The sequence below is a fragment of the Ruegeria sp. BC2 genome (assembly GCF_056539245.1).
Genome location: NZ_JBQFUQ010000001.1, coordinates 1,795,887 through 1,907,420, shown reverse-complemented (window position 1 = coordinate 1,907,420; position 111,534 = coordinate 1,795,887). Strand labels below are relative to the sequence as shown.

The 111,534-nt window shown below is 62.1% G+C and carries 112 protein-coding genes and 2 tRNA genes (2 of these 114 running past the window's edge); 68 read left to right on the top strand and 46 right to left on the bottom strand.

All coding sequences use genetic code 11. From position 1 onward, the window contains the following. A protein-coding gene (gene tldD / locus ACR0CU_RS09495; RefSeq protein ID WP_170358198.1) for a metalloprotease TldD crosses the window boundary here: on the bottom strand, positions 1-377 show its start. 1,045 nt of this gene lie to the left of the window's left edge; the window shows 377 of its 1,422 coding nt (coding positions 1-377); it begins with the start codon at positions 375-377; its stop codon lies off the left edge, out of view. Positions 378-553: 176 nt separating this feature from the next. Here tldD and coxB point away from each other — a divergent pair, with 176 nt between their 5' ends. The 11 genes from coxB to ACR0CU_RS09440 all read left to right on the top strand — a co-directional run bounded on the left by coxB (position 554) and on the right by ACR0CU_RS09440 (position 10,522). Beyond that, positions 554-1,465 carry a cytochrome c oxidase subunit II gene (gene coxB / locus ACR0CU_RS09490; RefSeq protein WP_170337536.1) on the top strand — a complete coding sequence of 304 codons (912 nt, stop codon included), beginning with the start codon at positions 554-556 and terminating at the stop codon, positions 1,463-1,465. 82 nt (positions 1,466-1,547) lie between these two features. Further along, positions 1,548-2,504, top strand: a complete 957-nt coding sequence (gene cyoE / locus ACR0CU_RS09485) for a heme o synthase (RefSeq protein ID WP_480642898.1) — start codon at positions 1,548-1,550, stop codon at positions 2,502-2,504. Further along, a complete protein-coding gene (locus ACR0CU_RS09480; RefSeq protein WP_170337538.1) occupies positions 2,501-2,662 on the top strand; it encodes a hypothetical protein in 162 nt (53 codons plus the stop codon). Before cyoE ends, ACR0CU_RS09480 begins: the two co-directional genes overlap by 4 nt. Beyond that, positions 2,662-3,237, top strand: a complete 576-nt coding sequence (locus ACR0CU_RS09475; protein ID WP_170362951.1) for a cytochrome c oxidase assembly protein — start codon at positions 2,662-2,664, stop codon at positions 3,235-3,237. The genes ACR0CU_RS09480 and ACR0CU_RS09475 overlap by 1 nt, the downstream gene beginning before the upstream one ends. Positions 3,238-3,259: 22 nt before the next feature. Further along, positions 3,260-4,075, top strand: a complete 816-nt coding sequence (locus ACR0CU_RS09470) for a cytochrome c oxidase subunit 3 (protein WP_093962747.1) — start codon at positions 3,260-3,262, stop codon at positions 4,073-4,075. A 173-nt stretch (positions 4,076-4,248) separates the two neighbouring features. Next, positions 4,249-4,926: an SURF1 family protein gene (locus ACR0CU_RS09465; RefSeq protein ID WP_170446909.1), complete on the top strand. Its 678-nt coding sequence runs from the start codon at positions 4,249-4,251 to the stop codon at positions 4,924-4,926. Then, the gene (gene thrC / locus ACR0CU_RS09460) at positions 4,923-6,311 is read left to right on the top strand and encodes a threonine synthase (RefSeq protein ID WP_170446907.1); all 1,389 of its coding nucleotides are present in this window, start codon (positions 4,923-4,925) and stop codon (positions 6,309-6,311) included. Before ACR0CU_RS09465 ends, thrC begins: the two co-directional genes overlap by 4 nt. Beyond that, positions 6,308-7,570 carry a M16 family metallopeptidase gene (locus tag ACR0CU_RS09455; RefSeq protein WP_170446905.1) on the top strand — a complete coding sequence of 421 codons (1,263 nt, stop codon included), beginning with the start codon at positions 6,308-6,310 and terminating at the stop codon, positions 7,568-7,570. Before thrC ends, ACR0CU_RS09455 begins: the two co-directional genes overlap by 4 nt. Further along, positions 7,570-8,154: a GNAT family N-acetyltransferase gene (locus tag ACR0CU_RS09450; RefSeq protein WP_170446904.1), complete on the top strand. Its 585-nt coding sequence runs from the start codon at positions 7,570-7,572 to the stop codon at positions 8,152-8,154. The genes ACR0CU_RS09455 and ACR0CU_RS09450 overlap by 1 nt, the downstream gene beginning before the upstream one ends. A 92-nt stretch (positions 8,155-8,246) precedes the next feature. Next, positions 8,247-9,065 carry an MBL fold metallo-hydrolase gene (locus ACR0CU_RS09445; protein WP_170446902.1) on the top strand — a complete coding sequence of 273 codons (819 nt, stop codon included), beginning with the start codon at positions 8,247-8,249 and terminating at the stop codon, positions 9,063-9,065. A 38-nt stretch (positions 9,066-9,103) separates the two neighbouring features. Next, entirely contained in the window at positions 9,104-10,522 is a 1,419-nt protein-coding gene (locus tag ACR0CU_RS09440; protein ID WP_480642895.1) for an FAD-binding oxidoreductase, read from the top strand. 38 nt (positions 10,523-10,560) lie between these two features. Here ACR0CU_RS09440 and ACR0CU_RS09435 read toward each other — a convergent pair whose 3' ends face one another. After that, positions 10,561-11,043, bottom strand: a complete 483-nt coding sequence (locus ACR0CU_RS09435; RefSeq protein WP_170337939.1) for a fasciclin domain-containing protein — start codon at positions 11,041-11,043, stop codon at positions 10,561-10,563. A 169-nt stretch (positions 11,044-11,212) separates the two neighbouring features. After that, entirely contained in the window at positions 11,213-11,752 is a 540-nt protein-coding gene (locus ACR0CU_RS09430; RefSeq protein WP_170337941.1) for an adenine phosphoribosyltransferase, read from the bottom strand. Positions 11,753-11,961: 209 nt separating this feature from the next. Between ACR0CU_RS09430 and ACR0CU_RS09425 the strand changes: the two genes are divergently transcribed. Further along, a complete protein-coding gene (locus ACR0CU_RS09425; protein WP_222457049.1) occupies positions 11,962-12,135 on the top strand; it encodes a hypothetical protein in 174 nt (57 codons plus the stop codon). Between the two features lie 6 nt (positions 12,136-12,141). On the opposite strand, the gene ACR0CU_RS09420 is transcribed toward ACR0CU_RS09425, so the two are convergent. Together ACR0CU_RS09420 and ACR0CU_RS09415 are read right to left on the bottom strand one after the other, a co-directional pair. Then, positions 12,142-12,771 (bottom strand): LysE family translocator, encoded by a 630-nt coding sequence (locus ACR0CU_RS09420; protein ID WP_040634229.1) that lies wholly within the window; start codon positions 12,769-12,771, stop codon positions 12,142-12,144. A 61-nt stretch (positions 12,772-12,832) separates the two neighbouring features. Next, positions 12,833-13,705 carry an S-methyl-5'-thioadenosine phosphorylase gene (locus ACR0CU_RS09415; RefSeq protein ID WP_170446898.1) on the bottom strand — a complete coding sequence of 291 codons (873 nt, stop codon included), beginning with the start codon at positions 13,703-13,705 and terminating at the stop codon, positions 12,833-12,835. Between the two features lie 216 nt (positions 13,706-13,921). On the opposite strand from ACR0CU_RS09415, the gene ACR0CU_RS09410 reads away from it, so the two are divergent. Beyond that, complete coding sequence (locus tag ACR0CU_RS09410; RefSeq protein WP_170446896.1) at positions 13,922-15,556, top strand: SulP family inorganic anion transporter; 1,635 nt, start codon at positions 13,922-13,924, stop codon at positions 15,554-15,556. A 15-nt stretch (positions 15,557-15,571) separates the two neighbouring features. Here ACR0CU_RS09410 and ACR0CU_RS09405 read toward each other — a convergent pair whose 3' ends face one another. Then, positions 15,572-16,177, bottom strand: coding sequence for a flavin reductase family protein (locus tag ACR0CU_RS09405; RefSeq protein WP_170337948.1), 606 nt, complete (start codon positions 16,175-16,177; stop codon positions 15,572-15,574). Between the two features lie 72 nt (positions 16,178-16,249). Here ACR0CU_RS09405 and ACR0CU_RS09400 point away from each other — a divergent pair, with 72 nt between their 5' ends. The 5 genes from ACR0CU_RS09400 (at position 16,250) to ACR0CU_RS09380 (ending at position 19,296) form a co-directional block, all read left to right on the top strand. After that, on the top strand, positions 16,250-16,744 hold the full coding sequence (locus ACR0CU_RS09400) for a GNAT family N-acetyltransferase (RefSeq protein WP_170390634.1): 495 nt from the start codon (positions 16,250-16,252) through the stop codon (positions 16,742-16,744). 54 nt (positions 16,745-16,798) lie between these two features. Further along, entirely contained in the window at positions 16,799-17,548 is a 750-nt protein-coding gene (locus tag ACR0CU_RS09395; protein ID WP_170337952.1) for an EcsC family protein, read from the top strand. A gap of 113 nt (positions 17,549-17,661) precedes the next feature. Next, the gene (locus ACR0CU_RS09390; protein WP_170337953.1) at positions 17,662-18,126 is read left to right on the top strand and encodes an NUDIX hydrolase; all 465 of its coding nucleotides are present in this window, start codon (positions 17,662-17,664) and stop codon (positions 18,124-18,126) included. Between the two features lie 72 nt (positions 18,127-18,198). After that, positions 18,199-18,654 (top strand): DUF1178 family protein, encoded by a 456-nt coding sequence (locus tag ACR0CU_RS09385; protein ID WP_170446892.1) that lies wholly within the window; start codon positions 18,199-18,201, stop codon positions 18,652-18,654. A gap of 3 nt (positions 18,655-18,657) precedes the next feature. Then, positions 18,658-19,296: an SDR family oxidoreductase gene (locus ACR0CU_RS09380; RefSeq protein WP_170446890.1), complete on the top strand. Its 639-nt coding sequence runs from the start codon at positions 18,658-18,660 to the stop codon at positions 19,294-19,296. Here ACR0CU_RS09380 and ACR0CU_RS09375 read toward each other — a convergent pair. Next, entirely contained in the window at positions 19,290-19,646 is a 357-nt protein-coding gene (locus ACR0CU_RS09375; RefSeq protein ID WP_170337960.1) for a hypothetical protein, read from the bottom strand. The two genes, ACR0CU_RS09380 and ACR0CU_RS09375, sit on opposite strands and share 7 nt — an antisense overlap. Positions 19,647-19,812: 166 nt before the next feature. Here ACR0CU_RS09375 and ACR0CU_RS09370 point away from each other — a divergent pair, with 166 nt between their 5' ends. The 6 genes from ACR0CU_RS09370 to ACR0CU_RS09345 all read left to right on the top strand — a co-directional run bounded on the left by ACR0CU_RS09370 (position 19,813) and on the right by ACR0CU_RS09345 (position 28,623). Next, on the top strand, positions 19,813-21,051 hold the full coding sequence (locus tag ACR0CU_RS09370; RefSeq protein ID WP_170446888.1) for an aspartate kinase: 1,239 nt from the start codon (positions 19,813-19,815) through the stop codon (positions 21,049-21,051). Positions 21,052-21,097: 46 nt separating this feature from the next. Then, positions 21,098-23,341 (top strand): phosphoenolpyruvate--protein phosphotransferase, encoded by a 2,244-nt coding sequence (ptsP, locus tag ACR0CU_RS09365; RefSeq protein WP_093962727.1) that lies wholly within the window; start codon positions 21,098-21,100, stop codon positions 23,339-23,341. Positions 23,342-23,487: 146 nt separating this feature from the next. Further along, positions 23,488-24,933 carry a glucose-6-phosphate dehydrogenase gene (zwf, locus tag ACR0CU_RS09360; protein WP_170337966.1) on the top strand — a complete coding sequence of 482 codons (1,446 nt, stop codon included), beginning with the start codon at positions 23,488-23,490 and terminating at the stop codon, positions 24,931-24,933. 1 nt (position 24,934) lies between these two features. Continuing rightward, positions 24,935-26,740, top strand: coding sequence for a phosphogluconate dehydratase (gene edd / locus ACR0CU_RS09355; protein ID WP_170358238.1), 1,806 nt, complete (start codon positions 24,935-24,937; stop codon positions 26,738-26,740). Between the two features lie 4 nt (positions 26,741-26,744). Further along, positions 26,745-27,380: a bifunctional 4-hydroxy-2-oxoglutarate aldolase/2-dehydro-3-deoxy-phosphogluconate aldolase gene (eda, locus tag ACR0CU_RS09350; RefSeq protein WP_170446886.1), complete on the top strand. Its 636-nt coding sequence runs from the start codon at positions 26,745-26,747 to the stop codon at positions 27,378-27,380. Between the two features lie 52 nt (positions 27,381-27,432). Further along, positions 27,433-28,623: a pyridoxal-phosphate-dependent aminotransferase family protein gene (locus ACR0CU_RS09345; RefSeq protein WP_170446885.1), complete on the top strand. Its 1,191-nt coding sequence runs from the start codon at positions 27,433-27,435 to the stop codon at positions 28,621-28,623. Here the strand turns inward: ACR0CU_RS09345 and ACR0CU_RS09340 are convergent. After that, positions 28,620-29,729, bottom strand: a complete 1,110-nt coding sequence (locus tag ACR0CU_RS09340; RefSeq protein ID WP_170446883.1) for a pyridoxal phosphate-dependent aminotransferase — start codon at positions 29,727-29,729, stop codon at positions 28,620-28,622. The two genes, ACR0CU_RS09345 and ACR0CU_RS09340, sit on opposite strands and share 4 nt — an antisense overlap. 144 nt (positions 29,730-29,873) lie before the next feature. On the opposite strand from ACR0CU_RS09340, the gene ACR0CU_RS09335 reads away from it, so the two are divergent. Then, positions 29,874-30,656 (top strand): crotonase/enoyl-CoA hydratase family protein, encoded by a 783-nt coding sequence (locus ACR0CU_RS09335; protein ID WP_170446881.1) that lies wholly within the window; start codon positions 29,874-29,876, stop codon positions 30,654-30,656. Positions 30,657-30,683: 27 nt separating this feature from the next. Here ACR0CU_RS09335 and ACR0CU_RS09330 read toward each other — a convergent pair whose 3' ends face one another. Together ACR0CU_RS09330 and ACR0CU_RS09325 are read right to left on the bottom strand one after the other, a co-directional pair. After that, positions 30,684-31,850: a benzoate/H(+) symporter BenE family transporter gene (locus ACR0CU_RS09330; protein ID WP_254437562.1), complete on the bottom strand. Its 1,167-nt coding sequence runs from the start codon at positions 31,848-31,850 to the stop codon at positions 30,684-30,686. Positions 31,851-31,978: 128 nt separating this feature from the next. Further along, positions 31,979-35,140, bottom strand: coding sequence for a valine--tRNA ligase (locus ACR0CU_RS09325; RefSeq protein WP_480642889.1), 3,162 nt, complete (start codon positions 35,138-35,140; stop codon positions 31,979-31,981). A gap of 145 nt (positions 35,141-35,285) precedes the next feature. Here ACR0CU_RS09325 and ACR0CU_RS09320 point away from each other — a divergent pair, with 145 nt between their 5' ends. Both ACR0CU_RS09320 and ACR0CU_RS09315 read left to right on the top strand, forming a co-directional pair. After that, positions 35,286-37,577 (top strand): xanthine dehydrogenase family protein molybdopterin-binding subunit, encoded by a 2,292-nt coding sequence (locus ACR0CU_RS09320; RefSeq protein ID WP_480642888.1) that lies wholly within the window; start codon positions 35,286-35,288, stop codon positions 37,575-37,577. Further along, positions 37,555-38,634: a DUF2235 domain-containing protein gene (locus ACR0CU_RS09315; protein ID WP_170401827.1), complete on the top strand. Its 1,080-nt coding sequence runs from the start codon at positions 37,555-37,557 to the stop codon at positions 38,632-38,634. The genes ACR0CU_RS09320 and ACR0CU_RS09315 overlap by 23 nt, the downstream gene beginning before the upstream one ends. Positions 38,635-38,637: 3 nt before the next feature. Here ACR0CU_RS09315 and ACR0CU_RS09310 read toward each other — a convergent pair whose 3' ends face one another. Both ACR0CU_RS09310 and ACR0CU_RS09305 read right to left on the bottom strand, forming a co-directional pair. Further along, positions 38,638-39,282, bottom strand: coding sequence for an NUDIX hydrolase (locus ACR0CU_RS09310; protein WP_217353384.1), 645 nt, complete (start codon positions 39,280-39,282; stop codon positions 38,638-38,640). A gap of 5 nt (positions 39,283-39,287) precedes the next feature. Beyond that, a complete protein-coding gene (locus ACR0CU_RS09305) occupies positions 39,288-39,866 on the bottom strand; it encodes a GcrA family cell cycle regulator (protein WP_170446875.1) in 579 nt (192 codons plus the stop codon). A 126-nt stretch (positions 39,867-39,992) separates the two neighbouring features. Here ACR0CU_RS09305 and ACR0CU_RS09300 point away from each other — a divergent pair, with 126 nt between their 5' ends. Continuing rightward, positions 39,993-40,796 (top strand): ABC transporter permease, encoded by an 804-nt coding sequence (locus tag ACR0CU_RS09300; RefSeq protein ID WP_170337564.1) that lies wholly within the window; start codon positions 39,993-39,995, stop codon positions 40,794-40,796. On the opposite strand, the gene ACR0CU_RS09295 is transcribed toward ACR0CU_RS09300, so the two are convergent. After that, the gene (locus ACR0CU_RS09295) at positions 40,793-42,028 is read right to left on the bottom strand and encodes an MFS transporter (protein ID WP_170446873.1); all 1,236 of its coding nucleotides are present in this window, start codon (positions 42,026-42,028) and stop codon (positions 40,793-40,795) included. The genes ACR0CU_RS09300 and ACR0CU_RS09295 overlap by 4 nt on opposite strands. Positions 42,029-42,134: 106 nt before the next feature. Then, the gene (locus ACR0CU_RS09290; protein WP_170446872.1) at positions 42,135-43,019 is read right to left on the bottom strand and encodes a DMT family transporter; all 885 of its coding nucleotides are present in this window, start codon (positions 43,017-43,019) and stop codon (positions 42,135-42,137) included. 306 nt (positions 43,020-43,325) lie between these two features. Between ACR0CU_RS09290 and ACR0CU_RS09285 the strand changes: the two genes are divergently transcribed. From ACR0CU_RS09285 to ACR0CU_RS09275, 3 genes are all read left to right on the top strand, one after another. Next, complete coding sequence (locus tag ACR0CU_RS09285) at positions 43,326-44,513, top strand: acetylornithine transaminase (protein ID WP_480642885.1); 1,188 nt, start codon at positions 43,326-43,328, stop codon at positions 44,511-44,513. Between the two features lie 67 nt (positions 44,514-44,580). Then, entirely contained in the window at positions 44,581-45,507 is a 927-nt protein-coding gene (gene argF / locus ACR0CU_RS09280; RefSeq protein WP_170446868.1) for an ornithine carbamoyltransferase, read from the top strand. A 57-nt stretch (positions 45,508-45,564) separates the two neighbouring features. After that, positions 45,565-45,909 carry a 5-carboxymethyl-2-hydroxymuconate Delta-isomerase gene (locus ACR0CU_RS09275; protein WP_170358265.1) on the top strand — a complete coding sequence of 115 codons (345 nt, stop codon included), beginning with the start codon at positions 45,565-45,567 and terminating at the stop codon, positions 45,907-45,909. A gap of 14 nt (positions 45,910-45,923) precedes the next feature. Here the strand turns inward: ACR0CU_RS09275 and ACR0CU_RS09270 are convergent, their stop codons facing one another. After that, positions 45,924-46,529, bottom strand: a complete 606-nt coding sequence (locus ACR0CU_RS09270; protein ID WP_170446866.1) for a ferric reductase-like transmembrane domain-containing protein — start codon at positions 46,527-46,529, stop codon at positions 45,924-45,926. A gap of 5 nt (positions 46,530-46,534) precedes the next feature. Then, a complete protein-coding gene (locus ACR0CU_RS09265) occupies positions 46,535-47,023 on the bottom strand; it encodes a twin-arginine translocation pathway signal (RefSeq protein WP_480642882.1) in 489 nt (162 codons plus the stop codon). Between the two features lie 205 nt (positions 47,024-47,228). Between ACR0CU_RS09265 and ACR0CU_RS09260 the strand changes: the two genes are divergently transcribed. The 3 genes from ACR0CU_RS09260 (at position 47,229) to ACR0CU_RS09250 (ending at position 50,210) form a co-directional block, all read left to right on the top strand. Next, positions 47,229-48,071, top strand: a complete 843-nt coding sequence (locus ACR0CU_RS09260; RefSeq protein WP_170446862.1) for a phytanoyl-CoA dioxygenase family protein — start codon at positions 47,229-47,231, stop codon at positions 48,069-48,071. Between the two features lie 102 nt (positions 48,072-48,173). Then, entirely contained in the window at positions 48,174-49,136 is a 963-nt protein-coding gene (locus tag ACR0CU_RS09255; protein ID WP_170390614.1) for a pirin family protein, read from the top strand. A gap of 78 nt (positions 49,137-49,214) precedes the next feature. Continuing rightward, positions 49,215-50,210, top strand: a complete 996-nt coding sequence (locus tag ACR0CU_RS09250) for a 2-dehydropantoate 2-reductase (protein ID WP_170446860.1) — start codon at positions 49,215-49,217, stop codon at positions 50,208-50,210. Here ACR0CU_RS09250 and ACR0CU_RS09245 read toward each other — a convergent pair. Then, positions 50,207-50,662, bottom strand: coding sequence for an NUDIX hydrolase (locus tag ACR0CU_RS09245; protein WP_170446859.1), 456 nt, complete (start codon positions 50,660-50,662; stop codon positions 50,207-50,209). The two genes, ACR0CU_RS09250 and ACR0CU_RS09245, sit on opposite strands and share 4 nt — an antisense overlap. 70 nt (positions 50,663-50,732) lie before the next feature. Next, positions 50,733-53,183 carry an ATP-dependent helicase HrpB gene (gene hrpB / locus ACR0CU_RS09240; RefSeq protein ID WP_480642879.1) on the bottom strand — a complete coding sequence of 817 codons (2,451 nt, stop codon included), beginning with the start codon at positions 53,181-53,183 and terminating at the stop codon, positions 50,733-50,735. Positions 53,184-53,309: 126 nt separating this feature from the next. On the opposite strand from hrpB, the gene meaB reads away from it, so the two are divergent. The 3 genes from meaB (at position 53,310) to rpmB (ending at position 56,039) form a co-directional block, all read left to right on the top strand. Next, complete coding sequence (meaB, locus tag ACR0CU_RS09235; RefSeq protein WP_170370853.1) at positions 53,310-54,287, top strand: methylmalonyl Co-A mutase-associated GTPase MeaB; 978 nt, start codon at positions 53,310-53,312, stop codon at positions 54,285-54,287. A gap of 156 nt (positions 54,288-54,443) precedes the next feature. After that, positions 54,444-55,580 (top strand): Hint domain-containing protein, encoded by a 1,137-nt coding sequence (locus tag ACR0CU_RS09230; protein WP_480642877.1) that lies wholly within the window; start codon positions 54,444-54,446, stop codon positions 55,578-55,580. A gap of 171 nt (positions 55,581-55,751) precedes the next feature. Continuing rightward, positions 55,752-56,039 (top strand): 50S ribosomal protein L28, encoded by a 288-nt coding sequence (rpmB, locus tag ACR0CU_RS09225; RefSeq protein WP_039532366.1) that lies wholly within the window; start codon positions 55,752-55,754, stop codon positions 56,037-56,039. Between the two features lie 69 nt (positions 56,040-56,108). On the opposite strand, the gene ACR0CU_RS09220 is transcribed toward rpmB, so the two are convergent. Beyond that, a complete protein-coding gene (locus tag ACR0CU_RS09220; protein ID WP_170446853.1) occupies positions 56,109-56,594 on the bottom strand; it encodes a GNAT family N-acetyltransferase in 486 nt (161 codons plus the stop codon). 455 nt (positions 56,595-57,049) lie between these two features. Here ACR0CU_RS09220 and ACR0CU_RS09215 point away from each other — a divergent pair, with 455 nt between their 5' ends. Next, complete coding sequence (locus ACR0CU_RS09215) at positions 57,050-57,400, top strand: hypothetical protein (RefSeq protein WP_170338018.1); 351 nt, start codon at positions 57,050-57,052, stop codon at positions 57,398-57,400. Between the two features lie 43 nt (positions 57,401-57,443). Further along, a complete protein-coding gene (locus ACR0CU_RS09210; RefSeq protein WP_170446851.1) occupies positions 57,444-57,917 on the top strand; it encodes a copper chaperone PCu(A)C in 474 nt (157 codons plus the stop codon). A gap of 101 nt (positions 57,918-58,018) precedes the next feature. Here ACR0CU_RS09210 and ACR0CU_RS09205 read toward each other — a convergent pair whose 3' ends face one another. Together ACR0CU_RS09205 and ACR0CU_RS09200 are read right to left on the bottom strand one after the other, a co-directional pair. Then, the gene (locus ACR0CU_RS09205) at positions 58,019-58,627 is read right to left on the bottom strand and encodes an HdeD family acid-resistance protein (RefSeq protein ID WP_170446849.1); all 609 of its coding nucleotides are present in this window, start codon (positions 58,625-58,627) and stop codon (positions 58,019-58,021) included. A 52-nt stretch (positions 58,628-58,679) separates the two neighbouring features. Next, complete coding sequence (locus tag ACR0CU_RS09200) at positions 58,680-59,375, bottom strand: NAD-dependent deacylase (RefSeq protein ID WP_170446847.1); 696 nt, start codon at positions 59,373-59,375, stop codon at positions 58,680-58,682. Between the two features lie 27 nt (positions 59,376-59,402). Here ACR0CU_RS09200 and ACR0CU_RS09195 point away from each other — a divergent pair, with 27 nt between their 5' ends. Beyond that, complete coding sequence (locus ACR0CU_RS09195) at positions 59,403-59,846, top strand: low molecular weight protein-tyrosine-phosphatase (RefSeq protein ID WP_170446845.1); 444 nt, start codon at positions 59,403-59,405, stop codon at positions 59,844-59,846. On the opposite strand, the gene ACR0CU_RS09190 is transcribed toward ACR0CU_RS09195, so the two are convergent. Then, the gene (locus ACR0CU_RS09190) at positions 59,843-60,805 is read right to left on the bottom strand and encodes a LysR family transcriptional regulator (RefSeq protein WP_170362997.1); all 963 of its coding nucleotides are present in this window, start codon (positions 60,803-60,805) and stop codon (positions 59,843-59,845) included. The genes ACR0CU_RS09195 and ACR0CU_RS09190 overlap by 4 nt on opposite strands. A 67-nt stretch (positions 60,806-60,872) precedes the next feature. Beyond that, a complete protein-coding gene (locus tag ACR0CU_RS09185) occupies positions 60,873-61,184 on the bottom strand; it encodes a hypothetical protein (protein WP_093962696.1) in 312 nt (103 codons plus the stop codon). Between the two features lie 345 nt (positions 61,185-61,529). Between ACR0CU_RS09185 and lepA the strand changes: the two genes are divergently transcribed. The 4 genes from lepA to ACR0CU_RS09165 all read left to right on the top strand — a co-directional run bounded on the left by lepA (position 61,530) and on the right by ACR0CU_RS09165 (position 65,212). Next, positions 61,530-63,329 (top strand): translation elongation factor 4, encoded by a 1,800-nt coding sequence (gene lepA / locus ACR0CU_RS09180; protein WP_170446843.1) that lies wholly within the window; start codon positions 61,530-61,532, stop codon positions 63,327-63,329. A gap of 106 nt (positions 63,330-63,435) precedes the next feature. Beyond that, a complete protein-coding gene (locus tag ACR0CU_RS09175) occupies positions 63,436-64,044 on the top strand; it encodes a GIY-YIG nuclease family protein (protein WP_170446841.1) in 609 nt (202 codons plus the stop codon). A 277-nt stretch (positions 64,045-64,321) separates the two neighbouring features. Beyond that, positions 64,322-64,636 carry a hypothetical protein gene (locus ACR0CU_RS09170; protein WP_110644555.1) on the top strand — a complete coding sequence of 105 codons (315 nt, stop codon included), beginning with the start codon at positions 64,322-64,324 and terminating at the stop codon, positions 64,634-64,636. A gap of 123 nt (positions 64,637-64,759) precedes the next feature. Further along, a complete protein-coding gene (locus ACR0CU_RS09165) occupies positions 64,760-65,212 on the top strand; it encodes a hypothetical protein (protein WP_170446839.1) in 453 nt (150 codons plus the stop codon). A gap of 954 nt (positions 65,213-66,166) precedes the next feature. On the opposite strand, the gene ACR0CU_RS09160 is transcribed toward ACR0CU_RS09165, so the two are convergent. The 4 genes from ACR0CU_RS09160 to ACR0CU_RS09145 all read right to left on the bottom strand — a co-directional run bounded on the left by ACR0CU_RS09160 (position 66,167) and on the right by ACR0CU_RS09145 (position 68,391). Continuing rightward, complete coding sequence (locus ACR0CU_RS09160) at positions 66,167-66,304, bottom strand: entericidin A/B family lipoprotein (protein WP_093962692.1); 138 nt, start codon at positions 66,302-66,304, stop codon at positions 66,167-66,169. Positions 66,305-66,377: 73 nt separating this feature from the next. Then, positions 66,378-67,172 carry a metal ABC transporter permease gene (locus ACR0CU_RS09155; protein ID WP_170522799.1) on the bottom strand — a complete coding sequence of 265 codons (795 nt, stop codon included), beginning with the start codon at positions 67,170-67,172 and terminating at the stop codon, positions 66,378-66,380. After that, the gene (locus tag ACR0CU_RS09150) at positions 67,172-67,915 is read right to left on the bottom strand and encodes an ATP-binding cassette domain-containing protein (RefSeq protein WP_170435211.1); all 744 of its coding nucleotides are present in this window, start codon (positions 67,913-67,915) and stop codon (positions 67,172-67,174) included. Before ACR0CU_RS09150 ends, ACR0CU_RS09155 begins: the two co-directional genes overlap by 1 nt. Continuing rightward, positions 67,912-68,391 (bottom strand): Fur family transcriptional regulator, encoded by a 480-nt coding sequence (locus ACR0CU_RS09145; protein WP_170368787.1) that lies wholly within the window; start codon positions 68,389-68,391, stop codon positions 67,912-67,914. Before ACR0CU_RS09145 ends, ACR0CU_RS09150 begins: the two co-directional genes overlap by 4 nt. Positions 68,392-68,482: 91 nt before the next feature. Here ACR0CU_RS09145 and ACR0CU_RS09140 point away from each other — a divergent pair, with 91 nt between their 5' ends. Next, positions 68,483-69,544, top strand: coding sequence for a zinc ABC transporter substrate-binding protein (locus tag ACR0CU_RS09140; RefSeq protein ID WP_480642870.1), 1,062 nt, complete (start codon positions 68,483-68,485; stop codon positions 69,542-69,544). Between the two features lie 56 nt (positions 69,545-69,600). On the opposite strand, the gene ACR0CU_RS09135 is transcribed toward ACR0CU_RS09140, so the two are convergent. Beyond that, positions 69,601-69,936: an ArsR/SmtB family transcription factor gene (locus ACR0CU_RS09135; protein ID WP_093962687.1), complete on the bottom strand. Its 336-nt coding sequence runs from the start codon at positions 69,934-69,936 to the stop codon at positions 69,601-69,603. A gap of 353 nt (positions 69,937-70,289) precedes the next feature. On the opposite strand from ACR0CU_RS09135, the gene ACR0CU_RS09130 reads away from it, so the two are divergent. The 6 genes from ACR0CU_RS09130 (at position 70,290) to ACR0CU_RS09105 (ending at position 74,037) form a co-directional block, all read left to right on the top strand. After that, a complete protein-coding gene (locus tag ACR0CU_RS09130; RefSeq protein ID WP_170446832.1) occupies positions 70,290-70,922 on the top strand; it encodes an ATP-dependent Clp protease proteolytic subunit in 633 nt (210 codons plus the stop codon). Between the two features lie 136 nt (positions 70,923-71,058). Further along, on the top strand, positions 71,059-72,327 hold the full coding sequence (gene clpX, locus ACR0CU_RS09125; RefSeq protein ID WP_170337591.1) for an ATP-dependent Clp protease ATP-binding subunit ClpX: 1,269 nt from the start codon (positions 71,059-71,061) through the stop codon (positions 72,325-72,327). A gap of 64 nt (positions 72,328-72,391) precedes the next feature. Beyond that, positions 72,392-72,754 carry a RidA family protein gene (locus ACR0CU_RS09120; RefSeq protein WP_170338037.1) on the top strand — a complete coding sequence of 121 codons (363 nt, stop codon included), beginning with the start codon at positions 72,392-72,394 and terminating at the stop codon, positions 72,752-72,754. A gap of 79 nt (positions 72,755-72,833) precedes the next feature. Further along, the gene (locus tag ACR0CU_RS09115) at positions 72,834-73,217 is read left to right on the top strand and encodes an NADH:ubiquinone oxidoreductase subunit NDUFA12 (protein ID WP_093962683.1); all 384 of its coding nucleotides are present in this window, start codon (positions 72,834-72,836) and stop codon (positions 73,215-73,217) included. Between the two features lie 11 nt (positions 73,218-73,228). Next, on the top strand, positions 73,229-73,681 hold the full coding sequence (mlaD, locus tag ACR0CU_RS09110) for an outer membrane lipid asymmetry maintenance protein MlaD (protein ID WP_170446830.1): 453 nt from the start codon (positions 73,229-73,231) through the stop codon (positions 73,679-73,681). Further along, the gene (locus ACR0CU_RS09105; RefSeq protein ID WP_170446828.1) at positions 73,678-74,037 is read left to right on the top strand and encodes a DUF2155 domain-containing protein; all 360 of its coding nucleotides are present in this window, start codon (positions 73,678-73,680) and stop codon (positions 74,035-74,037) included. Before mlaD ends, ACR0CU_RS09105 begins: the two co-directional genes overlap by 4 nt. Here the strand turns inward: ACR0CU_RS09105 and aat are convergent. From aat to ACR0CU_RS09085, 4 genes are all read right to left on the bottom strand, one after another. Continuing rightward, on the bottom strand, positions 74,001-74,633 hold the full coding sequence (gene aat, locus ACR0CU_RS09100) for a leucyl/phenylalanyl-tRNA--protein transferase (RefSeq protein WP_093962680.1): 633 nt from the start codon (positions 74,631-74,633) through the stop codon (positions 74,001-74,003). The two genes, ACR0CU_RS09105 and aat, sit on opposite strands and share 37 nt — an antisense overlap. Before the next feature lie 55 nt (positions 74,634-74,688). Then, positions 74,689-76,035, bottom strand: coding sequence for an acetyl-CoA carboxylase biotin carboxylase subunit (gene accC / locus ACR0CU_RS09095; RefSeq protein WP_170446826.1), 1,347 nt, complete (start codon positions 76,033-76,035; stop codon positions 74,689-74,691). Between the two features lie 9 nt (positions 76,036-76,044). Then, positions 76,045-76,542, bottom strand: coding sequence for an acetyl-CoA carboxylase biotin carboxyl carrier protein (gene accB / locus ACR0CU_RS09090; RefSeq protein WP_170337596.1), 498 nt, complete (start codon positions 76,540-76,542; stop codon positions 76,045-76,047). Positions 76,543-76,691: 149 nt separating this feature from the next. Continuing rightward, entirely contained in the window at positions 76,692-77,228 is a 537-nt protein-coding gene (locus tag ACR0CU_RS09085) for a LuxR C-terminal-related transcriptional regulator (protein ID WP_093962677.1), read from the bottom strand. Between the two features lie 220 nt (positions 77,229-77,448). Between ACR0CU_RS09085 and ACR0CU_RS09080 the strand changes: the two genes are divergently transcribed. The 5 genes from ACR0CU_RS09080 (at position 77,449) to ACR0CU_RS09060 (ending at position 83,361) form a co-directional block, all read left to right on the top strand. Next, positions 77,449-78,744 (top strand): helix-turn-helix domain-containing protein, encoded by a 1,296-nt coding sequence (locus tag ACR0CU_RS09080; protein ID WP_170446824.1) that lies wholly within the window; start codon positions 77,449-77,451, stop codon positions 78,742-78,744. 78 nt (positions 78,745-78,822) lie between these two features. Next, positions 78,823-79,203 (top strand): response regulator transcription factor, encoded by a 381-nt coding sequence (locus ACR0CU_RS09075; RefSeq protein WP_093962675.1) that lies wholly within the window; start codon positions 78,823-78,825, stop codon positions 79,201-79,203. Beyond that, the gene (locus ACR0CU_RS09070; RefSeq protein ID WP_170446822.1) at positions 79,200-79,520 is read left to right on the top strand and encodes a hypothetical protein; all 321 of its coding nucleotides are present in this window, start codon (positions 79,200-79,202) and stop codon (positions 79,518-79,520) included. The genes ACR0CU_RS09075 and ACR0CU_RS09070 overlap by 4 nt, the downstream gene beginning before the upstream one ends. After that, complete coding sequence (locus ACR0CU_RS09065) at positions 79,508-82,186, top strand: ATP-binding protein (RefSeq protein ID WP_480642866.1); 2,679 nt, start codon at positions 79,508-79,510, stop codon at positions 82,184-82,186. The genes ACR0CU_RS09070 and ACR0CU_RS09065 overlap by 13 nt, the downstream gene beginning before the upstream one ends. Before the next feature lie 77 nt (positions 82,187-82,263). Then, a complete protein-coding gene (locus ACR0CU_RS09060; protein ID WP_170446818.1) occupies positions 82,264-83,361 on the top strand; it encodes a FliM/FliN family flagellar motor switch protein in 1,098 nt (365 codons plus the stop codon). A 9-nt stretch (positions 83,362-83,370) separates the two neighbouring features. On the opposite strand, the gene ACR0CU_RS09055 is transcribed toward ACR0CU_RS09060, so the two are convergent. Next, positions 83,371-83,802, bottom strand: coding sequence for a protein tyrosine phosphatase family protein (locus ACR0CU_RS09055; RefSeq protein ID WP_170446816.1), 432 nt, complete (start codon positions 83,800-83,802; stop codon positions 83,371-83,373). A gap of 269 nt (positions 83,803-84,071) precedes the next feature. Between ACR0CU_RS09055 and ACR0CU_RS09050 the strand changes: the two genes are divergently transcribed. Beyond that, positions 84,072-84,287: a hypothetical protein gene (locus tag ACR0CU_RS09050; RefSeq protein ID WP_170337604.1), complete on the top strand. Its 216-nt coding sequence runs from the start codon at positions 84,072-84,074 to the stop codon at positions 84,285-84,287. Positions 84,288-84,296: 9 nt separating this feature from the next. Here the strand turns inward: ACR0CU_RS09050 and ACR0CU_RS09045 are convergent, their stop codons facing one another. Then, a complete protein-coding gene (locus ACR0CU_RS09045; protein WP_170358321.1) occupies positions 84,297-84,515 on the bottom strand; it encodes a hypothetical protein in 219 nt (72 codons plus the stop codon). A gap of 165 nt (positions 84,516-84,680) precedes the next feature. Between ACR0CU_RS09045 and ACR0CU_RS09040 the strand changes: the two genes are divergently transcribed. Next, the gene (locus ACR0CU_RS09040) at positions 84,681-84,947 is read left to right on the top strand and encodes a DUF2312 domain-containing protein (RefSeq protein WP_093962669.1); all 267 of its coding nucleotides are present in this window, start codon (positions 84,681-84,683) and stop codon (positions 84,945-84,947) included. Between the two features lie 24 nt (positions 84,948-84,971). On the opposite strand, the gene ACR0CU_RS09035 is transcribed toward ACR0CU_RS09040, so the two are convergent. Then, positions 84,972-85,844 carry a hypothetical protein gene (locus ACR0CU_RS09035; RefSeq protein WP_170446814.1) on the bottom strand — a complete coding sequence of 291 codons (873 nt, stop codon included), beginning with the start codon at positions 85,842-85,844 and terminating at the stop codon, positions 84,972-84,974. Positions 85,845-86,278: 434 nt separating this feature from the next. Here ACR0CU_RS09035 and ACR0CU_RS09030 point away from each other — a divergent pair. Further along, positions 86,279-86,354: transfer RNA gene (locus ACR0CU_RS09030), tRNA-Thr, on the top strand. A 159-nt stretch (positions 86,355-86,513) separates the two neighbouring features. Here the strand turns inward: ACR0CU_RS09030 and ACR0CU_RS09025 are convergent. Then, positions 86,514-87,368 (bottom strand): LysR family transcriptional regulator, encoded by an 855-nt coding sequence (locus tag ACR0CU_RS09025; protein ID WP_367647561.1) that lies wholly within the window; start codon positions 87,366-87,368, stop codon positions 86,514-86,516. 151 nt (positions 87,369-87,519) lie between these two features. On the opposite strand from ACR0CU_RS09025, the gene ACR0CU_RS09020 reads away from it, so the two are divergent. From ACR0CU_RS09020 to ACR0CU_RS09000, 5 genes are read left to right on the top strand one after another with little or no spacing between them, the layout of a single operon-like run. After that, entirely contained in the window at positions 87,520-88,932 is a 1,413-nt protein-coding gene (locus ACR0CU_RS09020) for an aldehyde dehydrogenase family protein (protein ID WP_170447102.1), read from the top strand. Further along, positions 88,932-89,909, top strand: coding sequence for a membrane dipeptidase (locus ACR0CU_RS09015; RefSeq protein WP_170446810.1), 978 nt, complete (start codon positions 88,932-88,934; stop codon positions 89,907-89,909). Before ACR0CU_RS09020 ends, ACR0CU_RS09015 begins: the two co-directional genes overlap by 1 nt. A 44-nt stretch (positions 89,910-89,953) precedes the next feature. Continuing rightward, positions 89,954-91,591 (top strand): hypothetical protein, encoded by a 1,638-nt coding sequence (locus ACR0CU_RS09010; RefSeq protein WP_170447099.1) that lies wholly within the window; start codon positions 89,954-89,956, stop codon positions 91,589-91,591. After that, complete coding sequence (locus tag ACR0CU_RS09005) at positions 91,588-92,217, top strand: DUF3726 domain-containing protein (RefSeq protein WP_170446808.1); 630 nt, start codon at positions 91,588-91,590, stop codon at positions 92,215-92,217. The genes ACR0CU_RS09010 and ACR0CU_RS09005 overlap by 4 nt, the downstream gene beginning before the upstream one ends. A gap of 10 nt (positions 92,218-92,227) precedes the next feature. Then, entirely contained in the window at positions 92,228-93,238 is a 1,011-nt protein-coding gene (locus ACR0CU_RS09000) for an Ldh family oxidoreductase (protein WP_170446806.1), read from the top strand. A 52-nt stretch (positions 93,239-93,290) separates the two neighbouring features. Here ACR0CU_RS09000 and ACR0CU_RS08995 read toward each other — a convergent pair whose 3' ends face one another. The 8 genes from ACR0CU_RS08995 to ACR0CU_RS08960 all read right to left on the bottom strand — a co-directional run bounded on the left by ACR0CU_RS08995 (position 93,291) and on the right by ACR0CU_RS08960 (position 102,563). Continuing rightward, positions 93,291-94,511: an aminopeptidase P family protein gene (locus tag ACR0CU_RS08995; protein ID WP_170366588.1), complete on the bottom strand. Its 1,221-nt coding sequence runs from the start codon at positions 94,509-94,511 to the stop codon at positions 93,291-93,293. Between the two features lie 163 nt (positions 94,512-94,674). Further along, positions 94,675-95,886 (bottom strand): ABC transporter permease, encoded by a 1,212-nt coding sequence (locus ACR0CU_RS08990; RefSeq protein ID WP_093962661.1) that lies wholly within the window; start codon positions 95,884-95,886, stop codon positions 94,675-94,677. Between the two features lie 5 nt (positions 95,887-95,891). Next, positions 95,892-97,166, bottom strand: coding sequence for an ABC transporter permease (locus ACR0CU_RS08985; RefSeq protein WP_170337618.1), 1,275 nt, complete (start codon positions 97,164-97,166; stop codon positions 95,892-95,894). 73 nt (positions 97,167-97,239) lie between these two features. Continuing rightward, complete coding sequence (locus ACR0CU_RS08980; protein WP_093962659.1) at positions 97,240-98,331, bottom strand: extracellular solute-binding protein; 1,092 nt, start codon at positions 98,329-98,331, stop codon at positions 97,240-97,242. Positions 98,332-98,434: 103 nt separating this feature from the next. Continuing rightward, a complete protein-coding gene (locus ACR0CU_RS08975; protein WP_174819681.1) occupies positions 98,435-99,583 on the bottom strand; it encodes an ABC transporter ATP-binding protein in 1,149 nt (382 codons plus the stop codon). A gap of 81 nt (positions 99,584-99,664) precedes the next feature. Next, a complete protein-coding gene (locus ACR0CU_RS08970; protein WP_170435180.1) occupies positions 99,665-100,381 on the bottom strand; it encodes a maleate cis-trans isomerase family protein in 717 nt (238 codons plus the stop codon). Next, complete coding sequence (locus tag ACR0CU_RS08965) at positions 100,378-101,523, bottom strand: M24 family metallopeptidase (protein WP_170446804.1); 1,146 nt, start codon at positions 101,521-101,523, stop codon at positions 100,378-100,380. Before ACR0CU_RS08965 ends, ACR0CU_RS08970 begins: the two co-directional genes overlap by 4 nt. Next, the gene (locus ACR0CU_RS08960) at positions 101,520-102,563 is read right to left on the bottom strand and encodes a pyridoxal-phosphate dependent enzyme (protein ID WP_170446802.1); all 1,044 of its coding nucleotides are present in this window, start codon (positions 102,561-102,563) and stop codon (positions 101,520-101,522) included. Before ACR0CU_RS08960 ends, ACR0CU_RS08965 begins: the two co-directional genes overlap by 4 nt. A gap of 237 nt (positions 102,564-102,800) precedes the next feature. On the opposite strand from ACR0CU_RS08960, the gene ACR0CU_RS08955 reads away from it, so the two are divergent. Further along, positions 102,801-102,886: transfer RNA gene (locus ACR0CU_RS08955), tRNA-Leu, on the top strand. 32 nt (positions 102,887-102,918) lie between these two features. On the opposite strand, the gene ACR0CU_RS08950 is transcribed toward ACR0CU_RS08955, so the two are convergent. Continuing rightward, positions 102,919-103,416 carry a hypothetical protein gene (locus tag ACR0CU_RS08950; RefSeq protein ID WP_093962654.1) on the bottom strand — a complete coding sequence of 166 codons (498 nt, stop codon included), beginning with the start codon at positions 103,414-103,416 and terminating at the stop codon, positions 102,919-102,921. After that, a complete protein-coding gene (locus tag ACR0CU_RS08945; RefSeq protein WP_254437560.1) occupies positions 103,409-103,996 on the bottom strand; it encodes a helix-turn-helix transcriptional regulator in 588 nt (195 codons plus the stop codon). The genes ACR0CU_RS08950 and ACR0CU_RS08945 overlap by 8 nt, the downstream gene beginning before the upstream one ends. Positions 103,997-104,764: 768 nt before the next feature. Here ACR0CU_RS08945 and ACR0CU_RS08940 point away from each other — a divergent pair. The 3 genes from ACR0CU_RS08940 to ACR0CU_RS08930 form a co-directional block, all read left to right on the top strand. Continuing rightward, positions 104,765-107,119 carry a hypothetical protein gene (locus ACR0CU_RS08940; RefSeq protein ID WP_170363022.1) on the top strand — a complete coding sequence of 785 codons (2,355 nt, stop codon included), beginning with the start codon at positions 104,765-104,767 and terminating at the stop codon, positions 107,117-107,119. 133 nt (positions 107,120-107,252) lie between these two features. Next, positions 107,253-109,208 carry a type I secretion protein gene (locus ACR0CU_RS08935; RefSeq protein WP_170446800.1) on the top strand — a complete coding sequence of 652 codons (1,956 nt, stop codon included), beginning with the start codon at positions 107,253-107,255 and terminating at the stop codon, positions 109,206-109,208. A gap of 36 nt (positions 109,209-109,244) precedes the next feature. Next, a protein-coding gene (locus ACR0CU_RS08930; RefSeq protein ID WP_480642860.1) for a type I secretion system permease/ATPase crosses the window boundary here: on the top strand, positions 109,245-111,534 show its 5' portion. Its footprint extends 2 nt past the window's final position; 2,290 of the gene's 2,292 nt are visible here — the first part of the coding sequence; the start codon lies at positions 109,245-109,247; its stop codon straddles the right edge of the window (only 1 of its three bases is visible, at position 111,534).

The following is a 111,534-nucleotide window of genomic DNA, read 5'->3' as shown; positions in this document are numbered from 1 at the left end:
AAGCTGGCGGATTCGATCGGGTCCGCATCCGTATAAAGCTGCTTGTTTGTGCGCCTTGGCGCGTCGGCCAAAGTGCCTCCACCGTCACCAACCGCCAGCCGAGCGGTTTCCGCAGCACGTTTCAGCGAGGGCATTGATACATCTGTCGAGTGGGCATAACCGGCCACATCACCCTGCACGGCACGCAGCCCGAATCCCTCGGATGCATCGTAGGATGCGGTGCGCAGGCGCCCATCGTCAAAGGCAAGTGTTTCGGATTTCCGACGCTCTACAAACAGCTCGCCGTCTTCGGCCCCGGCGGTGGCCGAGCGCAGTACGGCCAGTGCCTCGTCATGCGGCAATGCGGTCTCGAACGGGCGAAACGGGGCTTGAGTCATGGGTTGCGGCCTTTCGCGTTTGATCCAGATCAAAAATAGCGTCTGTTTGACGCAAGCATTTTGCTTTATCTACCTCCCGGAATATGGTTTTTAACGCGGCCAAAGACAACGGGAGAGGTGTGACCGATTCACACCTGTTCGCCAGAGACGCAAAGATCAAACGATCAGGACAGAAAATGAAGAATGCTTTGATGCTTTCGGGGGTGTTCGCAGCCCTCTCCAGCCTTCCCGCCATGGCTCAGGATCTTGAGATCATCGGCAAGCCGGTCGACGGCGGCATGGGCTTCCAGCCGGCGGCCACCAGCCTGGCCGAAGGGATTCACCGCCTTGATGGTATGATTCTGGTTATCATCACCGCGATCTGTCTGCTGGTCGCAGGCCTGCTGGTATACTGCATCGTGCGCTACAACCAGCGTGTAAACCCGACCCCGGCGCGGTTCTCGCACTACACTCCGGTCGAGATCGCCTGGACCATCGGCCCGATCCTGATCCTGGTCTTCATCGGTGCGTTCTCGCTGCCGGTGCTGTTCAAGCAGCAGGAAATCCCCGAGGGTGATGTCGTCATCAAGGTGACCGGCAACCAGTGGTACTGGACCTATGAATATGTCGATCACGACTTTGCGTTCGACAGCTACCTGCTGGGTCACCCGGCAACCCTGGACGAAGGCGCACGCCCCGCCGATGCGGATGTAACCCCGTTCGTTCTGGACGATGCGATGCGCGCCAAGCTGGCCGATGCCGGCTACAGCGAGGATGAGTGGCTGCTGGCCACCGACACCGCAGTCGTGGTTCCCGTCAACAAGGTGGTTGTGATGCAGGTCACGGCGGCCGACGTGATCCACTCATGGACGATCCCGGCGTTTGGCGTCAAACAGGACGGCGTTCCGGGCCGCCTGGCCGAGCTGTGGTTCCAGGCCGACAAGGAAGGCATCTACTTCGGCCAGTGCTCCGAGCTGTGCGGCAAGGACCACGCCTACATGCCGATCACCGTCAAAGTCGTCAGCGAAGAAGCCTATCAGGAATGGCTACAGGGCGCGTTGGACGAATACGCCGGCCAGCCGGCGTCGTTCCAGATCGCCTCGAACTGACGAACCCGGGGCCTGAGGCCCGTTCGAAACCAAGGACAGGCTGCGCGTGTTTCGCGCAGCTTTCGCACCACAAGGACCTGACATGACCGACGCGAGCATCAATGCCAGCACACTTGCCGCACAATCCAGTGCGGACGAGGCCGGCTTTGGCGACTATTTCGCCCTGCTCAAGCCGCGGGTGATGTCGCTTGTCGTGTTCACCGCGTTGGTAGGTCTGCTGGCCGCCCCTGTGCCGGTACATCCGTTCGTCGGCTTCTGCGCCATCCTGTTCATCGCCATCGGCGGTGGCGCCTCGGGCGCGCTGAACATGTGGTGGGATGCGGATATCGACAAGGTTATGAAGCGCACCAAGGGTCGTCCGATCCCGTCGGGCAAGGTCGAGCCCGGCGAGGCGATGGCGCTGGGCCTGGCCCTGTCGGGCCTGTCGGTGATCATGCTGGGCTTGGCGACCAACTGGTTCGCGGGCGCGTTTCTGGCCTTTACCATCTTTTTCTATGTCGTGATCTACACGATGTGGCTCAAGCGCCTGACGCCGCAGAACATCGTGATTGGTGGCGCTGCGGGCGCCTTCCCGCCGGTAATCGGATGGGTTGCCGCCACGGGTTCGATGACGCTCGAACCGTGGCTGATGTTTGCCCTGACCTTCATGTGGACCCCGCCGCATTTCTGGGCGCTGGCGCTGTTCATGCGCTCGGATTATGACGACGCGGGCGTGCCAATGCTGACCGTAACACATGGACGCCGCGCCACGCGGACCCATATCTTGGTCTATACCGCATTGCTGGCTCTGCTGGCCGTGGGCACGGCGTTCTCGGGCATTGGTGGGCCGATTTACCTGGCTGTGGCCGTGGTGTTGAACGCTCTGTTCTTCCGGGGGGCGTGGGCCATATCGCGCCGCACCGAAGACGATGCCGAGGCGGACAATTTCAGGGTCGAGCGCAGCTTTTTCAAGCTGTCGCTTCTGTACCTGTTCCTGCATTTCGGCGCGATCCTCGCCGAGGCGCTGCTGCAACCCTACGGGTTGGGAGGCTGGTCATGAGCCTGCGCAAAAGCCATGAGCTGCACCAGCGCCGGTTCGGCCGCAACCTGGGTGTTGGGCTGACGCTGGCGGCGTTCATCGTGATCATTTTCGGCCTGACCATCGTAAAGGTCTCGGGCAGCGATTTCGGCGTGCCCAGCGAGGAGGTTCAGAACTGATGGCTTTGAGCGGACCGCAGAAGACCGTTGCACAAACCGTTGGGCTGGTTGTTCTGATGGGCAGCCTGGCCTGGGCGGCCGTGCCGTTCTACGACTGGTTCTGTCGGGTCACCGGGTTCGGGGGCACCACCGGCGTTGCCGAGGCCACGCCCGACGATATCCTCGACCGGGTGGTGACCATTCGCTTCGACGCCTCAAAGGCCAAGGACATGCCGTGGGAATTCAAACCCGTCGAGCGAGAGATGAAGGTGCGTATCGGTGAGACCGGTCTGGCCTTCTATGAGGCGTACAACCCAACCGACAAGCCGGTCGCGGGACAGGCATCGTACAATGTGACGCCCTATTCCGCCGGTGGCTATTTCCAGAAGATCGCCTGTTTCTGCTTTGAAGAGCAGGTTCTGGAACCCGGTGAACGGGTCGAGATGCCCGTAACTTTCTTCGTCGACCCCGAAATGGTGGAAGACCCCGAAGCACAGTATGTTCATACGATCACGCTGTCGTATACATTCTACGAAATCGACCTGCCCGAGGGCTATGCCGCCCTGGATGCGCAGGCAGAAACAAACACGAACTAACGCCTGTAGGTGAGGGACGCTGATGGCACACGCAAAAAACCACGATTACCACATTCTGGCACCTTCGATCTGGCCGCTGATCGGCGCGATCGGTGGCTTCGTCATGCTGTTCGGAGCCGTCTTGTGGATGCACGGCATGACCTCCTTCGTGTTCTGGGGTGGTCTTGTGGCGGTTCTCTACACGATGTTTGCCTGGTGGTCCGAGGTCGTGGCCGAAAGCCGCGCGGGTGATCACACCCCGGTCGTCCGGATCGGGCTGCGCTACGGCTTCATCCTGTTCGTCATGTCCGAGGTGATGTTCTTCTTCGCCTGGTTCTGGTCGTTCTTCAAACATCGCATGTATCCGATGTACGACTATGCCGGCACCGAATACATCCAGCCTGACATCCACGCGGTGGACCCGTTCCACCTGCCGCTGATCAACACTCTGGTTCTGTTGCTGTCGGGCTGTGCGATCACTTGGGCGCACCACGCGCTGGTCCACGACAACGACCGCAAGGCGCTGATTCAGGGTCTCGCGATCGGTATCGTCCTAGGCATCGCCTTCACCTTCCTGCAGGCCTTCGAATACTACGAACTGCTGGCCCACGAAGGCTGGGAGTTCGGCGGTGATCAGTTCTACTCGAACTTCTTCATGGCAACCGGCTTCCACGGCGCACATGTGATCATCGGCACCATCTTCCTGACGGTCTGTCTGATCCGCGCGCTGCGGGGCGACTTTACCCCGGAGAAACATGTCGGGTTCGAGGCGGCCGCATGGTACTGGCACTTTGTCGACGTCGTCTGGCTGTTCCTGTTCTTCGCAGTCTACATCTGGGGTCAGGCACCGCTGATGTAACGCCACGCGAGGCTGTCGAATTGCAAAAGCCGCCCCTCGGGGCGGCTTTTTCTCGATCAGGGGCGCAAGGGATTGCGCCCCGTACAATTGCAAGGTTGCATTTCCTTGCGCACAGACCGTAACAAGACGCCGGCTTGACCCCGAGCCGCCATGACACGCAACAAGGGCCAGATATGCGCCGGATCCTGTTTCTGCTGATTTTCGGACTCGCCGGGCTGGCGGTTCTTGTGTCTCTGGGCACTTGGCAGGTTCAGCGTCTGGCGTGGAAAGAGGGCATTCTGGCCGACATCGAAGCCCGGATCGCCGCCGATCCGGTGCCGCTGCCCGAGGCGGTAGATCCCGAAGCCGACCGCTATCTGCCCATAGAGGTATCGGGCGAGATGCTGCCCGGCGAAATCCATGTACTGGTTTCGGTCAAGCAGGTCGGGCCGGGCTATCGGATCATCGCGCCCTTCCGAACCGGTGATCGCACGATCCTGGTAGACCGGGGCTTTGTGCCCACGACGGCCAAGCAGGCCGAACGCCAGATCGGCCCCATGCAGGTTGTCGGAAATCTGCATTGGCCGGATGAGATCGACGGCTATACCCCCGATCCGGACCGGGCGGGCAACATCTGGTTTGCCCGCGACGTTCCCGCGCTGGCCGATGCGCTTGGGGCCGAACCGATCCTACTGGTTGCCCGCAGCCAGACCGATCCCGCCATCACGCCTCTGCCGGTGGATACGGCGGGTATTCCCAACGACCATCTGCAATACGCGGTGACATGGTTCGGCCTGGCGCTGGTCTGGGCCGCAATGACCGGATATTTCCTGTGGCGCGGCCGCGCCCCATCAGAAAGTGACGCGCAATGAAATACATCTCGACCCGCGGGCAGGCGCCCGAACTGAGCTTCGAAGAGGCGATGCTGACCGGTCTGGCCCGCGACGGTGGCCTGTACCTGCCTGCCGAAATCCCGGTTCTGAGCCAGGACGAGATCGCCGCGCTGGGCGGGCTGCCCTATGAAGAGATCGCGTTCCGCGTCATGTGGCCCTATGTCAGTGGCTCGTTCGCCGGGGATGAGTTCAAAGAGATCATCGCCCGCGCCTATGCCGGGTTCGGCCATGATGCCCGCGCGCCGTTGAAGCAGCTGAACGAGAACCACTTTTTGCTGGAACTGTTCCACGGGCCCACGCTGGCTTTCAAGGATTTCGCCATGCAGCTGATCGGTCAGCTGTTCCAGGTGGCGCTGAAGCGGCGGGGCGAGCGTGTCACCATCGTGGGCGCCACCAGCGGCGACACCGGATCGGCCGCGATCGAGGCGTTCCGGGGGCTGGATGCGGTCGATGTGTTCATCCTGTTCCCGCATGGCCGCGTCTCCGAGGTGCAGCGCCGTCAGATGACCACACCCGCCGACAGCAACGTGCACGCGCTGGCCGTCGATGGCGATTTCGACGACTGTCAGGCCGCCGTGAAGGACATGTTCAACGATTTCGATTTCCGCGACGGGGTCAAGCTGGCGGGGGTGAACTCGATTAACTTTGCCCGCGTGCTGGCGCAAGTGGTTTATTATTTCTCGGCCGCGACCAGCCTGGGCGCGCCGCATCGCAAGGTCAGCTTCACGGTGCCCACCGGCAATTTCGGCGACATCTTCGCCGGCCACATCGCCAAACGGATGGGTCTGCCCATCGACCGTCTGGTGGTGGCGACCAACCAGAACGACATCCTGCATCGCTGCCTGTCGGGGCAGGGCTATTTCAAGGGCGACACCATCCCCTCGATAAGCCCGTCGATGGATATTCAGGTCAGCTCGAACTTTGAGCGCGCGCTGTACTATGCCTATGGCGAGGACGGGCGGGCCGTGGCGCAGTTGATGGACGAGCTGAAACAGGGCGGCTTCCACGTCAGCCAGGGCGCGATGGAGGCCCTGCGCGAAAGCTTCGACTCGGGCCGTGTGTCAGAAGAGGAAACGCTGGCCACGATCAAATCCACGCTGGAACACAGCGCCGAGCTGGTCTGCCCGCATACCGCCGTGGGCATCAAGGTGGCCGAAGACACCCGCGCCGCCGATGTGCCCATGGTTACTCTGGCCACCGCGCACCCGGCGAAATTCCCCGCCGCGGTCGAGCAGGCCAGCGGTGTGCATCCGCCTCTTCCCTCGCGCATGTCCGATCTGTATGAACGTCCGGAACGGGTGACCCGCATCGCCAACGATCTGGGCGCCATCGAGGATCATATCAAAAGGCATATTGCTGAGTGACTGTCAGACTGGATCAACTAACAAACGGCTTTCGGATCGTCAGCGAACAGATGCCGGGGCTGCAATCGGCAGCCATCGGCATCTGGGTGACCGCTGGCGGGCGGCATGAGCGGATCGAACAGAACGGCATCGCGCATTTCCTCGAGCATATGGCCTTCAAGGGCACCCAGCGGCGCTCGGCCCTGCAGATCGCCGAGGCGATCGAGGATGTGGGCGGCTATATCAACGCCTATACCTCGCGTGAGGTGACGGCCTATTACGCCCGGGTGCTGAAGGATGACGTGGCGCTGGCGATGGACGTGATCGGCGACATCGTCCTGAACCCCGTCTTCGACCCGCGCGAGATCGAGGTTGAGCGCGGTGTGATCCTGCAGGAGATCGGCCAGGCGCATGACACGCCCGACGACGTGATCTTTGACTGGCTGCAGGAACAGAGCTATCGCGATCAGCCGCTGGGCCGCACCATTCTGGGACCCACCGAAAGGGTCAGCGCCTTTTCGCGCGACGACCTGTCGGCCTTCGTGGCCGAGCACTATGCGCCCGACCAGATGATCCTGTCGGCGGCGGGCGCGGTCGATCATGACCAGCTGATGAAACTGGCCGAAGAGATGTTCGGCCATCTGCAACCCCGCAAGGGGTTACAGGCGGAAGCCGCGCGGTTCACCGGTGGCGAGGCGCGGCGGGACAAGGCGCTGGAGCAGGCGCATTTCGCGCTGGCGCTGGAAAGCCCGGGCTATCGCGATGACGAGATCTATACCGCGCAGATCTACTCGACCGCGCTGGGCGGCGGCATGTCCTCGCGCCTGTTCCAGGAAGTGCGTGAGACCCGCGGGCTGTGCTATACAATCTTTGCCCAGACCGGCGCCTATGCCGATACGGGAACGACCACGATCTATGCCGGCACTTCGGCCGATCAGGTGGGTGAGCTGGCCACCATCACCATCGACGAGATGAAGCGCGCGGCCGAGGACATGAGCCCCGAGGAGGTTGCCCGCGCCCGCGCGCAGATGAAGGCCGGGATGCTGATGGGGCTGGAAAGCCCCTCGAACCGGGCCGAGCGTCTGGCTCGGCTGGTGCAGATCTGGGGCCGTGTTCCGCCGCTCGAGGAAACCGTGGCCAAGATCGATGCGGTCAGCACCGCCGACGTCCGCGCCTTTGCGGAAAAGATGGCGGTTCAGGCCCCGGCGGCGCTGGCGCTTTACGGGCCTGTGGGCGGTGCGCCGACACTGGAGAGGCTGCAGGAGAGGCGCGCGGCGTGATGCTGTTGGGCAGACGCAGGCTGAAACTCGAGACCGAGCGGTTGAGCTTGCGCCCGCCCGTGCATTCCGACTTCAACGACTGGGCCGCGCTGCGGCTGTCCTCGCGCGAGTATCTGACCCCGTGGGAGCCGATCTGGGCCAAGGATCATCTGACCCGCAAATCGTTCACCAACCGTGTCTACTGGGCGCAACGCTCGGTGGCCAATGGCACGGCGGTTCCGCTGTTCCTCTTCCGCAGAACGGATGACATGCTGGTGGGCGCCATTACGCTGGACAACATCCGCCGGGGGCCGGCGCAGGCCGGAACGCTGGGCTATTGGACCGGGCAGGCCTTTGCCCGGCAGGGTTACATGCGCGAGGCCATCGGCGCCGTGGTGCATTACGCCTTTACCCGCCTGGACCTGAGCCGGATCGAGGCCGCCTGCCTGCCGGAAAACGCCGCCTCTCGCGGGCTATTGGAAAGCTCGGGGTTCAAATACGAGGGCGTGGCGCAATCCTATCTGCAGATCAACGGGCGTTGGCGGACGCATGTACTTTATGCGTCTCTGCGCTCGGACCGGCGCGGGCGGACGGACGCGGGCTAGGCCGCCCGTCCGACCCTGATGCGGGCGGGACTGTTTCCGAAATCTGGGCCCCGTGACGTGACTCGGGTGCCGGATGCGCTAGACTACTCGATATGCGGAGTATTTTGGCGGGTCTGATCTTGCTGGCAGGGACGGCGGCGGCGCAGGAGCGTCGGCCGAGCCATTGCATCGCCATCGCTCAGAACACCCCTGGAATACAGTACCTACACAAGGCGGCGTGGCAGGATCCGGTGCCCGAATTCTCAGTCCGGATCAGCTATGTCGCGCATGCGTCCTTTCTGATCCAGACACCGGGCGGTCTGAATGCGGTGACCGACTATACCGGCTTCATCGGCGGCGCGGATCTGATCCCCGACATCGTGACGATGAATCACGCCCATGACACGCATTGGACCGCCTATCCCGACCCGGCCATCCCGCATGTGCTGCCGGGGTGGGGCGAGTTTGGGCAGGGCATCGAACACCACCTCGATCTGGGCGAATTGCTGGTGCGCAACGTATCGACCGATATCCGGTCCGCGTATGGCGGGGTGGAAGAGCGCGGAAACTCGATCTTCGTGTTCGAGGTCGAAGGCCTGTGCATCGGCCATCTGGGGCATCTGCACCATGTGCCGTCCGACGAACAGTTCGCGGCCCTTGGGCGGCTGGACGTGGTCATGGCGGCGGTGGACGGGGGCACGACCATGCCCTTGCCCGAGATGATCTCGGTCCTGCAGCGGCTGAAAAGCTCGGTCATCATTCCGATGCACTGGTTCTCGGGCTATTCTCTGGACCGGTTCCTGGCCGATATCCGATCCGATTTCCCGGTGCGCCGGGACGGGGTTTCGGAAATTGAAGTATCGCTGCGGACCCTGCCGGACCGCCCGACGGTGGTGGTGCTCGAGCCGCGATACCTGATGGAATTGGAATAAGCCTTGCCGTGCGCCTCGGGCTTGGGCATGCAGAGGGCATGCATTTGAACCCTGCCGACGAAACCTTTGCCGAAACCATCCGCGCCCGCCTGGGTGACGATATTCTGCGCCCGGTCGAGCCGCGCTATCTGGAAGAGCCGCGCCGCCGCTTCGCCGGGCAGGCGGGTCTGCTGGCCTTGCCCCGCACGGTTGAGGAGGTTGCAGCCTTGGTGCGTTTGGCGTCCGAGGCCCGTGTGCCGGTGGTGCCATACGGCGGCGGCACCGGTCTTGTGGGCGGACAGGTCATGGCGGATGGCCCCGCGCCCCTGATCCTGTCGCTCGAGCGGATGCGCGCGATCCGGGCCGTCTACCCGACCGAAAACATCCTGATCGCCGAGGCCGGTGCTGTGCTGGCCGACATTCAGGCCTCGGCCGAGACGGCCAACCGGCTGTTTCCGCTGTCGCTCGCGGCGCAGGGGTCCTGCCGGATCGGGGGGAACCTCGCTACCAATGCCGGGGGCGTGAACGTCCTGCGTTATGGCAATGCACGAGATCTGTGCCTGGGGCTTGAGGCGGTTCTGCCCAACGGCGACATCTGGCACGGGCTGGAGCGGCTGCGAAAGGACAATACCGGCTATGACCTGCGCAACCTGCTGATCGGGTCCGAGGGCACGCTGGGGGTCATCACCGCCGCCTCGCTCAAACTTTTCCCGCGCCCTGCCGGGCTGGGCACGGCGATCTTTCAGGTGGCCAGCCCCGAAGCGGCGATCGACCTGTTGGCCTTGGCCCGCGATCATCTGGGCGAAACCGTCAGCGCGTTCGAATTGATCCACAGACAGGGGCTGGGTTTTCTGGCAGAGGTCCTGCCGGACGTGCGGCAACCCTTTGACACACCGCCGGAATGGTCGGTCCTGATCGAACTGGGATTGCCGGCCGGGCACGAGCCCGAAGCGGCGCTGGAGTCCTTGTTCGTCGCTGCCGAGGCCCGTGGTCTGGTGTCGGACGGTGTCATCGCCCAAAGCGCCGCGCAGCGCGACGCGCTGTGGTCGGTGCGCGAACGCATCCCCGAGGCGAACCGGCTGATCGGTTCGGTGTCCAGCCACGATATCTCGGTTCCGATTTCGCGCATCCCCGACTTCATTCGCCAAGGCGGCGAGGCGATTGCGGCCCTCGGACCGTTTCGGGTGAACTGTTTTGGTCATTTGGGGGACGGCAACCTGCACTACAACGTCTTCCCGCCCAAAGGCCACGACCGGGACGCGTTCAATGACCGGCGCGCCGCGATCAAGCGCGCGGTTCATGACCTGGTGCATGAATTTGAAGGATCGGTCAGTGCCGAGCACGGGGTGGGCCGTCTGAAGACCGGTGATCTGGAACGCTATGGTGATCCAGCCAAACTGTCGGCCATGCGCGCCATCAAGGCCGCCTTGGACCCGCTCGGGATCATGAACCCCGGCGCCGTCCTGTCAGCTGTGTGAGTGCGGCCCGAACGCTCCGGGCCGCAGCTGCGCGTCGTTTACGACGCCGGCAGGATAACCTTGTCGATGACGTGGATCACGCCATTGCTGGTTTCGATATCTGCCTGAACGACATTTGCATCATTGACCATGACACCGTTGTCGAGATCGATCGTGATCTCTCCACCCTGCACGGTGGCGGCGGTCATGTCGTCGGACAGATCACCCGACATCACCTTGCCCGGAACCACGTGATAGGTGAGGATCGCCACAAGCTGATCCTTGTTCTCGGGCTTCAGCAGCGTTTCCACGGTGCCTTCGGGCAGCGCGGCAAAGGCTTCATCCGTGGGCGCGAAAACGGTGAATGGGCCTTCGCCCTTCAGCGTGTCAACCAACTCGGCAGCCTGCACGGCTGCGACCAGAGTGTTGAAGCTGCCGGCTCCGACAGCGGTGTCCACAATGTCCTTGCCGTGGCCGTCGGCCATGGCAGCGGTCGAAAACAGGATACTGGCGACACCGGCAACAGCGAATTTGCGAAACATGATCTACTTCCCTTGTTGAGGATGTCATCGGCGACATCAGGGGCGATACGGCGACATGCCGGAAGGAGATCAGGCGTCAGGTGCAAAAAACCGACTGGAAAACGAACGACGCCGCGCTAAGCGCGCGGCGTTTCCAGCGGCAAGTCACGAAATCGTGACCGCTGTCTGTTCACAGCCCTTCGAATTCGCACAGGACATGGACGTCCATGCCCATCTCCTCCAGCACCTTCCGGCCACCCAGCTCGGGCAGGTCGATGATGAAGGCGCAGCTGACAATCTCGCCGCCCAGCCGTTCGATCAGCTTGATGCCTGCCGCGGCAGTGCCGCCGGTGGCCAGCAGGTCATCGACGACCAGAACCTTTTCACCGGGCTGGATCGCGTCATCGTGGATCTCGACGATGGCCTCGCCGTATTCCAGCTTGTACTCCTCGCTGATCGTGGTGCCCGGCAGCTTGCCCTTCTTGCGGATCGGAACGAAGCCCACGCTCAGCTGGTGAGCGATCGCGCCGCCCAAGATGAAACCGCGCGCCTCAAGCCCCACGACCTTGTCGATGCGCTCGCCGGCATAGGGGTGCAGCATCTGGTCGATGGCCATGCGAAACCCGCGGGGATCCGCAAACAGGGTCGTCACGTCGCGGAACATGATCCCTTCGTGGGGAAAATCGACGATGGTCCGAATGTAATCCTTGACCGTTTTGCTTCTGGACATGGGGCAACCCTTCTTGCGTCAAAACACGGCGGTGTTTGGCGTATCACGGCCAGTCATGCAAGCCACGGCTGCCGTCCTGCGCGTATTTGCTGCGGAACAGATGCGCCCGGACAACCCGCCCTTGGGGGGGTGCGGGTATCGACAAGCGATGCGCTTTGTCTATACAAGGTGCCACGCGCTGATGCAGGCCCAGAATAAGGATGACAGCCGTGGCCAAGGCCGACCTCAAGGGATCCACCAAAAAGAACAGCCAGCTGGTTCTGCGCCTGGACAAGGACGAACGCGACGCGTTCGTTGCGCTGTGCCGCGATCTCGACACCTCGGCCGCGCGCGAGATCCGCAAGTTCATTCGCGCATTCATGGCTGAGAACGCCGGGACCTGACTGCCTTCAGGCCGGGCGACGCAGTACCGCCGTGGCCACGCCCATTCCGATCAGGGTCAACCCTCCGAAACGGGTCATGCCGGTGATGATGCCGGGGCGGCCGATTACGCGGCGCAGCCGGTCGGCCAGCAGCGCATAGGCCAGCGCGTTCAGCCCGGCCAATCCCACGAAAGTCGCAATCAGGATCGCGAATTGCGGGCCCAGCGGCTCGGCCGGGCGCAGAAATTGCGGCACGAAGGCGATGAAGAAGGCGATGGATTTCGGGTTCAGCGCAGTGACGGCGGCCGCATGGCCGAACACGCCGCGCGCGGTGACGTCGCGCCCGGTGGCAACCGCCTGCATCCCGCCGGACGGCGCACTGCGCAGCAGCTTGATGCCCAGCCAGACCAGATAGGCGGCCCCCACCCATTTCAGCACCGAAAACAGCGTGGCCGACGCCAGCACCAGCGCCCCAAGCCCCAGCAACGAGGCGGTCATGGCGATCAGGTCCCCCAGCGCAACCCCTGTGGCCGAAGCCACGGCCACGCTGCGCCCTTTGGACAGCGCATAGCTGAGCACCAGCAGAACCGTCGGTCCCGGGATCAGCAGAAGGGCGGTCGAGGCGGCGACAAAGGCCAGCCAAAGTTCAAAATCCATCATCCAACTCCGTCAGATCCGCCGCAGCAAGCCTGAAAAAACACTTGGCCGTCAAGGCCGCTTACAATACCCGGCCCGCCACCGCATCCAGCTTGGCCAGCATTTGCGGGTCGCGCTTTTCCGGGGCCGTCAAAATCGCGTGGTCCAGCGCCCGGTCGCAGCCGTGCGGGCAGGGCGCGCGGTCTGCTCCTAGAAGGGCGGGCAGGCCTTTGACCAAGGCGCGCGCCTTCTCAGCGTTGCCGGTCAGCGTCGCGATGATCGCGGTCACGTCCACTTCGCCGTGATCGGGGTGCCAGCTGTCATAGTCGGTGACCATCGCGACCGAGGCATAGCAAAGCTCGGCCTCGCGCGCCAGTTTGGCCTCGGGCATGTTTGTCATGCCGATCACGTCGCAGCCCCACTGCTCGCGGTACATCTTCGATTCCGCTAGCGTCGAGAATTGCGGCCCTTCCATCGCCAGGTAGGTGCCGCCACTGTGCACGGTGATTCCGGCCGCCCGGGCGGCGGATTCACAGGCATCGCCCAGGCGCGGGCAAGTCGGATGGGCCACGCTGACATGGGCGACGCAGCCGGTGCCGAAGAAGCTTTTCTCGCGCGCGATGGTGCGGTCGATGAACTGATCAACGACCACGAAATCACCCGGCGCCATGTGCTCGCGGAAGGAGCCGCAGGCCGATACCGAGATCACATCGGTGACCCTCAGCCGTTTCAACGCGTCGATATTGGCGCGATAGGGCACCTCGGTCGGCGAATGCACATGCCCGCGCCCGTGGCGGGGCAGAAAGGCCATCTCGATGCCGTCCAGTGTCCCGGTCAGGATCTGGTCGGACGGCGCGCCCCAGGGCGTTTCCACGGTAACCCATTGCGGCGTTTCCAGCCCGTCGATGTCATAAATCCCCGATCCGCCGATGACGGCAATTTTTGTCTGGGCCACGTTCGTTCTCCACTGCGATACCTGCCTGAGGGAATTTCTGCGGGCTTGTCGGGCATTTGGCAAGGCTTGCCGGTGTTATTGCGCCGCACAGGCGCCACAAGGGGCGTCGCCTTGCAGTTTTTGCATGACAGCCTGCCATCGATGGGCTAGCAGACAGCGCCGAAGGCGGGTATACGAACGCCTTCGCGCGAACATTCTGACCCACAGGACCAATTCATGCCCCGAGCCTTGCTGGCAAGCTTTGCCAATCGCCTCGCCATTCCCGATCTGAGCTGGATGCCGGACGAAAAGCTGACCCCCGCCCGCCTGCGGATCGAGCTTTTGTCGGGCCTGACCGTCGCCCTGGCCCTGGTGCCCGAAGCGGTGGCCTTTGCCTTCGTCGCCGGGGTTCACCCGCTGGTAGGCCTGTATGCGGCGTTCCTCGTTGGGCTGATCACTGCGCTGATCGGGGGCCGTCCGGGTATGATCTCGGGCGCAACCGGTGCGCTGGCGGTCGTCATGGTGGCGCTGGTGGCGCAGCACGGGGTCGAATACCTGTTCGCCACAGTGGTTTTGATGGGCATCCTGCAGATTGTCGCGGGGGCCATGCATTGGGGCCGGTTCATCCGCCTGGTGCCGCATCCGGTGATGCTGGGTTTTGTCAACGGCCTGGCGATCGTGATCTTTCTGGCGCAACTGGGCCAGTTCAAGGTGCCGGGCACCATGGAAAACACCGGCCACGGCATGAGCGGTGGTGAATGGCTGTCCGGGATGCAACTCTATACGATGCTGGGGCTGGTCGCGCTGACCATGGCGGTGATCTGGGTGATGCCGCGCATCACGCGCATTGTGCCAGCGCCGCTGGCGGGCATCGTCGTGGTGGCTGCGCTGGTGATCGGCATGGGGCTGGATGTCCCGCGCGTCGGTGACCTGGCCTCGATCGAGGGCGGCCTGCCGAAATTCCACATCCCCATGGTTCCGCTGACCTGGGAGACGTTTGAGATCATTCTGCCCTACGCCGTCATCCTGGCCGCCATCGGCCTGATCGAATCTCTGCTTACGCTGAACCTGGTGGGCGAGATCACCGGCAAGCGCGGTGGTGCGTCGCAGGAATGCATCGCGCAGGGCACCGCCAACGTCGTCACCGGGTTCTTTGGCGGCATGGGCGGCTGTGCGATGATCGGGCAGTCGATGATCAACGTGAAATCCGGCGGCCGTACGCGCATCGCGGGGATCGCTGCCGCGCTGTTCCTGCTGGTATTCATCCTTGTCGGCTCACCCCTGATCGAACAAATCCCGCTGGCCGCGCTGGTTGGCGTGATGTTCATGGTGGTGATCGGCACGTTCGCCTGGAATTCGTTCAACATCCTGCGCAAGGTGCCGCTGACGGATGCCTTCGTCATCGTTCTGGTCACCGTCGTCACCGTGATGGAAGACCTCGCTGTGGCCGTCGTGGTCGGCGTGATCGTTTCGGCGCTGGCCTATGCCTGGAACAACGCCAAGCGCATCCACGCGGTCACCCGCGACTCGGAAACCGAGAAAGGCGCCAAGGTCTACGAGATCAAGGGGCCGCTGTTCTTCGGCTCATCTGAGGGGTTTGTCGAACTGTTCGATGTCCAGAACGACCCGGAAACGGTGATCGTGGACTTCGCCGACAGCCGTGTGGTCGACCAATCGGCCCTGCAGGCCATCGAAAACATCGCCGCGAAATACGAGGCGGCAGGAAAGCGCGTCATGCTGCGCCATCTCAGCCGGGATTGCCACAAGCTGCTCAAGAAAGCAGGTCACCTGATGGTCGACAGCGACGATGACCCGGATTACGGCCTTGCGGTCGACTATTCTGTTCGAACCGGCGTTCTGGGCGGCCATTGAGCCCCCAAACCCGGCTCAATCGTCTGGACGATTGAGGGAAAACAACTCCGTCACCACCGAGTAGTCGCGATACCCAAGCCGCGACAATGGTTGAAAGGTGGTGACGTCGAACTTGCCGTCCTTCAGGCAGTCATCGCGCAGGTGCACGCCGACGACCTCTCCGAACACCACGCGGTTGGCTTCGCCGGGCAGCGTGACGATCTGGGTCAGTTTGCATTCCAGCGCGGCAGGGGCGCCTTCGATGCGGGCGCATGGGATGGTTTCGCATTCCACCGGAGTCAGGCCGGCGTGGGCGAACTCGTCCACCTCTTTCGGAAGGCTGGCCGAGCTTGCGTTCATCGCATCCCGATGGGCGTGGGCCACCACGTTGACGCAAAAGACACCGGTCGCCTCGATATTGGCGATACTGTCCTTCCCGCCGTCCTGGTCGTGTTTCGTGCCGGTGGAGGCAAACATCACCTGCGGCGGCGTATAGGCAACCCCGTTGAAGAATGAATAGGGCGCCAGATTGTTGATCCCATCGGCGCTGCGGGTCGAGATCCATCCGATCGGGCGCGGCGTGATGATGGCGTTGAACGGGTTGTGCGGCAAACCGTGACCGTCTTCGGGGCGATAGAACATCTGATCTCCAAGCGTTTGCTCAAGGCCTAGCGAAGTGCTAGGGCGATTGCCAGAGTCGAAAAGAGGGCCGCGGTGCAGCAGTTCGGGATCAGGCCGGAAGAGCCGGAGGATTGGTGGGAAGTCGAAGCCCTCTACGACCTGTGTTTTGCGCCGGGGCGCGAGGCGCTGTCGTCTTACCGCTTGCGCGACGATGTTCCGCCAGTGCCGGGCCTGTCGATGATTGCCCGTGACGGGCAGGGCATCTTGGCTGGGGCCATCCGATTCTGGCCGGTTCATGTTGGCGCACACGACGCGCTTTTGCTGGGGCCCGTTGCCGTCCACCCGACCCACCAGGGGGAAGGTTTGGGTGGTTTTCTGATCCACGAAGGTATCGAAGCCGGGCGGGCCAAAGGGTGGGACCGGGTCATGCTGGTCGGTGACGCGCCCTATTATTCACGCTTTGGGTTTGCCCGGCTCGAGGGTGTTGAGATGCCCCCACCAACCAACCCGGATCGGGTTCTCGGGCTGGATTTGACCACCGGCGCATGGCACGGAGTGAGTGGTTCGGTGACCCGCTGGACGCGCTGATCTATTGAAACGGCGTTGTGAAATGCCAATGTTTCAGGGTCAGGAGGACACCGAATGAATGACGTCGTTCTCGTCGGAGAAATCGACCCCGACGCTGAGTTGGACCGGCTGGCAAGCCACTACCGCAGCGCGGGCGGCAGCGGTATCAGGTTGCTCAATCGTCTGGGTGGATCGGCTGAGTCGCTGCTGGAACAGCTGCCCGGTTCGGTGCGCGATGGGCTGACCGGTGCAACCGAGCAGGCCTTGTGGCTTGCAGTTCGTGCCGCTGACGGATCGCGCCGCGCGGTTCCCGACCAGAAGCCGTGGGTCAACACCGCCATATCGACCACGATGGGCGCCGCGGGTGGGGCTGGCGGCCTGACGACGGCGTTGATCGAGCTTCCGGCGACCACGGCCATGTTGTTGCGCTCAATACAGGGTGCCGCATCGCGTGAAGGTTTTGACCCCTCGGCAAGGAACGTGCAGTTCGATTGCATCCGCGTTTTGTCGGCGGCAGGTCCCTTGGCGCATGACGACGGCGCAGACATGGGGTTCTTTTCAGTCCGACTGACCGTGACGGGCCCCGCTCTGCAAAAGATCATTGCCGCCGTCGCTCCGAGGTTGTCGGTCGTTTTGGGGCAGAAACTGGCGGCACAGACCGTTCCGGTATTGGGGGCCTTGGCCGGAGGTGGCGCGAACTACCTCTACGCCCGGTACTATCAGCAGATTGCCCGTGTGCATTTCGGCCTGCGGCGTCTGGCGATCGATGCCGATATTCCGCATGACGAGCTTGTGCAGCGTCTGCAACGTCGCATGTTGGCCTGATCCTCAGTTTCAAAATTGGACAGAACCGCAGGATGTGGTATCCTGCACCCAATCGGCCCGCAAGATAAGTGGCCGAAAACAGGCAAGAAGAACAAAACAAGAGGCGGGGCAGCGTGAAAAGCGCAGGGCTGTCACCAGACATTCTGTCCGAAACCGGGGCATTTCCGGTTCTGCCGCAGTCTGCGGCTCTATGCTACCGGCTTCGGCGCGGGGTGCCTGAGATATTGTTGATCACGACCCGGGGGTCGGGGCGGTGGATCATCCCCAAAGGCCGCATGATCGACGGCCTTAGCGGGTCTGAGACCGCAGCGCAGGAAGCTTGGGAAGAAGCCGGTGTGACAGGCCGTTGTGAGACGCGCAGTATCGGGCAGTTCTCTTTCGACAAACACCACCGGGATCTGGGGCGGGTGACATGCGTCGTTGATGTCTACCCGTTGCTTGTTACCAAGACGGCGGATCGGTTCCCCGAAGTCGCAGAACGGCGGCGTAGATGGATGCTGCCGGAAAAAGCAGCACAAGCGGTTTCGATCGGCGGGCTTTCCGGGCTGTTGCGGTCAAATGCGCTCAATCCTCATTGAACCGCCTCTGTAAAGACTTGATATTGCCATGTCTGTCAGTATCTATTGGCCCACCGACATTTTGGGCGACAGATGATTCAATATTCACTGAAATGCTGCAATGGTCACGCGTTTGACAGTTGGTTCCAGTCTGCGGACGCTTACGACAAGCTGTCCAAGGTTGGAATGGTCTCTTGCGCGACTTGCGGCAGCACCCAGGTCGAAAAGGCGATCATGACGCCGCGGGTCCAGTCTGCGCGCTCGTCTGCTGCAATGCCGCGCGCGGAGAACGGTGATCGCCCCGAAGCCCAGCGCCAACCGACCAAAGCCGAGATAGAGCGTGTTCTCAACGCCCTGCGCGCCAAGGTCGAGGCGAATTCCGATTATGTCGGCCGCGAATTTGCGCGCGAGGCCCGCAAAATACATCTGGGCGAGGCCCCGGAGCGTGCAATCTATGGCGAGGCCAAGCCGGAAGAGGCCAAGGCCCTGATCGAAGATGGGGTTCCGGTGGCCCCTCTGCCGTTCATTCCAAGCCGAAAGACGAACTGAACCGTGCATCTTGTTATCACCGGCGCCAATCGCGGCATTGGGCGTGCTCTTGCTGAATGCTATCGTGGCCAAGGCGATACTGTCACTGGCACTGCACGGGACGATTCCGCAAATATTCGTCTGGACGTTACCGACCCGGCGCAACAGGCGCAGATGGTGCGCAAGTTGGATGGTCAGCCTGTAGATCTGTTGATCTGCAATGCAGGTGTCTATCTGGACAAAGGCCAGACAATCGACGGCTACCCGGCCGAGATGTGGGACCAGACCTTTGCGGCCAACGTCACCGGGGTGTTTCTGACCATTCAGGCCCTGCTGCCCAATCTGCGTGCAGCGCGCGGCAAGATCGCGATCATCTCGTCGCAGATGGCCTCGCACACGCGTGCGCCCGGGGGCAGCTATATCTATCGGGCCTCCAAGGCGGCTGTGCTGAACCTTGGGCGCAACCTGTCGGTGGATCTCAAGGACGATGGCATCGCCGTCGGTATCTATCACCCGGGATGGGTGCAGACGGACATGGGCGGTCAGGCCGCCGACATCACCGTGTCACAGGCCGTTGCCGGGTTGACCGAGCGTTTCGATGCACTGAGCCTGGACAGCACCGGTTGCTTTGAAACCTGGGACGGGCAGGCGCATCCTTACTGAGCGGCCAGCGCTGCCTTGGGGATCTCGTAGACTTCACCGGGATCGATGAAGATCACCAGAATTTCGCCCCGCGTTTCCGAAGTGATCTTCGACGTCGAGCTGCTGGAATCCGGCTTTCCATCGGTGAAATAGATGCGGCGTACTTCCCCAGTATCCAACTGAACCGCCAGGGTTGCAGTGCCATCATCCTTGCGCCGCAACTCGGCAGGGCAATTTTTCAATGGCTGACCCGCCAACGCGGCGCAGGGGACCGTTCCCAACGCGTTCTGGCCGTCCGTTCCGGACAGTGAAGCCACCTGGGCCAGAGCCGGGCTGGACATCAGAGCACAGGCGAAAACAAAACGCAGCATGGTATTCCTCATGGTTTAAATCCTTGACGATACGCTGACATTGCTGCCGGTCCTTGTAAAGCGTTGCGCTGCAGTGTCCTGCCGTTCTATGTGCCCTTGCTCTTGTGTGTTGCCTCGCATAAGACGCTCGGGACCGGAAATCTAAGGCGCGGAGACATTTGCCCCCATGCCCGTACTCGTGATGAAATTCGGCGGCACATCCGTCGCCAACCTCGACCGCATCCGCCGCGCGGCCAAGCGCATCGGCGTCGAAGTGGCCAAGGGCTATGACGTCATCGTCATCGTGTCGGCCATGTCGGGCAAGACCAACGAATTGGTGGGCTGGGTCGACGAGATCTCGCCGCTGTATGACGCGCGCGAATATGATGCCGTGGTATCCTCGGGCGAGAATGTCACCGCCGGTCTGATGGCGCTGACGCTGCAGGAAATGGACATCCCCGCCCGCAGCTGGCAGGGCTGGCAGGTGCCGCTGTTGACCGATGGCGCCCATTCGGCGGCGCGGATCCTTGATATTCCGACCGACAACATCAACCAGAAGTTCGGCGAGGGCATGAAGGTCGCGGTGGTGGCAGGCTTTCAGGGTCTCAGCCCCGAGGGGCGGATCACCACGTTGGGCCGGGGCGGTTCGGACACCACTGCCGTGGCTTTTGCCGCCGCCTTCGACGCCGAACGCTGCGACATCTACACGGATGTGGACGGCGTCTATACCACCGATCCGCGCATCTGCGAGAAGGCGCGCAAGCTGGACAAGATCTCGTTCGAGGAAATGCTCGAACTGGCCTCGTTGGGGGCCAAGGTGCTGCAGACCCGCTCGGTCGAGCTGGCGATGCGGTACAAGGTGAAACTGCGTGTTCTCTCAAGCTTCGAGGAACAGTCCGACGAGGCCGGAACCCTGGTCGTCGACGAGGAGGAAATCATGGAATCCAATGTAGTCTCGGGTGTGGCCTATTCGCGGGACGAGGCCAAGATGACCGTCGTGTCGGTCGCCGACCGCCCCGGCATCGCCGCGATCATCTTCAACGCGCTCAGCGATGAGGGGATCAACGTCGACATGATCGTGCAAAACATCTCGGACGAGGGGCGCACGGACATGACCTTTTCCTGCCCCACCAACCAGGTGGCGCGCGCCGAAAAGGCGCTGTTGGCAGTCAAGGAGCGTGGCGAGTTGAACTATGCCGAGCTGGTCGCCGACACCGATGTGGCCAAGGTTTCGGTGGTGGGCATCGGCATGCGCTCGCAGTCGGGCGTGGCGGCCAAGATGTTCAAGGTCCTCTCGGATGAGGGGATCAACATCAAGGTCATTACAACCTCCGAGATCAAAATTTCCGTCCTCGTCGACCGGAAATACATGGAACTTGCCGTTCAGGCGCTGCATGATGCCTTTGAACTGGAAAAGGCGGCCTGAGCATCTCGGCCAAGGTCCCGCCTGACACCGCAGAGTAGATCGGGCGATGGCAGACGGAATGGAAACAGAATCCCGCAAGCTGCTGGGGCGGCTGCGCGAGGAGATGGCAAGCGAGGCTGCCGGTCAGGAGCGTCTTGACCGGATCACTCACCTGATCGCCGACAGCATGCGGTGCGAGGTGTGCTCGATCTATCTGTTCCGCGACGACGAAACCCTAGAGCTGTGTGCCACCGAAGGTCTTGCCCCCGAGGCCGTGCACCAGACCCGCATGCGTCTGGGGGAAGGTCTCGTTGGCCGGGTGGCCAAGTTCGGCAAGGTCGTCAACGCCGCCGATGCGCCCTCCGAGAAAGGTTTCCGGTACATGCCGGAAACAGGCGAGGAGCGTTTTTCGTCGTTCCTGGGCGTGCCCATTCAGCGGCTGGGGCAGAAGCTTGGGGTTCTTGTGGTCCAGTCCCGCGCTCAACGCGAATTTTCCGCGGATGAGGTCTATGCGCTTGAAGTCGTGGCAATGGTCCTTGCGGAAATGGCCGAATTGGGTGCGTTTGTGGGCGAAGGTGCCGCCCTTTCACCGTTGCATCAGCAATCCATATTGCTGCGCGGTGGCCCGGCACAGGAGGGCTCGGCCGAGGGGCATGTCTGGCTGCATGAGCCGCGTGTCGTCGTCACCAACCCGATCGCCGACGATCCACATCGCGAGCTGGAGCGGCTGAACGAGGCGGTCGAAGAGCTGCGCGTGGGCGTCGACAAGATGCTTGAAATCTCGCGGGGCGGCGACACGGAACAGCTGCAGGTTCTGGAAGCCTACCGGATGTTCGCCAATTCCAAGGGCTGGATGCGCCGGATGGAAGAGGACATCGCCCGCGGTCTCAGCGCCGAGGCGGCGGTGGAAAAGGAGCAGTCGCAGGCCCGCGCCCGGATGAGCCAGGTCACCGACCCTTATCTGCGCGAGCGTCTGGCGGATCTGGACGATCTGTCCAACCGTCTGCTGCGCATTCTGACAGGGCAGGGCGGGTCGAACGGTAAAGAACTGCCGCCCGATCCGATCCTGGTGGCGAGGAATATCGGCCCGGGTGACCTGCTGGAATATGGCCGTTCGCTGAAAGGTGTCGTGCTCGAGGAGGGCTCGGTCGGTAGTCATGCCACCATCGTCGCCCGCGCTCTGGCCATCCCGCTGGTGGTACATGTGGGCCGGATCACGACCGAGGCTTTGAACGGCGACCATATTCTGGTCGACGGGGATGAGGGCGTCGTGCATCTGCGCCCCGAGGATACCGTCGTCAGCGCCTTCCGCGACAAGATGGCCATGCAGGCCGAGGCGCAGAAACGCTATGCCTCGATCCGCGAAACCCCGACCGTGACCAAGGATGGCGAGCGGATCAATCTGGTGATGAATGCCGGCCTGATGGCCGACTTGCCGTCGCTCAAGACGTCCGGGGCCGAGGGCGTAGGCCTGTTCCGCACCGAATTGCAGTTCCTGATCCGCAACCAGATGCCGAAACGGTCCGAGTTGGTGGCGCAGTACAAACGCGTTCTCGATTCGGCCGATGGCAAGCGCGTGGTATTCCGTACGCTGGATATCGGGTCGGACAAGGTGCTGCCCTACATGAAGCATGTCGCCGAGCCCAACCCGGCGCTGGGGTGGCGCGCCATTCGTGTGGGCTTGGACAAGCGCGGCGTGATGCGGATGCAGCTGCAGGCCCTGCTGCGCGCGGCGGATGGCCGTCCTCTGACGGTCATGTTCCCGTTTGTTGCCCAGGCCGACGAATACCGCGAGGCCCGTTGGGAAGTGAACAAGACGCTGGAGCGCGAAAAGCGCCTGGGTCATGTCCTGCCTGAAACGCTGGAAGTTGGGGCGATGCTGGAAACACCGTCATTGGCCTTCGCCCCCCAGAAGTTCTTTGACGAGGTCGATTTCATTTCGATCGGTGGCAACGACCTGAAACAGTTCTTCTTCGCCGCCGACCGAGAGAACGAGCTGGTGCGCCGCCGCTATGATACCCTGAATGTCAGCTTCCTCAGCCTGATCGAGCGCATCGTCGAACGGTGTGGAATTTCCGACACGCCGCTGAGTTTCTGCGGCGAGGATGCCGGCCGCCCGATCGAGGCACTGTGCCTGGCGGCGATGGGTATCCGCACCCTGTCGATGCGCCCGGCCTCGATCGGCCCGGTCAAAAGCCTGCTGTTGCGGTCCAACCTGCAGGATGTCCGCAAGATCATCGCCGACGCGCGCCATCGCGGCGAACAATCGGTGCGCCCGGCGATCATGGAGTATCTGCGCGACAACGGCTGAGGCCATGATGACCGCGAAAAAAGGCCCGATTCCGAAATCCGGGCTTGCTTTTTGGGCTTGGTCTTTCTATCCAAGCCACGAATGTTAGCGGTAACAGGGTGTCTGGCTGCAGACCGCGCCGGATTGTCCGAAGAAGGGAGCCAGCCATGGTTTCACGCGTAATCCCGGTAGATCCGTTCGACCTAGTCCTGTTCGGCGCGACCGGAGATCTGGCCCAGCGCAAGATCCTGCCGGGCCTCTACCATCGCTTCGAAGTGGGGCAGATGCCCGAAGATGCGCGCATCATCGGGACCGCGCGATCGGATATGGACGATGACGGGTTCCGCGCGCAGGTGCGCAAGTCGATGAAGGAATTCGCTCCGTCCTTCAAAAAGGACGTGCTGGACCGGTTTCTGGCCCGGGTCGAATACGTGCCCGTGGATGCGCTGGGCGAAAACGGCTGGGACAAGCTGGCCAAATCGCTGCGCCCCGACGTGGTGCGCGCCTTTTATCTGTCGGTCGGTCCGAAACTGTTTCCCGGCATCGCACAGCGCCTGCATGATCACGGGCTTGCCACGCCCGACAGCCGCATCGTGGTCGAGAAACCCTTTGGCCATGATCTGGCCTCGGCCAAGGCGCTGAACGAAGGTCTGCGCGCCTGTTTCGAAGAGCATCAGATCTATCGGATCGACCATTACCTGGGTAAGGAAACGGTGCAGAACCTGATGGCGCTGCGCTTTGCCAACTCGCTGTTCGAACCGCTGTGGAACGCGACCCATGTTGATCATGTCCAGATCACCGTGGCCGAAACCGTCGGGGTCGAAGGGCGTGGTGCCTATTACGACCAGTCCGGCGCGATGCGGGACATGGTGCAGAACCACCTGGTGCAACTTTTGTGCCTGACTGCGATGGAGCCGCCCTCGACCTTCTCGCCCAACGCGGTGCGCAGTGAAAAGGTCAAGGTGATCGAGGCACTGGAACCTGTCGCCCCGACCGACATCGCCCGCGGCCAGTACCGGGCGGACAAGGGCGGCGACGGCTATGTCGATCATGTGGGCAACCCCGACAGCCTGACCGAAAGCTACATCGCGCTGAAGGTGCGTGTGGGCAACTGGCGCTGGTCGGGGGTTCCGTTCTATCTGCGCACGGGCAAGCGTCTGCGCGCGCGGGAATCCGAAATCGCGGTGTTTTTCCGCGACCCGCCGCACACGATCTTTCCCAATGTCGGCCCGCTGCACGGCAACGTTCTGGTGATCCGCCTGCAGCCTGACGAGGGCATCACCCTGCGCACCACGATCAAGGATCCCGGCCCGGGCGGCTTCCGCCTGACGGACGTGGCGCTGGACATGAGCTTTGCCGAGGCGCTGGGTGCCGATGTGCGCGCGCAGGACGCCTATGAGCGGCTGGTGATGGACGTGATCCGCGGCGACCAGACCCTGTTCATGCGCGGCGACGAGGTCGAGGCCGCCTGGGCCTGGGTCGATCCCATCATCAAGGGCTGGGAAGAGCGCGGCGACCGTCCCTCGCGCTATGATCAGGGCAGTTCCGGCCCGGAAGACGCATTGATGCTGATGCATCGCGACGGGCGCCGCTGGCGCCAGATCGGAGGTTGAGATGGTTCACAACGTCATCACCGACGTCACCCAAAGAATAATCGAGCGCAGCGCCGATCCCCGCCGTACCTATCTGCAGCGGATGGAGCAGGCCCGGTCCGAAGGGCCGGCGCGCGCGCACTTGTCGTGCAGCGGACAGGCCCATGCCTATGCCGGGGCAGGGGCCGATCAGCAGACGATGGCCACGACCAGCGTGGGCAATCTGGGCATCGTCACCGCCTATAACGACATGCTGTCGGCGCATCAGCCGTTCGAGCGCTATCCCGAACTGATCCGCCGCGCGGCCCGTGCCGCGGGCGGCACCGCGCAGGTCGCGGGCGGGGTTCCGGCCATGTGCGACGGGGTCACGCAAGGCGAGGCCGGGATGGAGCTGTCGCTGTTCTCGCGCGACGTGATCGCGCTGGCAGCGGCGGTGGCGCTCAGCCACAATACCTTTGACGCGGCGGTGTTTTTGGGGGTCTGCGACAAGATCGTGCCGGGGCTGGTGATCGCGGCGCAGAGCTTTGGCCACCTGCCGGCGGTGTTCCTGCCCGCCGGCCCGATGACCAGCGGCCTGTCCAACGACGAAAAGGCCAAGGTGCGCCAGAAATTCGCCGCCGGCGAAGCCACGCGCGAAGAACTGATGGCCGCCGAGATGGCCGCCTATCATGGGCCGGGCACCTGCACCTTCTACGGCACCGCCAACACCAACCAGATGTTGATGGAGTTCATGGGCCTGCACCTGCCGGGCTCCAGCTTCGTCAACCCCAACACGCCGCTGCGCGATGCGTTGACCGAGGAGGGCGCCCGCCGTGCCCTGTCGCTCAGCGCGCTGGGTAACAATTACACGCCAGTGTGCCAGATCCTCGACGAACGCGCCTTCGTGAACGGTATCGTGGGGCTGATGGCCACGGGCGGGTCGACCAACCTGCTGATCCACCTGATCGCCATGGCCCGTGCCGGGGGCATTGTGCTGGACTGGCAGGATTTCTCGGATATCTCGGGCGTCGTGCCCCTGGTCGCGCGGGTCTATCCCAACGGTCTGGCCGACGTGAACCATTTCCATGCGGCGGGAGGACTGGGCTACACCATCGGCACGTTGCTGGATGAAGGCCTGCTGCATCCCGACACGCTGACCGTGGCGGGGCAGGGGCTGCATCATTACACGCAAGAACCCAAGCTGATCGATGGCGCGCTGATCTGGGAGGACGGCGCAGGCCACAGCCTGAACGAAAAGATTCTGCGCCCGGCCAATGACCCGTTCCAGCCCACCGGCGGCCTGTCGCGCCTGAGCGGAAATCTGGGCACCGGAGTGATGAAGGTCTCGGCCGTGGCCCCCGAACACCAGGTGGTCGAGGCCCCGGTTCGCGTCTTCCACGACCAGGACGAGGTCAAGGCCGCGTTCAAGGCGGGCGAGTTCACCGATGATGTCATCGTCGTGGTCCGCTTTCAGGGGCCCAAGGCCAATGGTATGCCCGAACTGCACTCGCTGACCCCGATCCTGTCGATCCTGCAGGGGCGCGGGCAGAAGGTGGCGCTGGTGACCGATGGCCGCATGTCTGGGGCCTCGGGCAAAGTGCCCGCGGCGATCCATGTCTGCCCCGAGGCGCTGGATGGTGGCCCGGTCGCCAAGCTGCGCGATGGCGACCTGCTGCGGGTCGATGCGGTGCGGGGCCAGCTTGAAATCCTGACCCCCGGCGTGCTGGAGCGCCCCGTCGCCACCGCCGATCTTTCGGCGCATCAATACGGGGTGGGCCGCGACCTGTTCACCACGTTCCGCAACGCCGTCGGCTCGGCCGATGCCGGTGCCAGCATTTTCGGAGCCTGAACCTATGTCCGCAAAAACCCAACGCACCCGCGAGATCTGCGCATTGGCGCCCATCGTCCCGGTTCTGGTCGTCGATGACTCCGCCCATGCCCGCCCGCTGGCCGAGGCTCTGGTGGCCGGTGGCCTGCCTGCGCTCGAAGTAACCTTGCGCACGCCCGCGGCGCTGGACGCGATCCGCGCCATGGTGCAGGTGCCCGGCGGGGTCGTGGGGGCCGGCACGCTGGTCACGCCCGACGATGTCCGCGCCGCAAAAGAGGCGGGCGCGCAGTTCGGCGTATCGCCCGGGGCCACCGATGCCCTGATCGCCGCCTGCGAGGCCGAGGGCCTGCCGCTGCTGCCCGGCGCGGCCACCGCGACCGAGGCGATGCGCCTGCTCGAGCAGGGCTATGACATGCTGAAGTTCTTCCCGGCCGAAGCCTCGGGCGGGGCGCCTGCGCTCAAGGCGATCGGCGCGCCGCTGCCGCAGATCACCTTCTGCCCGACGGGCGGCGTGTCGCCCGCCAACGCGCGCGACTACTTGTCCCTGCCCAACGTGATCTGCGCGGGCGGCAGTTGGGTCGCGCCGAAACAGATGGTGGCGCAGGGCGACTGGGCGGGGATCGAAGCCCTTGCGCGTGAGGCGGCCGCCCTGATGGATTGACCTTGCCGGGCCGGGCGCTAGGGTGGGCGCCATTGCAGGCAGGTTGATCCACATGACAGACAGTATTTCCTTCGCCCAAGGGCGAAATTATCTGGCCATTCCGGGCCCTTCCGTGATTCCGGACGCGGTGCTGCAGGCGATGCACCGCCCGTCGCCCAATATCTATGCCGGTGAACTGGTCGAGATGATGCCCGACCTGACGGCCGACCTGCGCCGCGTGGCCCGTACCCGGCACGAGGTGGCGATCTACATCGCCAACGGCCACGGCGCGTGGGAGGCGGCGCTGTCCAACGTTCTGGCGCCGGGGGAAACCGTGCTGGCTCCGGCTTCGGGGCGGTTCACCCATGGCTGGGCGGAAATGGCCGAGCGTCTGGGCGTCAAGGTCGAGTTGATCGATTTCGGCCCCTCCGACCCGTGGGATATGGACCGGATCGCGCAGGCCCTGCGGGCTGATGCCGACCACCGGATCAAGGCGGTTCTTGCGGTGCACGTGGACACGTCCAGCTCGATCCGCAACGACATTCCGGCGCTGCGGGCATTGCTGGACGATCTGAACCACCCGGCATTGCTGATGGCGGATTGCATCGCCTCGCTGGGCTGCGATCGGTTCGAGATGGATGACTGGGGCGTCGATGTCATGGTCACCGCCTGCCAAAAGGGGCTGATGACCCCGGCGGGCATGTCCTTCGTGTTCTTCAACGACCGGGCCAAGGCCAAACGGGCCGCGATGCCGCGCGTTTCGGGCTATTGGGACTGGCAGCCGCGATCAGAGCCCGACTGGTTCTATCAATATTTCGGCGGCACCGCGCCGACGCACCACCTGTACGGCCTGCGCGCCGCCCTTGATCTGATCCATGCCGAGGGGATTGAGCAGGTCTGGGCCCGCCATGCGCAGCTGGCACAGGCCGTCTGGGCCGCCTGCGAGGTCTGGGCCGAGGGAGGGGCGCTGCACCTGAACGTCGGCGATCGCGCGCATCGCAGCCATGCCGTCACCGCCCTGCGCCTGACCGAGGGTCGCGGCACGCCCCTGCGCAGCTATACCGAGCGGCACCTGGGCCTGACCCTTGGCATCGGGCTGGGCATGGCGGACGAGGACTCGTGTTTCCGGCTGGGCCACATGGGCCATCTGAACGGGCACATGGTCATGGGCTTGTTGGGCGGCATCGAAACCGCAATGGCCGCGCTGGGGATCCCGCGCGGGTCCGGCGCGCTCGAGGCTGCGGCGGCGGTTCTGGCGGGCTAGGCGCTGCGTGCCGCCGTCAGCGCCTGCGGTAGGGCTGCGGCAAAGGCGTCCAGATCGGCCTCGGTGCCGCAACTGACACGGATGCAGCGGTTCTGCGGGGCTGCAAATGGCATCCGCACGAAGATCCCCTGCGCCACCAGCGCATCCAGCACCGCCTTGGCAAATGCTCCGTCGCGCCCACAGTCGATTGCCACGAAATTGGTGGCCGAGGGCAGCGGGCTCAGCCCGTTGTCACGCGCAATCGCGACGATCCGGTCGCGGGCCGAGGCGATCTGTGTCTGAACCTGCGTCAGCCAGTCCTGATCGTGCAGGGCGGCCAGCGCCCCGGCCTGCGCCATGCGGTTCATGCCGAAATGGTTGCGCACCTTGTTGAAGGCCGAGATCAACCCGGGCGCTCCGATCGCATAGCCGACCCGTGCGCCGGCCATGCCGTAGACCTTGGAAAAGGTGCGCATCCGGATCACGCGCGGATCATCCGCCGCGACCGGCGCGGCGGTGCCGACGGGCGCGCATTCCACGTAAGCCTCGTCCAAAACCAGCAGACAGCCGTCCGGCAGGGCGTCCAGCGCCGCGGCGATGTCCGCGCCGCGATGCCAACTGCCCATCGGGTTGTCCGGGTTGGCCAGATAGACCAGCTTGGCCTCGACCTCGGCCGCCTTGGCGAACAGGGCGGCCGGGTCCTCGTGATCGTTGGCATAAGGCACCTTGTGGATCGCCCCGCCATAGCCCGCGACGTGGTAGTTGAAGGTGGGATAGGCCCCGTCCGAGGTCACGACCGCATCGCCGGGACCGACCATCAGGCGCACCAGATAGCCCAGCAGCCCGTCGATGCCTTCGCCGACCACGATGTTGTCGGGGCTGATTCCGTGATGATCGGCCAGCGCATGGCGCAGATCGTGATTCTCGGGGTCGCCATACATCCAGATGCCCTCAGCGGCCTGCCGCATCGCCTCGATCGCGCGGGGCGAGGGGCCGAACACGCTCTCGTTTGCGCCCAGCCGGGCCACGAAGGGCGCGCCGCGCTGACGCTCCTGCGTCTCGGGGCCGACGAAGGGCACGGTTGCGGGCAGGGATTGTGCAAGCGGGGTGTATCTGGGTCCGGTCATGGGCGCAGATAATCCCAAGGGCATGGCCGGGGCAAGCCTTGCATCGGGCCGGGGCGTCCGCGCCGATCTGCCCTCACGTCGGGCTGGCGTCGGCTGCGGGTTTCGGGGCATGGTTTGCCCGGAACACCAAACCCGGAGGCCCAGATGGCGCGCGTATCAGTCGAATACAGGAACCACATCGCCCATGTCACCCTGACCCGCGGCGACAAGATGAACGCGCTGGATGATGCGATGGTCAAGGCGATCCTGGCAGCGGGGCAAGAGGTCGCCGCCTCGGACGCCCGTGCCGTGGTGCTGTCGGGCGAGGGCAAAAGCTTCTGCGCGGGGCTCGACATGGCCAGTTTTGCGGCCATGGCGCACAAGGACCCGACCGAGTGGCTGATGACCCGCAGCCATGACGACGCCAACGAGATGCAGGAACTGGCGCTGATCTGGCGCCGCGTGCCGGTGCCGGTGATCTGCGCCATTCAGGGCGTGGCCTATGGCGGTGGTCTGCAGATCGCGCTGGGCGCCGATATCCGGATCGCCCATCCCGACGCCAAGCTGGCCGTGATGGAGATGAAATGGGGCATCATCCCCGACATGGGCGGCATGGTCCTGTTGCCGAAACTGGTACGGTCCGACGTGCTGCGCATGCTGACCTATACCGCGCGGCCCATCGGTGCCGCCCAGGCCGCCGATTGGGGGTTGGTCACCAGCCTGTCGGATGATCCGCTGACCGAAGCCATCGCACTGGCCGAGGATATTGCGGGCAAGAGCCCCTCGGCCATCCGCGCCGCGAAACGTCTGATTGAGGTGGCCGAATCCAAGTCGCGCGCCGAGGTTCTGTTGGCAGAGTCCGCCGAACAGGTCGAGCTGATCGGCAAACCCGACCAGATGGAAGTGGTGATGGCCCAGATGCAGGGCCGCAAGCCCGAGTTCAAGTAAACCTCGCGGGCAGCGGCCAGATCGATTTCAGCCCCGCAGGCGCGTCGTCACCCCATAGGCGATGCCGCCGGCCAGCAGGCCCCAGACCGCCGCGCCCAGGCCGAACACGGTGATGCCCGAGGCGGTGATGGCAAAGGTCAGGATCGCGGCTTCGCGCTCGGCCGGAACCTCGAGCGCGGCGAAGGTGGCATTGGCCATGACCCCGATCAGCGCCACACCGGTCAACGTGCCCATCAGCATCGGATCGGCATGGGCGGCAAACCCGGTTATGGCCACGGCGAACACGCCGAACAGGCAATAGAACACCCCGGCCATGACCGCAGACCAATAGCGCTGATCTCGGTCGGGGTGGCTGTCCTCGTTCGAGCACATGGCGGCGGTGATGGCCGCAAGGCAGGTCGCCGGCGCGCCGAAGGGGGCCGACAGGATGCTGGCCCCGCCCACGGCCGAGAACAGTCGCCCCGCGACCGGGGCATAGCCAAAGCTGCGCATGACCGCGATGCCGGGGATGTTCTGCGTGGCCATCGTGACCACGAACAGCGGCACCCCGATGCCGATCATCGACGGCACCGAAAAGGTGGGAGTGGTCCAGACCGGCGCGGCCAGCAGGTGGTCGGGGCGGACCGACGGGCCGTCAGAGAACAGAACGACGACCAGCGCGGCGGCCAGCACGGCGGCGGGGACGGCCAGCAGTCTGTGTACACGTCCGGCGATGAACCAGGTCAGGATCACCGGCAGGGCCTGCCAGGGGATCTCGACCGCGGCCTGAAACGGGATGATGCACAGCGGCAGCAGCACTCCGCCCAGCATCGCCTGTGCCAGCGTGGTGGGAATCGCCGCCGCCAACCGCCCCAGCGGGCGCCACATACCGGCCAGCACGGTCAGCGCACCCGCAAACAGGAACGCGCCGATGGCACCCGAGAATCCCGCAGCCGGCGCGGCCGAAACCGCCAGCAGCGCCGCACCGGGCGTGGACCAGGCCACGCTGATCGGTTGGCGGTACCACAGGCTGAGCACGATCGCCGCCAGCCCCATTGCAAGGGCGGCCATCATCAGCCCCGACGCCGCCTGAGGCCCCGAGGCGCCCATGGCGTCCAGCCCCTGCAGGACAATCGGAAACGAGCTGAAAAAGCCGACTACGGCCACGACCAGCCCGGTTGAAACGGTCTGCATCGGCGGAAAGGGTCTGGACATGGGGGCCTCGGTGGATTGGTCCCGAGATTGCTAGCAACCGTTTGGCCCGGTGAACAGGGCCGGGTGCAAAAAACCCCGCCGGGCGTGCGCGGCGGGGTTTCGTCAAGCGTGTGCGAGGGGCTGATGGATCAGGCGATCTCGGCCAGTCGGGCCAACGCCTCGTTGATGCGAGCCTCTTCCTCTTCGCGGGCGGCCAGGTTGGCCTTGGCCTCTTCGACCACCTCTTCCGGGGCCGAGGCCACGAATTTAGGGTTGTTGAGACGCCCGCGCAGACCGCCCAGTTCCTTGGCCAGTTTGCCCTTGGCTTTTTCCAGCCGTTCCTTTTCGGCGCCGATGTCGATGATGTCGGCCAGCGGCAGACCAAAGGACGCGCCGGGCGCGGCGATCGAGATCGTGCCCTTGGGCAGCGTATCGGCCTTGGTCAGGCTGTCGATCCGAGCCAGCCGTTTGATCAGCGCCTCGTTCCGGTCCCAGGCGGCCTGGCCGTGGGCGTCGATCTCGGTCACCAGCATCGGCACGTACAGGCCCGCCGGGACGCGCATCTGGGCGCGGGCCGAGCGGGTGTTCTCGATCACCGAGATCACCCAGTTCATCTCGCGATCCGCGTCGGCGTCGACCAGATCGTCGGCGGCATAGCTGGGCCAGTCGGCATGCACCAGCATCTTGGCACGGGTGCCGGTCAGGCCCCACAGCTCTTCGGTGATGAAGGGCATGATCGGGTGCAGCAGGATCAGGCATTGGTCCAGAACCCAGCGCATGGTGGCGCGGGTCTCGGCCTGGGCCTCGGCATCGTCGCCCTGCAGCAGCGGTTTGGACAATTCCACGTACCAGTCACAGACCTTTCCCCAGACAAAGGCATAAAGCGCATTGGCCGCGTCATTGAAGCGATAGCTCTCCAGCGCCGAGTCGACCTCTTCGCGCACGCGGGCGGTTTCGCCGATGATCCAGCGGTTCACGGCGGCCTTGGGCTGCAACTCGACCACGTCCAGTTGCGGCACGGCGTCGGTAAAGACCTCGTTCATCTCGGCAAAGCGGACGGCGTTCCACAGCTTGGTGCCAAAGTTGCGATAGCCGGTGATGCGCTCGCGCGACAGTTTCAGCACGCCGCCGATGGCCGCCATCGACGCGTTGGTAAAGCGCAGCGCGTCGGCGCCGAACTCGTCCACGATTTCCAGCGGGTCGATGACGTTGCCGGTGGTCTTGGACATCTTCTTGCCCTTCTCGTCGCGGACGAGCTGGTGCAGATAGACGGTGTGGAACGGGATTTCGTTCACCACGGCCAGCTGCATCATCATCATCCGCGCGACCCAGAAGAACAGGATGTCGAACCCGGTGATCAGGACATCGGTGGGGAAGTAGCGCTGCAACTCCTCGGTCTGTTCGGGCCAGCCCAGCGTGCCGATGGGCCACAGGCCGGACGAGAACCAGGTGTCCAGCACATCCGGGTCGCGCCAGACTGGATAGACCAGCTTGGTCGGGTCGCGGTCGATGGCGTATTGTGCCAGGCTTTCGGCGAACCGGTGGATCGCCTCGTGCTTGTCGACCACCTCGATTACCGTGGCGTGGCTGAGCGGGCTGGGAATGTCGGCATTGTCATCCAGGAACTTCCCGGTGACGTCCGCGAAGCTGGCGGCGCACTCCATGACCGCGCCCCGGTGCAGCATGCCGCCTTCGTTCAGCAGCCGGCCCAGTTCGACCAGGTCCAGCTCGCCGTCGTCTTCGTCATCCTTGAAATCCTCGGCGGACAGGTCCAGCCCGTACCAGACCGGAATCTGATGCCCCCACCACAGCTGGCGGCTGATGCACCATGGTTCGATGTTCTCGAGCCAGTGGTAATAGGTCTTTTCACCCGATTCCGGGATGATCTTGACCCGGCCATCGCGCACCGCGTCCAGCGCGGGGCCCACGATCTTTGAGGTTTCGACGAACCACTGGTCGGTCAGCATCGGCTCGATCACCACCTTCGAGCGGTCGCCGAAGGGCTGCATGATCGGTTTGCTTTCGACCAGCGGCACCAGCGCGTCTGCACCCTCGGCATCGGGTTTCAGCGCGGTCGATCCCAGGCGCGGATCATCCGCACGGGTCATCACGGCCAGACCTTCGGCGGTGATCTCTTCGACCAGCTTGGCGCGCGCCTCGAACCGGTCCAGGCCGCGCAGATGGTCGGGCACCAGGTTGATCGCGTCGATCTCGTTCTCGGTGAAGTCGCGCCCGCGGGCATATTCCTGGGCCTTGGCGGCTTCGTCTGCGTAGGGCGCGCCGTCGGCCCGCATGTGGCCGCGCGTGTCCATCAGGCGGTACATCGGGATCTTGCCGCGCTTGGCCACTTGGTAATCGTTGAAGTCATGCGCGCCGGTGATCTTCACCGCGCCCGAGCCGAAATTCGGGTCGGGGTATTCGTCGGTGATGATCGGGATCTGGCGGCGATGCTCTTTCGGGCCCACCGGGATTTCGCACAGCTTGCCGACGATGGGCGCATAGCGTTCGTCCGACGGGTGCACCGCAACCGCGCCGTCGCCCAGCATGGTCTCGGGTCGGGTCGTGGCGATCGAGATGTAGTCGCGCTCTTCCTCGAGGATGACGTTTCCGTCCTCGTCCTTTTCGACGTAAGTATAGGTCTCACCCCCGGCCAGCGGGTACTTGAAGTGCCACATATGGCCGGCGACCTCGATATTCTCGACCTCGAGGTCCGAGATCGCGGTCTCGAAATGCGGGTCCCAGTTGACCAGCCGCTTGCCGCGGTAGATCAGCCCCTTGTCGTACATGTCGACAAAGACCTTGATGACCGCGTCATGGAAGTTGGGGCTGTTTTCGTGGCCCGTGCGCGGGTCGCCGGCCGCACCGGCCATGGTGAAGGCGTTGCGCGACCAGTCGCACGAAGAGCCGAGGCGTTTCAGCTGCTCGATGATGGTGCCGCCGTATTCGCCCTTCCACTCCCAGACCTTCTCGAGAAACTTCTCACGGCCCAGTTCGTTCCGGCTGGGTTGTTGCGTGGCGGCGAGCATCTTCTCGACCTGCATCTGCGTGGCGATGCCGGCATGGTCCTGCCCAGGCTGCCACAACGTGTCGAACCCGCGCATCCGGTGCCAGCGCGTCAGGATGTCCTGCAGGGTGTTGTTGAACGCATGGCCTACATGCAGCGCGCCGGTAACGTTCGGCGGCGGGATCATGATGCAAAAGCTCTCGTCGCGCGACTTGTTCGCGCCTGCCTTGAAGGCTCCGGCCTCTTCCCAGGCCTTGTAGATCCGGGCCTCGGCCTCGGCCGCGTTGAATGTCTTGTCCATCGCCATCGGGTGCGTCCTGCGTCATCGATCTTGGGTCAGCGCCTGCAATAGCGAATGGTGGAGGGAAGGGAAAGGGCCAAGCACCTCGCGCACTGGACATCCGCCGCATCAAGGCTAGGGTCGCGGTCTGAGGCAGTGAAAGGGGCGCGTCATGGAAAAGTTCGGCAAGAGCCAACCGGTCACCCGGACCGAGGATCAGCGGTTCCTGACCGGGCAGGGGCGCTACATGGACGATACGGTGCCACCCGGCGCGCTGCACGCGGTGTTCTTTCGCAGCCCGGTGGCGCATTGCGACATCACCGGGCTGGACCTCGACGCCGCCCGCGCCGAGCCCGGCGTGCGGCTGGTGCTGACCATCGATGACTTGATCGCCGCCGGAAACGACCCGGTGCTGAGCGCCACGATCCTTGTCAACCGCGACGGCAGCCGTGCCGCCAATCCCCCGCGCCACATGCTGGCCCGCGACCGGGTGCGCTTCGTCGGCGAGCCGGTGGCGATGGTCGTGGCTGATACGCCCGCACAGGCCCGCGACGCCGCCGAGCTGATCTGGATGGATACCGCCGACCGCCCCGCCAAGCTGGACCTTGCGCCGGGCGGTGAGCCGCTGCACCCCGAGGCCCCCGACAACCGCGCCTTTGACTGGGCGGTGGGCGACGAGGCCGCGACCCAGGCCGCCTTTGACGCCGCCGCCCATGTCGTGTCGCTGCAGGTGGCCGACAACCGGGTGATCGTGAACTCGATCGAGCCGCGCGGCTGCAATGCGGTCTGGTCCGACGGGCGGCTGCATTTCAGCTATGGCGGGCAGGGTGTCTGGGGGATGAAGGCGCAGCTGGCCGACAAGCTGCGGCTGGACCCTCAGGCGGTCCATGTCACCACGCCAGACGTCGGCGGCGGGTTCGGCATGAAGGCGATGCCGTATCCCGAGTATTTCTCGGTCGCGGTGGCGGCGATGCAACTGGGCCAGCCCGTGCACTGGATGTCGGACCGGACCGAGGCGATGTTGTCCGACCACCACGGGCGCGACCTGACCTCGCTGGCCGAGCTGGCCTTTGACGAGGATCTTCGCATCACCGCCTACCGGGTCCACAGCCGCTGCAACCTGGGCGCCTACAACAGCCATTTCGGTCAGGCGATCCAGACCAACCTGTTCAAATGCGTGCTGCCCGGCGTCTATGACGTGCAGAAAACCTATCTGCGGGTCGAGGGGTTTTATACCAACACCACTCAGGTCGATGCCTATCGCGGTGCCGGCCGACCCGAGGCGATCTATGTGCTGGAGCGCGCGATGGACCGCGCCGCGCGGGAACTGGGCGTCGACCCGTGGGAACTGCGCCGCCGTAACTTCATCCGGCCCGAGGCTTTTCCCTATGTCTCGGCCACCGGTGAAACCTATGATGTGGGCGATTTCGGATTGGTTCTGTCCCGCGCCGCCGAACAGACCGCCGGTTTCGCTGCGCGCAAGGCCGCCGACGCCGAACGTGGTCTGATCCGGGGGCAGGGGCTTTGTTACTATATCGAAAGCATTCTGGGTGACCCTTCCGAAGGCGCAAAAGTCGAATTTTGTCAGGACGGAACAGTGAACCTTTATGTCGGGACGCAATCGAACGGGCAGGGCCATGAGACGGTCTATGCCCAGTTCCTGTCGGATCAGACGGGGATTCCGGCCGACCGGATCCGGGTCGTGCAAGGTGACAGCGACCGCATGGCGCAGGGCGGCGGCACCGGCGGGTCGCGCTCGGTCACGGTGCAAAGCGCGGCGACGCTGGTCACGATTGACCAGATGATCGCCGCATTCACGCCCTATCTGGCGGATAAAATGGGGGTCGAGGAAAGTGATGTGACCTTCGACCATGAAACCTTTCGCGCGCCGGGGTCGAACCTGACGCCGACGCTGATCGAAGCGGCCGAGATGGCCTGCGCTGACGGCCGCACCGACCTGCTGCAGCACGAGGCCCGCACGCGGCTCGAGGCGCGCAGCTATCCTAACGGCGCCCATGTTGCCGAGATCGTGATCGACCCGGAAACCGGCACGACGACGGTCGACCGCTATACGGTCGTCGATGATTTCGGCAATCTCATCAACCCCATGCTGGCCGAAGGGCAGGTGCACGGAGGGGTGGCCCAGGGCATCGGCCAGGCGCTGTGCGAGCACGTGGTGCATGATGGTGAGGGGCAACTGCTCACGGCAACGTTCATGGATTACGCCTTGCCGCGCGCCGCTGACATACCCATGATTAGGTTTACCTCGGCGCCGGTTCCGTCGACCGCCAACCCCATGGGAATGAAAGGATGCGGCGAGGCAGGCACCGTTGGCGCATTGGCCGCGGTTGCAAATGCGGTGCAGGATGCGCTCTGGGATCATGGGGTGCGGCAGGTGGACATGCCGTTCACTCCGGTCAAGGTTTGGGAATTGTTGTCGAATGGTACTGTCGCGGTTCGGTAAGAAGATACTTGGATGGCTCGGCCGCCCTCTGCGGTCCGAGCATTCTGCCGAAACGCGCCACCGCGAACCCATCAGTCATGTCATCATCCTGGACGGAACGATGTCGACCTTGGAGCCCGGCTTCGAGACCCATGCCGGCCAGACCTTTCGGCTGTGCTGTGAAATGGGCAATCAGGTCTCGGTCTTCTATGAAGCGGGCGTGCAATGGGAGAGCTGGAAATCCACGCTGGACGTGATGATGGGGCGGGGGATCAACCGCCAGATCCGCAGGGCCTACGGCTATCTTGCCTCTCGGTACAAGCCCGGCGATCGGATCTACTTCATCGGCTATTCCCGCGGCGCCTATGGTGTGCGCAGCCTTGCCGGCGTCATCGATATGATCGGGCTGCTGCGGGCCGAGCATGCGACCGAGCGCAACATCAAGCAGGCCTACCGGCATTATGAGTGCAACCCGGGCGGGCAGGCCGCACAGGACTTTCGCCGGAATTTCTGCCACGACGGCGTCGAAATTGAGATGATCGGCGTCTGGGACACGGTCAAGGCATTGGGACTGCGCCTGCCGCTGTTGTGGCGCATGGCCGAAGAGCGGCATTCATTTCACAACCACCACCTCGGGCCGTCCACCCGGCACGGGTATCATGCGCTGGCGCTGGATGAAACGCGAGAGGTCTTCACGCCGATCCTTTGGTCGACCGCACCGGATTTCCGAGGCCATTGCGAACAGGTTTGGTTCCGCGGCACGCATGGTGACGTCGGGGGGCAACTCAGCGGGTTCGAGCCCGCGCGACCGCTGGCCAACATTTCGCTGGTGTGGATGCTCGACAAGGCCGAGTTGCATGGTCTGCCGCTGCCTGAAGACTGGCGCAACCGCTTTCCCACTGATCCCCATGCACCGTCGGTCGGGACGTGGCGGGGGTGGGGCAAGATCTTCCTGCTGCGCAAGCATCGCACCGTAGGTCAGGACCCGTCCGAACGCCTGCATGTCTCGGTTTCGCCCGACGAACTGCCCAAATGGGTGCACCTGCCGGCAGGGCCACATTCGCACCCGGCGCAGTAGCGGTCAGTCAAACATCGCCGGGCTGGGTGACTTGCCGTTCGCTTGAAACGCATCGTGGATGTCTTTTTCCAGATTGCGTGTCAGGGACAGGTCCGGCAACGCATCCGGGGCGAAAAACGCCGCTTCGCTGGTTTCGGGGCCCGGTATCGGGGTGGCGGCATCGAAAGGGCTGCATAGGAAGAACAGTTTGTAGAAATCCCGTGGATCTGCCGGGTAGGGATGCCGTGCCTTGTGGCGTACGGAATAGAGTGTCTGCGCCGCGACACGCAGACCGGCTTCCTCCAAGACTTCGCGTTCGATGTTCTCCGACGGAGAGCTGCCGATATCGGCAAAACCGCCAGGCATCGCCCACAACCCGTCGCTGCGTTCCCGTACCAGCAGGATACCGCCGTTGTGAATTACGGCGGCGCGGATGTCGATGCTGGGTGTCGCGTATCCGCCCGCGTGGGCAGGCATCACCATTTCGATCTGTGACAAAGGCACCCGACCCAGATCGGCCAACATCGCGCGGGCCATTCCGGCGATCTCGTCATAACGTTCGCGGTCGAACGGATCGGTGGTGAAATGCTGGCCGGTTTCGGCCAGCGCCAAAAGCCGTTTGGCCCGGGCCAGCCAGGTATCCTCCATCGCTGTCGGATCCTGGCGCATGGGCCTCAGCGACGCCGGTCGCGGCGCGAGCTCATGGGTTGGAAGGCGACGCCCACATGCGCCTCGCAATAAGGTTTGCCCGGCTCGGCCGGCAGACCGCAAAACCAGAAATCATCCGTGGCCGGATCGCCCACGGGCCATTTGCAGGTCTTTTCGGTCAGTTCCATCAGGGTCAGCTTCTTGGCCTTCTTCTCGACCTCGTTGACCTTGGCCAGTGCCTCGGGGCTGATTTCATTGGCCGAAGGCTGCGGCGGCAGCGGCTGGCCGGCCGGAATGATCTGGCGGCGCGGCGGCGTGGCCGGCTTTGCCTCGGCGGCCGGCGCGGCTGCTGCAGGGCGGGCCGGTTCGGTCTTGGGGGTGGGTTTGGGCTTGGCCTCGGCCTTGGGTGCGGGGGCCGGTTTTTCCTTGGGCTCGGCCTTGGCCGGTGCGGCGCCGGTGGTCCGGTTCGACAGGCCCAGGCGATGGACCTTGCCGATCACCGCGTTGCGGGTGACCCCGCCCAGTTCCTTGGCGATCTGGCTGGCCGACTGGCCTTCGCCCCACATTTTCTTGAGCAGTTCAACGCGCTCGTCTGTCCAGGACATGGGTAGCCTTTCAAAAGCGGGAAAGCGGCCTCGGTCGCGGGCCGCCTTCGGAATTCGTCTCAGCGCCCTATTCTAATCACTGCGGGCCGAGTTACAAGCGGTCATCGAATCAGATTGGGGGCAGGAATGCAGAATCTCGCGGATCAGGACATGCGCCGTTTCGGAGCGGTCAACTGGATGGGGTTGTGGACACTGGCCCAGCGCGAAACCCTGCGCTTCCTGGCGGTCTGGACGCAGACCCTGCTGGCGCCTCTGGTCACAGCGGGCCTGTTCCTGCTGATCTTCAACATCGCCGTCGGCCCAGGGCGACCGGATGTGATGGGCGTGCCGTTCCTGACATTCCTGGCGCCCGGGATCATGATGATGACGGTGATTCAGAACGCCTTTGCCAACACTTCGTCCTCGATGGTGATCTCGAAAGTGCAGGGCAACATCGTGGACACGCTGATGCCGCCGTTGTCCCCACTCGAGATCTTGCTGGGCTATCTGGCGGGCGGCATCGCACGGGGTGTGCTGATCGCGTTGATGCTGGCCGCTGCGCTGGCGCTTGGCTTGGGGCTGATGCCGCAGCATCCCGTGCTGGCCTTGGTTTTTGTCATTCTTGGGGGTGCGTTCATGGGCGCGCTGGGCCTGCTGGCAGGGGTTTTTGCCAACAAGTTCGATCAGATGGCCGCAATCACCAACTTCATCGTTACCCCGCTGGCGTTTCTGTCCGGCACCTTCTACTCGGTCGACGCGTTGCCGCCGTTGCTGAACAGGATCAGTCACGTGAACCCCGTTTTCTACCTGATCGACGGATTGCGATACGGCATGATCGGCGTGTCGGACAGCAACCCGATGTTGGGGATGGCCGTCTGTTTGCTGTCGACCCTGCTGATCTGCGCCGTCATCTGGCAAATGCTGCGGACCGGTTACCGTTTGAAGGCCTAGGCAGCTTCGGACAACGAACCGGGCTGTAGCGGCACGCGGGGGCGTCCCAGCCGCGGATGCAGTCGCGCGGCCACGGACCAGGCGCCCAGCAGTGCAAACCCACCTGCCGCAAAAACACCAGCCACCGGTGTCGCCAGCAACACCAAGGCGGCAACGCCCGGTGTCAGAATTCCCGAAACGTCGCGATAGCTGGAATAGATTGCGGACATCTCTGTCCGCTCGGACGGCTTCACCGCCATCAGGAATGGTAGACCGGCACAAATGTCCAGCACGATCAACCAGATTGACCCCATGACCAGAGCGACGACCGATGCCACCGGCCAGCCCGAGAGAAATGCAGCCAACAGAAAACATGTGACGCACGCGGCAAAGCCCGTTCGCACGGCGCTGCGCAGAGACCGGTTCTGGACCCAGCGCAGAATCAGGGGGGCAGAAAACAGCATGGCGTTCGTGGCTGACAAAAGCGTGCCGCCCAATTGCTCACCCAACCCGTTTTCGATGGCGAAAATCGGAAGGTAGACCACATAGATCCACCAGCCACAGGACCGGATCATGGCAAACAGATACCCGGCCACCAGCCGTGGTTGGGCAAAGAACCGTGGTAGAAAAGACAGCGGATTTTTCGTTGCCCTCCTGGCCTTGGTAATCAGTTTGCCGTTGCCCAAACGCGTGGCCCAGAACATGATCAGCATCCCGGTGGCGGCGGCCGCGCTGATGATGAAAGGGGCAGGGGCCCATACTTCCATCAACTTCACACCTGCCATCGGCCCCGCTGTCCAACCCAGCGCGCTGTAGAACATCCGGCTTGTTTCGCAGCGGCCGAGCTCGATCTTGCTGATGTAGTCCAAAACGTAGGCGTTGAAGCAGATGAAAGTAACCACCGCGGCCACGGTGTTCAGCGCAAGTGCCCCGATCACGGCCCCGGGGCTGCCATCGATGGCCAGCAGAGCGCCGGTGATGAACATAACGCAGCCGGCTGTGTAGGCCCATCGTCGCGGGACATAGCGGATCAGGAACGGCACCATCAGTCCAGCCAATAACGAAACGAGGCCGACCAGAAAGTAAACGAGCGAGACGGACCCGGCGTCGCCCATGGCCCGGTACATCACCAAGGGGAATACGGAAATCAGGATGCCGCGAACCACGGCCTCGAACCCGGCAAGTATGCCGAACTTGCGAACGGAGGGCGCGGGCGCATGACGGACCCATTCCGGGATTCGGCGTTCGTGCATCGGGCAATCTCTCTAACCAACCGCATTCAGGGTGCGTCATGCGGTGTCGGTTTCATGAGAGTTTGCGACATCGGGGTCGCCTGCGGACAAGGCCGTAGAAAAAATCCTAGCGGCGTCTGGCTCGGGCCTCGCGCCAGACAAGGATCAGCGCTCCGGTCAGAATGACCCCTGAGCCCAGCAGACTGACCCAATCCGGAACGACCCGGAACACCCCATAGTCATAAAGCGCTGCGAATATCAGCGTTGCATAGCTGATTGGCGCTACGAACGAGGCATCTGCCCGGGCCATTCCATTGACGAAGCAGGCCTGCGCGCAAGCCATCAGAAAACCAATGCCGGCCAAAGCCGCCCACTGAGCGGGCGATGGTGGCTGCCAGACGGTTGCGACCGCGATGCTGGCAATCGTCAAGCCCATGGCATTGTTGATGAGCAGGATCTGGATGGGGCTCTCGCGGCCAGACAGCTTTTTGATGAAGATCAGTTCCATCCCGATCACTGCCGCCGCCGCTAAGGCCAGCAGAGCCGCGGGTTGAAAGCTGTCGGGGGTCGGGCGCAGCAGGATGATGGCCCCCGTCAAAGCCACCGCCGCCGCCAACCAGCGCCAAGGCCCTACGGTCTCTTTCAGCAGAGGAATGGCCAGAACCATCGCGAAAACAGGGTTCAGAAACGATATCGCCGTGGCATCGGCTATGGGGATATAGGCGACCGACGCGAACATCAGAGTAATGCCAGACCACCCGAAACTGGTGCGTCCGACATGCAGGCCCCAGTGGGGACGCCGTAGTTGGGGACGCAGAACGCCAACCGCTGCCACGATGACCACAAATGCGAACAGGAACCGGCCATGGCTGATCTGCATCGGGTGCAGGGGCGGGCCCAGTGTCTCGGTGCCCAGAGCTTTGGCCAGCAATGTCGTGCCCGCGATGAAAGCGCTGGCGCAGAAGATAAGTACGGCTGCCAGGGCAGGGTTGTGGGCTTGTGGTGAGAACATGGGCCATCGGTGCGCCAGCGTAAGAGAAATGACAAGCCCGAATTGCAAGGCGCCCGACCCGCGCCTGCAAAAAATCCATGGGCGGATACATTTTGCCTTTCCACACTGGGTTGGCCCCGCTATACGGGCACCCATGATCAAACTCGCGTATATCCTGCCGCTCCGACGCCGACGCATCATTGCGTAACCGGCCCGTTTGATCCTGCGCGCGCGAACCAAATCCGCGCATCTCTCACCAAATCTGTTGACGAACCCGGTCTCAGTGTTTCAGTCACTGGGTTCAAGTTTTCCAAAAAGGATGATCCGATGATCCCGTCCGTTCTGCCGACCTACAATCGTGCTCCGCTGACCTTCGTGAAGGGCGAAAGCGCCTGGCTGACCGAGGCGGACGGCCGACGTTTCCTTGATCTGGGCGCGGGGATCGCGGTGAATGCGCTGGGCCATGCCCACCCGGCACTGGTCAATGCCCTGACCGACCAGGCGCACGCGCTGTGGCACGTGTCGAACCTGTACCAGATCCCGCAGCAGCAGGCGCTGGCCGACAAGCTGGTGGATCTGACCTTTGCCGACACGGTGTTCTTCACCAATTCGGGCACCGAGTCCTGCGAACTGGCGGTCAAGATGGCCCGCAAGCATTTCTACGACAAGGGTCAGCCGGAAAAGGTCGAGATCATCACGTTCGAGGGGTCTTTCCACGGGCGCTCTTCGGCGGGCATTGCCGCTGCCGGGTCCGAGAAGATGACCAAGGGGTTCGGCCCGCTGCTGCCGGGGTTCGTGCATGTCGCCTTCGGCGATCTGGACGGCGTGACCAACGCGATCAGCGACAAGACCGCCGCGATCATGATCGAGCCGATCCAGGGCGAGGGCGGCATCCGCCCCGTGCCCGATGTCGAGCTCAAGGCCCTGCGCCAGATCTGCGACGACAACGGCCTGCTGCTGATCCTCGACGAGGTGCAATGCGGCGTCGGCCGTACCGGGAAACTCTTTGCCCATGAATGGGCGGGCATCACGCCCGACATCATGATGGTGGCCAAGGGCATCGGCGGGGGCTTTCCTCTGGGTGCGGTGCTGGCCACCGAAGCGGCCGCCAGCGGCATGACCGCGGGTACCCATGGGTCGACCTATGGCGGCAACCCTCTGGGCTGCGCGGTGGGCTGCGCGGTTCTGGACCATGTGGCGACCCCGGCCTTCCTGGACGGTGTCAACCGCAAGGCGGGGCTGCTGCGCCAAAAGCTCGAGGGCATCGTCGCCGATCACCCCGACGTGTTCGAGGAGGTCCGCGGATCCGGCCTGATGCTGGGCCTGAAATGCAAGGCGCCCAACACCGACGTGGTCGCGGCCGGCTATGACAACGAAGTCATCACCGTGCCTGCGGCCGACAACGTGATCCGCCTGCTGCCGCCGCTGACCCTGACCGAGGACGACATCGCCCAGGCCCAGATCCGCCTCGAGAAAACCGCCCGGCAGGTTCAAGGCCAACTCGCCTCGGCCTGACGCCCCCTATTCCCGAATGCGCCGGGGGCGGCGCCCCCGGCAACCGACAGTGAAAAAGCGAACCGACATGAACCATTTCCTTGATATCCACAAAACCGACGCCGCCGCGCTGCGGTCGATGATCGACCAGGCCGGCGCGATGAAGCAGGCCCGGTTGGGCCGCCCAAAGGCCGCACCCGACGATGAACAGCCGCTGGCCGGCCGCATGGTGGCGCTGATCTTCGAAAAACCCTCGACCCGGACCCGCGTGTCCTTCGATGTGGGCGTGCGCCAGATGGGGGGGCAGACCATGGTGCTGTCGGGCAAGGACATGCAGCTGGGCCATGGCGAAACCATCGCCGACACCGCCCGCGTGCTGTCGCGCTATGTCGACATGATCATGATCCGCACCTTTGACGAAACCATCCTGACCGAGATGGCCGAATACTCGGACGTGCCGGTGATCAACGGCCTGACCGACCGCACCCATCCCTGCCAGATCATGGCCGACGTGCTGACCTATGAAGAACACCGCGGCCCCATCGCCGGGAAAAAGGTGGTCTGGACGGGTGACGGCAACAATGTCTGCGCCTCGTTCCTGCACGCGGCGGGCCAGTTCGGTTTCGACCTGACCTTTACCGGCCCCGCCCAGTTCGACCCCGAGGAAGAATTCATGGGCTTTGCCCGCCAGAAGGGCTCGAAGATCGTGATCGAACGCGACCCGTACAAGGCCGTCGACGGCGCTGATCTTGTCGTGGCCGACACCTGGGTTTCGATGCACGACTCGCAATCGGCCAAGGAGCGCCGCCACAACCTGCTGCGGCCCTATCAGGTCAACGCGGAGCTCATGTCCCATGCCAAACCCGACGCCCTGTTCATGCACTGCCTGCCCGCCCACCGCGAGGAGGAAGCGACCTCCGAGGTGATGGATGGGTCGAACTCGGTGATCTTTGACGAGGCCGAAAACCGCCTGCATGCGCAGAAGGCGGTAATGCGCTGGTGTTTGGGGGTCTGAAGCCCCCTCAGTCATTCAATGGGAGCCGCTGGTTCTCTTTCAATCCCGGAGGCTCCCATGCCGCACGTCGTCTTGGAATTTTCAGCCGGACTTGAGCAATCGCATGATTTTCAAGCCATATGCGAAGAACTCTATACGGTCCTCGCCGCGCATCAGGAGTTTGACGCACCAACGCTGAAAATTCGCGCGATGCCGATCCCGTATTCCTTCATCGGGACCGAGCCGCAGACCTTCATCCATGCCTCACTGTTGCTGATGCAGGGACGGGATGAACGGACGCGAGCCGAGCTGAACGCGATCATTCTGGATGTTCTGGCCGCCGCGGCGCCGAAGGTCGGCAGCATTACCGTACGGGATGTAGAGATGAACCGCGCCACCTATGCCAAGCGCCTAGCGACCTGACGTGCGCCCGTCGCTTAACCCCGCGGTTTCACGTCCCAGACCTGCAATCTGATCAACGCCCCGACGCAGGCGAACAATACAAGTCCGCACAATGCGGCCTTGGTGACGGTTTCCATTGTGCCCTCGATCAGCAGGGCATGAACGACCGTGCCCAGAATGGTCACCAGCGCAAGACTGGCATGGGCCAACCGCCAAGGGCGGAACCGCCATCCCAGCCGGCTGCGCAGCGCGGCCAGCGCCGCGGCGGCGAACGCTGCCCACATGGCCGCCACGCCCCAGGCCGAGAACGAGGTAGGCGACCGGAACAGCATGGCATCCACCACGTCCGGGGGGCTGGTGATCCACAACCCGCCCACATGCAGGGCAATCATGGCGATCAGGGCGATGCCGACCCAGCGGTGCACCATTCGGCTGTTCATCGCGGTCAGCCCCGGCATCATGCGCGCAGCCAGCAGCGGCTGCACCAGAAGCAATCCCAAGCCGATGACTCCGGCAAAGCCCGCAGCGATATAGATCGAGCTGCGCCAGGCCAGATACGGGCTGAACCCCGCCACCACCACAGGCACCGCGATGGCCGCGATCAGCGCCAGCCAGACCGCAAGTACGCCCGGGCGCGGCACGTGGTTCAGACCGGTTGCAGAACGAAATGCGCGGCGAGAGTCTTGTCGCGCGCACTGGACATGATCGGGCGCAGGAAGACGGTCTCGAATTCGCCGCTGTCATAGGCCAGATGTCCATGCGGCTGACCAAAGGCCGGCACGATCTGCGGCATCTCCAGCCGGAATTCTCCGTTCGCATCGGTCAGGGTGGCACCGTGGCTCTGAGGGTCGCGCTCGTGGCCTTCTGTGGTATGCGCCCAGATCTGGATGCGCTGACCGGGCAGGGGCGCGCCGTCGCCGGCCCGCCGTACTGTGCCGGTCATCCAGAAACCGCCGCCGCCGATCCGGTCGACGACCGGCGCGCCCGGGCGATAATTGTTCGATCCACCCCGCATCGACGGGGTCGGCGCCAACCCACTGGCTCGCGCAGGCATGATGAGGCCGCTGCTGGCCGTGGCGACCAGAGCGGTGCCGGCCACCAGCATGGTTCTTCGGTTCAGTGAATCTCCGGGCATCGAAACCTCTCCTGTGCTGACCCGGCAGCTGTTCCAACCGCCACAGTGGAAGAATAGCACGATCATGACTCATTCCGAGCGTTCCGGGCAAAATCCGGCCGACCTGCAGACAAAAGCGCGTGGAATGGACCGAGACGGCAATAATCTTTGACGCCTGCGCCATTCGGGTGCGATCCTTTTCCTTGAGTCACCAAGGGGGAAGCCGATGACAGATGCCAACCTGCTGACCAAGGATGAAATCGATGCATTCCGCCGCGATGGCGCTGTGGTGCTGCGCCAGAAATTCAGCGCGGACTGGCTGGAGTTGCTGCGCGCGGGCATCGATGCCGATCTGCAGACCCCGACCGAGAACTTCACCCGCCACACCAAGGACCCGGCCGCGCCCGCCTATCTCGAGGATTACTGGGCCTGGAGCAAGATCCCCCAGTTCGAGGAATTCGTCCGCAACTCGCCCTGTGCGTCAATCGCGTCCGAGTTGCTGGGCGCCGTGCCGATCAATCTGGTGATGGACAACTGGTTCCTGCGCGAGGCCGGATCGACCTCGCGCCCGCCATTCCATCAGGACCTGTCCTATTTCGATTTCGAAGGCTCGATGTGCGTGCTGTGGCTGCCGCTTGAACCGGTCAGCAAGGACAACGGGATCGCCTTCGTGCGCGGCTCGCACCTGTGGGACAAGCTGTTCATGCGGGTGCGTTTCGCCGACGGGCACCCCAGCTATGAACCCACGCAGGTTGCAGGCCGCACCTATCACCCGCCACCGGACGTGAATGCCGATCCCGGCGCTTATGACCTGCTGCAATGGGACCTGGATCTGGGCGATTGTATCTATTTCGACATGCGCACGCTGCACGGGGGGCTGTCCTCGGTCACGCCCACTGAAACCGTGCGCCGCTTCACCCTGCGCATGACCGGGCCGGACGGGGTGATCCGTTATCGCGGCGATTGGGCCAAGGAGGAGCGGGCGCAGTTTGAGGCCGCCGGCTATGCCGAGGGCGACCGGATCGCCGGCCCGTTTTTTCCGCAACTCTGGCCCCGCGCACAGGACTGATCCGGGGCGCAGCTTGTCTGTGCGTAGATGCACTTTGTCCGCTGGTATTTTGCGCTAGATTGGCAAGGGTGAACATCCCGCCGCACCGGATTGGAGACCGACATGAGCTGGAACCCCACCCACAGCCCCGAATGCGTCAGCGAAGGTTCGGCGCTGGAGACCCTGATCATCCCGCGCGCCCGCGATCTGGGCGGGTTCGAGGTGCGCCGCGCGCTGCCCTCGGTCAAGCGTCAGTTGGTGGGGCCCTTTATCTTCTTCGATCAGATGGGACCGGCCGAGTTCATCACCGATGGCGGCATCGACGTACGCCCGCATCCGCATATCGGGCTGGGCACGGTCACCTACCTGTACCAGGGCGAGTTTGAACATCGCGACAGCCTTGGCACCCATCAGATGATCTATCCCGGCGAGGTCAACTGGATGGTCGCGGGCCGCGGCGTTACCCACTCCGAACGCACCAGCGCCGAAACCCGCGCCAAGCGGCACAGCCTGTTCGGCATCCAGACCTGGATCGCGCTGCCCGAAGCGCACGAAGACATGGCCCCCGATTTCGAACATCACAAGCAGGGCGCGTTGCCGCATATCCAGGATGCCGGTGTCAGCGCCCGGCTGATCCTCGGCTCGGCCTATGGGGAAACCAGCCCGGTCACGATGCTGTCGGAAACCTTCTATCTGGACGTGCAACTGGACCCCGGCGCCGCCTTCCCGCTGCCCGACGATCATGAGGATCGGGGCGTCTACGTCACCCAGGGCTCGGTCGAGATCGCGGGTGACCGGTTCGAGGAAGGCCGCATGATGGTCTTCCGCCCGGGTGACCGCCTGTCGGTGACTGCCGGGCCGGCGGGGGCGCGGCTGATGCTGCTGGGCGGGGCCACGATGAATGAGGATCGGTATATCTGGTGGAACTTCGTCTCGTCTTCGAAGGACAAGATCGAAACGGCGATCCGCGAATGGAAATCCGCCGATTGGGCCAACGGTGCCTTCCACCTGCCGCCAGGGGACGAAGACGAGTTCATTCCGATCACCCCGGAACTGGAACGCACCAAACCCCGGCGCGCGCGCTGAACGTCACGTCAGCGCCCGTCCGGCTTGCCCGCCCGCGCGATCCCGGCGATCCTTGGCGGCAAACGGGAAGGGGACGGCATGAAACTGGTGATCGCGGGCGCGGGCAGCATCGGATGCTATTGCGGGGGGCTGTTGGCCGATGCCGGGCATGACGTTACGCTGCTGGGCCGGGCGCGGGTGCTGGATCCGATCCGGCAGAATGGGCTGACCGCGACCGACTATTCGGGCCTGCGCAAAACGATCCCCGCCGACCGTCTGACCCTGTCCGATGACCCTGCCTGCCTGTCCGACGCCGATCTGGTTCTGGTCACGGTAAAAACCGGCGCCACCGCCGAGATGGCCCGCCTGATCGCCGCGCACGCCCCGGCCGCGGCCCTGGTCATTTCGTGGCAGAACGGGATGGAAAACGCCCGCACCCTACGCACCGCGCTGCCCGGGCGGGACGTGCGCGCCGGGATGGTGCCGTTCAACGTGGTGCCTGCCGGTCCGGCCACCTGGCATCGCGCGACATCCGGCGACATCGTGATCCAGTCCGGCCCCGGCGCGCTGGCCCGCCGCCTGTCCTCGCCCGATCTGCCCGTCACCGAAACCGACGAGATCGAGGCGGTGCAATGGGGCAAGCTGGTCATCAACCTCAATAATGCGCTGAACGCGCTGTCGGGCCTGACCCTGCGCGAACAGCTATTGAACCGCGACTGGCGCCGTCTGATGGCCGATCAGATGGCGGAGGCGCTGGCGGTTCTGGCCGCCTCCGGGCGCCCCGTGGCCTCGACCACGCCGCTGCCGGCCTGGATGACGCCGCATGTCCTGCGCCTGCCCACGCCGCTGTTTTCGCGCATCGCGGCGCGGATGCTGACGATCGACCCCGCCGCGCGCACCTCGATGGCCTATGATCTGGATGCCGGTCGTCCGACCGAAATCGACAGCCTGCAGGGCGAGATCATTCGCCTGGGCCGCGAAACCGGCACGCCGACCCCGATCTGCGACCGGGTGGCAGCGCTGATCACGCAGGGCGAGACCGGTCCGCTGACCCCGGATCAGATCCGGGCAGGGCGGAGCAGTGCCGGCGGTTAGATCCGCAACAGCAGCTTTTTCAGCTCTGGTTCATGGACCCGTTCGGACGCCTCTTGCGGCGAGACCCACTCGCGGGAGCGTTCGTGCATTTCGGGAAATTCATCGGCCAGTTCGGTGATCCGCAGCCGATAGACCGTGGTGCAAACCGGATCGATCGCGCCGCTTTTTCGGACCTTGCCGTAGCAGTAGCTGCCGACCGGCTCTGGATCGACCTCGGCGTTGCGCACGCCGGCCTCTTCCCAAGCCTCCTGTGCTGCCGCCTCGGCCCCGTTCAGCCCGTCAATCGGCCAGCCTTTGGGGATGATCCACCGCCCGGTGTCGAGGCTGGTAACCAGCAGCACCTGCGTATCGGGGCCATCGCCACGGGTACACAACGCCGCGAACTGCACGAGGCGCGGACGCTGAAACAGGGGTTTCAAGACCCCCTCCCAGAATTTGTGCAGCCATGTCATTGCGGGTGCCTGCCGTTTTTTGTTGTTCTGCCTTCCAGACGGCGAGAGATATCAATCTGACAGACGGTATTCAAGCACCCCTGCGTTTGGCCCGCAGGGTCGGGTCGGCCTGGGTCGGGTCCTCGGGCCAGGGGTGCTTCGGGTATTGCGCGCGCATGTCCTTGCGTACATCGGCATAGGACCCGGCCCAGAACCCCGGCAAGTCGCGGGTGATCTGGATCGGGCGTTGCGCAGGGGACAGCAGGGTGATCTTCAGCGGCTCGCCGCCCACGATAGGGTGCTGGGTGACCCCGAACATCTCCTGCAGGCGAACCGCGATCTCGGGCACCGCCTTGCCATAGTCGATCGGAACCTTGCGCCCCAGCGGCGTGACGAAGGCCGGGGGCGCGCGGCGGTCCAGTTCCTGCATCTGGTCCCAACTCAGCCGCGCCTGAAGGGCGGGCAGCAGGTCGAACCGCTTCCAATCCTCAGCGGTGCGAACGCCGGTCAGCATCGGCAGCAGCCAGTCCTCAAGCGTGTCCATCAGCCCGTTTTCCGAAAAGTCCGGCAGGTCGACGCCCGCCGCCCGCACCAGCTCAACCCGCGCGGCCAGTCGCGCGGCCTTGCCCTCCAGCCGCAGGCCCAGATCGCGCACGCCGTCCAGCATCGCGCGGGCCACGGACTCGTCGGGCACGTCCTTCCAGATGCGGTCATCCAGCACCAGTGCGCCGAACCGTTCTTGCCGCCGGGCCACCACCCGACGGTCCCGTTTTGACCAAGCGCAGGTCTCGACCCATTCGATCTGGTCGGCGAACAACGTGCGTATCTCGGCCTCTGAGATCTGCGCGGCCATGCGCAGACGGGCCTCGCGCGGGTTGCCGTCCGTGTCGATGGCCACCAGATACGGGGCCGCGGCCAGCGGGTCGCCGGGGTCCATCACCACACCCTTGCCGCCCGACAGCACATAGCGCGGCGCGTCGCCCTTTCGCCGCTGTCCGACCCGGTCGGGATAGGCCAACGCGGCCATCGCCGCCGGGCTCAGCGGGTCGCCATCGGTCTTGATCTGGCCGCGTAGCCGTTTCGCCTCGGACCGGATCCGGTCCAGAACGCCGGGATTGGCGGGCCAAACCCGGTTGCGCTGATAGGCGCGCGGATCGCGCAGCGCCTCGAGCCGCAGCGACAGGTCCACCGGTGCGCCCTTCAACGGGTCGCGCTCTGCCATCAGGGCGGCAAGCGGGGCGGCCTGCGCGCCGGCCGTGACCAGCATGTGCCCCAGCCGCGGATGCAGCGGCAGGCCAGCCAATGCGCGGCCATGTTTGGTGATCCGGCCCTTGCCGTCCAGAGCGCCCAGCATCCGCAGCAGCGCGCGCGCCTCGGCCAGCGCCCCCTCGGGCGGGGGTGTCAGAAAGGCCAGATCCTGCGGCTCGGCCCCCCACAGGGCCAGTTCCAGCGCAAGGCCGGTCAGGTCGGCGGCTTCGATTTCGGCGGGTGGAAAGGCGGGCAGGGCGCCTTCCTCACCCTTCGACCATAGGCGATAGCACAGCCCTTCGGCCACACGGCCCGCGCGGCCCGCGCGCTGGGTCGCCTCGGCGCGGGTGACGCGCTCGGTCACCAGCCGCGACATGCCCGAGCCCGGATCGAACCGCGCGCGGCGGGCCTGGCCCATGTCCACCACCACCTGGATGTCCGGAATGGTCAGCGAGGTCTCGGCGATCGAGGTGGCCAACACCACCTTGCGCCCGGTCTCGGCCGGCGCAAGGGCGGCGCGCTGGGCGGCAAAGGGCATGGCGCCGAACAACAGCCGGATCGCGCAATCGCCGGGCAGCCGCCCGGCTAGCGCGGCCTCGGCCCGGCGGATTTCGCCCTCGCCCGGCAGAAACACCAGAATACCGCCGCCGGTGGCGCGGGTCTCGCGCTCGGCCTGCACCACCAGATCGACCAACGCATCCAGCCGCCGCGTCTGGAGGCCAAGCGGGCGGTCCAGCCAGCGGGTCTGAACCGGAAAACTGCGCCCCTCGGATGTCACCAGCGGCGCGTCCATCAACCGCGCCACCGGATCGGCATCCAGCGTGGCCGACATCGCCAGCAGGATCAGGTCGTCGCGCAGCGCACCGGCGACCTCTAGGCACAGGGCCAGCCCCAGATCGGCGTTCAAAGATCGTTCGTGGAATTCGTCGAAGATCACCGCCCCAACACCGGGCAGATCGGGCTCGGACTGCAGCATCCGGGTCAGGATGCCTTCGGTCACCACCTCGATCCGGGTGGCATTCGACACTTTCGTCTCGCCCCGCACGCGATAGCCGACGGTCTGGCCCGCGCGTTCGCCCAGTGTCTCGGCCATGCGTTCGGCAGCGGCGCGGGCGGCCAGCCGCCGCGGTTCCAGCATCACGATCCGCCCGTCGCACAGGCCGGCGTCGCGCATCGCCAGAGGCACGCGCGTGGTCTTGCCGGCGCCGGGCGGGGCCTGCAGCACCGCGCGGCCGCGTGTGCGCAGCGCGGCGATCAGGTCGGGCAGGGCATCGTCGATCGGTAGACGGGTCATGCCGCCTTATCGCCAAAGCCTCGGCCAAGGTCCAGAACGCCTGCGTCAAATCCCGTGCCCGGCGGTACTGGACAAACCCGGCCCATCCCCGTCATCTAGGGCAGATTTCGACGAAGGACCGCGCCCATGACTACAGCCGAGCTTGCCGACAGGATCCTCAAGGGCGACCGCCGGGCGCTGGCCCGCGCGATCACCCTTGTCGAAAGCACCCGCGCCGATCACCGCGCCCAGACGGCGCAGCTGCTCGAGGCGCTGTCGGGTGCCGGGCGGCAGGCGCTGCGCATCGGGTTGTCGGGAACGCCGGGGGTGGGCAAATCCACCTTCATTGAAAGCTTCGGCATGATGCTGATCGGGCAGGGGCTGCGGGTGGCGGTTCTGGCGGTCGATCCCAGCTCGGCCCGGTCGGGCGGCTCGATCCTGGGCGACAAGACCCGGATGGAACGCCTCAGCCGCGAGCCGAACGCCTTCATCCGCCCCTCACCCAGCCAGAGCCATCTGGGCGGCGTCGCCCGCCGCACGCGCGAGGCCATCGCCCTGTGCGAGGCGGCCGGGTTCGACGTGGTGCTGATCGAAACGGTGGGCGTGGGCCAGTCGGAGACCGTGGTGTCGGAAATGTCCGACCTTTTCCTGCTGCTGCTGGCCCCGGCCGGCGGGGATGAATTGCAGGGCGTCAAGCGCGGCATCATGGAGATGGCCGACATGATCCTTGTGAACAAGGCCGACGGCGACCTGAAAGCGACGGCCACCCGCACCTGCGCCGACTATGCCGGGGCGCTGCGCCTGCTGCGCAAACGCCCGCAGGACCCCGAGGGCTTTCCCAAGGCGATGACCGTTTCAGCGGTCGAGGAACACGGCCTGGACCAGGCCTGGGCCGAAATGCAGGCCTTGGCCGATTGGCGCAAACAGAATGGCCATTGGGACGCCAATCGCGCCGAGCAGGCCCGCTACTGGTTCGACCAGGAGGTGCGTCACGCGCTGCTCGCCAAGCTGGAGACCCCGCAGGCCCGATCCGAGATGGACCGGCTGGGCGCCGAGGTCGGTTCTGGGCGGCTCAGCCCCTCGGTGGCGGCCGAGCGGATGTTGCGGACTCTTGCATCCGGGTAACACCATTGCCCGCGCGGACAGGAAAACTTGGCGCAACGCCCAAGAGTTCTGTAGCCTGAGTGCAGGTGAAATCCTTGGTTGTGGTGCCCAGCACATAGAAAAACCGGAGCGCAGCTGGCTGGACGTGACCAAGCGGAGAAACAGGACCCGCCTCTTATGCCCGATATCTTTGGGACAAACGGCGATGACGATATCGATGTCACCAATGACAACGGTACGCTGAACGGCACCCCTCAGGGTACGCCAATTGATGATATCCGCGCGCGCGGCGGCAACGACATCATCACTGTCACCAACAGTACCATCTCTGGCAGTGTCCGTGGAAATGCCGGGATCGATACGATCACGGTGATCGGCAGCACGATCGGCGGTCAGGTAAGAGCCGGATCAGACGACGACACGGTCACGCTGCAAGGCTCGGTCATTGGTAATATCCGTCTGGGCGGTGGAAATGATGTTCTGAACTTCCGCAGCACCAGCGTGTCCGGCGACGTGCGCGGTGGCAGTGGTACCGACACGCTGAACCTGCCCGCAGGAACCGTGGTCAACGACAGCTCATTCGGGACATTTACCGTGTCTGCCGGCACCAGCTATTCGTTGACCAGCGGCAGTTTCACCCTGCCGTCGGGTATTACAGTCACCTATTCCGCATTTGAAAATGGATCCGGCGTTCCCTGCTTTACCGCTGGCACGAGCATTCTGACTGACCGCGGCCCGGTACAGGTGCAAGACCTGCGCACCGGTGACCTGATCTGTACGGTCGAGAGCGGCAACCAATCCATCCGCTGGATCGGTCGGCGCAGGTTTGATGCGGTTGATCTGAGGGCCAATCCGAAACTGCGCCCCGTTCGTATTTGCGCCGGGGCTTTGGGAGCGGGGCTGCCCACGCGGGACCTGTTGGTTTCCCGCCAGCACCGCATGATGGTCGGTTCTCGCATCGCGCAACGCATGTTCGGCCAGTATCAAGTTCTGATTCCCGCGATCAAGCTGACGGCGCTGCCGGGGATATTCGTAGATTGCACGGTCGACAGCATTGAGTATTTCCATCTGCTGTTCGACCGGCACGAGATCCTGTTTGCCGAATCCGCGCCGACCGAAAGCCTGTATACCGGCCCAGAGGCGCTGAAATCTCTGGGACCCGCGGCAAGGACTGAAATCCTTGCGATTTTTCCGGAACTGGCTGATGAGAACCACGAATCCGAACCCGCTAGGTTGATCCCGATAAGCCAACAACAGGCCCGTCTGATTGCTCGTCACCTCAAAAATCACAGGCCTTTGCTTGTTGATGTCTGAGCCGTTTCAGGACCATTTATTGACAAGGAAAGATTTCGCAGCTGCTGTCTTGACCCTTCCGGCGATTCCCACTAAACGCATCCAACCAGTTTTCGGGCGCGACTTCGGGTTGTGCCCCTTGTGATTTGGCTGCGGATTAATGCCCGGCCTCCAGAAACAAAGGAAGAAACCATGTCGCGCCGTTGCGAACTGACCGGAAAAGGCCCGATGACTGGCAACAATGTCAGCCACGCCAAAAACAGAACTCGTCGTCGTTTTCTGCCCAACCTTAACGACGTGACCCTGCAGTCGGAAACCTTGGGTCGTGGCGTCAAGCTGCGCATCTCGGCCGCCGCGCTGCGCTCGGTCGATCACCGTGGTGGTCTGGACGCGTTCCTGGCAAAAGCCAAGGACGAAGAGCTGTCCGCCAACGCGCTGAAAGTGAAAAAGGAAATCGCCAAGGCGCAAGCCTCGGCCTGATTTTCCCAAAGACTGTTTCGTGGCCCCTGTACCCGTTGGTGCAGGGGCTTTTCGTTTGTCTGTGGGTCCTCAACCTGTCTCAAGCCTGTATTTCAGGAACTGCGCGCCGGAATAGGTCACCGGACCGACATAATGCGCGCCGATACGCTGTAGCGCAGAGAGATTGCGGCGGGACGGTGGAAGCAGAAAAGTGACATGGGGAATACGTTCATCGGCTCGGGCGAATGCGATGGCCTCGCGGGTGATGCGCGTGCCCAGACCGAAGGCATCCGGCGTCAGGACCAAACCGAAATCCCATTCATTGCCTTCACGCTGGAACCCGCCCCAGCCGACATAGCAACCGCCGGACGTGATCGCCCAGTGCCCAAGCCCGTCGCGTTCCCAGCAGGCCTCTTTTGCGTCAATGAAGGCCCGCGCCATCGCGATGTCCCAGGGCCCCGTCAGTAAAGGCAGATGCCGAGCGACGCGGGGATCAGACATGTGCCGTGCGATTTCAGCCGGCTCAATCTGCGGCAGCCTGAGGAACTGGATTTCTGTGTGCGCTTTGCGTGGCATGACCACGATCTACGCCTGAATTTCCGCCCAAACCAGACCGTCCCGATCACTTTGCCGTTGGACTGGTGTCGCACGTAGTGTCGGTGCGGAAGGCAGAAGGACGCGACTACGTGACATTGTTCACATACAGGGTTTTGAATCTGTTTTATGTATGCGGTTATTCTACGGCGGAGTGTGGTAATGTCTGCGAATACTTCAATTATTATTTCCTTCCTTTCGACTCTTCTGGTTGGCTCATTTTCCAGCTGTGCGCGGATGCAGCGGCGGGTGAACCGGCTGCATACCGGTCTCAACACCGGTCCGGATGATCGCGGAATTCTTTGAAGGTCTCGATCAAGACAAATTCAGGGGCCGGCCAGTCAGGCCGGCCCTTTTTCTTGGTTCGCGCCAAACTGTCTCAGCGTTCACGAAGGCACTTGAAGTCCGTTTCCGATCGGGCCTAAACGTCTGCCAAGATGACCCGATCCTATCGCCTCGTGTTGCCGTTGCTACTGTCGCTGATGCTGGTTCTGACAGGCCAGAGTTTTGCGGCGTCACGGGGATTGAATGCGGCGGTCGGTCAAATGGTGCTTTGCACCGGGAACGGTCCTGTGGTTGTCTATATGGACGAGCACGGCCAGCCCACCAAACCACCTCATTTCTGTCCCGACTATGCGCTCAACTTGCTGGGTGCGGTTCTGGATGCCCCGTCGCCTGCACCGAAAGGGCCCGAGCGGGCACAGTCTGACATTCCGCTGCATTCCGACAACCTTGTTGCGGCTCCGATCCCGCAGCGACCGGCGCGCGCGCCGCCGGCCCCTGTCTGAGACCCTTCGCAACACAATCAGACAGTTAAAAAGGAGAGGCGAGATGCCCTTCAAATCATTCCTGCCCGCTATTTTCGTCGCTGCAATCATGTCCACCGCCGCCCATGCGGAAAGTGTGATCTCGGTTGAGGATGCCTACGCCCGATCCTCGGGGGTCAATGCCAAGGCTGGTGCGGCCTTCATGATGATCCGCAATTCAGGCGACACCGATGATCAACTCGTCGCTGTCAAATCAGATATCGCTGCACGGGTCGAGCTGCATACGCACAAGATTGACGACAACGGCGTGGCCAAGATGATGGAAGTCGAGGAGGGTTTTGCGATCCCCGCCGGCGAGGCGCATATGCTGCAGCGGGGCGGGGACCATGTGATGTTCATGGGGCTCAAGCAGCCGTTTGAGCAGGGCGCAACCATACCCGTCACTTTGGTTTTTGAGCAGGCCGGTGAGGTCGTTGTCGAGATTCCCGTGGACCTGGAACGGAAAGACGGCCACGGGCATATGAAGCACTCGAACTGACAGCACGCCTGTCTTCGGGCCGCGATGCGGCCGTCATCCATGCGCCAGGCCGGGTCAAGCCCCGGCCTGTTCGCGTTTCAACTGCCGATCAGCGTTGTTCTTCACTTGTTGACCACGCGCATCGAAACCCGTTCTCCGGCCCGTTTGAAACGTGCGGCCATGAACAGCATGACGCCGGCAAAGGCCAAGGCGGAGACCGCGATTGCCCAGCCCAGTGCGACGACGCCGCTTCCGGGCCAGAAGATCAGCACCAGCCCGATGATAAGGGCCACGATGCCCGAGTTCCGAACGGTCGCGCGTTCGGGGTCCAGCTGATGCATCTGGCCCAGCGAAATCAGCGAGCCGATCCCGATGATCAGCGCCCAAGCGCCCAGCAGGAAGAACGTCAGACGAGCTGTGCCTTCCGGCCAGATCAAAAGGACCAGCCCAATCAAGACCGCCCCGATACCCGCGCCTCCGATCAGTCCGCGCCGACCGAAGCCAAGAAAGGTCAGACCGCCATCGAGGATCAGCAGCACCCCTACCAGCTGCAGCAGCAGTGCGATGCTGCCGGTTGGCCAGAACAGCGCGGCAATGCCAACCGCCCCCGCAAGCAATCCGCGCAGCAGGAACGTCCACCACAGATCCGCAAGGGTGTCGCCCAGCGCTTCGCGGCTGTCGATGCCTTCGTCGTCAACGATTTCGCCACGGGGGGCTTCAGGCTCGGTCATCTGTTTCTCCTGGTTCAGGTTCCTTTAGCTTAGACCAGCGGAATGACCCGAGTCACCTGCGGCCCAGCAAGTCATCGACCCAGCGTGGCACGATCTGGGTGGCGGGGCCAAGCAGCGTCTGGTCGAAACTGGATGCACCAACCGAAGGCTCGAGGTTCAATTCGACCGTACGTGCGCCCGCAGCTATGGCTTCGTGCACGAAGGCCGCAGCCGGGTAGACTTGGCCGGAGGTTCCGATGGCGGCGAATATCCCGGCCTGTGCCAGATGGTCGTAAATCTGATCCATGTGGTAAGGCATTTCGCCGAACCACACTATGTCGGGTCGGGCGGTTGCCTCGCGGCAGGCGGGGCACTGTTCGCCCACGGACATTTCCGCTGGCGCAGTCCAGCGATGCCCGCAAGAGGTGCAAAGCGCGCCGGACAGGATGCCGTGCATGTGGATAACCCCGGTCGCACCTCCGGCTTCGTGCAGGCTGTCCACGTTCTGCGTTACGATCACCACTTCTCCCGGCCATTCGCGCTGAAGCCGGGCCAGTGCTGTGTGGGCTGCATTTGGGTCGGCGCCACCCGCCTGCACCCGGCGCGCGTTGTAGAAGCCATGAACAAGGGCAGGGTTTCGGGCAAAACCTTCGGGTGTCGCCACGTCTTCGATCCGGTGCTGGGCCCACAATCCGCCTTCATCGCGAAAGGTGCCCAAACCGCTTTCCGCCGAAATCCCGGCTCCGGTCAAAATCACGATCTTTTCCATTCGCCCTCCACACGCTAAACCCGAGCCATGTCACAGCGTATCCTGTTTGTCTGCCTCGGCAACATCTGCCGGTCCCCTGCTGCCGAAGGTGTTTTCCGTGTCAGGGCGCCTCATCATGCCTGCGACAGTGCCGGAACGTCCGACTGGCATGTCGGGGATCCACCCTATGCGCCGATGCAACACGCGGCTCGCAACCGAGGGCTGGAGCTGAGCGATCTGCGCGCGCGCCAGTTTGCGGTGTCCGATTTCGACAGGTTTGACCTGATCATCGGTATGGACAGCGAAAATATCGCCAAGATCGAGGCTTTGCGCCCGGCCGACAATCCTACACCCGTACGCTTGCTGACCGGATTTGCGCCCCACACCGGCGCTGATCATGTGCCCGACCCCTACTATACCCGCGATTTCGACGGGGCGCTGGACCTCATCGAAGCCGCCGTGGATGGGTTGGTGGCATATCTGGACGGCTAGCCGCCGATCACCTTCAACTGACCGGATAACCAGGGCAGGCGGGAAAGGGCTGGTTCGATCATCTGGCTTTGCATCAAACGGCGCGTCATGCCCGCGACTTCGCGCGGAACCTGATCTGACCAGTCAGACCGAGTGAACAGGGAAATAGTGCGCGAGAACTCTCCGAACGGAGCCGGGTAGACATCCATGCCTTCGTGGAAGCGGGCTGCCCGCATGTATCCCAACGGCGTGGTGATTGCCCAGCCAAGGCCGCGCGCCACCATGGCCATCAGGGCCAAGTGCGACCCGATCTCGAACCGCTCTTCGAACTGCAGCTGTTGCCGCGCCAGGTGGCTTTCGATTTGCCGGCTGATCAACTGTTCCCGCGCATAGCGCAGAAAGGGCAGGGTCTGCAAAGCAGCCTCTACGCCCCCATTGGGCACACCGCCCTTCGGCGCGACCAGAATGAAAGGATCCTGCACCAAAGGGTACTCCACCACGCCTTCAAGCACCTCGCCGCTATGGGCCGAAACCGCCAGATGCAGGCGTTGCGAAGCCAGCGCCTCAAAGATTTCGAGGCTGGGGAGAGTTATGAGTTTGAACTTGGAACGGGTCAGGCTGTCGGCCAGCAATGTGGCAAGACGCGGGGTCAGGTCATTGTCGAAATCGTCGATCAGGCCGATCGAAAGCGTGCTCAGATGACCCAGGTCCATGACCGACAGCTCGCTTTGGGCCATCTGCAACTCGGCCAGTACGGATTCGGCCCGCGCCAGAAAGCTGCGCCCGGCTTGGGTCAGGCGCATGGGTCTGCGCCCGTGATCCACCAGGTCCGTGCCCAGAGCATTCTCGAGATTGCGCAACTGCTGGCTGACCGATGGCTGGCTGAGTCCGGTAATCTCGGCAGCCTGTGCCACCGAACCGGTCCGCGCCAAGGCCTCGAACACTTCGAGACCGCGCAGGGTCAACCCTTTCGTCACCATATGATTTCCCTTTCACTGCGCCATTACTGAGGCGCAGGGCGGGTCAGGTCAAGGATCGCGGTCAGCGTCAGCTGCAGATCGCCTGCGCCATGCGGCCAAAGTTCTGATACCGCTCCCACAGCGCGTCATCGCGGGCGGATTTCGACATCTTCAGCTCTTGGGCTTGATGCGGGTCGGTGAACCACTTGGCCACGGTTTTCTGGTCTTTGTTGGTCAAAGCCTGATCTGCCACCCGCTGGATGCACTTGCACCTGTCGCGTGTCGCCGCCGAACGGTCGGACGCCAAACATGCACGTTTGATCTGCGCCGCTTCGGTCATGGCCGGGGCCAAAGTGGTCAGCGACGTGGCGCATAGCGCGATAATGAGGAACTGTTTCATGCTCATGCCTCGTTTTGCCTGCCCGGAGGAGTCTTGCGTCCCTCTCGGCTTGCGGCGCAGTATCGTCCAAGTTTTCCTGCCGTTCAACAATTTGCTTTCAGAAACTCCGTACCTGAGTCGAAAGTGCCGCGGTTGGCGCTATGGTCGGCCGTGGCATGACCTTCGAACCCCGTTTTGGACGGTGCAGCACGGCCTAGTTCTGTATACGTACGGTCGCCTGGATGCAGCTGAGGGCTTGGAACGAAGCCAACCGCAGCGTCGTAGCTTCATCGGGCTGAAATATGGGGTGTTCGCCGTGCTGTCTCACCTTGACCAGCGCCCGATTTCGAACCATATCCCGACGCTATGACAGACCTCGCTCATATCCGCAATTTCTCCATCGTCGCGCATATCGACCATGGCAAATCCACCCTTGCCGACCGGCTCATCCAAGAGACCGGGACGGTGCAGGATCGCGACATGAAGGAACAGCTGCTCGACAGCATGGATATCGAGCGCGAACGCGGGATCACCATCAAGGCCAACACGGTCCGCATCGACTATACCGCCGACAATGGCGAGCAGTACGTGCTGAACCTGATCGACACCCCCGGCCACGTGGACTTTGCCTATGAAGTCTCGCGGTCCATGCGCGCGGTCGAAGGCTCGCTGCTGGTGGTGGACTCAACACAAGGGGTCGAGGCGCAGACGCTGGCCAACGTCTATCAGGCCATCGACGCCGACCACGAGATCGTGCCGGTGCTGAACAAGATCGACCTGCCGGCCAGCGATTGCGACCGCGTGGCCGAACAGATCGAGGACGTGATCGGCATCGACGCCACCGACGCCATCCGCGTCTCGGCCAAGACGGGCGAGGGGATCCATGAGACGCTCGAGGCGATCGTGAACCATCTGCCCGCGCCCAAGGGCAACCTGGACGCGCCGCTCAAGGCGATGCTGGTGGACAGCTGGTACGACGCCTATCTAGGCGTGATCGTTCTGGTCCGTATCATGGACGGCGTTCTGAAAAAGGGCATGCGGGTCAAGTTCATGTCGAACGGCACCCTGCACCATGTCGACCGCGTGGGCGTGTTCCGCCCCGAGATGCAGATGGTCGACCAACTCGGCCCGGGCGAGATCGGCTTCCTCACGGCGTCCATCAAGCAGGTGCGCGACACCCGTGTGGGCGACACCATCACCAATGACCGCAACGGTGCCGAAACCGCTCTGCCGGGGTTCAAACCCGCGCAGCCGGTGGTGTTCTGTGGCCTCTTCCCCGTGGACAGCGCCGAGTTCGAAGACCTGCGCGACGCGATCGAGAAACTGGCCCTGAACGACGCCAGCTTCTCCTACGAGATGGAAACCTCGGCCGCGCTCGGCTTCGGCTTCCGCTGCGGCTTTCTCGGCCTGCTGCACCTCGAGGTCATCCGCGACCGCATCGAACGCGAATACGATATCGAGCTCATCACCACCGCGCCGTCGGTGATCTATCACGTCTACATGAAAGACGGCGAGATGATCGAACTGCACAACCCCGCCGACATGCCCGACATGTCCAAGGTCGACCACCTCGAAGAACCGCGCATCAAGGCCACAATCCTTGTGCCCGACGAATACCTGGGCGACGTGCTGAAACTCTGCCAGGACCGCCGCGGCATCCAGATGGACCTGACCTATGCGGGCAGCCGCGCGATGGTCGTCTATGACCTGCCGCTGAACGAGGTCGTCTTCGACTTCTACGACCGCCTGAAATCGGTGACCAAGGGCTATGCCAGCTTCGACTACCAGATGACCGGCTACCGCGAGGACAGCTTGGTCAAGATGTCGATCCTTGTGAATGACGAGCCGGTGGACGCGCTGTCGGTCATGGTCCACCGCGACCGCGCCGAGACCCGCGGCCGCGCCATGTGCGAAAAGCTGAAAGAGCTGATCCCGCGCCACATGTTCAAGATCCCGATCCAGGCGGCCATCGGCGGCAAGGTCATCGCGCGTGAGACCCTGAGCGCCTTACGCAAGGACGTGACCGCGAAGTGTTACGGTGGCGACGCCACGCGGAAACGGAAGCTGCTGGACAAGCAGAAGGCCGGCAAGAAGAAGATGCGCCAGTTCGGGAAGGTCGACATCCCGCAGGAGGCGTTTATTTCAGCTTTGAAGATGGATTCTTGATCCAGCCATGTGCATGGCCACACCGCGAGGCTGCTATTGACCCGAAATCTACTGTATCAAGCTGGCACGGTTGAAGGAAAATCGCGATTTAAACCGTAGGTTCAATATGGCAGAAATTGTCTATGTGCTGACAAACCCGTCAATGCCAGGTTTGGTGAAAATTGGCCTGACTCGAAGAGACGACCCGATTTCGCGAATGGCAGAACTGTTCTCTACTGGTGTCCCGGAACCTTTTCAATGTGAGGCGGCATGGGAGGTCGGGCACGCGATCGAAATCGAATCCAAGATGCATGCCAAATTTTCGAGTGTTCGCGTAAATCCATCAAGAGAGTTTTTCAAAATTTCGGCAGAAAGAGCGATTGAGGTTCTGAGATCTTTTGGCCTGCGCGACATAACGCATGAGGTACAGAAGAAGCTTGAATTGGCAAACGAGGCCGCATTTCGGCGCCCAGTCCAAAATTGGTTGGAAATGGGGTACTCTGTCGGCGACAAGTTTTTCGCTGGTGAAACCGGCGAGTTTGTCACCATTGTTGACGGCAGAACGGTCAGCTACCGCGGTGAATTAATGTCTCTAAGCCAAGCACGAATTATTATTCGTCGGCGTTTTCCTGAGCTGCCTGCCTCAGGCGCTTTTCACAAAGACGGAGAGTTGATTCAGGCTCGCTATGACCGGACCTACGGACCACCCTCACAATCCTATTACCCAACGGAATAACTTGTTGCCCTAATGGTGTTGTTTACGACCGGCGGCGCCGTCGGCCTGCTTTAACCTAGGTTCAAGTCTCCGGCATGACCCATACTTGTCAAACCGAAGGTTTGCCTCCGGCAAAACGGACGGCACGTAACGGCCCAGGACTTCGCCCGTTCGGCATTGAAACGGCCCACCGGCCAGTTTCCAAAACGTGCCTCGCCTCATAAAGTGACCCACTTCACAGCCCCACCAACCCGCACCTGCTAAGGTTGACCCAACGGAAACCAATGGCGGAGGCCCCATGTCCATGATCCCCATCATCGCGCTTGGATCGGCGGGTCTCTATTCCGTGGCCATGATCTCAATGAAATTCTGGTGGAAACTCCCCGGCCTCGGGTTGGGGCTGCTGATCGTCGCCACTTTGCTGGCCGCCGCCACGCTGGAACTCGCCGCGCTGCGCGATGAACGGCTGGGCATCATCTATACCGGCATTCTGGGGGCCGAGGTCGTGCTGATCGCCATCGCCTCGTTCTTCCTGTTCGGCGAGTCCTTTTCCTACCGCGAGGGGCTGGGCATCGCCCTTGTCATCGCGGGCACCGCGCTGGCATGGGCCTGAGCCCGTCGGTGAGCGCCGCATAAACCCTTCATGAAGTTTCCCTTAGGTAAGTTGTAACGGCCGCGCGCCCTCCCAATCTGTTCAGCAGGCCAGCAAGGCCCGCCGATCACAGGGAGAGAGCCCATGACCAGATACATGACCGCCGGCGCCGCCGCCGTGGCCGCCACATTGACAATGGGGTCTGCCGCCCTCGCCGATGCCATGCCCGACCTGCGCGGCACGTGGACGGCCAGCCAGACTACGGTGTCGCCCTCGAACGCCAACACCGCCACCGCGCCGCGGTTCAATACCTCGGAATGGGTGCTCGAGATCCAGGCGCAGCACGAAAACGTGTTCTGGGGGCCCAGCATGTGGCGACGCAACGCCATGGATGACTGGACGATGTATGAGGCCACCGGCTCGATCAGCCAGGATGGCTCGGGCAAAATCGGCATTGTCGAAACCGCTGCTGATCCGACCTGGGGCGTCAATGCGCTGATCGATGCGCGGTACGAGGACGGCAAGATCTATGCGGATTTCCGTAGCCTGCGGACTGGAACCACCTACAGCACGGTTCTGGAACGACAGGTGAACTGAAGCGTTTCCGGCCCAGGCGGTTGTAGGGGGTAGTTGCCGTTGCCCGATTTTGCGGGAGACGGAGAGTAGTAGGTTGCCTCGTCCGGGTCGGAACGCTTCTCAATTTGTGGGCTGCACGTTCGTTCACCGTTGCGTGTGGCGACTCATCGATGGCGATTCGAACGATATGCCCGTATCTGTCACGTCAGGTCCGCCATGAGGGCCGGGATTTTCCTTTTGCACCCGCAGAAATCGCCCATTTGAGCGGAGAGAAATCGACCTTCGGCTTTTCCCAGCGCAACCCAGCCCGATTTCATCATTTCCCGACTTATCCACATCGTCTTCCAGCCGGATATCAACATTTTATCCCCGGCTATTTTTCATGCTGCAGTGCTATTTTCTTGCCGGACGGGAGGGCGAGTGCCAATGTTCACACATCGCCAAGGTTCATCACGATCCAAGGCGGGACGCAAAGGTCAGGGGGTCCTGGCACCGCAGGCAGATCTTAGGATTTTCGTCGGGTTGCAAGGGCTTACCGGTAGGTGACCAGTCAGGAGGGGCGCAAGCCCGGCTTGAGCGGTCAGCTTCTCAGAAGGCCAGAGCGGGCGGCAGAGCGCCATCAGGTGCTTTGCGGCAGCGAGGTCCCCTCGGGGGCTGAAGCAACTGGATCGGGGCGTCCCTCGGGCGTGTCGACCCGGCAAGGCGTCAGGGGTGTCCGCAAGGGCACATGCAAAGACCGCGTCTGCGCACCTGGCGCCTTTTCCTTTTGCCGATTTCGGTTTCGTACAGGCTTCCACTCACCGCCCGTCAGAACGGGAACGGGGTTCTTGCGCAATTGCACAAGAACCCCGCAGTCGTGTCAGTAATGCATTACCGCGTCTATGCACCTGTGGCAGGGACAATAATCCGGTCGCCCGGAACTTTCAACCATATGTTGGTAGTGCTGCGCCGCTGTCCGCTAGATGCTGACGGGTGTCAGAGGCTTTCCTGAACGTCCGTCGCCGCGCCCTGGATGGCGTCGCCGGCTTTTTCGATGTCTTTGCCCGCGCCTTTTGCGGTTTCACAGGCCGTCAGGGCCAAAAGGCTCAGCCCGATCAGAATAGTGCGGATCATCGATATCTCCTTGGTTGGTCGACTACCAATCGGTAGCACCATTCAGGCAATGCAGACAAACCTTTTTGGGTGATCAGCCTTTGCGGAAGATGGGACCAAGGATGGCCGTCGCGACAAAGATCAACGCGGCCGCGCAAACGATGCTTGGTCCAGCGGGTGTATCCGCCCAATATGCACCGCCCAGCCCGCCCAACGCCGCCGTCGAGCCTATGATCGCAGCGGTGAAAGCCATACTTTCTGGGGTGCGGGCCAAAGGGCGGGCTCCGGCCGCTGGAATGACCAGCAGGGCCGCGATCAGAAGAATTCCGACAACTTTGATGGCGACCGCAACGGCCAGTGCCATCGCCAGAGTCAGCCATAGTTCTTCTCGTTTAGGATCGAACCCGGATGCCTGAGCCAAGTCCGGGTTGAGTGTCGAAACCAGAAGGGCTGACCAGCGCCAGACCATCAGCGCCAGAATCGTGGCGCCACCGATCCAGATCGTGGCCAGATCGGACTTTGTGACGGCAAGGATATCGCCGAACAAAAAGGCATTCAGGTCCAGTCGGACATCGGACAGCAACGCCACGGTTACCAAGCCGGCGGCCAGTGCGGTGTGTGCAATCACACCCAGAAGCGTGTCCATGGCGTAACCGCGACCGCGCAGCAGGCTGACCGACAAGCCCATGGCAAGCGCAGCGGCAATGATTGCGGGCAGCAGCGGCAGAGAAAAGCTGAGCGCCAGCGCTACACCCAATACGGCCGCATGTGCGGTGGCCTCTCCGAGATAGGCCATGCGCCGCCAGACGACAAAACATCCCAGCGGTGCCGCGGCGATCGAAACACCGAGTCCTGCCAGGGCGGCGCGAACCATGAAATCGTCCAGCATCAGTGTGACGTATCCTGCGCGTGATTGTGATCGTGGGTATGACTGTGCTTGTGTTGGTACAAGGCCATCGTGCCCCGCGTTCCGCTGCCGAACAACGCCCGATATTCGGGCGCGTCCGCGACCATTTGGGGTGCCCCTTCACAGCAGACATGCCCGTTCAGGCACAGAACCCGGTCGGACGCGGCCATGACGACGTGCAAGTCATGGCTGACCATGACTATGGCGCAACCGAGGTCCGTGCGAACCTGTTCAATGCGTTCATAGAAGGCAGCTGCGCCGGGCTGATCAAGCCCCTGGGTTGCTTCGTCCAGCAGCAGCACCTGAGGCTCTTCCAGCAGCGCGCGGGCCAGAAGGACGCGTTGAAACTGACCGCCGGACAGTCGGGTCATCTGTCTGTCACGCAAGTCCGGCACGCCGGCCAGTTCAAGCGCGGTTTTGGCCTTGCTGGCCGAAACCCGTTTCGGCAGACCAAGGAATCGTTGCACAGTCATCGGCAGGGCGGCGTCCAGCGCAAGTTTCTGGGGGACATAGCCGATCCGCAAACCCGGGGCGCGCCGAACAGTGCCCTGAGCCGCGGGAACAGCTCCGATCATGGCGCGCAGCAGAGTCGATTTTCCCGAACCGTTCGGGCCGACAATGGTGACGATTTCACCAGCGGCGATCTGTGCTGATACGTTGTCCAGAATGAGCCGGCCATCCAGGCGCACCGACAGGTTCTGTAGAGAAATGAGGGGGGTCGTCATGGCTGCGTTCCAATGCAGTCCGGGCAAAGACCTTCGGCCTCGACCACAATCCTTTCAATGGTGAAGCCTGATGTGTCGGCGGCAGCACCAAGCCGGCCCTGAGTCAGCTCGGTTTCGGTTTCGGCCACGGCCTTGCAGGCCCGGCAAATCAGAAACGCAGGCACGTGGTCGTGCGTGGGGTGGGCGCAGGCCGCATAGGCGTTCATCTGCTCGATACGGTGCACGAACCCATGCTGCACCAGGAAGTCCAGTGCACGATAAGCCACCGGAGGTTGCGACCCCATGCCTTCGGCCGACAGAATAGCCAGAATGTCATAAGCTCCCATTGCCTTGTGCTGCTCCAACAATATCTCCAACACGCGGCGGCGCACCGCCGTGAACTGAAGCTTCTGGTTGGCGCATTTTTCCTCGGCCTTGCTCAGCGCGGTTTTCATGCAGTGGTTATGATTGTGGTGCCTGAAGCCTACTGTGCTCATGTGCGCTCCGAAATTTTTGGCTTGATATGTTATAACGTGGGCAATATCAAGCCGACCAGCAATGTAATAACATATCATTTCAGGAGGTGACATGTCCCGAAAATTCTTGTTGCTGGCCGGCGTCGTGCTGGCCGGAAAGGCGGCGGCCGATGCGCCCAACGTTGCCGTCGATATCGCACCGGTTCACGCGTTGGTTGCCCAGGTCATGGACGGTGTTGCCGAGCCTTCCCTGATCATCCCGCCCGGAGCCTCACCTCATGACCACGCCATGCGCCCGTCCGAGGCCCGAGCGTTGCAATCTGCGGACGTGGTTTTTTGGGTAGGCCCGGAACTGACCCCGTGGATGACGGGACCACTTGGTGCCCTGTCCGAGGGAGCGACGCAGGTTGAGTTGCTGGAGGTGGCAGGGACTGTGCAGCACGATTTCCGCGACGTGGCCGATCATCATGAGGGAGAAGAGGAGCATGCAGACCACGACGAGCACGACGATCATTCGGACCATGATGACCATGCGACACACGATGAACACGAGGATCATGCAGGTCACGACGACCATGCGGACCACGATGAACATGAGAAACATGAAGAGCACGCCGGTCACGATGCAGATGACCATGACCACGGGCATGACCACGACGGTGTAGACCCGCATGCTTGGCTGGACCCGGAAAACGCGCGCGTCTGGGTGCAGGCAATTGCCGAAACTCTGTCGGAGAAGGACCCGGATAACGCTGCGCGGTACCAAGCCAACGCTGACAAGGCGGTTGAAGGTCTAAGTGCTTTGGAAGCCGAGATACGGGCGGATCTGGCGCAGTCAGAGCTGCGGTTTGTCACCTTTCACGACGCCTACCAGTATTTCGAACACCGGTTCGATCTGGCATCTTCGGGCACAGTGAGCCTTGGTGATGCGTCTGCCCCCGGACCGGCCCGTCTGGCCGAGCTGAAAGCCCGGATTGCAGAGGAAGGCATTGATTGTGCATTTTCCGAGCCGCAATACGATACCCGTCTGATCTCCGCCGCGACGGAGGGGATGGATGTGCAAATCCTCGTGCTGGACCCGATCGGTGCCACGCTCGAGCCGGGTCCAACCCTGTATCCGGACCTGTTGCGCGCAATGGCCGCAAGTTTTCAGGCCTGCAGCAGCAACTCCTGAACAAAGAAGGGCGCAACGATCTGTTGCGCCCTTCGCCATTCAATGGGTTTTCTGACTTATTCCTCGTCGCAGAACAACTCGTACACCGTTTCCAGCATTTTGCGAGGCCGGTCATCTGCAAGGCGATAGTAGATCGCCTTGCCTTCGCGCCGGGGCGTGACCAGCCCCTCAAGGCGCAGCCGCGACAGTTGCTGTGAAACGGCGGCCTGTCGGGCGGACAGCAGTGACTCGAGTTCGGTCACCGATTTTTCGCCGGATACCAGATGACAGAGGATCATCAACCGGCCCTCGTGGCTGATCGCTTTCAGAAAATTCGAAGCGCGGGTTGCGTTAGCGGCCATCCGGTCCATGTCGTCGCGCGAGATGTCTTCGGAAAGTTGGGGAAGTGCCATCTTCTTGTCCTTGTTGGCCCCTTGGTGAGTGTGGGGCAGGTGTTCCCTTTGTTAGTTTCGCCTGAGCGAATTGGGTCTCTATATAGAATGATCAGATATTTCCATATGCATGGATCAAAATGGCGTGATGAAAGCGCTGTGAATGGCGGCGAGGCCAAAAAACAGCCGGGTATTTGCGTTCTGCGCGGTTGTTCGCTCTGTTTTGCGGGATCCCGACGATGCGGACTGATCCGTATTTCTCAATCGGCGTCGCGTGTCCGCTGCCCCTTGCAGGCCCCCGAAGGCAACACTAAGACTCATGTAACTTCTCATCGGGTATGGTCCCGGTTCACACCAAAGCAGGCAGGTTCCGAATGTTCGATCCAGTTGACACCTACATGAATACGCTCGTCCCGATGGTCGTTGAGCAGACCAGCCGCGGCGAAAGGGCCTATGACATCTTCTCGCGCCTGCTGAAGGAGCGGATCATCTTCATCAATGGCCCGATCCATGACGGGATGAGCCACCTGATCGTAGCCCAGCTTCTGCATCTGGAAGCCGAGAATCCCAACAAGGAAATCTCGATCTACATCAACTCGCCCGGCGGTGTCGTGACCAGCGGTCTGTCGATCTACGACACAATGCAGTACATCAAGCCAAAATGTTCGACATTGGTGATCGGCCAGGCGGCCTCGATGGGGTCGGTCCTGCTGGCGGGCGGAGAGAAGGGGATGCGCTTCTCGCTGCCGAACAGCCGCATCATGGTGCACCAGCCCAGCGGCGGTTACCAGGGTCAAGCCAGCGACATCATGATTCACGCGGCCGAAACGCAGAAGCTGAAGGATCGTTTGTACGATATCTATGCCAAGCATACCGGACAGTCGAAAAAGGCCATTGAAAAGGCTTTGGACCGTGACAATTTCATGAGCCCGGAAGAAGCAAAAGAGTGGGGCCATATCGACGAGATTGTCGAAAGCCGCTCCAAATCCGAACCGAACGAAGCGTGATGCGGAAACCCCGCACCCACGGGTGCGGGGTGCGATTTTGACATTGTAGCTGCCCCGGTGCTGGCCTAAGCTGCACGGACAGGCGGCAAGCGCGGTCCGGATCCGGGCCGCAGGGATGGAGCCCGAAAGGTAGAACATGGCGACGAATTCAGGCGGCGACAGCAAGAACACGCTCTACTGCAGCTTCTGTGGAAAAAGCCAGCATGAGGTGCGTAAGCTTATTGCTGGACCGACCGTGTTCATCTGTGATGAATGCGTCGAACTGTGCATGGACATCATCCGCGAGGAAACCAAAGCCAGCGGACTGAAATCCTCGGACGGTGTGCCCACCCCCAAAGATATCTGCGAGGTGTTGGACGACTATGTCATCGGCCAGGCTCGGGCCAAGCGTGTCCTGTCGGTTGCCGTGCACAACCACTACAAACGTCTGAACCACGCGCAGAAGGCCGGTGGTGACATCGAGTTGGCCAAGTCGAACATTCTGCTGATTGGTCCGACCGGGTGCGGCAAAACCTTGCTGGCGCAGACGCTCGCGCGGATTCTGGACGTGCCGTTCACGATGGCTGACGCGACCACGCTGACCGAAGCCGGTTACGTGGGCGAGGATGTCGAGAACATCATCCTCAAGCTGTTGCAGGCCAGCGAATACAATGTCGAGCGCGCCCAGCGCGGCATCGTCTATATCGACGAGGTCGACAAGATCACTCGTAAATCCGAAAACCCCTCGATCACCCGCGACGTGTCGGGCGAGGGTGTGCAGCAGGCCCTGCTGAAGCTGATGGAAGGAACCGTGGCTAGCGTTCCGCCGCAGGGCGGGCGCAAGCACCCGCAGCAGGAATTCCTGCAGGTGGACACCACCAACATCCTGTTCATCTGCGGCGGCGCTTTTGCAGGTCTGGACAAGATCATCGCGCAGCGCGGCAAAGGCTCGGCCATGGGTTTTGGCGCCGATGTGCGTGACAATGACGAACGCGGCGTGGGCGAGATCTTTCAGGATCTCGAGCCCGAGGATCTGCTGAAATTCGGGTTGATCCCGGAATTCGTTGGACGTCTGCCGGTGCTGGCAACGCTTGAGGACCTGGATGAGGACGCGCTTGTCACCATCCTGACCAAGCCCAAGAACGCGCTGGTCAAGCAATACCAGCGTTTGTTCGAGTTGGAGAACGTCGAACTGGACTTTACCGACGACGCGCTTGCGGCGATTGCCAAAAAGGCGATCGAACGCAAGACCGGTGCCCGCGGCCTGCGTTCCATCCTGGAAGACATTCTTTTGGACACGATGTTCGAACTGCCGGGCATGAAGAACGTGACCAAGGTGGTCGTGAACGAAGAGGCCGTGACGTCGGACGCGCAGCCGCTGATCATCTATGCGGATGCCGCGCCGGAATCGGCATCTGCCGGCTGAACTGTTTGAAATTTAATGCAGATACGGCGCGGCAAAGTCCGCGCCGTTTTCATGTGAGGGTGTCATGACGATCCAACGTATTTCCTCGGGCGGTGAGTTCGAAGCCAAGGTCGGCTACTGCCGGGCCGTTGTCGCGGGTGGCTGGGTCCATGTTGCCGGAACGGTCGGGCAGGGCGAAGGCGTCGTCGACCAATGCCGCTCGGCGCTGACGATCATAGGCAACGCCTTGGCAGAGGCGGGCGCCTCTTTTGCCGACGTGGTGCGCGTGACTTACATGCTGCCCGATCGCCGCGAATTTGAAGCGTGCTGGCCGGTCCTGGCTGAGACGTTCGGTGCCAACCCGCCTGTTGCGACGATGATCGAATGCGGATTGATTGATCCAAAATACCGGATCGAAATCGAGGTCACCGCATTCTTGCCCAAGTAATGGGTGCGGTATTTGTGGCTCTGGACCTCTGCTCGGCTTTGGTCCATATCTGCAGGGACAGAAATGCCGGAGGCAGCCGATGGGAATCCTGAACACTCTTTTGCGGGCCGTGACCTGGTGGAACGGGGCCACTCTGAACACGCAGATCTACACTGCGCGCAAAGGTATCAAGGTGGGCGAGGACGATCAGGGCAACGTGTTTTATCGCAACGCCGATGACAGCAAACGGTGGGTAATTTTCAATGGAGAGGCCGAGGCTAGCCGGATCGACCCGGAATGGCACGGCTGGTTGCACCGCACCTGGGATGAGCCTCCGACCGACAAGCCACTGCCACACAAGGCGTGGGAAAAGCCGCATCAGGAAAATCTGACGGGCACCGCGATGGCCTATGTGCCAGCGGGGTCCCTGCGCCGTCCCGATCCGATCGAGCGCAAGGACTACGAAGCCTGGAGCCCGGAATAAGCGAGATCCACATGTCGACCCACAACATGACCGAAGTTCTTGTCGGCGGTGTCGTGCTGGCCAGTGCATTGGCGTTTAGCGTGTATGCCAGCCAGTCCACGGGCTGGTCGCGCGAAAACGGGGGCTATCACCTTGAGGCGTCCTTTCGGTCGCTTGAGGGTGTGGCGGTGGGCACGGATGTGCGCCTCGCGGGTGTAAAGATAGGCACTGTGACCGATGTCGAGTTGAACCCTGAAACCTACCGGGCCGATACGACGATTTCGGTTGCCGATAACATCCAGATTCCGGATGACAGCGCGATCGTGATCTCGTCCGAAGGCCTTCTGGGGGGCAACTTCGTCGAGGTCATGCCCGGCGGCTCTCCGTTCTATTTTGAGCCGGGCGATCAGATTGAAGACACGCAAGGTGCCGTCAGCCTGATCTCGTTGCTGGTCAAGTTTGTGGCCGGGGATGGCAGCGAATGATGCGTGCCGCCCTGATGGCGCTGCTGCTGGCCGCGACGACGGCAGGCGCGCAGCAGAGGGTTTCCTCGGGACCGGGGGCCATGCTGCGCGGCCTCGACAAGGTCAGCGGTCAGACGGTGGACGTGCAGGTGCCGACCGGTGATACGGTCGAAATTTTCGGCTTGGATGTCGCCTTGGGTGATTGCCGGTATCCGTCTGAAAACCCGACCGGTGACGCGTTTGCCTATCTTACGATCTGGGAAAAGGGAAAGGCCGACCAGCTGTTCGATGGCTGGATGATCGCCACGTCCCCGGCGCTCAACGCCCTGGATCACTCGCGCTACGACGTCTGGGTGATCCGCTGTATCACCCCTTGAGGGGTCTGACACACCTCGGCGGTGAAATCTGCGCTGGCAGCAGTGGCCTGATCCAGAAGTTGGCGGTATTGCTGTCTGGGGATTTCGATCGCCCCCAGCGAAGCTAGGTGCGCCGTCAGAAATTGTGTGTCGAACAGTTGAAAACCTGTCTGGCGCAATCGGTCGACCAAATAGGCAAGCGCAATTTTTGACGCATCGGTACGTCGCGAAAACATGCTTTCCCCGAAAAATGCCGCACCCAAAGCAACGCCATAAACGCCGCCGACAATCTGCTCGCCCTCCCAAACCTCAAGTGAATGGGCGCGGCCCGAGTGGTGCAGTTGCGCATAGAGCCTGCGCAGTTCTTCATTGATCCAGGTGTCCGCCCGGTCCGCGCATCCGTCTACGACGGCTGCAAAATCCCGGTTTATGGTCACGGAGAATCCGCAGTTCCGGATGCGTCGCGCAAGGCTGCGAGAGATGTGAAACCCGTCCAACGGGAATACACCCCGCAGCTTTGGATCGACCCAGAAAAGATCCGGGTCGTTCCTGTGTTCGGCCATCGGGAAGATCCCGATGGAATAGCCGTGCAACAGCAGATCAGGCGTCAGGCCCATGGCTCACACCGCGGCGACAAGCCCAAGAGCGGGTGCTCTCGCGGCTTGGTCGATACTAGGCCATGTTCTCCGCAAGCCAGTGCTCCAGCCAGTGGATGTTGTAATCGCCGCTGTGGATGTCGGGTTCCTGCAGAAGTGCGTGAAACAGGGGAACCGTCGTGTCCACACCGTCCACGATCAATTCACCCAAGGCCCGATTCAACCGCGCCAGCGCTTCGGGGCGGTCGCGCCCGTGCACAATCAGCTTGCCGATCAACGAGTCGTAGTAGGGTGGGATCGAATACCCGTTGTACAGCGCCGAATCCATCCGGACACCCAGGCCGCCCGGCGCGTGATACGCCGTGATCTTGCCGGGGCAGGGCGCGAAGTTCGGCAGCTTTTCGGCGTTGATCCGCACTTCGATCGCGTGGCCGTTGATCTCCAGATCGTCCTGGCCGAACGACATCGGTTCTCCGGCCGCAACAAGGATCTGCTCGCGAACAAGGTCGACGCCGAAAATGCCTTCGGTCACAGGGTGTTCGACCTGCAGGCGGGTGTTCATCTCAATGAAATAGAACTCGCCATTTTCATACAGGAACTCGATCGTACCCGCGCCGATATAGTTGATCTTGGCGACCGCATCCGCGCAGACCTTGCCGATTTTGGCGCGCTCCTCAGGAGTGATGCAGGGGCCCGGGGCCTCTTCGAATACTTTCTGGTGACGGCGCTGCAGCGAACAGTCGCGCTCACCCAGGTGGACCGCATTGCCCTTGCCGTCGCCGAAGACCTGAATCTCGATGTGGCGGGGCGTGGTCAGGTATTTCTCGATATAGACCTCGTCATTGCCGAACGCAGCCTTGCCCTCTGCCCGCGCGGTCATGAAGGCGCTTTCCATTTCGGCCGCGGTCTGCGCGACCTTCATGCCGCGTCCACCGCCACCGGCGGTGGCCTTGATGATGACCGGATAGCCGATCTCTTCACCGATGCGCTTGGCGGCCTCAAGATCTGGAACGCCACCGTCCGATCCCGGTACGCAGGGAACGCCCAGATCTTTCATGGTGTCCTTGGCGGTGATCTTGTCGCCCATGATGCGGATGTGTTCGGCGGTGGGGCCGATGAACGTGATGCCGTGGTCCTCGACGATCTGAACGAACTCGGCATTTTCGGACAGAAAGCCATAGCCAGGGTGGATCGCTTGGGCGCCGGTGATTTCACAGGCCGAGATGATCGCGGGCATCGAGAGATAGCTTTGGGGGCCGGGTGCCGGTCCGATACATACGGACTCGTCAGCCATGCGCACGTGCATGGCGTCACTGTCGGCGGTCGAGTGCACGGCAACCGTCGCAATCCCCATCTCGCGCGCGGCGCGGATCACACGCAGGGCGATCTCGCCTCGGTTGGCAATCAGGATCTTGTCGAACATGGGCCCGCCTTACTCGATGATGACCAGAGGAGTGCCGAATTCGACAGCGTCGCCATCCCCGACCAGGATCCGCTTGACGGTCCCGGATTTGGGGGCGTGGATGTGGTTCATGGTCTTCATCGCTTCGACGATCAGCAGCGTGTCGCCTTCGGAAACAGATGCGCCGACGGCAATGAACGGGGACGCGCCGGGTTCCGGCTGCATGTAGACGGTACCAACCATGGGCGAGGTCACCGCGCCGGGGTGGCTCGCCGGGTCCTCGACGGCAGCGGGTGCTTCGGCGGGGGCAGCAGCGGGGGCTGCGACAGGTGCCGGCGCGGCAGCGGGTGCCGGAACGGCAACTTGCACAGGCGCGGCGGTCGGGCTCACTCGGCTGACCCGGACGTTCAGGCTGTCTTCTTCGCCATATTCCCGTTTCACCTGCAACTCGGTCAGGTCGTTTTCGCGCAAGAGTTCGGCCAGTGCCTTGATGAACGTCACATCCGCTTCGTGTCTGTTGTCTGTCATGAGTGTCCTCGAAGGTTCCCCTTTGGCCCGTCTGTCTGCGCGGGCTCTGGTCAATTACGCTGCGTTATAAGGCAACCGCGCGGCCATGAAAAGCGCCGACTGGGGCCGTCCTGCCCCGGTTTCTGCCTTATCGGCAGGGTCCACGACGGTCAGAGCGGCGTGCCGGACAGTTTGGCGACCAGTTCCGGCAGCTTGCGCGCGCCGAATTTCTCAAGCAGCCGGGCGCGGTAGGCTTCGATGGTCCGGTAGCTGAGCCCCAGTTCGACGCCTATTTCCTTGGCCGACAGGCCGCGACAGGACAGGATCGCGACTTCACGTTCGCGTTTGGTCAATTCGACCAGCGGGCGTTCCTCGGAAATGTCGGAAAAGCTCCATATTCCATGGCGAAATGGGTCATCGGGTGTCAGCGACCGGCCGCGGGCGCGACACCAGAACAAGTCGCCGTTGCGGCGGCGCATGACCCGCTCATCCGTGTAGTAGCCGGTGTCCCGCATGACCTGAAGACTTCGTGCGCCAATTCTCTCCCAATCGGCAACGGAAGGGTAAAGGTGCAGCAAAGGCAGGTTGCGGTAGTCGGATTCGTTGCCCCCGAATGTCCGGGCAAACTGCAAATTGCACCGCCGGATGATGCGGTTTTCAAGCTCGACAAGCCCGATAGGTGCGTATTCGAAGGCCGGATCACTCATTTGCCTATCGTGCCGCCAATTCGGCCGGAATTGAAGAGGGCATTGCAGCACAGGATTGCTTTGGCGTCCGAAAGCGATCAGAGCCCGGTGAAAGCCACGACATTGTCAATGTTGTAAAACTGCTTTGAAAAGGGCGGCGTAAATCATATAAATACATGAAGTATTCAGAAAATACGGGGTTGTTTCGAGGGCAACTCGAACACATTTCGGCGGGGGCATCATGCGTGATTCATTGACGGGCAGCCGTATCCGCGAAAGGCGGCAAATCTCGGGCTTGCGTCAGGCCCAGCTGGCGCGTCAGGTCGGCATTTCAGCGTCATATCTGAACTTGATCGAGCACAATCGGCGGCGCATCGGGGGCAAACTGCTGGTCGATATCGCTTCGGCTTTGTCCGTTGAGCCTTCGGTTTTGACACAGGGGGTCGAGGCGACGCTGATCGCGGCTCTTCGTGAGGCGGCGGCGGATGCGGTCGGCCAAAAGGCCGAGGTTGAGGCGCTGGATGAGTTCGCCGGCCGCTTTCCCGGCTGGGCCGCTGTACTGGCACAGATGCATCGTCGGGTGGTTTCGCTGGAACGTACCGTGGAAACCCTGTCAGACCGGCTGACCCATGACCCGCACCTTGCGGCATCCATGCACGAAGTCCTGTCCGCCGCAGCAGCGATTCGGTCGACAGCCGCCATCCTGGCCGAACCGGGCGAGATCGAGGCCGAGTGGCGCGACAGATTCCACCGAAACCTGCACCAAGATGCCGAACGTCTTGCCGAAAGCTCAAAAGCTTTGGTCGCCTTTTTGGACGAAAGCGAGGACACCGGCGAACGGCGCGGGTTGCCGATGGAGGAGGTCGAGGCATTTCTGGAGAAGCGCGGGTTTCATTTGCCGGAACTTGAGACAGGACAGGACCCGGTATCCCTCGCGCAGGCCGAGATGGCATCTTCCGCCTCAAGATCTGTCGCGCGTCAGGTGCTCGACGCCTATGCGGCGGATGCCCGGGCCATGCCGCTGGAAGCGGTTTCGCAGTCACTGGAGGTCGAAGGTGTTGATCCTCTGCGTCTTGCCGCGCGGTTTTCGGTTGAAGTGCCGACGGTCCTGCGACGGCTTGCGTTTCTGCCCGAGGATGTCATGCCGCGACCGGCCGGGTTGGTCATATGCGATTCATCAGGAAGCATTTTGCTGTTCAAGCCGGTCCCCGGTTTCGCAATGCCGCGCCACGGCGAAGCCTGTCCTTTGTGGCCGGTCTTCAGCGCACTGAACCGGCCCCTTGTGCCGATCCGAAAACGCGTGACCCTGTTGGGCCGGACGCCGGCGGATTTCGACTGCTTTGCAATCGCCTGGCCTCAACCCGTCAGCGCCTTCGGTCAGGAACCTGTGTACAGATCGGGGATGCTGGTGCTGCCGGTCGAAGAGCCCGGCGTGGCCACCGACTTGCCGGTACAGGTCGGCACAAGCTGCAGGATCTGCCCCCGAAAGCCGTGCGACTCGCGGCGGGAGCCGTCGATTTTGAGTGAAGGTTTTTGACAGTTTCCTGACACAGCGATTAATCTGCACTTGGCAGGTGGCTGGAGGTGCGACCGGTCTTGGGGAGGAAGTGAACATATGAGCCGCAAGGTTCTGTTGATCGAGGATGAACCGAACATCACGGAGGCAATCAGGTTTCTGCTGACCCGCGAAGGGTGGCAGGTCGAAACCCATGCCGAAGGTGAAAACGCGGTTCAAACGATATTGTCTGCGCAGCCTGATCTGGTCATTCTGGATGTGATGCTGCCCGGCAAGAGCGGTATGGATGTTCTGCGCGAATTGCGCGAGCACGAGGAGATGCGCGCCTTGCCTGTTCTGATGCTGACCGCTCGCGGTCAGTCGCGGGACCGCGAGATGGCTGAAAAGGCAGGCGTCAGCCGGTTCATGACGAAACCGTTCTCGAATACCGAAGTGCTGACGGCTGTGCGTGATTTGCACGCGCAGGCGTCACAGTCATGACCACACCGGAAAACGAGCCAGCCCGCCCGACAGGCCCGCGTCCGTCGGTGTTTTTGGAACGGCAGAGTTACCGCCGCCGCAGGCTGGCCGATGCGGCCCGAATGCTGCCCTTTGTCGGCGCGGGCCTGATCTGCATCCCGCTGCTGTGGCCGGATCCGGGGCCGGAAAACTCTGGCGTCCCGTTGTCGTCGGCCATTCTTTATATCTTTTCATGCTGGGCCGCCCTGATCGTGGTCAGCCTTCTGTTCGGCTTTGCCGCCCGGCGGATGTCGTCCTCGGAGGGGTCCGCGGCAGAGAGTGAGCAATGGCCACGCTGAACGTCCTGATCCTTGTTTGCCTGGGCTACGTCGTGCTTTTGTTCGGCGTTGCGTTCGCAGCCGATCGAATGGCCGCAGCGGGGCGAGGCAAATGGCTGCGGTCACCGTTGATCTACACGCTGTCTTTGTCGATCTACTGCACGGCCTGGACCTTCTATGGCGCGGTCGGCAATGCGGCCAGGTCCGGTCTGGAATTCGTGACGATCTACCTTGGGCCGACCTTGGTGATGATCAGCTGGTGGTGGGGGCTGCGCAAGCTGGTGCGGGTGGGTCGCAGCCAGAGGGTGACATCAGTCGCCGACTTGATCTCATCGCGTTATGGCAAGTCGAACACCTTGGCCATTTGTGTGACGATCCTCGCCGTGCTGGGGGGCACACCCTATATCGCGCTGCAACTTCAATCGATTACACTGTCGTTCTCGATTTTCGCGGAGGCCGACCCTTCGGGCCTTTACCGCGAGGGCGCCAGCGTATTCTGGGTGGCCGCGGGTCTGGCCATGTTCGCCATTCTGTTCGGCACCCGGAACCTGGATGCCAATGAACGGCACCATGGCGTGGTGACCGCCATCGCGTTGGAATCCGTCGTCAAACTGTTCGCTTTGTTGGCGGTGGGCATCTTTGTCGTCTGGGGGGTGGCCGGAGGCGTCACGCCCATGATGGAGCGGATCGACGCGTCGGAAATCGGGCGTTGGAACGTCGATACCGGACGCTGGATGGCCATTACCTTCCTGTCGGCGGCTGCTTTTGTCTGCTTGCCGAGGATGTTTCAGGTCATGGTCGTCGAGAACGACGACGAAAGCCACCTGAGAACGGCGGCCTGGGCGTTCCCGCTCTATCTTCTTTTGATGAGCCTTTTCGTGGTTCCCATTGCGGTTGTCGGGCTGGATCTGCTGCCGGCCGGGTCAAATCCGGACCTTTTCGTGCTGACGGTTCCTCTGTCACAGGGGAATGACTGGCTGGCGATGCTGTCCTTCATCGGCGGTTTTTCGTCGGCCACGTCGATGGTCATTGTGACGGCGATGGCCCTGTCGACCATGGTCTCGAACCACGTCGTGATGCCGATCTGGCTGAACACGCGCGAGAACGCCAGTTCCATGTCAGGCGATGTGCGAAACGTGGTGCTGATGGCGCGCCGGGTTTCGATTGCCGCCATCATGGCCTTGGGGTTCTTCTACTATCGTATGTCCGGTGGCGGCGCCGCGCTGGCCTCGATCGGCCTGGTGGCGTTTGCAGGTGTGTCGCAGATTCTGCCGGCTCTGGTTGGCGGCCTGTTCTGGCGCGGGGCGACACGGACAGGTGCCCTTGTTGGGCTGAGCGTGGGGTTCTTCCTTTGGATCTACACGCTGTTACTGCCGGGAATGGGCGGTAATGTCATGTCCGCCTCGGTCATTGAAAACGGTCCTTTCGGTCTGGGGTGGCTGCGTCCGCAGGCGTTGTTCGGCCTTGATGGTTTGGACCCGATGACCCACACGGTGCTTTGGTCGCTGTCACTGAACACGTTGGCCTTTTGCCTCGCGTCTCTCCTGAGCTTTCCCAGCCCGCTTGAACGGTTGCAGGGGGCGCAGTTCGTCAACGTCTTTGATCATTCTGTCGCGCCCGGGGGGTGGACGGGATCCGTTGCCCAGAGTGAAGACCTGATGATCATGACCCAACGGATCCTCGGGGCCGGTCCCGCTCAGGATTTCTTTCAGGCCGAGGCGGAAAAGCAGGGCGTGCGCGGGCGCTGGCCAGAACCTACGCCGGGTTTTCTGGAACGGCTGGAACGCGAATTGAGCGGCTCGGTCGGCGCGGCCACGGCTCATGCCATGATCGGGCAGATCGTCGGAGGTTCGTCCGTTTCGGTCGAGGATCTGTTGGCGGTGGCCGACGAATCCGCGCAGTTGCTGGAATACTCCAGCCAGCTTGAGGCGAAGTCGGCCGAACTGAGCCGAACGGCCCGCAAGCTGCGTGAGGCCAACGAAAAACTGACACAGATTTCGCGTCAGAAAGATGCTTTTCTGGGGCAGGTCAGCCACGAGTTGCGCACTCCGATGACGTCCATTCGTGCCTTTTCGGAGATCATGCGGGACACTGACGGGCTGAGCGCTGAGGATTCCCGGCGTTATGCGACAATCATCCATGACGAAGCGCTGCGTCTGACGCGGCTGCTGGATGACCTGCTGGACCTGAGCGTTCTGGAAAACGGTCAGGTCAGCCTGAATATGGGTGATGCCAGCTTGCGAACGGTTCTGGATCGGGCCGTTTCAACGACTATGGCCGGGGCAGACAGCCTTTTGACCATTCGCCGCAATCTGTCCGCCGAGCGCATCGCGTTGCATTCCGATCTGGATCGCCTCGGGCAGGTCTTCATCAATCTGATTTCGAACGCACAGAAATACTGTGACGCGCCCGAGCCGGTCCTGACGATTTCAGCCCATGATGTCGGCGGCCAGGCGGTGATCGACTTTGTCGACAACGGCAGCGGCATCCCGCCGGACTCCCAGTCGATGATCTTTGAGAAATTCGCGCGGGTCGGATTCGACAAGGCGGGCGGTGCGGGCCTTGGCTTGGCAATTTGCCGTGAGATCATGCACCGGCTTGGAGGAGAAATCACCTATCTGCCCGGGCAGGGCGGCGCAGCGTTCCGCGTGAGCCTGCCATTGCCTCATCGGCAGGCCGCTCAGTAGCGGGCAAGTAAAGGTATTCGTAACGAACAATGGGCTAAACCAGGAACAAGCAGAATCGAAACTGGCGGACCGTTGCGATGTCAAAGACTGTCAGCGCGGCCTTGGCGCGCAAATTGTCGGCAGGACAAGAGGGGGCGGGTAGCAAATCCCGGGCGCTGCTGCGGGCATTGCGCCTTGCGATTGCCCGTGCCGCGGTCGAACGATTCAAGCTGTCAGCATCTGTCATTGGCGCGAAACAGGCCGGAAGATGCCAGGAAGTCGTCACGAGCGGGCTGGAAGACGGTCAGTTGTTTCTGCTGTTCGCGACCAAAGAGGGCAGGGTGGCCAGTGTTGTCGTGGACGCCAGTTTGGTCTCGGCAGTTATCCAGAAGCAGACGATGGGCGAAGTATTCCCGGACCCGCCCCAGCCTCGCGCCCTCACCGACACCGATGCGGCAATGGTGGTCCCGTTGGTCGAGGACATGCTGGAACGGGCTCGGAAACTGGCCGATGATCAAAGCGATGCAGCCCGCCTGAATGGATATGAGTTCGCCTCAAGGGCGGTCGATCGGCGCACGCTTTTTTTGGCACTGGTCGAGGACGGGTATGATGCGTTCGAGTTCACGGTTGAAGTCGAGGGCGGTGTACGGCAGGGAACGGTCCTCATACTGCTGCCGGAAATCTCGGTGGCCGAGGGGCAGGCCAAACACGCAGATTTGGAACCGCTCAAGACACTGTCGCAAGCTGCAGGCGTGGTTCGGGCCGAACTTAACGCGGTGATTTGTCGGACGCATCTTCCGCTGACAACGCTGTCGGATCTGGGCATCGGGGATCTGCTGCCACTTGCGGGCGCGCGACTTGATCGGATCGACATTGCCGCGATTGATCGGACCCAGGCCACTACAGGACGTCTGGGCCAATGTGGCGGTCAACGGGCCGTGCGGATCAACGAATTTCTGCAGCCACCCGCTCCAACACGACCCGAAGCGCAGAGCTTTATCGAGCACAAGCGAAGGGACGCGCCGGTTGAAATGGCAGATGTTGATTTGTCGCGTCAGGACGCCGTTGCCCAAGACCGATCGCATGCGCAATCCGCAGTGGATAAAGACTTCGCGCAAGCAAGCACCGACCGCCTCGCGTCCGAAATATCCGAATTGGCGGGTCTTCCTGCTCCTGCGGAACGACCCAACGACTGACGTATGAAATCAGGTGTTCGCAGCTCGGATCTGCACCAATGCCGGCCGTAAACCGTCCAGCGCGTAGCCCGCCTTTGCCGTGGCTTCGAGTATTTCATCGGGGCTCATCTTGTCGCACTGCCCAAGGGCCCAAACGACAGAACAGCGGGTGCCCGAGGCACAGTAGGCAAGAACCGGGCCTTCGCAGGACTCGGCAAGGTCGCGCTGCCGTGCCACGTTCTCGGGCGTCATGGTTTGGTGCGTCAGTTCAAGCACCTCAAACTCGAGACCCGCATCCCGCACGGCCTGGCCGATTACCTCGGATTGCATGGTGGCAGGCACTTCAACATTCGGACGGTTGCAGATTACCTTGACGAAGCCGGCGGCAACGATGGCGGGCACATCCTCGACCGTGATCTGCGGCGAGACGAAATAGCGGGGCGTGATCTGTCGAATCTCCATGCCGATTTCTTAGGTCGCAGAGTCAGCCCTGTCCAGTTCCACGGCGTGACCGTTCTTGCGCAATGCATTTTCTTCCACGGCGGCTTTTGCGGATTGATGTCTGTCAAGGCAGTTTGGTCGAAATCAGGTTAATATTCGATCGACTCGCGGCCCAGCGCCGGCCGCCGGACAGCGCGCGGGCGATTTTTTGCTGGGTTTGGGCGGGTCCTGTGTTGGTCTCAATCCTGTTACCTATATCAGGCAGGATGGCAGCATTTGGGAGGATGGCCATGACCACGAACGAGCTTTATTTCGAAGCCGAGCGGTTGGAGCGGAAACTGCACGGGGCAAATCTCGAGACCCGGCTGGCACTGCAGCCCAGCGTCACGAAGGTAATTGAACGCATGCGCGCTCAAGGCATGAGCGTACCATCGCGCTTCCGACGGCTGGACGCTGCGTTGATCGAAGATGCGGTTGAAGCCCAGTTCGACAATATGCCGATCTGACACCGGCGGTCAGCCGAACGATATGCCAAGGATAACCAGCATCAGTCCTATGACGGACAGAAACAGCGCGCCCATGTTCCAAGGCAGCACCCGCTGAACGGCAGCCCGCAATTCGTCGTCAGTCAAGTCTGACCGACGAGCCTTCATCACGCGCAAAATGCACCAGACCAATCCTGCCAGCCCGGCCAATGACAGGCTGGCGCCTCCCCAGATGAACACGTCGAACATTGCGCCCCGCATCGTTCTGTTTCGCTGCCGATGCGCTTAGCGGATCGTTGCCGGCGGCACAAGGCAAGCAGCCCCATTGTTCGCTTGCGGCTGACCCGCCGGCACGGTATCCGACATGTTGCCCGTGACCCCGGCTAAAGAAATTTCCACTTGGGAGAGACGCATATGGAAGACATGACCGAAGACCAGGCCGCTGCGAACTACCGCGTGACCGCAGGCGAGCTGCGCCAGTTCATCGAACGGTTCGAACGTCTGGAGGCCGAAAAGAAAGACATCGCTGACCAGCAGAAGGAAGTGATGGCTGAGGCCAAGGCACGTGGCTACGACACCAAGGTGATGCGCAAGGTTATCGCGCTGCGCAAGCGTGACAAAGACGATATCGCCGAAGAAGAAGCGGTGTTGGAAATGTACAAGGAAGCCCTAGGCATGTAAGCCTCGGGCCTTCTGAGGCTTCGGTCAGCGACCCAGAAACCGCACGCCCGGCATTTTCTTGAGCCGTTCCAGATCCTGTGTGTAAAGCTCGGAAAACGCCGCGTGGATTTCGGCGCTCCACCCGGGGAAGTCCAGTTCCTCCTCGATCCTGTCCGGCAGGGCGTGCTGCGAAAAGACGGCGGCGAGGCGGTCTTGCAGGAGGGCCGGGTCCGTGTGCCCGACCTGTTGGATCTCTTCAATCTCCCGCTTGCCGTCTGCGTCAACCAGCGAGGACAGCAGCGAAAACTCCTCGGTCAGTGGTATGTCGGCGCTCAGACCGCACAGGCTGCGGATGATGTCCCCCCAGATCAGCGGGCACTCCTCATTGGCCCAGACTGTAATGGAAACGGCGGGGGCAAGATCGTGAATATCCTCGATAAGGGTCAGCCAACTCAGGCAACTCAGGTCCGTTGACGCCAGAATGCTCTCGCGGGTTTCGTCCGGCAATGCCATCAATACCTTGGGTATGAAGCTGCCCGGATTTTGCAGCCCGATAAACAATTCGACCTCGTGTCCTTCGAAAGCCTGATCCAGCAAGGCTAGCCGACGACCTGCATGGGGATAGAATTGGCCGTCCTTTATGGCGCTGTTCAGTTCTCCGATGAAGTCCGCAGTGCTCATGACCACCCGGCCGGTTTCCGGATCATCAGGAATTTGGGCTCTCAAACGCTCGAAGGCATCTGGGGTCAGCTTGCCTTCGTCCAGCGCATTCAGCGGCGTCTTGAATGCCTTCCGGAACCGACGCGGACCAAACAGCACAATGCCGTTTTCCTGCAATACACTGGCATTCGCCTGAAGCGATTTGAGCAGGAGCCCCCCGTCTGAAAAAACCACACCGGAGTGAATGGCCACATGCATGCCGACCGCTGTCCTTGCCCTTCGATTGAATACGTTTCGGGGTTACAGGTTGAACGATAGACAGTCAAACCTGCCATTCTTTCGCCATGATAAAGATTGCCTGAGAATGTCGAAACTTGATTGTGGTCAACAGGACAGCGCCAGAAACGACTGGGTCGAATTGCTTCGCAACCGTCGTTGCCGCGTAACCATCTGTGGCGTCTGTGTTGCAGATAATCGAGGCGATTTGATGTGGCGCTGATTTTCCGCATGTTGTTGCACAATTCCGTCGCAAACCCGCTTGCCTTTGTTGAGGCTTTCACCTAATCACAGCGCCATCGGCTCAATGAAATTACATGTGTTTCGATAGGCATGTAATCACAGAGGGTTGAAAAGGTGGGAGTGGTTGCCCGTTCTTGCCTTTGCCTGCAAAGGTATCTGAAAGCGTAATGCTTGCCCCTATAGCTCAGCTGGTAGAGCAACTGATTTGTAATCAGTAGGTCCGCGGTTCGAGTCCGTGTGGGGGCACCATCTTCTCCGAATACGCCAAAAGGTTGGTCGTGATCTGAAAGCTGAACGGTTTTCCGCCGGTGCAGCACGTTTTTTTCCATCTATTTCAGGAAACGCCTTTCTTAAACTTGCTCCATCGCGCTCGCTTGGATGCGCTTGGCAGGGTTGTTCTCTGGGGTCTCAATCGCGAGGCCAATTCAGGATATGGCTGCGACATTCTTCTGCCACTTCTGGGAACTGTGTTCGCTCGCGGGTGTACAGATAAACATCACGAACGTCCGACAAATCCTCGATCGGACGGAAGGCAGTGTTTTCCGGCAAAAACCGTGCGACCGTTTCAGGCAGTATGGTCACCCACCGCCCGGTTGCGACCATGGCGATCAACGAGTGAGTGTTGTGCACCGTGATCGCAGACCCTGCGATAACGTCTTCGAAACCCGGACTTTCGATGAGTTGGCACAGCGAGTTGTGCACGAATCCCTTGGCCGCGACCTGGTTCAGCGTTGGAGGCTCGTGCGCGGTGATCAGGGCGTGATCAGCGGCGGCCACAAGCCCGAACCTGTCCTGAAACAGCGGCTCGGCCCGTATTCCGTTCAACGGGTGATGGCCCGAGGCAATCCCCACATCCGCCCGCCCCTCGGCGAGGCTGTCCAAAACCTGCCGGGTGTCGGTGTCCCTCAGCTCGATCTTCAGGCCGGGAAAGGTGCTGGACAGGTGGTCAAGCAGCGATGGAAACAGCAGTGCTGCCACCGAAGGGACGGAAACGATCCGGATCAGCCCTTGGGACGCTTTGGCCAGGGCTTCAATGCTTTGGACCGTGTCGTCAAATTGGCGCACCTGATTTTGGGCGAGGGCAAAGACTTCCGCCCCCAGAGGCGACAGCTGGTTCTTTCGCTCACCCAGAAACAAGCGTTTGCCGAGATGTTCTTCAAACTGTTTCAGGGTCATCGAGACGGCAGACTGCGTGCGACCCAGACGGCTTGCGGCTTCGGCCAGATTTCCGGATTGGGCGACGGTGCAAAAGCAGCGGAGCATTTCCAGTTTCAAAGACAAATTTCAGATTTCCTGAAGTTCATTAAATTTGTTTGAGTTTGCCTGATGTCCGGGCAGAGGTCTATTCTGTTCGTGAAACGTACCGGACCCGAGGCCCCCTGTGACAAAATTGAACCTGATTGCCGGCGAGTGGATGGCCGGCGACACCGCGATCGAGAACCGCAACCCCTCTGATCTGACGGATGTGATTGGCCTGTTCGCCCAGGCAAGCGCCGATCAGCTGTCCGCGACCCTTGATTGGGCACGTAACGCGCAGCAGGAATGGGCGGCCTATGGGTTGGAGCGCAAGCAGGCGGTTCTGATGAGTATCGGGACCGAGTTGATGTCCCGCGCCGAAGAGTTGGGGCGGTTGTTGTCGCGAGAAGAGGGGAAGCCGTTTGCCGAGGGCAAGGGCGAGGTTTACCGCGCTGGGCAGTTCTTTACGTATTATGCGGCGGAATGCCTGCGCCAGATCGGCGAAAACGCGGACAGCGTACGTGAGGGCGTCGAAATCGACGTGCGCCGCGAACCGGTCGGGGTTGTCGCGGTAATCTCTCCTTGGAATTTCCCGACAGCTACGGCCGCGTGGAAGATCGCACCGGCCTTGTGTTATGGGAATGCCGTAGTGTGGAAGCCAGCCAACCTGACCCCCGCCTCAGCCGTGGCGTTGACTGAGATCATTGAGCGTCAGGACATTCCCAAGGGTCTTTTCAGTTTGGTCATGGGGTCAGGCGGCGCAATCGGACAAAGACTGGTTGAGAGCCCTCGGGTGGATGCGATTTCGTTCACCGGGTCGGTGCCCGTCGGCAAAGGCATTGCCGCAGCAGCCATCCAGAACCTGACCAAGGTGCAGATGGAGATGGGCTCAAAAAACGCGTTGGCCGTGATGGATGACGCGGATCTGGATCTGGCGGTGTCACTTGCGTTGGGCGGAGCTTTTGGCGGCACCGGGCAGAAATGCACCGCCTCTTCGCGGTTGGTGGTCCACGCCGCGATCCACGACGCCTTTGTCGAGAAGCTTGTCGCCGGCGCCAAGGCACTGAAGGTTGGGCATGCCCTGGAGGAAGGCACGCAGATGGGACCCGTCGTCAGCGAGCAGCAACTGCAAGAAAACCTGGCCTATGTCGAACTTGGCCAATCCGAAGGCGCCGAGCTGGCGTGCGGCGGGCATCGGCTGGAGCTGCAGCATGACGGGTATTACATGTCGCCCGGCGTGTTCGTGAACACGAACAACACCATGCGGATCAACAGGGAAGAGATGTTTGCCCCGCTGACCAGTGTGATCAAGGTCGACAGCTATGATGAGGCTTTGGCGATCGTGAATGACACGAATTTCGGCCTAACATCGGGCATCGTAACCCAGAATCTTGCGCGCGCGACGCATTTCCGGCGTCATGCAAGAACCGGTGTCGTGACCGTCAATTTGCCCACCGCAGGTACTGATTATCACGTTCCTTTCGGTGGCCGGGGCGACAGCTCGTATGGACCGCGCGAACAAGGCAAAGCGGCCGCCGAGTTCTACACCACTGTCAAAACCGCCTATATCAGCGCCGGGACCCCGATCTGATGCGGATTGACGGCCTGCAATACGCCAACTGGTCGGAAAAGATCTTCCGGCAATTGCGGGAAGGGGGCGTGGATGCCATCCACGTCACCGTCGCCTACCACGAGAATTTTCGTGAAACGGTTCAGAACCTCGAGAAATGGAACCGATGGTTCGAGTTGTTCCCGGACCTGATCATGAAGGGACGATCGGCCAGCGACATCGACACCGCGCGTGACACCAGGCGTACGGCCGTTTTCTTTGGTTTCCAGAACCCATCACCCATGGAAGACGACATTGGGCTGATTGAAATTCTGTACGATCTCGGTGCCCGGTTCATGCAGTTGACCTACAACAACCAATCCCTGCTAGCGACCGGCTGCTACGAGGCTGAAGACACCGGTATCACCCGGATGGGGCGGCAGGTGATCAAGGAGATGAACCGCGTGGGATTGGTCATCGACATGAGCCATTCGGCCGACCGCTCGACGATCGAGGCGGCCGACCTTTCCGCGCATCCGATCGCCATCACCCACGCCAATCCGCATGACTGGGCGCCCGCCCTGCGCAACAAGCGTGACCCCGTCATCCGCGCCGTGACGGAAAGAGGTGGGATGCTCGGGTTTTCGGTCTACCCTCATCACCTGAAGGACAAGTCCGACTGTACGCTGGAGAGCTTTTGCACCATGATTGCCCGAACGGCCGAAAAATACGGAACACAACATCTCGGGATCGGAACCGACCTCTGCCAGGACCAACCCGACAGCGTTGTCGAGTGGATGCGTGTGGGTCGCTGGACCAAGGAAATCGATTACGGCGAAGGATCGTCTGCGAACCCGGGTTTTCCGCCGATGCCAAAATGGTTCCGGGACAATCGTGACTTTGACAAGATCGAGGCCGGCCTTCTCGCGGTTGGGATGACCTCGACCGAAGTCGCCGGGATCATGGGGCAGAACTGGTACCGCTTCTTTGCGGATAACTTCGGACCGGTCCAGAATTGACCGGACCGGGGCCGCATATCGCGCGCCGGGATCCGGCAACCGTTATGCGGCTCAGCAGGCTCGGGTCTTTGCACCAGTGCAGGCTCAGCTTCATGCGCGTTCTGACCCGCCGCCTGGCACGCGACAACTGGCGGTTTTCCACGCCGGTGTTCGAGATTGACGAGGCAGGTGTCGGACGGGCCGTCTATGTCGCACAGGGACCCGAGCGGGCGTATTCTCTGGTGGCCTTCGCCCATGATCTTCCACCAGAAAAACGGTCGGACCGGGTGATCGCGGATGCTTGGGACGCGACCTTCACCCTATTTGACGGAATCCCTTCCGAAGCCGACCTTGACCGGCTTTCCCGCAATGTTCCGCTGCAGGAGGCCGGCCGGATCAGCGAAACTGAACTGTCGCTATCCCGGGCCAATCGCTCGGTCCGATTGTGGACGCATGTCGTCGAAGCGCTGGCTGACGGTCGACAGCCGGATCTGGAGCAGATCCAAAAGGTTGGCTACCTGATGCGAACCACGGCCGTGTACGGATCGGGAAAATTTGGCGCCGCGGACAGGGAAAATACTGCAAACCGTCCGGAAACCGAGGGGCCGTTTCAGGCCGAGATGCTGTCGGTCTTCCTCACCCGCGCCTTCGTGCGGGACCTGGTTGAACACATGGCGCGCGCCAAAGGGGGAAGCAAGGCCGTCAGGATGTCTCCTGATATCGCGCGCCGCTTGGGCATTGGCAATTCCACGGGACTGGGCATGGCGCCCTTCCTGATCAATCATCCGGTCCTGCTGAACAACTGGATCATGGCGCGCGAGGAGGCAATCGCCCGGGTTCGATCCATGGAAACCGCGACCCAAGAAGAAAACAGTGTATTCCGGTCGGTGTTTGATCGCAGCCAAGTGTCGATTGGCCAATGGCATTCGGAACATCCGATACAAGAGCGGAAACTGTCTGCTCTGAAATCAGACCTCGGGGTGATCGCGGACTTTCTCCACCATGACGATCTTACGGGCCGAAGACCTTGGAACCGTCTGTTCGAGTGGTCGGAGACTGTGCTGAGCGAGGAGGGGCAGGAGTTGCTCCTTTCCCTGATCCTCGAACCCTATTCAGACTTGGTGGACGGTTTGTCAGGATGCATGGCGGATTCAAGCCCGCATCTGTACGAGATTGACGGCGCCATGCCGCTGGCCGATGTGCGGCAGGCGATCCGCGACGGTTTCGGCTGGGCGTTGGATCTGGACTGGGGCGCCCGGGAAGCTTGCGCAAGGGTCTGGTATGTATCGGAAGAAAAGCTGGAACCCAGACTGGGTGAGCGCTTTGACGAGCCGGTAGCCGAGTACGAACAACCGCTTGCCCCGGCGCGGGATGCGGCAGCGGCATATTCGGCAATGGCCGATTGGGACACAGCCGCGACCACCGCGGAATTTCTTCTGCGCCATCCCGAACATCGCCACACGATCCGCCGGGCGCAGATCAGCCGCAAGGCCCCCTACAGCGAGATCCGAGACAACACGATTGGTGCATCAGTTCTGCCGATCGACATGCTCCGCGCCAAACTGTCCTTTTTCGGCGCGACGCATTTCGATCCCCGCTCGGACCGTTGGGTCCGTATCTGCATGTATTCAGGCGCGCCGTACCCCGAGGATCTTTCGACCGAAAACGCCGATTTCTGGGTTTATCCGGAGGTGCCGGAATGAACCTGTCGCTGAACGAGGTCGAAGGACTGGCAAAACGCGCGGCACGTGGGGCGGGTCATCACTGGGGGCCGGCTGAGGACGCCGCCAAGGCGACCCGCTGGCTGTGTCTGCAAGGTTTTGACGGTGCAGCCGCCTTGTCAGCGGTCCTGCGTCAGGAATTTGCGCTTCGATTTGATGCGCACACGCCGCGGGACCTCGGGGTGAATTGGCGGGCGCATGGGCAGATGTGCCCGTTGGGGGCGGGGATGCTGCTGTCAGATTGTTCGGAACATCTGGGCAGCGGGCCGATCGTTCTGAATGACGTGGCGGTTCCGCTGTTTCTCGTGCCGTTCGCTGGCAACGCTGCACGCCGATTGCAGACCAATGTGACCGTCGTCTGTGATGAACTCAGCGCCACGACGGATGGGGAGGTCGTGGACGCTCCGGATCTTTGGCCGGAAAGCGCCACGAAGGTCATCGTAAGGATCGGCGGTACACCTGAAAAACTGCGCGCCACGCAGACGCGCGCCCTGCCGGCGCCTGCGGCTCTGGCTTTTTTGAACACTCTGGCTCAACGCACCTATGCCCCCGCAACCGAGGAGTCCCGCCGTTTGGGCGCAGGTGCTGGTTTGTCCGATAATGACTGAGGAGGCCGAGATGCCAGAAACCCGAACGCTGTCCCTTGCCGAAATCGAGGATCTGTCGCTGCGCGCTCTGATGGCGGCCGGCACGTCCGAGGACAATGCCCGGCCATTGGCGGTTGCGACCGCCGCGACCGAGGCGGATGGGGTGGCCAGTCACGGGCTGGCCTACATCCCGATCTATTGCGAGCATGTACAATGCGGCAAGGTGGACGGGCGAGCACAGCCGGTGATGTCCGCGCCCAAACCGGGCGTGGTGGTCGTTGATGCGGCCACCGGTTTCGCGCACCCGGCGATCGACTTGGGGTTCGACGCGTTGATCCCGGCCGCACGCGAGCAGGGAATAGCTGCGCTGGCCATCCGCAACAGTTACAATTGTGGTGTGCTGGGGTATCACACCTATCGCTTGGCTCAGGCGGGCCTTGTTGGTCTGGGGTTCACCAATGCACCTGCATCTATTGCGCCGCCGGGTGGTTCACGGCCCGTCGTGGGCACAAACCCGTTTTCGCTGGCCGTTCCGGGTGCTGATGGGCAACCTGCCGTCTTGATCGACCAAAGCGCCAGCACGATCGCAAAAAGCGAGGTCATGAAGCACGCCCGCGAGGGAAAGCCGATTCCGGTCGGTTGGGCGCTGGACCCTGATGGCAACCCGACAACTGACCCCGCCGTGGGCCTCAAGGGCTCTATGGCGCCTTCGGGCGGCTACAAGGGCGTGGGCGTCGCACTTCTGACCGAGGTAATGGCCGCCGCATTGACCGGAGCCACCTTGGGTATCCATGCTTCACCCTTTTCAGGAACCGTAGGCGGCCCGCCAAAAACCGGCCAGTTCTTCATTGCCATCGACCCCGGCGCTACGACCGGGTTGGGGTTTGCTGCCAATATCGCGGAACTTGTCGAGGCGATCCGGTATCAGGAAGGAGCGCGTCTGCCCGGCGATGGTCGGCGCGCCAAGCGCCTGCAGGCCAGCCAGGACGGGGTTGGTGTCAGCGTCGCGACGCTGGACAAAATCCACGCCATCCTGGCCTGACACCCGTTTCAGGCGAAAACAGGGGCAAGGCCGATGCCTCGCCCCCTTTGCATCACGCATTGATGATGTTGTGTTCCGGTCCGTACGGAAAGCCGGTGATATTTTCGGCCCCATCCTCGCCTACGACCAGAATGTCGTGCTCGCGATAGCCGCCCGCGCCGGGCTGACCTTCGGGAATCCACAGCATCGGCTCGATGGACACGACCATGCCCGGCTCGAGCACTGTGTCGATATCCTCACGCAGTTCAAGACCGGCCTCGCGGCCGTAATAGTGGCTGAGGATGCCGAAGGAATGCCCATATCCGAACGAGCGGTATTGCAGCAGGCCCTGATCGGCGAAGAACCGGTTGATCTCGGCTGTGATGCCGGAACAGGTCGCGCCGGGTTTGATCAGGCTCAACCCCAGCTCGTGCGCGGCTACATTGGCCTGCCACAGGCGCAGGCTGTCGGCGTCGGGCTCGCCCAAGAACAGGGTGCGTTCCAGCGCGGTGTAATAGCCCGAGATCATCGGGAATGTGTTGAGTGACAGGATATCGCCATTCTGCAAGGCCCGCTTGGTGACCGGGTTGTGTGCGCCGTCGGTGTTCAGGCCCGACTGGAACCAGACCCAGGTGTCGCGGTACTCGGCGTCGGGATAGGCGCGGGCGATCTCGATCTCCATCGCATCGCGGCCGGCCATGGCGATCTCGATCTCGGTGGCGCCTTCACGAATCGCGGCATGGATGGCCGCACCGCCCACGTCCGCCGTACGTGCGCCGCCTTTGATCAACTCGATCTCTTCGGCCGATTTCACCATCCGCGCGGCCATCGTGTCGGGGGCGATGTCCACAAGCTCGGGCTGGTTCAGCATGGACAGGGCCGTGTCGCGCGCGGCCAGCGTCATGTGGTCGCTTTCGATGCCGATCCGGCGGGCAGTCCCGATCAGGCTGGCTACGGCGCGCCAGTAGTTGTCGCGCTTCCAGTCGGTATAGATCACGTTGTCCTCGACCGACCGGCGCCAGGGCTGGCCCGCGTCGATATTGGCCGACACGGTGGTGCAATTGTCCTGAGTCACCACGCAGCCATAGGGCCGTCCGAAGGCGCAGTACAGAAAGCCCGAGTAGTAGGCGATGTTCTGCATTGAGGTCAGCAGAACGACGGGTATGTCCCGTTGCGCCATGATGGCGCGCAGTTTGGCCAGCCGCCGGTCGTACTCGGCCCGGCTGAAGGGCAGGGGCGCCTTGTCACCGTTGTGGCAGGTGAAGAATTCGGGGCGATTTGAAAGGTCTGTCATGTGCTCTCTCGTTTCTTTGCCGGACGTGCAAAGCCCGGCCACATGTCCCGGCGTACAGGACAGGCGGTCTCGGGGTCCGAGAGCCGATCACCCCCTTGGGTGCTGCGACGCCATCGCAGCAGGGGGCGAACAAGGAAATCGTTAGATCAGGCCACGCCGCCGGTCAAGCCGGTGTCAGCCCGCGCAGACGTTCCGACCGCCGGCGCAGCAGCTCGACCGTGGTCAGCAGGGCGATCGAGATCACGACGAGGATCGTGGCCACGGCCAGGATGGTCGGGCTGATCTGCTCGCGCAGGCCGGTGAACATCTGCCACGGCAGAGTCTTCTGGCTGGCCGATCCGACGAACAGCACCACGACCACCTCATCGAACGAGGTGATGAAGGCGAACAGCCCGCCCGAGATCACGCCCGGCAGAATCAGGGGCATCTGGATCTTGAAGAAGGTCCGTACCGGGCCCGCGCCCATATTCGCAGCAGCCCGCGTCAGCGAGCGGTCAAAGCCGACCAGCGTGGCGGTCACGGTGATGATGACGAAGGGAATGCCCAGAACGGCGTGGGCCAGGATTACCTTGAGGTAGCCCACAAAGGTCTTGTTCATGCCCAAAGTGCCTTCAAGGAAGCGGCCGATGTCGCTGTAGAAAAAGAACATGCCCGTCGCCGAGATGATCAGTGGCACGATCATCGGAGAAATCAGGATCCCCATGATGGCGCGCCGCCCCGGCACATGCGATTGGCTGAGACCGATGGCCGCCAGAGTTCCCAGCGTTACCGATATGATCGTGGCGATGGGCGCGATGATCAGCGAGTTCTTGAAGCTGCGCTGCCATTCGTTGTTGGTGAAGAAATCCTGGTAATGCTTCAGCGAATACCCTTCGGGGTCCAGCCGCAGCATCTCGGGCGTAAAAGTAAAGAAGTCCTGCGCGTTGAAAGACAGCGGAAGAACCACCAGAATTGGCGTGATCAGGAAAACGAAGATCGCGCCGCAGATCACCCGGAACAGGTAGTGATAGAACACCTGCTGCGCCGTCAGATAAGGCAGCAGTTTGCGGCGGTATCGGCCCTCGTACAGCCAGAATGTGAACCATGCAAAAAACCAGCCGCCCAAGAAGCCGAGCACACCGCCCATCGGCCCTGAAACCGCGAAGCCGACTGCCGCGAAGCCGATGATGTTGATCCAGTAGGCAAGCCTCTCGTTCTTGAGGACCGAGATGTAGATCCAGGCCAAAAGGGCCGTCAGTGCCGCGCCGCCGATCATTCCCAGGGGGACCGAGCCGTTTCCTGCGCCGACAAACATGCCGGCAAACGCGCCGGCCAGTGCGACGCTGGGCAGGACCATGGACAGGGGCTTGCGCGAAATAGGTGTCAGTGCGGCCATGTCGGTTACCCCAGCTTCACGTTATCGATGCCCACGATCTTGTCGTAGACCCAGTAGAGGATCAGAACCACCGCCAGCAGGATCGTCCCCAATGCTGCAGCCAGGCCCCAGTTCAACGAAGACGAAATGTGATAGGCAATCCGGTTCGAGATGAAGACACCCTTGGTGCCGCCCACGATTTCGGGCGTGATGTAGTAGCCGATGGCCAGAATGAACACGAGGATCGACCCCGCTCCGATGCCCGGGATGGATTGCGGGAAGTAGATCCGCCAGAACGTGGTCCAGTTCGTCGCGCCCATGGATTTGGCCGCGCGGGTGTAGGATGGCGGAATCGTCTGCATCACCGAATACATCGGCAGGATCATGAACGGCAGCAGGATATGCGTCATGGCAATGATCGTGCCGATCTGGTTGTTGATGATGATCAGCCGGGCGTCATCTGCGACCAGCCCGAGCCAGACGAGGGTGTCGTTTATAACGCCCTGCTGCTGCAGCATGACCTTCCATGCGGATGTCCGCACCAGAAGCGACGTCCAGAAGGGCAGCAGAACCAGAATCATCAGCAGGTTCGACACGCGCATTGGCAGGGTCGCCAGCAGGTAGCTGACCGGATAGGCCAGCAGGATGCAGGCCCCGGTGATTACCAGCGACATGAACAACGTACGCCCGAACAGCTTGATAAGAATCTGCTTGTCTTCCGGCTGAGCCTGAGCACCTTCCGGGGTGCGCCGCATGTCGATTGCGTTCAGGAAGTAACCGTTGGTGATCGGAACCGCATGGGTTTTGATCACGCGCCACGTCTGCGGGTCCCCCCAGCCGTCGTGGATCTCGATCAGCTTTTCCTTGAACGGACCGTCGGTTTCAGGGTCCAACCGTTTGATCTTGCGGCCTGACTGGCGGAACAGCGAAGACATGCCGGTTTCTTCGTAGTTCAGACGCGTGCCAAGCCGGGTGTGTTCCTTGTTTTCGATCGCGACCACCATGTCACGAACGAAGGCATCATAGACGTCCTCGCCCGGCAATTCGCCGCTGGTTTCATCCCAGTTGTCCAGCGCTTCGACCGTCAGGGGCAGGGTTTCCGAGACAATTCCGTTTTCGACTGACCGAAACAGCATCGATGCAATCGGTACGAGGAAGGAAAACAGCACGAACAGAAGCAAAGGCGCGATCAGCATAAGCGCGCGCAGTTTCTGACGTCGCAATGAACGCGCCAGCGATTGCTTGAGCGGCGTTCCGTCCGCTGCCAGCATGGGTCCTGCGGTTTGGCTTGCGTCAGTCATCAGTGCCTCTTGGTTGTGCCCGGGTCAGATGGCGGCGCACCGCCACCTGACGTTTCTTCAGAGATTCAAGCGCTTATTGCGCCAACCACGCCTGGAATTTGGCGTCGATGTCATCGCGGTAGTCAGCCCAGAACTCGTAGTTGTAGAGGAACGTGTTCTTGGCGTTTTCCGGATCGGTCGGCATGTGCGGAGCCATGTCGATTCCCAGTTCGGCATGCTTGCCGACCAGCGGAGCAGACGAAGCGCGAGCCGGGCCGTACGAGATGTACTTGGCCTGATCCGCCAGGCGCTGGGTGTCGGTCGCGAACATGATGTAGTCCAGCGCGCGCTGCTTGCGCTCTTCGCTCAGACCGGCGGGAATGATCCAGCCGTCCAGATCGAAGACCTGCGCGTCCCACAGCATGGCGACGGGCTGCTTCTGCTCTTCGATGACGCTGAACAGGCGGCCATTGTAGGTCGAGCCCATGACGACTTCGCCGTCAGCCAGCAGCTGGGGCGTATCGGCGCCGGCGGACCACCAGACGACGCTGTCCTTGATGGTGTCCAGCTTCTTCAGAGCACGGTCCTGGCCTTCGTCGGTTGCCAGAACGTCATACACTTCGTCCTTCGGGACGCCGTCGCACAGCAGGGCCCATTCCATGTTGTTGATCGGGCGCTTTTCCAGCGACCGCTTGCCGGGATAGGTCTCCAGGTCGAAGACCGCGCAGATGTCGGTCGGCGGGTTGTCCCCGACCATGTCGGTCCGATACCCAAAGGTGGTCGAATACACGATCTGAGGGATGAAGCATTCGCTGACCAGCAGATCGCCGAAGTCTTCCGAAGCCGGAGTGCCGTCCGGCGCGGGCGCCAGCTGCGTATCCGGGTCGATTTCCATCGCCAGACCTTCGTCACACAGACGGATCGCGTCCGCGGCAACCACGTCGACGACATCCCATGTGATGTTGCCCGCCTCGTTCATGGCGCGCAGTTTGGCCACGGCCTCGGCCGAGCTGTCATCGTTCAGGATGGTGACGCCGGTCTTTTCCGAATAGGGCTCGTGATAGGCCTTGAGCTGCGACTTGGAATAGGCGCCGCCCCAGGACACGATCGTCATTTCTTCGGCGGAAACTCCGCCTGCTGCAGTTGCCAGAGCAACAGCTGTCAGCATTGTGGTGGTACGTTTCATATGTAGCTCCCAGTTTTTCCCGTTTTATGATTTGTCGACCAACGCACGGGTTTTCGTCGGTCGGTTCTTTCGGCTTGGGGGCGGATTGCGAAGCCGGGCGCGCCTAGGCGTCCAGAGCGCGGCAATCCTGCGCCAGCCATCCGATCTCGATCTCCTGACCCGGTGTCAGCCTGACGGCGTCAGGGGCATTCCGGGTCTTGACGATGAATTCATCATTGCCGGCCACCGACATGCGGAACCTGAATACATCGCCCATGTAGATGAATTCCTTGACCACAGCCTTGAGCGTATGCGCTTCGGGGCTGAGGCGATCCTTGTTGAATTCCACGCGCTCGGGCCGGATCGAGACCTTGGTCCGTTCCCCCGGTTGGCTCACGTTGATCGGAACCGCGTCGATCTCGGACCCATCGTCCAGTGTTACGACGCATTTCCCGCCATCGACGGATTTCAGAACGCCTTCCAGCGTGTTGTTCTCACCTATGAACTGCGCAACGAAACTGTTCTCCGGTTCTTCATAAAGCTGGTCCGGCGGTGCAAGCTGCTGGATCCGCCCATCGTCAAAGACCGCTACGCGATCCGACATGGTCAGCGCTTCGGTCTGGTCGTGGGTCACATAGACGGTCGTGATCCCCAATTCATGGGCCAGACGCGTGATTTCAAACTGCATGTGCTCGCGCAGCTGTTTGTCCAATGCGCCCAGCGGTTCGTCCATCAGAACCAATTCGGGTTCGAAGACCAGCGCGCGGGCCAAGGCGATACGCTGTTGTTGTCCGCCCGACAGCTGCGCGGGTCTGCGGCTGCCGAAGGCACCCATCTGCACCATGTCGAGGGCGCGCTGGACCTTTTCTTCGCGCTCGGATTTGCCGATTTTTCGGACTTCCAGCGGAAAGGCGAGGTTCTCGGCCACCGTCATGTGCGGGAACAGGGCATAGTTCTGAAACACCATCCCGATGCCACGCTTGTGCGGCGGAATGTTGTTGATCGGTCGCCCGTCCAACAGAATTTCGCCATGCGTCGCAGTTTCGAACCCGGCCAGCATCATCAGGCAAGTGGTCTTGCCAGATCCCGATGGGCCCAACATTGTCAGAAACTCGCCCTTTGGCATCGCGAGGTTAAGGTCTTTGACGACAAGATTTTCGCCGTCATACGATTTTTGAACGCGTTGAAATTCGACAAACGCGGCGTCGCTAGAAGTGCCGGTCACAAGACCCCCTGTTGCGTCAATTCTTGATCCGGTTGGTCCGGATTTCATTGATCCCTGAGCACATTAAAGACGCAGCAATGTCCGGCTGGCAAGACTCAATGACAAAAACCAATCCTCATTGGGTGGGATTCAAGGATTTTGCGCAGTGTTGAGGCGCCGCATGTGCCACGCAAGGGTCTGATTGCTGGACAAGACCGGTTTGCCAATCTGTTCATGGATCCGCGGGATGGCGTCCAACGTGCGAAGGTTGGTGCAGCTGAGAAAAACAGCTTCGACCGCTCTGTCCGAACCCAGCCTCACCGCGGCGTCAACGATGGATTGCGTTGATATCCGGACGACCTTTGCTTCTTCGGAAATCCCAAAGGTGCCGAACACATCCATGAGGATCCCTTGATCGGCGAAGGCCGCGCGAAGCGCCGTGTTGACCTGCTCCTCATAAGGGGACAGCAGTGCAAAGCGTGACACACCCAATTCGCGCGCCTGAGCAACCGCGGCGCGCAGAGGGTTGGTTACCGTTTGCACGTCACAAGTCTGCTTTACCAGTTCTTCGACCTTTTCCGATCCGATGACCGAGCTTGCCGAGGTGCAGGCGTAACCCACAGCCCGGAAGGGGCGCGCCTTGGGCAGTAAATCCGCCGCCGCTGGAAGCGCATGCTTCATGCGGGTCAATGTCTTGGTCGTGACCTGCGGGTCGCTGGTTATGCGCGAGACATAAATGGGTGAAGGGTCGCCGGCAAAAAGCCTGCGGAAATCGCCTTCGATCGTCTCGTCTGTCTGCAGAACGATCAGGCCAAGCGGAGATATGTCCGGGTCATCCGTGTCCAGAGAAAATGGCAGTGTTGTCATAGCTCGGGAATCTCCCGTCGTGCCTTGGGGCTCAGGAACCGCGGGGCGCCTTCGGTGACCAGCACGTTTTCCTCGTGGACAAGTATTTTGCCACCGACCTCAATACCTGGCTCCAGCGTCAACACCATTCCGGGTTTCAGTACCGTTTGATCCGTTGGGATGAGCGAAGGCCACTCGGTCAATGACATGCCCAATCCGTGGCCCAGGCGCCCGGCTTCGGTCCCGCCGCCGCCACGGGACAGGACCGAGTTCATCGTGTGATACAGGTCCGAGGCCGTCGCGCCCGGTCTGGCCTGCTCGAACGCCGCCTCGGTCGCATCGATCAGCGCGTAGTGCGCCGCGCGCACGGCGGGACTGGCCGGGCCGACGGACCAGTTGCGGTCGAAATCGCAAAAATACCCATCCCAGACCAGCCCGGTATCCAACATAAGCACGTCGCCCGGCTTCAACGGTCGTTGGGTTGCCGGTGAGATTACGTCGCCATATCCGCCTTGGTCGGCCGCGCCGGCAAGATAAGGCACCCAATCGGCGCCTGCGTCGAGACACAACATCTGGAACCGTCGAAAGACCTGATCCAGAGGAACACCGGCCGATGCAATCCCAGGAACCCGCTCAAAAGCCTGTCCCGCGATCAGGCAGGCGGTTTCGATCTTTTTGATTTCGGCTTGAGATTTGACCATGCGCAGGTCGCGCAGAATGCCAAGGTCGCCGGTGATCCTGCGGCGGTCGATTTCGGATTTCAGACGCCCGAAATCTGCAAGCGGCATCCGCAAGTGCGTTTCATGCCCATCGGGACATCCGATCAAGCCGCCGTCCGGAACAAGTTCGCGCAGGGTTTCGGCCAGCAACGATACTCCGTCGTCTGCCAGATCCGGGGCGGACCAGGTGCGGATGTCTTCGATCCAGGTCTGCGCCATCAAGGCCGCGCCAATCGACGGGATCACCGCGACAGGTTTGCCGGTCGCAGGAACGACAAGGAACCAGGGGCGCGTCGGGCTTTCCCAGAACCGGGTCAGAAAGCCGCTGAAATACCGGACGTCGGGCTCGGTCGTCAGCAGCAGGGCGTCCAGGCCATGCTCTTGCATGAGATCCTGTGCACGCGCAGTTCTGTCCGCGAACTCGGCTTGTTCGAACCCTCTCACGAGGCTTGCTCGGTCACGATGCACAAAACGCGGTCCTGTGGTCCGATATTGAGCAAGTTGCGGCTATCGGCATCCAGAACGGCAGCCAGTCCGGCGCCGCCTGACGCAGTCGTTTCGAACCCGGCCTCTGCCATGACCGGAAGCTGAGCGGCCACGGTGTCATCCTCCAGCGTCAGAAACTGATCGGCATCCCGCGCCAGTCCATTCAGTGCAATCAGCGATGGCTCCTTGCAATCCAGCCGTCCCATGATGCTGTCCGGACCGTCTGCAAAAACTGGCGCGCCGGCTTGGATGCTGGCCATCAGCGCCGGGGCTGCGGCCGGTTCGACCACGATGATCTTGGGGTCGTCTCCCCAAGCCTTTCGGAAACATGCGGCAACGGCGCCCGCCATGCCTCCCACTCCGGCCTGCAGCAGGATCAATGTCGGAGGTTCGGGACACTGATCAACCGCCTCGACAGCCATTTGAACGTACCCCTCCATCAAGAGATGGGGCAGGTCATAATACCCTTCCCAAGAGCTGTCTGACAGAAGCGTCCAGTCGTTGTCGTTCGCCGCGCGGCTTGCGGCGCTCATGCTTGCGGCGTAATCGACGCCTTCGCGCACCACTCGCGCACCTTGCGCCGAAAGGCGCTGAGCAAAGCTCTCGGGCACGGTTTCAGAAATGAACACTACGGCATTCGCACCAAAAACGCGCGCACCCGCAGCCATGCTTAGGCCGTGGTTCCCGGCGCTGGCCGTTACATAAGTACGGCCGGAAAGGGATGTGTTGTCGGGTGTCTCGGTGGCTTCGCTCGCTTGGCAGGCGATGACATAGGCCGCGCCCAATGCCTTGAACGACCCGAGATTCATCCGCGTCCGTTCATCTTTGATCCAAAGGCGGGAAACGGGCGCCAAACCCTGCGCTTCGGCCAGTGGTGTCACGCCGGAGGCAGGGCACAGCGACAAAAGCTGCGCCAACCGGCTGGAATTGGTTGAAGGGAAGGGGGCCTGTGAAAACAGTTTGCCTTCGCCTCGATACGGGTTGGTGACGGACTTCATCGCGGCCTCCCTCAACGATCCGGCAGACGTCATAGAAATGCAGTCAATCTGTCAAGGCATAGGGGTGAAATGCGAGAAATGCACACTTCCTGTTCCCTGGGAAAAGTGGCTACCTGCCCTGAACCAAACGGCGTTGATCTGGCTGGCGAATTGACCGCTTGCGGTCTTTGCAATCGGTATGGGCGCGTGTAAGTGTTCGGCACGTGATCCGGCGCCGGTGCATCAGACCGGCCGGATGCGGGCGTGATGGAATGGTAGACATATCGGACTTAAAATCCGAAGGCCCTAGCGCCGTGTGGGTTCGAGTCCCACCGCCCGCACCAAACACACTGGTCGACTTGGCCGAGGGCGATCGTCAGACCGGATAACCCAGCTTGGAGATCAGCCGCCAGATGTCCTGGTTCGCCGCCGACAGCTGCGCGACGACATCCTCGATTTCCTGCATCGCCTGTTCGTCGACCGTATCTTCGCGTCCCAGCTTGATGTCGGTTTTTCGATCGGCAATGCGCATCAGGATCGTTTTGGGGTTCCCGGTTTCCTGGTCGAAGGAATAGATGCAGTGGTTGAACTTGTTGCGGATGCCAGACAGACGGCTGAGCCGCTGCGTGTGCTCTAGGATCGGATCACGAACCGAGGCCGGCCTTCCGTCCATCTTTGCCAGACGCTCGACCAGATCAATTCGGGCGCGGGTCGTGTTCAGGGTCAGGAAAATGATGACGGCTACGTCTTTGCTGGTCCCCGAGAGGCCGGCAATCAGATGAATCAGCAGGCTTTCGGTGTTCGTCCAGACATAGTTCAGGCGGCCGACCAAAAGGATCAACCGATCGAACCTGGCTTCGAAGTCGTCAGTCAACCGAGGTTCGGTGCGCGTCCTGCGCCGCCGCCTCAAAGAAGAAATGCGCCGCTGCCGTTCTGTTGCTGACACCGATCTTGCCCGACACGTTGTGCATGTGCAGCTTGACCGTGTGTTCGGTGATACCCAACTGGGCAGCGATCGCCTTATTGCTTTTGCCTTCGGAGACAAGTTGCAGAACCTGCTTCTCGCGCCGGGTCAGTTTTGACAACAGAGGGCCAGCCGCAGGGGATTTCGGAGTTTCCCGGGCTGTCGTCGCGCTTGTCGCGCACGGCTTCGATGCAACGCAATTGGCCACAAATCCCGGTAGGTACAACTCTTCATGCATCAGCAGCCGCAGGATCGCGCGCCATGCGTCCGGGGCGACGTTCATCGGAAGAAACCCGATTGGTCCAAACCGGGATCGGTCCCATCGCTCGAAAACGAACCGGGCTGCGTCCTCCTTCCGGTATGCGAAGGCAAGGCATCCCGGCATGGACGATCGGACATAATCGGAGGGGCGGGCCAGCAGGTCCTCCATCATGATCTGATCCACGACAACAATCTTGCCGGAACCCTCGGCATTGCTTGCCTCGGACAAGAATGCCGCGAGGGATTCAAACCTGTGGGCTGCAACGCCGAATTCGTGCTGCACGCTTCGCAGGGTTTGGTTGGAGTAGAAGAGCTCTTTCCCAATAAAAACAATCATGAAATCTTCGTTTTCGTCGATCGTGCACGAACTGTTACTTAATTCGGAAATGCTCATTCTTGTGCCCCCCTAAATACCCCGGATTACGTCCTGAATTGGCCGTTATTGGCCGAGGTGAAACTGAATAAAAACAATCTAAAATCTGTGTTGAGCATACCAGAAAGTTCAGTTTTCTACAACTGCACGGCTTTGGGAATCGCCTGGTTTTAGAACTTTCGATTAAGGTCGTTTGACGGTCGGACCGCTTAAATATCGAGATTCAAATAACTAAGTTTTGCCGGCTTTTGTCGCAGGCCAATTTGGCTTCGAACACGACCCTGAAACGCGTGTTCAAGTAATACATTAAGCAAATCAGCGTTTTAGTGATGTTAATACTTTCTGCCAGCTAGGCAGACGGAACTGCATCTGTACCCTGTGTCGTGCTTCAATTTGCGAAGTGTACTTGTACCTGGCGTGTCTGCGGCCCGCGTATTTTCGCGTGATTTTGAGCAGTCACGGAATCGGCTTGGCCGAGAAAGGGGGGTGACAACACATCATTCGAAAGACAAGGCCGCAGACATGCGCAGTTTCGCGAATGGATGCTCAATAATTTTTTCAACCGCGCCGAATATCGCTTTGTAGATGAATGGCGGTCTGGCGCTTCAAAAATGGAAGATTGTTATGCGACGCAATGTGAACAATACCAATGTCACGACCGTTGACGAAGTTAATGTTGAAAATCTCGAAGCTCCGATCTCGGTGGAAATTCCCGTCGAAGAAGCAAATATCGAGGCCGAACTGACCGCGCAGCAACAGCAGCAGGGTCAGGAAGTTCAAAACGCTGCAAATAACGAAGACGAACAGAACCAGGCTCAGGCTCAGGCGACCGAGGTCGCAAACGAACAGGCCCAGGGTCAGGATCAGGGCCAGGCACAGCAGCAGGGCCAACAGCAAGGTCAGCAGCAATCGAACGTGAATGGCGGCGATGACAGCAACAGTATCGCAAACTCGATCAACATCGATTTCGGTGAAGGTGAGTGGATCCCGCGCGACGATGACCAGGTCGATCTGGATATCGGTGACTCGGCATCTATCGGTGATGTCATCACGGCTGGAAACGACGTGAATTATGATCCCGGCGATGATCTGAACCTGTCCATCTCGATGAATGGTGACGGCAATGACATGTCGTCGATCAACAACCAGTTGGCCAGCCTGAGTGACGATGACACGCTGGATTCGCCCAGCCTGTCGAATGACGGCTCGTTCTATCAGAACGGCAGCGCGACGGGCGGTTCGGCCTATGCCGAAGAAGGCATCGGTTCCTCCTCCGGCGGCGGTAACTCGGGTTCCGGCGGAACCAGCTACGGCGGTGCAGCAAGCGGCGAGACCAATGGCAGCCACGCATTCGCGCTGGGCGGCCACACCGGCAATGCCGGCGCGGCTTCGCAAGGCGGCAACGGTGCGGCTTCGGGCGGCGCCAACAACACGAGCCTGGGTCTTGGTCTGTCGGGCGCCGAAGCCAGTGGCGAAAGCACGGCTGGCAATGGCGGCAACGCCAACAGCACCTCCAGCGCCAACAACACCGGCAGTTCGAATGCCAACGGCCAGGGAACTGGCGGTGAAGGCGGTAATGCCGGCTCGATCGGTCTTGGCCTTGGTCTGGGACTGTCCGGCGCCAACTCGGAAGGCAATGCCAACGGTGGTGAAAACGCGACCGGTTCGATCGGCGCGGGCCTTGGCCTGGCCGGAAACGAGTCGGGTGCGAACGGCGCCAATGGCGGCAACGGCGAGTCATCGAACTCGGGTTCTGCATCGAACAATAGCACCGGTACGACCGAAGCGAATGAAGCGACGGCCGGAAGCAACACGGGTGCGGGCATGGCTGGCAGCGGCGCGCAAAGTGGCGCCAATGGCACCGGCGGGTCTGGTTCCGGTGGCACGGGTTCCGGCGGCTCGGGCTCGGGTGGTGAAGGTGCTGGTGGCGAAGGCTCTGGTGGCGAGGGATCCGGCGGATTCTCGGCCATGGTCGAAGCAGCCATTGCAGCGCTGAACCAGGAAATCGCGGATGGTGGTCCGGCCTTGAATGCGGCTGATACCGACGCTGCGACCGGTGGCGGCGGAACCACGGGCAACAACCCGGGTGCCGGCGGAGCGGGCACCGGTGGTGCTGGAACCGGCGGCGCAGGAACCGGCGGTGCCGGAACCGGTGGCCCAGGGTCCGGCGGAGCCGGCACGGGCGGCAGCTCGGCAGCCAACTCTGGCGCACAGGGCGTCGGCGATCTGGCCGCAAGCGGTCCGAATATCAGCCAGTCGCCTGGTGACGTGAACGGTGCAGCCAGCAACCCGCAGACGTCGACCGGAACCGGCGGAGCCGGCGGTTCGAACGCGGCCAATGGCGCGGCAAACGGAACTGGTTCGGGTTCGTCCAGTGCAGAAGGCGCTGGCGGAGCCGGTGGGACCACGACGCCAACGTCCACCTCGTCCGGTAACGGTGCGGGTTCTGCGGATGCGGTCAACACGGCCGGTACCGGTGGTGCGGCAGAAGTCTTTGCTGACGCTGACACAAACGGTTCCGCCGACAGTCTGGCCGAAGCCATCGCGGGATACGGCGGCGCGTCGTACACCGACAACGATGCCACCTCGACCGGATCCGGTAGCGCGACTGGCGCGGCCAGCTCGGGAGCCGGTGGTGCAGGCGGTGCGTCTGCGGCCAATGGTGGTACCAGCGGCTACGCCATGGGTAGCGCCATGTCCGGCGATACCACGGGTGGCGCAGTCACCGGTGGCAGCGCGGCCGGCGCCTATTCAGGTGACGGCGGAGCCGGCGGCAATGGCGGCACCTGGGGTTCCAACAATGGTGGCGACGGTATCGTCACCGGTGAATCCTACGCGTCGGCAGCAGCAGTGGTCGATACCTCGGCCTTCAACCAGACGATCGTCATGGGCGCCAACGTGCTTGGCAACTCGGTCGATACCACGATGGTTGGCGGTTCGATGAGCTCGACCTACGCGAGCGACGACACCGAGGCATAATGCCTGACCCCGGAGGCCGCGATTTCGGCCTCCGGTCTTTGATGAAAACACCGGGGCCGTGTTTCATGGCCTCGGTCCAACTTAACCCAGACCCGGAAATTTTCTGCCGGAAAGGGTGACAGGGATAGTCCAGATGTCACTTGACAGCATTACGGAAACGATCGCGCATTTTATCGGTACTTTTCAGCTCACGATGGAACAGGCCATCCTGCGGCAGCAATACGAGGAGTTTACGGCGCTCCGACGGCTGGCCGAAGTTGAAGGCCTGGAGGATCCGATCAGGATTGTCGTCAAGGCCGATCTGGATCTGAAGCCCAAGGACTACGACCCGCTTCCCTACCGTTTCCCCGAACCGCCCGCGGACCCGCAGTTGCCGCTGCCACCAGCCGGCCCGATGCTCGAGTCGAGCATCCAGATCGGTGACCCGTTGGCGCCGGGCGGATTTGTCCCGCAGTCCGAATTGCCTATCTCGGTCGGGCCGCAATTCTTGATGTTGCAGCCGCAGGTCGTCAGCGACCTGATAGGGTCTGCCGTCACTTACACATTCCAGACATTGGTCCTGCGCGACAATGATACCGTCGGCGCGGGCGACTTCCGCGATGCGGCGACGCTGACAGCGCAGGCCGAAGCCGCGTTGGACGTGGCGCAGTCGCTTCATGCGATGGCAGTGCCTTCACTGGCGATACCGGACTACATGACGCCAGAATACCTGGATACGCTGGTCGAACAGATAACGACACCGATGAACGGATCGGTCCAAGGTGTCACGGTTCACCAATTCCAAGGTGAAGACGCGGAAGGCATCATCGTCAACGGTCAACACGTGTCGGAGGCTCCGGTCTGGAGCGATCTTCTGCCGGCCTACCACCAGCCCGAGGAGGCTGAGGAAAATCTGGTGTCACAGTCCTATCCGGCCGAGTGGAACCAGTCCGAGGGGCCGGAGTCACACGAGGGTCATACCGTTGTCACCGGCGGCAATCTTGCGATCAACGAAGTCGCGCTGAACGTCGGTTGGGTGGATGCCCCCTTCATCGCCGTGGGTGGACAAGCGATCAGCCTGACGATGATCAGCCAGGTCGCGCTGGTATCAGATGTTGATGTCGGAAACACCGGCAGCGGCGCGGGCACCAACGTCGTCCAATCCGCCCAGATTGAAACAGAGGCGAATCCTGCGCCGTGGCTTGCCGGAACCTCGGCCGTCGCTGGTGGGGCCGGGCAGCCGTCCTTTTTGACCGTCGATTGGATCCATGGCGATCTGGTGGTTGCCAACTTCCTCAAGCAGGTCATCAACGCCACCGATATCGACCATATCCAGACCGAGATTTCCGCGTCTTCGACCATGTATGCGATGGGTGGCAACCAGATGGTCAACGTGGCCGATATTGTTCAACTCGGCAACTATTATGACCTGATCATGATCGGCGGCGACATGATCTCGGTCGACATGTTGTTCCAGACGCTTGTCCTGATGGATGACGACCTGGTGTCAGGCGGCCTAGCCGGACCTGCCGGAGGTGCGAACGAAAACCTGCTGATGAACCAGGCCTCGGTGATGACCAACGGCCTGGACCTGCAGGAGGCGCTTGAGGAGAACATGGCCGAGGCCATGACTCTGAATGAAATGAACATGGCGGCGCTCGAGGACGCATTGCTGAACGATCCGATGTTCGCGGGTATGGAGCAGATGCGCGTTCTGAAGATCGACGGAAACCTGCTGCAGGTGAATATTCTTGAGCAGGTCACCATGCTTGCCGATCAGGATGACATTTTCCTGTCCGGTCCGCATGGGGCCAGTACCGAAGTCGTGGCCGGCAGCAACGCGATGCTGAATGCGGCCAACATCAACAAGCTGGGCGTGGACTCCGTTGTCATGGCCGGGCAGGGCGCATATTCCGAGCTTTTGCTGCACCAGGCCAGTCTCATCGACTTGCCCGAGAATGAGATCGGCCCGGAATTTGCCAATGAAGCCATCGCAATCCTGATGGAGGAGGCAATGACCGCCGGGCAAGCAGTGAGCGGCCCGACCGCTCCTGCACTAACCCCCGAAGACTTGGACGCCAATGTAGGAATGCAATCCATCCTGACCTGATTTTCCCTTTTTTACGAGTGACCGGAAGGTTTGTTTATGTCGATCGTTTTTTCGTCGCGCCGCACCCGATATGCCAGCCCGCTGGACCGGTCGGGAAGCGGACAGCCTCTGGCTTTGCGACCCAGCGACATGGTGTCTGGCTCGTCATTTGCAACGGAACGGCTGACCGCACGGCTAAGGCTGACCAAGGAGATGCGCGTGCCCGTGACCGAGCAGAGCCAGAACAAGGCAGCGCAGGAGGGCCCGGCCACGGCGCAGAAGGAGCAAGAGGTTGCTCGCAATGCAGCGGCTCCGGCACCGGAAGCCCGGGACGAAACCGATCAGAAAATAACAGACGACATCACACTGGAAACAACATTCAGCGCCGCTTCTCCCCGACGGCGCGAAACGCCGGAAACCGTCGCCGTGGAAGGGCGTGCGGGTGACGGCGAAGGGGTGGCCAATGCCGAGGACTCGGAACCGCAAACCGTCGAAAGCCCGACCGCGCGCATGACCCCCTCGTCCCGGTCGGGTGGGACGGATCGCATGGGCACCACTATCGAGGCCGAAGCGAACAAGCCGCTGCTGCGCACTGGTTCAGGCGATGGCGGCGGCAAAGGGCCACCCCAAACTTTTCACAAGCGCACGCCGCCCGAAGACTTTCAACGCACCCTTCGGACCTCGATGCGAGCGATATGGCGAAACCTTGCCTTTGTTCTGGTACTGACCTGCGCGACCAATCTGTTGATCCTGGCGATCCCGATCTACCTGTTCCAGATCAGTGACCGGGTGCTGACCAGCCGCTCGCTGGACACGCTGATCATGCTGACCGCGATCGTGGCCGGGGCAATCATCTTTCAATCGGCTTTCGATGCGGTGCGGCGCTTCATGTTGATGCGCACCGGGGTCGAAGTGGCGGCGCGACTGGGTGCTCCGACCCTCAGTGCCGCAGCGCATGCCTCGTTGCACGGGACGGGACGCGAGTATCAGACGCTGGGTGATCTGCAGCAAATCCGCGGCTTTCTCGTTTCAAGCACCCTTCTCTCCTTTTTGGATGTTCCTTTTGCGCCGTTGTTCATCCTTATGATTTTTCTGGTTCACCCAGAGTTGGGCATGATCGTGGTGGTGACGGCCGTGATCCTGATGGTTATCGCGCTGATCAACCAGCGGATGACGGCCAAACCGTTTGCCGAGGCCAACATGGCCCAATCTCTGGCCAACCAGCATCTGGATTCGATGTCGCGGAACAGCCAGATCATCAACGCACTTGCTATGATCCCCGAGGCGGTTCGGATCTGGGGACGCGACACCGCCAACTCCCTGACCTGGCAGGTCCGGGCGCAGGACCGAAACGTGGTGTTCGCGGCGATCTCGCGCACCGTACGCCTGCTGACGCAGGTCGGCATTCTGGGATGGGGGGCCTATCTGGCCCTGCAAGGCGAAATCACGGGCGGCATGGTGATCGCGGCCTCGATCATCGCTGGGCGGGCTTTTGCGCCAATCGAAGGGTCAATCGAGGGCTGGAATACATTCCTGCTGACCCGCGGTGCCTACAGCCGCATCAAGGCATTGCTGTCCAACTCGGCACTTCAGTATGAGAAGCTGCGCTTGCCCCGCCCCGAGGGACGAGTGGATGTTGAACGCCTTCTGTTTGTACCCGGGGGCACCAAGCGCGTGGTTCTCAACGGCATCAGTTTTTCGCTCAACCCGGGCGAGACGCTGGCGATCATCGGCAACTCGGGCGCGGGCAAGACCACGCTGGGCAAAACGCTGGTAGGATCGATTCTGCCGACCTCGGGCAGCGTGCGGCTCGACCTGATGGATATCCGAAACTGGGATCCGCGCCAGTTCGGCGAAAGCATCGGGTACCTGCCGCAGGACGTTCAGCTGTTTCCGGGCACGATCAAGGACAATATCGGCCGAATGCGCGCCGATGCCACCGATGAGCAAATTCATGATGCTGCAGTTCTGGCCGACGTGCACAACATGATCGCCACCTTGCCACAGGGGTATGAGACCGTGGTCGCTGCCGATGGCTCGCCCCTGTCTGGCGGTCAGAAACAGCGGATCGCGCTGGCGCGCGCCTTCTTTGGCAATCCGCGGATGGTGGTTCTGGACGAGCCGAACTCGAACCTGGATGTCGCGGGCGACAAGGCGCTGGCCCGGGCAATCGAGCAGGCGAGGGAAAACAAGATTACCGTGGTCGTGATCACCCAAAAACCGACGCTCTTGAACGTGGTGGACAAGATCATGCTGCTGACGGACGGGCGGGTCGCCCTGTTCGGTCAGCGTGAGCAGGTGCTGCAGCAACTGAACGGGCCGCGTCAGCAGCCCGAGTTGAAAGGGT

Coding starts and splice junctions, on each gene's coding strand:
- ACR0CU_RS09165 (WP_170446839.1), top strand. CDS start 64,760: ATGACCAGATACATGACCGCCGGCGCCGCCGCCGTGGCCGCCACATTG.
- ACR0CU_RS09210 (WP_170446851.1), top strand. CDS start 57,444: ATGCCCTTCAAATCATTCCTGCCCGCTATTTTCGTCGCTGCAATCATG.
- ACR0CU_RS09075 (WP_093962675.1), top strand. CDS start 78,823: ATGAGCCGCAAGGTTCTGTTGATCGAGGATGAACCGAACATCACGGAG.
- ACR0CU_RS09230 (WP_480642877.1), top strand. CDS start 54,444: ATGCCCGATATCTTTGGGACAAACGGCGATGACGATATCGATGTCACC.
- ACR0CU_RS09385 (WP_170446892.1), top strand. CDS start 18,199: ATGATTCAATATTCACTGAAATGCTGCAATGGTCACGCGTTTGACAGT.
- accB (WP_170337596.1), bottom strand. CDS start 76,542: ATGACAGACAACAGACACGAAGCGGATGTGACGTTCATCAAGGCACTG.
- ACR0CU_RS09260 (WP_170446862.1), top strand. CDS start 47,229: ATGACAGATGCCAACCTGCTGACCAAGGATGAAATCGATGCATTCCGC.
- ACR0CU_RS09300 (WP_170337564.1), top strand. CDS start 39,993: ATGCAGAATCTCGCGGATCAGGACATGCGCCGTTTCGGAGCGGTCAAC.
- ACR0CU_RS08940 (WP_170363022.1), top strand. CDS start 104,765: ATGCGACGCAATGTGAACAATACCAATGTCACGACCGTTGACGAAGTT.
- ACR0CU_RS09465 (WP_170446909.1), top strand. CDS start 4,249: ATGCGCCGGATCCTGTTTCTGCTGATTTTCGGACTCGCCGGGCTGGCG.
- ACR0CU_RS09060 (WP_170446818.1), top strand. CDS start 82,264: ATGTCAAAGACTGTCAGCGCGGCCTTGGCGCGCAAATTGTCGGCAGGA.
- ACR0CU_RS09130 (WP_170446832.1), top strand. CDS start 70,290: ATGTTCGATCCAGTTGACACCTACATGAATACGCTCGTCCCGATGGTC.
- ACR0CU_RS09470 (WP_093962747.1), top strand. CDS start 3,260: ATGGCACACGCAAAAAACCACGATTACCACATTCTGGCACCTTCGATC.
- ACR0CU_RS09175 (WP_170446841.1), top strand. CDS start 63,436: ATGGCAGAAATTGTCTATGTGCTGACAAACCCGTCAATGCCAGGTTTG.
- ACR0CU_RS09045 (WP_170358321.1), bottom strand. CDS start 84,515: ATGTTCGACGTGTTCATCTGGGGAGGCGCCAGCCTGTCATTGGCCGGG.
- ACR0CU_RS09405 (WP_170337948.1), bottom strand. CDS start 16,177: ATGTTCTATCGCCCCGAAGACGGTCACGGTTTGCCGCACAACCCGTTC.
- ACR0CU_RS09215 (WP_170338018.1), top strand. CDS start 57,050: ATGACCCGATCCTATCGCCTCGTGTTGCCGTTGCTACTGTCGCTGATG.
- ACR0CU_RS09245 (WP_170446859.1), bottom strand. CDS start 50,662: ATGACATGGCTGCACAAATTCTGGGAGGGGGTCTTGAAACCCCTGTTT.
- ACR0CU_RS09265 (WP_480642882.1), bottom strand. CDS start 47,023: ATGCCCGGAGATTCACTGAACCGAAGAACCATGCTGGTGGCCGGCACC.
- ACR0CU_RS08980 (WP_093962659.1), bottom strand. CDS start 98,331: ATGAAACGTACCACCACAATGCTGACAGCTGTTGCTCTGGCAACTGCA.
- ACR0CU_RS09080 (WP_170446824.1), top strand. CDS start 77,449: ATGCGTGATTCATTGACGGGCAGCCGTATCCGCGAAAGGCGGCAAATC.
- ACR0CU_RS09035 (WP_170446814.1), bottom strand. CDS start 85,844: ATGCATGTGGCCATTCACTCCGGTGTGGTTTTTTCAGACGGGGGGCTC.
- ACR0CU_RS09375 (WP_170337960.1), bottom strand. CDS start 19,646: ATGCTGCGTTTTGTTTTCGCCTGTGCTCTGATGTCCAGCCCGGCTCTG.
- ACR0CU_RS09135 (WP_093962687.1), bottom strand. CDS start 69,936: ATGGCACTTCCCCAACTTTCCGAAGACATCTCGCGCGACGACATGGAC.
- ACR0CU_RS09420 (WP_040634229.1), bottom strand. CDS start 12,771: ATGGATTTTGAACTTTGGCTGGCCTTTGTCGCCGCCTCGACCGCCCTT.
- ACR0CU_RS09325 (WP_480642889.1), bottom strand. CDS start 35,140: ATGGCGATGGACAAGACATTCAACGCGGCCGAGGCCGAGGCCCGGATC.
- meaB (WP_170370853.1), top strand. CDS start 53,310: ATGACTACAGCCGAGCTTGCCGACAGGATCCTCAAGGGCGACCGCCGG.
- ACR0CU_RS09205 (WP_170446849.1), bottom strand. CDS start 58,627: ATGACCGAGCCTGAAGCCCCCCGTGGCGAAATCGTTGACGACGAAGGC.
- ACR0CU_RS09085 (WP_093962677.1), bottom strand. CDS start 77,228: ATGAGTGATCCGGCCTTCGAATACGCACCTATCGGGCTTGTCGAGCTT.
- ACR0CU_RS09010 (WP_170447099.1), top strand. CDS start 89,954: ATGCGGCTCAGCAGGCTCGGGTCTTTGCACCAGTGCAGGCTCAGCTTC.
- ACR0CU_RS09115 (WP_093962683.1), top strand. CDS start 72,834: ATGGGAATCCTGAACACTCTTTTGCGGGCCGTGACCTGGTGGAACGGG.
- ACR0CU_RS09450 (WP_170446904.1), top strand. CDS start 7,570: ATGCTGTTGGGCAGACGCAGGCTGAAACTCGAGACCGAGCGGTTGAGC.
- ACR0CU_RS09310 (WP_217353384.1), bottom strand. CDS start 39,282: ATGCGCCAGGATCCGACAGCGATGGAGGATACCTGGCTGGCCCGGGCC.
- ACR0CU_RS09445 (WP_170446902.1), top strand. CDS start 8,247: ATGCGGAGTATTTTGGCGGGTCTGATCTTGCTGGCAGGGACGGCGGCG.
- ACR0CU_RS09105 (WP_170446828.1), top strand. CDS start 73,678: ATGATGCGTGCCGCCCTGATGGCGCTGCTGCTGGCCGCGACGACGGCA.
- ACR0CU_RS09370 (WP_170446888.1), top strand. CDS start 19,813: ATGCCCGTACTCGTGATGAAATTCGGCGGCACATCCGTCGCCAACCTC.
- ACR0CU_RS08985 (WP_170337618.1), bottom strand. CDS start 97,166: ATGACTGACGCAAGCCAAACCGCAGGACCCATGCTGGCAGCGGACGGA.
- ACR0CU_RS09320 (WP_480642888.1), top strand. CDS start 35,286: ATGGAAAAGTTCGGCAAGAGCCAACCGGTCACCCGGACCGAGGATCAG.
- ACR0CU_RS09200 (WP_170446847.1), bottom strand. CDS start 59,375: ATGGAAAAGATCGTGATTTTGACCGGAGCCGGGATTTCGGCGGAAAGC.
- zwf (WP_170337966.1), top strand. CDS start 23,488: ATGGTTTCACGCGTAATCCCGGTAGATCCGTTCGACCTAGTCCTGTTC.
- ACR0CU_RS08990 (WP_093962661.1), bottom strand. CDS start 95,886: ATGGCCGCACTGACACCTATTTCGCGCAAGCCCCTGTCCATGGTCCTG.
- ACR0CU_RS09430 (WP_170337941.1), bottom strand. CDS start 11,752: ATGTCCAGAAGCAAAACGGTCAAGGATTACATTCGGACCATCGTCGAT.
- argF (WP_170446868.1), top strand. CDS start 44,581: ATGAACCATTTCCTTGATATCCACAAAACCGACGCCGCCGCGCTGCGG.
- ACR0CU_RS09155 (WP_170522799.1), bottom strand. CDS start 67,172: ATGCTGGACGATTTCATGGTTCGCGCCGCCCTGGCAGGACTCGGTGTT.
- ACR0CU_RS09330 (WP_254437562.1), bottom strand. CDS start 31,850: ATGTCCAGACCCTTTCCGCCGATGCAGACCGTTTCAACCGGGCTGGTC.
- ACR0CU_RS09185 (WP_093962696.1), bottom strand. CDS start 61,184: ATGAAACAGTTCCTCATTATCGCGCTATGCGCCACGTCGCTGACCACT.
- ACR0CU_RS09040 (WP_093962669.1), top strand. CDS start 84,681: ATGGAAGACATGACCGAAGACCAGGCCGCTGCGAACTACCGCGTGACC.
- ACR0CU_RS09170 (WP_110644555.1), top strand. CDS start 64,322: ATGTCCATGATCCCCATCATCGCGCTTGGATCGGCGGGTCTCTATTCC.
- ACR0CU_RS09160 (WP_093962692.1), bottom strand. CDS start 66,304: ATGATCCGCACTATTCTGATCGGGCTGAGCCTTTTGGCCCTGACGGCC.
- ACR0CU_RS09480 (WP_170337538.1), top strand. CDS start 2,501: ATGAGCCTGCGCAAAAGCCATGAGCTGCACCAGCGCCGGTTCGGCCGC.
- ACR0CU_RS08960 (WP_170446802.1), bottom strand. CDS start 102,563: ATGAAGTCCGTCACCAACCCGTATCGAGGCGAAGGCAAACTGTTTTCA.
- ACR0CU_RS09435 (WP_170337939.1), bottom strand. CDS start 11,043: ATGTTTCGCAAATTCGCTGTTGCCGGTGTCGCCAGTATCCTGTTTTCG.
- ACR0CU_RS09000 (WP_170446806.1), top strand. CDS start 92,228: ATGCCAGAAACCCGAACGCTGTCCCTTGCCGAAATCGAGGATCTGTCG.
- ACR0CU_RS09290 (WP_170446872.1), bottom strand. CDS start 43,019: ATGTTCTCACCACAAGCCCACAACCCTGCCCTGGCAGCCGTACTTATC.
- lepA (WP_170446843.1), top strand. CDS start 61,530: ATGACAGACCTCGCTCATATCCGCAATTTCTCCATCGTCGCGCATATC.
- ACR0CU_RS09305 (WP_170446875.1), bottom strand. CDS start 39,866: ATGTCCTGGACAGACGAGCGCGTTGAACTGCTCAAGAAAATGTGGGGC.
- thrC (WP_170446907.1), top strand. CDS start 4,923: ATGAAATACATCTCGACCCGCGGGCAGGCGCCCGAACTGAGCTTCGAA.
- accC (WP_170446826.1), bottom strand. CDS start 76,035: ATGTTCGACAAGATCCTGATTGCCAACCGAGGCGAGATCGCCCTGCGT.
- ACR0CU_RS09440 (WP_480642895.1), top strand. CDS start 9,104: ATGCATTTGAACCCTGCCGACGAAACCTTTGCCGAAACCATCCGCGCC.
- ACR0CU_RS09145 (WP_170368787.1), bottom strand. CDS start 68,391: ATGAGCACAGTAGGCTTCAGGCACCACAATCATAACCACTGCATGAAA.
- ACR0CU_RS09195 (WP_170446845.1), top strand. CDS start 59,403: ATGTCACAGCGTATCCTGTTTGTCTGCCTCGGCAACATCTGCCGGTCC.
- ACR0CU_RS09410 (WP_170446896.1), top strand. CDS start 13,922: ATGCCCCGAGCCTTGCTGGCAAGCTTTGCCAATCGCCTCGCCATTCCC.
- rpmB (WP_039532366.1), top strand. CDS start 55,752: ATGTCGCGCCGTTGCGAACTGACCGGAAAAGGCCCGATGACTGGCAAC.
- ACR0CU_RS09335 (WP_170446881.1), top strand. CDS start 29,874: ATGGCGCGCGTATCAGTCGAATACAGGAACCACATCGCCCATGTCACC.
- cyoE (WP_480642898.1), top strand. CDS start 1,548: ATGACCGACGCGAGCATCAATGCCAGCACACTTGCCGCACAATCCAGT.
- ACR0CU_RS09050 (WP_170337604.1), top strand. CDS start 84,072: ATGACCACGAACGAGCTTTATTTCGAAGCCGAGCGGTTGGAGCGGAAA.
- eda (WP_170446886.1), top strand. CDS start 26,745: ATGTCCGCAAAAACCCAACGCACCCGCGAGATCTGCGCATTGGCGCCC.
- ACR0CU_RS09250 (WP_170446860.1), top strand. CDS start 49,215: ATGAAACTGGTGATCGCGGGCGCGGGCAGCATCGGATGCTATTGCGGG.
- ACR0CU_RS09295 (WP_170446873.1), bottom strand. CDS start 42,028: ATGCACGAACGCCGAATCCCGGAATGGGTCCGTCATGCGCCCGCGCCC.
- hrpB (WP_480642879.1), bottom strand. CDS start 53,183: ATGACCCGTCTACCGATCGACGATGCCCTGCCCGACCTGATCGCCGCG.
- clpX (WP_170337591.1), top strand. CDS start 71,059: ATGGCGACGAATTCAGGCGGCGACAGCAAGAACACGCTCTACTGCAGC.
- mlaD (WP_170446830.1), top strand. CDS start 73,229: ATGTCGACCCACAACATGACCGAAGTTCTTGTCGGCGGTGTCGTGCTG.
- ACR0CU_RS09065 (WP_480642866.1), top strand. CDS start 79,508: ATGGCCACGCTGAACGTCCTGATCCTTGTTTGCCTGGGCTACGTCGTG.
- ACR0CU_RS09055 (WP_170446816.1), bottom strand. CDS start 83,802: ATGGAGATTCGACAGATCACGCCCCGCTATTTCGTCTCGCCGCAGATC.
- aat (WP_093962680.1), bottom strand. CDS start 74,633: ATGGGCCTGACGCCTGATCTGCTGTTGCACGGCTATTCCATCGGGATC.
- ACR0CU_RS09255 (WP_170390614.1), top strand. CDS start 48,174: ATGAGCTGGAACCCCACCCACAGCCCCGAATGCGTCAGCGAAGGTTCG.
- ACR0CU_RS09070 (WP_170446822.1), top strand. CDS start 79,200: ATGACCACACCGGAAAACGAGCCAGCCCGCCCGACAGGCCCGCGTCCG.
- ACR0CU_RS09395 (WP_170337952.1), top strand. CDS start 16,799: ATGAATGACGTCGTTCTCGTCGGAGAAATCGACCCCGACGCTGAGTTG.
- ACR0CU_RS08995 (WP_170366588.1), bottom strand. CDS start 94,511: ATGACAGACCTTTCAAATCGCCCCGAATTCTTCACCTGCCACAACGGT.
- ACR0CU_RS09020 (WP_170447102.1), top strand. CDS start 87,520: ATGGCCGGCGACACCGCGATCGAGAACCGCAACCCCTCTGATCTGACG.
- ACR0CU_RS08975 (WP_174819681.1), bottom strand. CDS start 99,583: ATGAAATCCGGACCAACCGGATCAAGAATTGACGCAACAGGGGGTCTT.
- ACR0CU_RS09275 (WP_170358265.1), top strand. CDS start 45,565: ATGCCGCACGTCGTCTTGGAATTTTCAGCCGGACTTGAGCAATCGCAT.
- ACR0CU_RS09345 (WP_170446885.1), top strand. CDS start 27,433: ATGACAGACAGTATTTCCTTCGCCCAAGGGCGAAATTATCTGGCCATT.
- ACR0CU_RS08970 (WP_170435180.1), bottom strand. CDS start 100,381: ATGACAACACTGCCATTTTCTCTGGACACGGATGACCCGGACATATCT.
- ACR0CU_RS09025 (WP_367647561.1), bottom strand. CDS start 87,368: ATGCTCCGCTGCTTTTGCACCGTCGCCCAATCCGGAAATCTGGCCGAA.
- ACR0CU_RS09475 (WP_170362951.1), top strand. CDS start 2,662: ATGGCTTTGAGCGGACCGCAGAAGACCGTTGCACAAACCGTTGGGCTG.
- ACR0CU_RS09005 (WP_170446808.1), top strand. CDS start 91,588: ATGAACCTGTCGCTGAACGAGGTCGAAGGACTGGCAAAACGCGCGGCA.
- ACR0CU_RS09140 (WP_480642870.1), top strand. CDS start 68,483: ATGTCCCGAAAATTCTTGTTGCTGGCCGGCGTCGTGCTGGCCGGAAAG.
- coxB (WP_170337536.1), top strand. CDS start 554: ATGAAGAATGCTTTGATGCTTTCGGGGGTGTTCGCAGCCCTCTCCAGC.
- ACR0CU_RS09315 (WP_170401827.1), top strand. CDS start 37,555: ATGGTACTGTCGCGGTTCGGTAAGAAGATACTTGGATGGCTCGGCCGC.
- ACR0CU_RS09150 (WP_170435211.1), bottom strand. CDS start 67,915: ATGACGACCCCCCTCATTTCTCTACAGAACCTGTCGGTGCGCCTGGAT.
- ACR0CU_RS09340 (WP_170446883.1), bottom strand. CDS start 29,729: ATGACCGGACCCAGATACACCCCGCTTGCACAATCCCTGCCCGCAACC.
- ACR0CU_RS09285 (WP_480642885.1), top strand. CDS start 43,326: ATGATCCCGTCCGTTCTGCCGACCTACAATCGTGCTCCGCTGACCTTC.
- ACR0CU_RS08935 (WP_170446800.1), top strand. CDS start 107,253: ATGTCACTTGACAGCATTACGGAAACGATCGCGCATTTTATCGGTACT.
- ACR0CU_RS09190 (WP_170362997.1), bottom strand. CDS start 60,805: ATGGTGACGAAAGGGTTGACCCTGCGCGGTCTCGAAGTGTTCGAGGCC.
- ptsP (WP_093962727.1), top strand. CDS start 21,098: ATGGCAGACGGAATGGAAACAGAATCCCGCAAGCTGCTGGGGCGGCTG.
- ACR0CU_RS09220 (WP_170446853.1), bottom strand. CDS start 56,594: ATGCCACGCAAAGCGCACACAGAAATCCAGTTCCTCAGGCTGCCGCAG.
- ACR0CU_RS09015 (WP_170446810.1), top strand. CDS start 88,932: ATGCGGATTGACGGCCTGCAATACGCCAACTGGTCGGAAAAGATCTTC.
- edd (WP_170358238.1), top strand. CDS start 24,935: ATGGTTCACAACGTCATCACCGACGTCACCCAAAGAATAATCGAGCGC.
- ACR0CU_RS09120 (WP_170338037.1), top strand. CDS start 72,392: ATGACGATCCAACGTATTTCCTCGGGCGGTGAGTTCGAAGCCAAGGTC.